Annotated in this window: 93 protein-coding genes (1 of these 93 only partly in view); 51 read left to right on the forward strand and 42 right to left on the reverse strand. The window is 65.0% G+C overall.

All coding sequences use genetic code 11. The features are described 5' to 3' along the window. Window positions 1–77: 77 nt before the first annotated feature. From KA712_20220 to KA712_20230, 3 genes are all read right to left on the reverse strand, one after another. Complete coding sequence (locus KA712_20220) at window positions 78–506, reverse strand: hypothetical protein (protein ID MCG5055296.1); 429 nt, start codon at window positions 504–506, stop codon at window positions 78–80. Between the two features lie 120 nt (window positions 507–626). Further along, complete coding sequence (locus tag KA712_20225; protein MCG5055297.1) at window positions 627–1,721, reverse strand: metallophosphoesterase; 1,095 nt, start codon at window positions 1,719–1,721, stop codon at window positions 627–629. 14 nt (window positions 1,722–1,735) lie between these two features. Beyond that, a complete protein-coding gene (locus KA712_20230) occupies window positions 1,736–2,881 on the reverse strand; it encodes a hypothetical protein (GenBank protein ID MCG5055298.1) in 1,146 nt (381 codons plus the stop codon). 124 nt (window positions 2,882–3,005) lie between these two features. On the opposite strand from KA712_20230, the gene KA712_20235 reads away from it, so the two are divergent. Next, a complete protein-coding gene (locus KA712_20235) occupies window positions 3,006–4,073 on the forward strand; it encodes a hypothetical protein (GenBank protein MCG5055299.1) in 1,068 nt (355 codons plus the stop codon). Between the two features lie 14 nt (window positions 4,074–4,087). On the opposite strand, the gene KA712_20240 is transcribed toward KA712_20235, so the two are convergent. Next, the gene (locus KA712_20240; protein ID MCG5055300.1) at window positions 4,088–4,921 is read right to left on the reverse strand and encodes a fumarylacetoacetate hydrolase family protein; all 834 of its coding nucleotides are present in this window, start codon (window positions 4,919–4,921) and stop codon (window positions 4,088–4,090) included. A 71-nt stretch (window positions 4,922–4,992) separates the two neighbouring features. Here KA712_20240 and KA712_20245 point away from each other — a divergent pair, with 71 nt between their 5' ends. The 7 genes from KA712_20245 (at window position 4,993) to KA712_20275 (ending at window position 12,655) form a co-directional block, all read left to right on the forward strand. Further along, window positions 4,993–5,715 (forward strand): GntR family transcriptional regulator, encoded by a 723-nt coding sequence (locus KA712_20245; protein ID MCG5055301.1) that lies wholly within the window; start codon window positions 4,993–4,995, stop codon window positions 5,713–5,715. Beyond that, complete coding sequence (locus KA712_20250; protein ID MCG5055302.1) at window positions 5,712–7,298, forward strand: aldehyde dehydrogenase (NADP(+)); 1,587 nt, start codon at window positions 5,712–5,714, stop codon at window positions 7,296–7,298. The genes KA712_20245 and KA712_20250 overlap by 4 nt, the downstream gene beginning before the upstream one ends. A gap of 110 nt (window positions 7,299–7,408) precedes the next feature. Next, window positions 7,409–8,107 (forward strand): hypothetical protein, encoded by a 699-nt coding sequence (locus KA712_20255; protein ID MCG5055303.1) that lies wholly within the window; start codon window positions 7,409–7,411, stop codon window positions 8,105–8,107. Beyond that, window positions 8,082–8,993 (forward strand): hypothetical protein, encoded by a 912-nt coding sequence (locus KA712_20260; GenBank protein MCG5055304.1) that lies wholly within the window; start codon window positions 8,082–8,084, stop codon window positions 8,991–8,993. Before KA712_20255 ends, KA712_20260 begins: the two co-directional genes overlap by 26 nt. A gap of 50 nt (window positions 8,994–9,043) precedes the next feature. Next, entirely contained in the window at window positions 9,044–9,925 is an 882-nt protein-coding gene (locus KA712_20265; protein ID MCG5055305.1) for a hypothetical protein, read from the forward strand. 62 nt (window positions 9,926–9,987) lie between these two features. After that, window positions 9,988–11,058, forward strand: coding sequence for a LamG domain-containing protein (locus KA712_20270; GenBank protein ID MCG5055306.1), 1,071 nt, complete (start codon window positions 9,988–9,990; stop codon window positions 11,056–11,058). 247 nt (window positions 11,059–11,305) lie between these two features. Further along, entirely contained in the window at window positions 11,306–12,655 is a 1,350-nt protein-coding gene (locus tag KA712_20275) for a Gfo/Idh/MocA family oxidoreductase (protein ID MCG5055307.1), read from the forward strand. Window positions 12,656–12,715: 60 nt separating this feature from the next. Here KA712_20275 and KA712_20280 read toward each other — a convergent pair whose 3' ends face one another. Beyond that, complete coding sequence (locus KA712_20280) at window positions 12,716–12,898, reverse strand: CPXCG motif-containing cysteine-rich protein (protein ID MCG5055308.1); 183 nt, start codon at window positions 12,896–12,898, stop codon at window positions 12,716–12,718. A 250-nt stretch (window positions 12,899–13,148) separates the two neighbouring features. Here KA712_20280 and KA712_20285 point away from each other — a divergent pair, with 250 nt between their 5' ends. Genes KA712_20285 through KA712_20325 form a run of 9 tightly spaced genes read left to right on the forward strand, consistent with a single transcriptional unit; the run spans window position 13,149 to window position 22,263 of the window. After that, window positions 13,149–13,961: a cytochrome c gene (locus KA712_20285; protein MCG5055309.1), complete on the forward strand. Its 813-nt coding sequence runs from the start codon at window positions 13,149–13,151 to the stop codon at window positions 13,959–13,961. Then, window positions 13,958–14,635: a respiratory nitrate reductase subunit gamma gene (locus KA712_20290; GenBank protein ID MCG5055310.1), complete on the forward strand. Its 678-nt coding sequence runs from the start codon at window positions 13,958–13,960 to the stop codon at window positions 14,633–14,635. The genes KA712_20285 and KA712_20290 overlap by 4 nt, the downstream gene beginning before the upstream one ends. Continuing rightward, window positions 14,632–15,219 carry a cytochrome c family protein gene (locus KA712_20295; protein ID MCG5055311.1) on the forward strand — a complete coding sequence of 196 codons (588 nt, stop codon included), beginning with the start codon at window positions 14,632–14,634 and terminating at the stop codon, window positions 15,217–15,219. The genes KA712_20290 and KA712_20295 overlap by 4 nt, the downstream gene beginning before the upstream one ends. Window positions 15,220–15,232: 13 nt before the next feature. Beyond that, window positions 15,233–18,232 (forward strand): TAT-variant-translocated molybdopterin oxidoreductase, encoded by a 3,000-nt coding sequence (locus KA712_20300; GenBank protein MCG5055312.1) that lies wholly within the window; start codon window positions 15,233–15,235, stop codon window positions 18,230–18,232. After that, a complete protein-coding gene (gene nrfD / locus KA712_20305) occupies window positions 18,225–19,685 on the forward strand; it encodes a polysulfide reductase NrfD (GenBank protein ID MCG5055313.1) in 1,461 nt (486 codons plus the stop codon). The genes KA712_20300 and nrfD overlap by 8 nt, the downstream gene beginning before the upstream one ends. After that, window positions 19,682–20,191: a DUF3341 domain-containing protein gene (locus KA712_20310; GenBank protein MCG5055314.1), complete on the forward strand. Its 510-nt coding sequence runs from the start codon at window positions 19,682–19,684 to the stop codon at window positions 20,189–20,191. The genes nrfD and KA712_20310 overlap by 4 nt, the downstream gene beginning before the upstream one ends. Beyond that, window positions 20,188–20,838 (forward strand): c-type cytochrome, encoded by a 651-nt coding sequence (locus KA712_20315; protein ID MCG5055315.1) that lies wholly within the window; start codon window positions 20,188–20,190, stop codon window positions 20,836–20,838. Before KA712_20310 ends, KA712_20315 begins: the two co-directional genes overlap by 4 nt. Beyond that, complete coding sequence (locus KA712_20320; GenBank protein ID MCG5055316.1) at window positions 20,835–21,998, forward strand: hypothetical protein; 1,164 nt, start codon at window positions 20,835–20,837, stop codon at window positions 21,996–21,998. Before KA712_20315 ends, KA712_20320 begins: the two co-directional genes overlap by 4 nt. Beyond that, on the forward strand, window positions 21,991–22,263 hold the full coding sequence (locus KA712_20325) for a hypothetical protein (protein ID MCG5055317.1): 273 nt from the start codon (window positions 21,991–21,993) through the stop codon (window positions 22,261–22,263). Before KA712_20320 ends, KA712_20325 begins: the two co-directional genes overlap by 8 nt. 62 nt (window positions 22,264–22,325) lie before the next feature. Here the strand turns inward: KA712_20325 and KA712_20330 are convergent, their stop codons facing one another. The 7 genes from KA712_20330 to KA712_20360 form a co-directional block, all read right to left on the reverse strand. Next, window positions 22,326–22,487, reverse strand: a complete 162-nt coding sequence (locus KA712_20330; protein ID MCG5055318.1) for a hypothetical protein — start codon at window positions 22,485–22,487, stop codon at window positions 22,326–22,328. Then, window positions 22,484–23,239: a DUF1311 domain-containing protein gene (locus KA712_20335; GenBank protein ID MCG5055319.1), complete on the reverse strand. Its 756-nt coding sequence runs from the start codon at window positions 23,237–23,239 to the stop codon at window positions 22,484–22,486. Before KA712_20335 ends, KA712_20330 begins: the two co-directional genes overlap by 4 nt. Further along, window positions 23,236–25,269, reverse strand: coding sequence for a hypothetical protein (locus KA712_20340; protein MCG5055320.1), 2,034 nt, complete (start codon window positions 25,267–25,269; stop codon window positions 23,236–23,238). The genes KA712_20335 and KA712_20340 overlap by 4 nt, the downstream gene beginning before the upstream one ends. Before the next feature lie 70 nt (window positions 25,270–25,339). Then, the gene (locus tag KA712_20345; protein ID MCG5055321.1) at window positions 25,340–25,816 is read right to left on the reverse strand and encodes a hypothetical protein; all 477 of its coding nucleotides are present in this window, start codon (window positions 25,814–25,816) and stop codon (window positions 25,340–25,342) included. 451 nt (window positions 25,817–26,267) lie between these two features. After that, window positions 26,268–30,650 (reverse strand): M15 family metallopeptidase, encoded by a 4,383-nt coding sequence (locus tag KA712_20350; protein MCG5055322.1) that lies wholly within the window; start codon window positions 30,648–30,650, stop codon window positions 26,268–26,270. A 28-nt stretch (window positions 30,651–30,678) separates the two neighbouring features. Further along, window positions 30,679–31,785, reverse strand: a complete 1,107-nt coding sequence (locus KA712_20355; protein ID MCG5055323.1) for a DUF2169 domain-containing protein — start codon at window positions 31,783–31,785, stop codon at window positions 30,679–30,681. Continuing rightward, the gene (locus tag KA712_20360; GenBank protein ID MCG5055324.1) at window positions 31,782–32,645 is read right to left on the reverse strand and encodes a hypothetical protein; all 864 of its coding nucleotides are present in this window, start codon (window positions 32,643–32,645) and stop codon (window positions 31,782–31,784) included. Before KA712_20360 ends, KA712_20355 begins: the two co-directional genes overlap by 4 nt. Window positions 32,646–33,050: 405 nt before the next feature. On the opposite strand from KA712_20360, the gene vgrG reads away from it, so the two are divergent. From vgrG to KA712_20395, 7 genes are all read left to right on the forward strand, one after another. Beyond that, window positions 33,051–35,252: a type VI secretion system tip protein VgrG gene (vgrG, locus tag KA712_20365; protein ID MCG5055325.1), complete on the forward strand. Its 2,202-nt coding sequence runs from the start codon at window positions 33,051–33,053 to the stop codon at window positions 35,250–35,252. A 2-nt stretch (window positions 35,253–35,254) separates the two neighbouring features. After that, window positions 35,255–36,715, forward strand: coding sequence for a hypothetical protein (locus KA712_20370; protein MCG5055326.1), 1,461 nt, complete (start codon window positions 35,255–35,257; stop codon window positions 36,713–36,715). Continuing rightward, window positions 36,715–40,986, forward strand: a complete 4,272-nt coding sequence (locus KA712_20375) for an RHS domain-containing protein (protein MCG5055327.1) — start codon at window positions 36,715–36,717, stop codon at window positions 40,984–40,986. The genes KA712_20370 and KA712_20375 overlap by 1 nt, the downstream gene beginning before the upstream one ends. Window positions 40,987–42,041: 1,055 nt before the next feature. Further along, window positions 42,042–42,302, forward strand: a complete 261-nt coding sequence (locus tag KA712_20380; protein ID MCG5055328.1) for a hypothetical protein — start codon at window positions 42,042–42,044, stop codon at window positions 42,300–42,302. A gap of 30 nt (window positions 42,303–42,332) precedes the next feature. Then, window positions 42,333–42,812, forward strand: a complete 480-nt coding sequence (locus KA712_20385; protein MCG5055329.1) for a hypothetical protein — start codon at window positions 42,333–42,335, stop codon at window positions 42,810–42,812. A gap of 11 nt (window positions 42,813–42,823) precedes the next feature. After that, window positions 42,824–43,684 carry a DUF4150 domain-containing protein gene (locus KA712_20390; GenBank protein MCG5055330.1) on the forward strand — a complete coding sequence of 287 codons (861 nt, stop codon included), beginning with the start codon at window positions 42,824–42,826 and terminating at the stop codon, window positions 43,682–43,684. Next, a complete protein-coding gene (locus tag KA712_20395) occupies window positions 43,681–46,269 on the forward strand; it encodes a hypothetical protein (GenBank protein MCG5055331.1) in 2,589 nt (862 codons plus the stop codon). The genes KA712_20390 and KA712_20395 overlap by 4 nt, the downstream gene beginning before the upstream one ends. On the opposite strand, the gene KA712_20400 is transcribed toward KA712_20395, so the two are convergent. Then, complete coding sequence (locus KA712_20400; protein ID MCG5055332.1) at window positions 46,244–47,299, reverse strand: hypothetical protein; 1,056 nt, start codon at window positions 47,297–47,299, stop codon at window positions 46,244–46,246. The two genes, KA712_20395 and KA712_20400, sit on opposite strands and share 26 nt — an antisense overlap. A 266-nt stretch (window positions 47,300–47,565) precedes the next feature. Between KA712_20400 and KA712_20405 the strand changes: the two genes are divergently transcribed. Further along, window positions 47,566–49,077 carry a fused MFS/spermidine synthase gene (locus KA712_20405; protein ID MCG5055333.1) on the forward strand — a complete coding sequence of 504 codons (1,512 nt, stop codon included), beginning with the start codon at window positions 47,566–47,568 and terminating at the stop codon, window positions 49,075–49,077. A 28-nt stretch (window positions 49,078–49,105) separates the two neighbouring features. Here the strand turns inward: KA712_20405 and KA712_20410 are convergent, their stop codons facing one another. Further along, complete coding sequence (locus KA712_20410) at window positions 49,106–49,600, reverse strand: DUF1554 domain-containing protein (GenBank protein MCG5055334.1); 495 nt, start codon at window positions 49,598–49,600, stop codon at window positions 49,106–49,108. A gap of 888 nt (window positions 49,601–50,488) precedes the next feature. Between KA712_20410 and KA712_20415 the strand changes: the two genes are divergently transcribed. Then, a complete protein-coding gene (locus KA712_20415) occupies window positions 50,489–53,134 on the forward strand; it encodes a protein kinase (GenBank protein MCG5055335.1) in 2,646 nt (881 codons plus the stop codon). Between the two features lie 38 nt (window positions 53,135–53,172). Here the strand turns inward: KA712_20415 and KA712_20420 are convergent, their stop codons facing one another. The 5 genes from KA712_20420 to KA712_20440 form a co-directional block, all read right to left on the reverse strand. Further along, a complete protein-coding gene (locus KA712_20420; GenBank protein MCG5055336.1) occupies window positions 53,173–53,952 on the reverse strand; it encodes a hypothetical protein in 780 nt (259 codons plus the stop codon). Continuing rightward, window positions 53,906–54,919 carry an Ig-like domain-containing protein gene (locus KA712_20425; GenBank protein ID MCG5055337.1) on the reverse strand — a complete coding sequence of 338 codons (1,014 nt, stop codon included), beginning with the start codon at window positions 54,917–54,919 and terminating at the stop codon, window positions 53,906–53,908. The genes KA712_20420 and KA712_20425 overlap by 47 nt, the downstream gene beginning before the upstream one ends. A gap of 458 nt (window positions 54,920–55,377) precedes the next feature. Continuing rightward, complete coding sequence (locus KA712_20430; protein MCG5055338.1) at window positions 55,378–56,517, reverse strand: hypothetical protein; 1,140 nt, start codon at window positions 56,515–56,517, stop codon at window positions 55,378–55,380. A gap of 4 nt (window positions 56,518–56,521) precedes the next feature. Further along, on the reverse strand, window positions 56,522–57,703 hold the full coding sequence (locus KA712_20435; GenBank protein MCG5055339.1) for a hypothetical protein: 1,182 nt from the start codon (window positions 57,701–57,703) through the stop codon (window positions 56,522–56,524). Further along, complete coding sequence (locus KA712_20440; protein ID MCG5055340.1) at window positions 57,703–58,584, reverse strand: hypothetical protein; 882 nt, start codon at window positions 58,582–58,584, stop codon at window positions 57,703–57,705. Before KA712_20440 ends, KA712_20435 begins: the two co-directional genes overlap by 1 nt. A 177-nt stretch (window positions 58,585–58,761) precedes the next feature. Between KA712_20440 and KA712_20445 the strand changes: the two genes are divergently transcribed. From KA712_20445 to KA712_20475, 7 genes are all read left to right on the forward strand, one after another. Then, complete coding sequence (locus tag KA712_20445; GenBank protein ID MCG5055341.1) at window positions 58,762–59,007, forward strand: DUF4160 domain-containing protein; 246 nt, start codon at window positions 58,762–58,764, stop codon at window positions 59,005–59,007. Further along, a complete protein-coding gene (locus tag KA712_20450) occupies window positions 58,979–59,254 on the forward strand; it encodes a DUF2442 domain-containing protein (GenBank protein MCG5055342.1) in 276 nt (91 codons plus the stop codon). The genes KA712_20445 and KA712_20450 overlap by 29 nt, the downstream gene beginning before the upstream one ends. Window positions 59,255–59,346: 92 nt before the next feature. Beyond that, window positions 59,347–60,381, forward strand: coding sequence for a hypothetical protein (locus KA712_20455; GenBank protein MCG5055343.1), 1,035 nt, complete (start codon window positions 59,347–59,349; stop codon window positions 60,379–60,381). A gap of 426 nt (window positions 60,382–60,807) precedes the next feature. Further along, on the forward strand, window positions 60,808–61,653 hold the full coding sequence (locus tag KA712_20460; protein MCG5055344.1) for a hypothetical protein: 846 nt from the start codon (window positions 60,808–60,810) through the stop codon (window positions 61,651–61,653). Between the two features lie 8 nt (window positions 61,654–61,661). Then, window positions 61,662–64,415, forward strand: a complete 2,754-nt coding sequence (locus tag KA712_20465) for a M23 family metallopeptidase (GenBank protein MCG5055345.1) — start codon at window positions 61,662–61,664, stop codon at window positions 64,413–64,415. Then, the gene (locus KA712_20470; protein MCG5055346.1) at window positions 64,412–66,115 is read left to right on the forward strand and encodes a leucine-rich repeat domain-containing protein; all 1,704 of its coding nucleotides are present in this window, start codon (window positions 64,412–64,414) and stop codon (window positions 66,113–66,115) included. Before KA712_20465 ends, KA712_20470 begins: the two co-directional genes overlap by 4 nt. 11 nt (window positions 66,116–66,126) lie before the next feature. Then, on the forward strand, window positions 66,127–66,291 hold the full coding sequence (locus KA712_20475) for a hypothetical protein (protein ID MCG5055347.1): 165 nt from the start codon (window positions 66,127–66,129) through the stop codon (window positions 66,289–66,291). Window positions 66,292–66,364: 73 nt separating this feature from the next. Here KA712_20475 and KA712_20480 read toward each other — a convergent pair whose 3' ends face one another. The 10 genes from KA712_20480 to KA712_20525 all read right to left on the reverse strand — a co-directional run bounded on the left by KA712_20480 (window position 66,365) and on the right by KA712_20525 (window position 80,846). Next, window positions 66,365–66,769, reverse strand: coding sequence for a hypothetical protein (locus tag KA712_20480; GenBank protein ID MCG5055348.1), 405 nt, complete (start codon window positions 66,767–66,769; stop codon window positions 66,365–66,367). 116 nt (window positions 66,770–66,885) lie between these two features. Continuing rightward, a complete protein-coding gene (locus tag KA712_20485; GenBank protein MCG5055349.1) occupies window positions 66,886–68,364 on the reverse strand; it encodes a cyclopropane-fatty-acyl-phospholipid synthase family protein in 1,479 nt (492 codons plus the stop codon). 158 nt (window positions 68,365–68,522) lie between these two features. Continuing rightward, window positions 68,523–70,307 (reverse strand): thiamine pyrophosphate-requiring protein, encoded by a 1,785-nt coding sequence (locus KA712_20490; protein ID MCG5055350.1) that lies wholly within the window; start codon window positions 70,305–70,307, stop codon window positions 68,523–68,525. Then, complete coding sequence (locus KA712_20495; GenBank protein ID MCG5055351.1) at window positions 70,211–70,561, reverse strand: superoxide dismutase family protein; 351 nt, start codon at window positions 70,559–70,561, stop codon at window positions 70,211–70,213. The genes KA712_20490 and KA712_20495 overlap by 97 nt, the downstream gene beginning before the upstream one ends. Before the next feature lie 161 nt (window positions 70,562–70,722). Further along, a complete protein-coding gene (locus KA712_20500; GenBank protein MCG5055352.1) occupies window positions 70,723–73,017 on the reverse strand; it encodes a hypothetical protein in 2,295 nt (764 codons plus the stop codon). A 49-nt stretch (window positions 73,018–73,066) separates the two neighbouring features. Next, the gene (locus KA712_20505; protein ID MCG5055353.1) at window positions 73,067–75,217 is read right to left on the reverse strand and encodes a cytochrome c; all 2,151 of its coding nucleotides are present in this window, start codon (window positions 75,215–75,217) and stop codon (window positions 73,067–73,069) included. A 160-nt stretch (window positions 75,218–75,377) separates the two neighbouring features. Beyond that, entirely contained in the window at window positions 75,378–77,153 is a 1,776-nt protein-coding gene (locus KA712_20510; protein ID MCG5055354.1) for a hypothetical protein, read from the reverse strand. A 188-nt stretch (window positions 77,154–77,341) separates the two neighbouring features. Continuing rightward, window positions 77,342–78,211, reverse strand: coding sequence for a helix-turn-helix domain-containing protein (locus KA712_20515; protein ID MCG5055355.1), 870 nt, complete (start codon window positions 78,209–78,211; stop codon window positions 77,342–77,344). Between the two features lie 6 nt (window positions 78,212–78,217). Next, window positions 78,218–79,240 (reverse strand): tetratricopeptide repeat protein, encoded by a 1,023-nt coding sequence (locus KA712_20520; GenBank protein MCG5055356.1) that lies wholly within the window; start codon window positions 79,238–79,240, stop codon window positions 78,218–78,220. Window positions 79,241–79,301: 61 nt separating this feature from the next. Continuing rightward, window positions 79,302–80,846 carry a protein kinase gene (locus tag KA712_20525; GenBank protein ID MCG5055357.1) on the reverse strand — a complete coding sequence of 515 codons (1,545 nt, stop codon included), beginning with the start codon at window positions 80,844–80,846 and terminating at the stop codon, window positions 79,302–79,304. A 139-nt stretch (window positions 80,847–80,985) separates the two neighbouring features. On the opposite strand from KA712_20525, the gene KA712_20530 reads away from it, so the two are divergent. Together KA712_20530 and KA712_20535 are read left to right on the forward strand one after the other, a co-directional pair. Next, complete coding sequence (locus tag KA712_20530) at window positions 80,986–82,353, forward strand: metallophosphoesterase (protein MCG5055358.1); 1,368 nt, start codon at window positions 80,986–80,988, stop codon at window positions 82,351–82,353. Continuing rightward, window positions 82,272–83,615: a hypothetical protein gene (locus KA712_20535; protein ID MCG5055359.1), complete on the forward strand. Its 1,344-nt coding sequence runs from the start codon at window positions 82,272–82,274 to the stop codon at window positions 83,613–83,615. The genes KA712_20530 and KA712_20535 overlap by 82 nt, the downstream gene beginning before the upstream one ends. Window positions 83,616–83,693: 78 nt before the next feature. On the opposite strand, the gene KA712_20540 is transcribed toward KA712_20535, so the two are convergent. From KA712_20540 to KA712_20550, 3 genes are all read right to left on the reverse strand, one after another. Beyond that, on the reverse strand, window positions 83,694–84,932 hold the full coding sequence (locus tag KA712_20540; protein ID MCG5055360.1) for a pyrophosphate--fructose-6-phosphate 1-phosphotransferase: 1,239 nt from the start codon (window positions 84,930–84,932) through the stop codon (window positions 83,694–83,696). A 197-nt stretch (window positions 84,933–85,129) separates the two neighbouring features. After that, a complete protein-coding gene (locus tag KA712_20545) occupies window positions 85,130–86,164 on the reverse strand; it encodes a YihY/virulence factor BrkB family protein (protein ID MCG5055361.1) in 1,035 nt (344 codons plus the stop codon). 89 nt (window positions 86,165–86,253) lie between these two features. Beyond that, window positions 86,254–86,472, reverse strand: a complete 219-nt coding sequence (locus tag KA712_20550; protein ID MCG5055362.1) for a hypothetical protein — start codon at window positions 86,470–86,472, stop codon at window positions 86,254–86,256. 210 nt (window positions 86,473–86,682) lie between these two features. On the opposite strand from KA712_20550, the gene KA712_20555 reads away from it, so the two are divergent. After that, window positions 86,683–87,531, forward strand: coding sequence for a DUF4156 domain-containing protein (locus tag KA712_20555; protein MCG5055363.1), 849 nt, complete (start codon window positions 86,683–86,685; stop codon window positions 87,529–87,531). Window positions 87,532–87,559: 28 nt separating this feature from the next. Here KA712_20555 and KA712_20560 read toward each other — a convergent pair whose 3' ends face one another. Then, window positions 87,560–87,871, reverse strand: coding sequence for a hypothetical protein (locus KA712_20560; protein MCG5055364.1), 312 nt, complete (start codon window positions 87,869–87,871; stop codon window positions 87,560–87,562). Window positions 87,872–88,234: 363 nt separating this feature from the next. On the opposite strand from KA712_20560, the gene KA712_20565 reads away from it, so the two are divergent. The 3 genes from KA712_20565 (at window position 88,235) to KA712_20575 (ending at window position 91,015) form a co-directional block, all read left to right on the forward strand. Next, window positions 88,235–89,131 carry a hypothetical protein gene (locus tag KA712_20565; protein MCG5055365.1) on the forward strand — a complete coding sequence of 299 codons (897 nt, stop codon included), beginning with the start codon at window positions 88,235–88,237 and terminating at the stop codon, window positions 89,129–89,131. A 43-nt stretch (window positions 89,132–89,174) separates the two neighbouring features. After that, the gene (locus KA712_20570; protein MCG5055366.1) at window positions 89,175–90,374 is read left to right on the forward strand and encodes a DNA/RNA non-specific endonuclease; all 1,200 of its coding nucleotides are present in this window, start codon (window positions 89,175–89,177) and stop codon (window positions 90,372–90,374) included. A 155-nt stretch (window positions 90,375–90,529) separates the two neighbouring features. Continuing rightward, window positions 90,530–91,015: a hypothetical protein gene (locus KA712_20575; protein MCG5055367.1), complete on the forward strand. Its 486-nt coding sequence runs from the start codon at window positions 90,530–90,532 to the stop codon at window positions 91,013–91,015. A 25-nt stretch (window positions 91,016–91,040) separates the two neighbouring features. Here KA712_20575 and KA712_20580 read toward each other — a convergent pair whose 3' ends face one another. Together KA712_20580 and KA712_20585 are read right to left on the reverse strand one after the other, a co-directional pair. Continuing rightward, complete coding sequence (locus KA712_20580) at window positions 91,041–92,342, reverse strand: sugar MFS transporter (GenBank protein ID MCG5055368.1); 1,302 nt, start codon at window positions 92,340–92,342, stop codon at window positions 91,041–91,043. A 122-nt stretch (window positions 92,343–92,464) separates the two neighbouring features. Then, a complete protein-coding gene (locus KA712_20585) occupies window positions 92,465–93,154 on the reverse strand; it encodes a sulfite exporter TauE/SafE family protein (GenBank protein MCG5055369.1) in 690 nt (229 codons plus the stop codon). A gap of 49 nt (window positions 93,155–93,203) precedes the next feature. Between KA712_20585 and KA712_20590 the strand changes: the two genes are divergently transcribed. Genes KA712_20590 through ccoG form a run of 6 tightly spaced genes read left to right on the forward strand, consistent with a single transcriptional unit; the run spans window position 93,204 to window position 100,348 of the window. Further along, the gene (locus tag KA712_20590) at window positions 93,204–95,618 is read left to right on the forward strand and encodes an HAD family hydrolase (GenBank protein ID MCG5055370.1); all 2,415 of its coding nucleotides are present in this window, start codon (window positions 93,204–93,206) and stop codon (window positions 95,616–95,618) included. Continuing rightward, complete coding sequence (gene ccoS / locus KA712_20595) at window positions 95,615–95,842, forward strand: cbb3-type cytochrome oxidase assembly protein CcoS (protein ID MCG5055371.1); 228 nt, start codon at window positions 95,615–95,617, stop codon at window positions 95,840–95,842. Before KA712_20590 ends, ccoS begins: the two co-directional genes overlap by 4 nt. Before the next feature lie 7 nt (window positions 95,843–95,849). Continuing rightward, window positions 95,850–98,183 (forward strand): cytochrome-c oxidase, cbb3-type subunit I, encoded by a 2,334-nt coding sequence (gene ccoN, locus KA712_20600; protein ID MCG5055372.1) that lies wholly within the window; start codon window positions 95,850–95,852, stop codon window positions 98,181–98,183. Next, complete coding sequence (locus tag KA712_20605; protein ID MCG5055373.1) at window positions 98,183–98,374, forward strand: CcoQ/FixQ family Cbb3-type cytochrome c oxidase assembly chaperone; 192 nt, start codon at window positions 98,183–98,185, stop codon at window positions 98,372–98,374. Before ccoN ends, KA712_20605 begins: the two co-directional genes overlap by 1 nt. 4 nt (window positions 98,375–98,378) lie before the next feature. Beyond that, complete coding sequence (locus tag KA712_20610; GenBank protein MCG5055374.1) at window positions 98,379–98,939, forward strand: c-type cytochrome; 561 nt, start codon at window positions 98,379–98,381, stop codon at window positions 98,937–98,939. Beyond that, the gene (gene ccoG / locus KA712_20615) at window positions 98,936–100,348 is read left to right on the forward strand and encodes a cytochrome c oxidase accessory protein CcoG (protein ID MCG5055375.1); all 1,413 of its coding nucleotides are present in this window, start codon (window positions 98,936–98,938) and stop codon (window positions 100,346–100,348) included. Before KA712_20610 ends, ccoG begins: the two co-directional genes overlap by 4 nt. Before the next feature lie 44 nt (window positions 100,349–100,392). Here the strand turns inward: ccoG and KA712_20620 are convergent, their stop codons facing one another. Both KA712_20620 and KA712_20625 read right to left on the reverse strand, forming a co-directional pair. Next, the gene (locus tag KA712_20620) at window positions 100,393–101,253 is read right to left on the reverse strand and encodes a fibro-slime domain-containing protein (GenBank protein MCG5055376.1); all 861 of its coding nucleotides are present in this window, start codon (window positions 101,251–101,253) and stop codon (window positions 100,393–100,395) included. Window positions 101,254–101,335: 82 nt separating this feature from the next. Beyond that, on the reverse strand, window positions 101,336–102,031 hold the full coding sequence (locus tag KA712_20625; GenBank protein MCG5055377.1) for a pseudouridylate synthase: 696 nt from the start codon (window positions 102,029–102,031) through the stop codon (window positions 101,336–101,338). A 254-nt stretch (window positions 102,032–102,285) separates the two neighbouring features. Between KA712_20625 and KA712_20630 the strand changes: the two genes are divergently transcribed. Then, window positions 102,286–103,260 carry a dihydroorotate dehydrogenase-like protein gene (locus KA712_20630; protein ID MCG5055378.1) on the forward strand — a complete coding sequence of 325 codons (975 nt, stop codon included), beginning with the start codon at window positions 102,286–102,288 and terminating at the stop codon, window positions 103,258–103,260. Between the two features lie 59 nt (window positions 103,261–103,319). On the opposite strand, the gene KA712_20635 is transcribed toward KA712_20630, so the two are convergent. Continuing rightward, window positions 103,320–103,919, reverse strand: coding sequence for a peroxiredoxin (locus tag KA712_20635; protein ID MCG5055379.1), 600 nt, complete (start codon window positions 103,917–103,919; stop codon window positions 103,320–103,322). A 189-nt stretch (window positions 103,920–104,108) separates the two neighbouring features. On the opposite strand from KA712_20635, the gene KA712_20640 reads away from it, so the two are divergent. From KA712_20640 to KA712_20660, 5 genes are all read left to right on the forward strand, one after another. After that, window positions 104,109–105,152 carry a YkgJ family cysteine cluster protein gene (locus KA712_20640; GenBank protein ID MCG5055380.1) on the forward strand — a complete coding sequence of 348 codons (1,044 nt, stop codon included), beginning with the start codon at window positions 104,109–104,111 and terminating at the stop codon, window positions 105,150–105,152. A gap of 92 nt (window positions 105,153–105,244) precedes the next feature. After that, a complete protein-coding gene (locus tag KA712_20645) occupies window positions 105,245–107,149 on the forward strand; it encodes a serine/threonine protein kinase (protein ID MCG5055381.1) in 1,905 nt (634 codons plus the stop codon). Then, the gene (locus KA712_20650; protein ID MCG5055382.1) at window positions 107,134–109,005 is read left to right on the forward strand and encodes a serine/threonine protein kinase; all 1,872 of its coding nucleotides are present in this window, start codon (window positions 107,134–107,136) and stop codon (window positions 109,003–109,005) included. Before KA712_20645 ends, KA712_20650 begins: the two co-directional genes overlap by 16 nt. Before the next feature lie 440 nt (window positions 109,006–109,445). After that, window positions 109,446–109,769: a TRL-like family protein gene (locus tag KA712_20655; GenBank protein ID MCG5055383.1), complete on the forward strand. Its 324-nt coding sequence runs from the start codon at window positions 109,446–109,448 to the stop codon at window positions 109,767–109,769. Window positions 109,770–109,807: 38 nt separating this feature from the next. Further along, window positions 109,808–110,602: a hypothetical protein gene (locus KA712_20660; GenBank protein MCG5055384.1), complete on the forward strand. Its 795-nt coding sequence runs from the start codon at window positions 109,808–109,810 to the stop codon at window positions 110,600–110,602. A gap of 100 nt (window positions 110,603–110,702) precedes the next feature. On the opposite strand, the gene KA712_20665 is transcribed toward KA712_20660, so the two are convergent. The 4 genes from KA712_20665 to KA712_20680 all read right to left on the reverse strand — a co-directional run. Further along, window positions 110,703–111,320: a redoxin domain-containing protein gene (locus tag KA712_20665; protein MCG5055385.1), complete on the reverse strand. Its 618-nt coding sequence runs from the start codon at window positions 111,318–111,320 to the stop codon at window positions 110,703–110,705. 269 nt (window positions 111,321–111,589) lie between these two features. Then, the gene (locus KA712_20670) at window positions 111,590–112,327 is read right to left on the reverse strand and encodes a hypothetical protein (protein ID MCG5055386.1); all 738 of its coding nucleotides are present in this window, start codon (window positions 112,325–112,327) and stop codon (window positions 111,590–111,592) included. A 537-nt stretch (window positions 112,328–112,864) separates the two neighbouring features. Further along, the gene (locus KA712_20675) at window positions 112,865–113,902 is read right to left on the reverse strand and encodes a DUF1588 domain-containing protein (GenBank protein ID MCG5055387.1); all 1,038 of its coding nucleotides are present in this window, start codon (window positions 113,900–113,902) and stop codon (window positions 112,865–112,867) included. A 165-nt stretch (window positions 113,903–114,067) separates the two neighbouring features. Continuing rightward, window positions 114,068–115,343: the 3' portion of a hypothetical protein gene (locus KA712_20680; protein ID MCG5055388.1), read on the reverse strand. It continues 128 nt past the right edge of the window; only the last 1,276 of its 1,404 coding nucleotides appear in the window; the start codon falls outside the window, past its right edge; its stop codon occupies window positions 114,068–114,070.

Below are 115,343 nucleotides of genomic sequence, written 5' to 3' on the forward strand. Positions count from 1 at the left end.
ACAAGTCCCTGAACCGGTGCCCCCGGAAGCGAGCTGGGACGAAACCCACGCCCGGGGATCGAAGCGATCGGGCCGGTTCAGATCAGAAAGGACTGTTTGTGCAGGAGGATTGGGATCGGGGGAAAGCGGCGAGGCGGGCCTGCGAAGGCGGCCTCCGGCTGCGCCGTGGCGAGCAGCAGCGACGTCTCGAAAAACGGCGGGGGCGTCTTGTGGGCCTTTTGCCCTCGGGGGGCGCGCAAGCGCGCCGACGAGGACCGGCGGGTGAGCGCTTCGAGTTCGGCGCAGCACGACGACCCAAGCTCGGACCCCGCCTTCTCGCCGGATGACTTGGACGGCTTCGTGGGCTCTTCGGCCTCCTCGCCCGAGCCCTCCCGGGGACAGTTCGTGGGCCGGCTGGCCGCGGGCGCCACGCAGGACGCCAGGACGAGTGGCACCAACAGCAGCGCGGCCCACACTGTGCGGGGGGGCGCCGGGGTCGCTCGAGGGTCCTGACTGCCGTGGGCCATGTTCGTACCTCTATTTCTAGACACTCGACGTTTACCGTCAAGACATTTCGACGTTACATTCCGTGCGACAGACGGGCGTCTCGGCAACCGACACTCCCGTGCGCCCCACCTCGCAGGCGGTCACTCGATGCGGACCAGGGAGGTCTCCAGCCGGGCTTCCGCCGGATCGACGCTGACCACCAGGTAGTGCCGGCCGAGGCCGTCGAGCCGCTCGGGGATCGCGCCCCCGCCCCCCGTGACGAAGGCCGGAATGCCCCCGTTGCTGAAGGCGTAGTACGAGTGCACGTGCCCGTAGATCGTGAGGTCCACGCCGCCCGCGGCCAGCAACGAGATCAACTTCGCCGCCTCGAGGCGGCTCGCGAAGGCGCCGTTGCGCGCGCCCACCGGATCGAGCGGCGGGATGTGCATGAACACGAAGTGCAAGCGATCGCGGGCGTCCACGAGCCAGGTATCGAGCCAGCCGTAGACCTGGGGCGCCAGCGTGGCGCTGGCCGAATCGAGCAGCGTGAACTGCACGCCGTGAAACGCAAAACGGAAATTGCCGCGTCCGAAGTGCTCGTGAAACAAGGTGTCTCGTACGCCCAGCTCGTGATTGCCGAGCGTGGCGAAGATGGGGATGCCGAGACCCTGCATCTCCCGCTGAAAGCGCGTGAGCTCCGCTTCCGAGCCGCTCTCCGTCAGATCGCCGCTCATCACCACGAACCGGAGGGTCTCGTCCTGATTCATGCGGCGGTAAAGGTCCTGGACCCGGCCGATGGCTTCTTGCACGTCCGCGAACACCGCGAAGCGAAACGGGGTGGAGGCGTTGGCGTCCGGGGGGGCCAGCACCAGGCGCAAAGGTCCGGGCTGAAGGCCAAGGAGCTGGTAGCGCCGTTGCGTCGCGACGAGCGTGGGTTCGGGCACGAGGGCCAGGCCGGGCGGGCCCTCCGGGGCGCTCAGCACGGCATCGGGCAGGGCATTGTCGAACGTGAGGCTGAGCGTGGGGGTTCCGGGCGGGATCGTGAGGGTCAGGCCGAGCGACGGCGCCTGCCCCCACAACACGATGCGGTCGGGTGCCAGCAACCGGACAGCCGCCAGGCCTTCGTCGACGGCGATGGCAAGCCCCCCAGAGGCCGCCTGCCCCACCTCGGCGTCGCGACGCGCCCGCGCGTCAGCCACGTCGAGACAGCCCGTGAGCGCTCCCCCGGCAAGCAGGGCGACCCCGATCCCCCCCATACGCCCACGCGCGCTCATTGCAGCTCTCCCATTCTGTGAACCACGGCTAACCCCCAGACCCAGGCGGCGCCGGCCTGCACGTCGGCCACCAGGCCGAAGCGGGGCGACAGGAACGCCACCAGCTCCGCACCGAAATGTCCCAGCGCGCCGCTGCCCAGGCCGGGCGTTTTGAGACCGCCGGCGAACCCATCGTGACGGTGCTCGTAGAACAAGCGCAATGTGCCCCGGCGGCTCGGGTGATGGCCCAAAAACGCGCCGAACCCGAACCCGCCGATGAGCACACCCTGGGCCTCGGCCGCGTCCACCTGGGGGTACTGGTAGGCGCCGATGCCGAGACCGGCCGAGGCGTCGACGAAGGCGCCAGCGAGCGAAGGCGCGAGGGCCGCGAGGGCCACGCGCGACTCGACCCGCAGGTCGAGGCTGGACAGGTCGTACGCCGGATCGAACACGCGCGTCGAGGCCTCGCGGTGGCGGTGGTGGAAGAGGCCAAGCACCAGATCGACGGAGGTGCCGCGGGCGTCGGGACGATCCGCGCGCGGGCCCACCACACGAACGGCGGTGTCGAAGGCCACCCGCAGGGTCTCGCCCCCGGGAGCGACGAAGGCAGCCGGAGACAGCCGCCAACGCGCAAGCCGCAGGTCCAGCGCCGGCGTGAGGTAAAGGCGGCTCGACAAGGTGGGATCGTCCACGAAGCGAACGCCGGCAGAGAGCGAGAGCCACGGCAGCCGCGCCAGCGGGCGCCCGAAGCCCCCGGCCGGTGCCAGGATGCCGTACACGTCCGCCAGCCAGCTGGTGATGAACAAGCCCGCCCCGGCCATGGTGGTCAACGCAAACAGCTCGACGGTGTGCCGAGAGGCCCCCGAAAACGCCAGCCCCAAGACGCCGCCGACGAGGGCCCCGACGCCCACAGACTCGGCGACGAGAAGGCGGCGCGCCGTGCGGGAGTCGCCCGCCGCAAAGTGACCGGCGCCGTGCAAGAGCAGGCCGGGCACGAGCGCCGCGCCCGCGGGCACCACCCCGCGCCTGAGGGTGGGTGGGGGTGCGCCGGTGGTGCTGCCGGGTTCGGTGGCGGGCACGTCAGGCGCGGGCGGCGGGGCCGCGCGGGCTTCGGCGTCGACGAGAGAGCAGGCCAGCAGGCAACCGAACGCGAAGCGAAGCACGGCAGGAGCGTAGCAATCCCCCGCGGGGCGCAGAGGACGAGGGGTGCGGGCCCGAAGACGCAGGAACCGCACGCGCCGCCCGCGGTCCGGGGCGAGAGGGGTCGCCTGCTAGAGTGGCGGCCCGATGCCCCGGTCCCCTCGCCTCGCCGCGCCCGCGCTTCCCCGGCTCCCCTTCGCCTTCGGGGTGTGCCAGGTGGGGGCCGAGCCGGCCGTGAAAGCCGAGGTGGCGCGCCTCAAGCCGGGGTGGCGGTTTGCGTTTTCCCGCCCCGGATTGGTGACGTGGAAAACCGAGGCACCGATCTCCCCCGACGAGCCGCTCGACGCCGTGTTCGTGCGCCACCATGGCGCCTCGATCGGGCGCGCGGACAACGCGGAGCAAGTGGTGGCGCTGGTCGCCCCCGTGCTACAGGCCGCAGGCGTACCCGCCCGCCTGTCAGTCTTCGAGCGCGACCGGGCCAAACCGGGCGACGAAGCGCCTGGGGACAGCTACGGGCCTGCCGCCGAGGCCGTGCGCCGGTTGGTCGAAGCGGCGTTCCCGCCGGGAGCGCTCTTTGCGGAGACGCGGGCGCGGCCCGGGGACCTGGTGATCGACGTGGTGGTGGCAGGCGACGAGCCCTTTTTGGTGGGCCTTCACGTGCACGGCCCCACCCACGCGCCCTGGCCGGGGGGGCGGCCTTCGTTCACGTTGCCGCCGGAAGCGCCCTCGCGGGCCTGGCTGAAGCTCGAAGAGGGCCTGGCGTTTGGTCGCCTGCCCCTGCGCGCCGGGCAGGTGGCCTTGGAGGTCGGCAGCGCGCCGGGCGGCGCGAGCTGGGCGCTGCTCGGCCGGGGGCTCACCGTGGTGGGTGTGGATCCCGGGGACATGGACGAACGGGTGCTGCGCCACCCGGGCTTTACGCACCTGCGATCGACACTGGCGGAAGTGCGCCGCGAAAGCCTACCCCCGCGCATCGATTGGCTGCTGCTCGACGTGAACGTGGCGCCGCAGGTGGCGCTGCACCAGCTCCGGCGCCTCGTCAGCACCCTGCGGGGCACGCTCGCGGGCGCCCTTTTGACCTTGAAACTGAACGACTGGGGCATGGCCCGTGACGTGCCCGCGCTGCTCGCGCGGGTGCAAGGCATGGGCTTTTCCCGGGTGCGTGCCAAACAGCTCGCCCACAACCGGCAGGAGCTCTGCGTGGTGGCGCGCCCCTGACCAAAGGGGCGGCGTCAGCGCCCCGCCAGCGCCATCGTGTTGACCAGCGTGCCGATGGGCGCGATGCCGATACGCACCTCATCGCCCGGTGCGAGCGTGAAGTCATCCGGCGGCACGATGCCCGTGCCCGTCATCATGAGGCAGCCCACCGGGAAGGACATTTCGCTGAACAGGTAGCGCGCCAGTTCGTCGGGGCGGCGGCGCATCTGGGAGAGCGTGGTCTTGTCGGCATTCACCACCTGCCCGCCGCGCAGGATCTCGAGCGTGATCTCGGTCTCGGGAGCCAGCGGGCCGTCCGTAAGGTACCAAGCGGGCCCAACTGCAGCGCTGGCGTCCCACACCTTCGCCTGGGGCAAATAGAGCGGGTTTTCGCCCTCGATGTCGCGGGCGGAGAGATCGTTGCCCACGGTGTAGCCCACCACGGCCCCCGTGGCGTCGATGACCAGCGTCAGCTCGGGCTCGGGCACCATCCAGCGGCTGTCGCGGCGCAGATGCATGCGGGCGCCCGGCGCGGCCACCCGGCTTGGGTGGGCCTTGAAAAAGAGCTCGGGGCGATCGGCCTCGTACACGCGGTCGTAGAAGCTGCCGCCCCCCGAGGCTTCGGATTCCGCCATGCGCGCCACACGGCTGCGAAAGTACGTGACGCCCGCGGCCCAGACCTCTTGCGTGCCGAGGGGGGCCTCCAGGGTCCCGGGCGCTTCCACCACCTCACCTTGCGCGAAGGCCTGTTCTGCGCGGACCCGTGCCCCCGCGGACGAGAGCAAACCGTCGAGATGGAGGCCGGCGAGCGCGCGGTGCTGGTGACCATCGAAACCGACGAGGCCCGAGGGCGTGTTGAAGATGTGCATGGAAAGACTCCTGTGGCTTCCGAGGCCTCGGTTGCTACCATGTGCCCTGTCGATTGTCGACAATCCTGACCATGGCCGCCCGTCCCCTCTCCCGCAGCGCGCTTTTGCCGATTCCCCGGCAGACGCTGCGCACGCCCATCGCCGACCAGCTGCGGGCTTTCATCCTGGACGGCCGGATGGCCCCCGGAGAGCGCATCGTGGAGCTCGGCGTGGCGGCCCAGCTGGGCGTGAGCCGCGCCCCCTTGCGGGAGGCGCTGTGGCAGCTCGCCAAGGAGGGGCTGGTGCGCTTCGAGCCGAACCGGGGAGCGTTCGTGGCCGAGCTTTCGGCGGAGGACGTCACGCACATCTTCGAGATCCGGCAAGCACTCGAGACCCAGGCCGCCGTTCGCATCTTCGAGCGCCAGGACGAGGCCGCCTTCAGGGCGCTCGAACAGCGGTGCGCGGCGCTCGAAGCAGCCGGCACCCGGAAGGACATGCGGGCCTTTGCCGAAGCCGACGTGGCGTTCCACAAAACGCTGTGGCACCACGCGGGCAACCCGATCCTCGAAGAGGTGCTCTGCGGGGTGTCGGTGCGCTTCTTCGGCTACGGACTCATCCGGGATTTGCCCCGCGCCTCGGCCTACGCGTTCGACCAGGTGGTGGCCGAGCACCGCAAGATGCTCGCGCTCATGCGAGCGGGCCCGAAGGCGCGTATCGTGCGCGGCTTCGCCCATGCCCTGCGCGCCTTCCGCGATTACAGCCTGGAACGCTTCGCCAACGCTGCAACCCAGAAAAACGCTCTGAGATCCTCATGACGACCAACCGAAAAGCTCACTTCATTGCCGGCGTCCTGTCGGCCGACCCCCACGCGCCTACCTTCGAGGCCTTCGATCCCGCGACGAGGACCGCTTTGCCCTTCGTATATCCCGAAGCGACGGCGGCCGAGGTGGATCGGGCCGCCGCAGCGGCCGAGGCGGCCTTCGACCCCTTCCGCGCGCTGCCCGGCGAAAAACGGGGCGCCTTCCTCGAGGCCGTGGCCCAGCGCATCGAGGCGCTGGGGGCCGACCTCATCGAGACCGCCCACAAAGAAACGGGCTTGCCCGTGGCGCGCCTCGAGGGCGAGCGCGCCCGAACGCTCGGACAGCTGCGGATCTTTGCCGAGCTGGCCCGGACGCAGTCTTGGGTGGGCGCGCGCATCGACCGCGGCGACCCCGAACGCAAACCGCTGCCCCGCCCGGACGTGCGGAGCCACTTCGTGCCCGTGGGCCCGGTGGTGGTGTTCGGAGCCAGCAACTTCCCGCTGGCCATCTCGACCGCCGGCACCGACACCGTGTCGGCCCTGGCCGTGGGCTGCCCTGTGATCGTCAAGGCGCACCCGAGCCATCCGGGCACGAGCGACTTGCTTGCGACGGCGTTCGTGCAGGCCGCGCGCGACACCGGCATGCCGGCGGGCGTGTTCTCGATGTTGCACGGCCGCAGCGTGGAGCTCGGGCGGCGCCTGGTGGAACACCCAGCGGTGACGGCCGTGGCCTTTACGGGCTCGGCCAAGGCAGGGCGCGCGCTGTTCGATTTGGCGGCGGCGCGTCCCTGCCCGATCCCGGTTTACGCCGAGATGGGCAGCGTGAACCCCGTGTTCGTGCTGCCGGATGCGCTCGCGCAGCGCGGGCCCACGATCGCCTCGCAGTTCGTGCAGTCGCTCACGATGGGTGTGGGCCAGTTCTGTACGAACCCGGGGCTCGTGTTCGCGTGTGAAGGGCCCGCGCTCGCGGCCTTCGTCGACGCGCTCGCAAACCCCGTGGCGAGCTTTGCGCCGTCCACGATGCTGAACGCGGGCATCTGCCAGGCCTTCGAGGCGGGCGTGGCCAAGCTGGAAAGCACGGCCGGCGTGAAGCTGGTCACGCGCTCGCAAGCCGCAGCAGCGCCCGGGCAAGCCGGCGGCCACGTGTTCCAGGTGCCCTGGCGCGTCTTCAAGGCCACACCCCACCTGGCGCACGAGGTGTTCGGGCCGATCTCGGTGCTGGTCACCTGCGAGAGCGTGGAGGAGATGCTCGAAGCGGCCCGCGGGCTCGAGGGGCAATTGACGGCCACGATCCACACGACCGACGACGAACACGACCTGTTTTCGCGCTTGGCGTTCGCGCTCGAGCCGAAGGTGGGGCGGCTGGTGGTCAATGGCTTCCCCACCGGTATCGAGGTGTGCGCGGCCATGCATCACGGGGGGCCCTACCCGGCCACCACGCACGGGCACTTCACGTCCATCGGACACGCCGCCCTCTATCGCTTCGTACGGCCCGTGGCTTACCAGAATCATCCGCCTGCGTTGCTGCCGCCGTCCCTCCGCGACGATAACCCGCTTGGTCTCACCCGCGTCGTGAACGGGCGCTACGAAGCGCCCTAGGGCGTGCGGCCCCTCCGTGCGGCCCACGAACGGCACCGCACGAGGGCGCTCGAAGCCAGGCAGCGGGCCCTGCGGTGGTTTGCTAGACCGCAGGGCGGAGCACCGAGACCATGAGGCGTTTCTTCATTGCGCTGGGGTTCGTTCTGCTGGCAGGCGCGTGTGACGACGGAGGCACGTCCGCACCGGGGGACGCTTCGCCCTGGCCCGCGGACGCTCCGTGGGAGGACGCGGCCCTTTCCGGGGACGCGGCGGCGTTCGACGCGTGTCTTTCGTGTGGGGACGCCCCCGCCACGCCGATAGACGCGGCCAAAGACGGCGGAGGCGAGGGCTCTGCGGATGCAGGCCTCGACGCCGGACCGGGCGACCCCACGGACGCCGGACCGGGCGACGCACATCCGCCAGCACACGTGGATCTACGCTTCGAGAGGCAGTTCCCGATCAAGGCCTTCGCCAGCGGGCAGCGCTTCGTGGTGGTGCTGGAACGGCCTTTACATCTCACCACCGAGTACGGATGGCCGGCGCGCTCCGTGCGTTGGATCGAAGCGGACGGCCGTGTGGTGCGCAGCCGGGGCTCTTCGGGGCTGCGGTATCTCCTGGACGTGGCCGTACACCCTTCGGGGCAAACCACGCTGCTTTTCGCCTCGAACGAGGGGTTTTCGCTCGAGCGCACCGACGCCGAGGGCGCCCTGCTCGGCACCTTCGTCTTGAACGATCCCCGCGGTCGACACGGACCCGCCAGCGTTCCCCCCGCCAGATGGTCCCATCACGCGCTCGACGTACGACGTGGGTCGGATCGCCGCGGCGGGTGAACGTGTGGTTTTGGTCACGCGCACCGGGCGCCACGCGGTGCTTGCCTACGGGCTCACCTACGAAGGCGGTGACCGCTTCGGCCAGTCCTTTCGCACGCTGGTGGTTCCCCCGCTGGCGATGCCTGCGATCGGTCTCACCGGAGGCAGCTACGACACCTTCGGCCTCGTAGGTGCACAGTTCGCCGTTCACCTGGCGGTGGGGCCCGAGGGCTTGATCTACGTGGGGGTCCGCTACCCGGAGATCTCGCCGCGCTCGTTGGTGCGGGCGCACCAAAACACTTTCGGGGAGACGCTGGCGACCGACCCCGACGGCCTCGATTCGTATGTCACGCGCCTGTCCGCCGGGGGTGTGAGGCTGGGCACGAGCGTCGTCAAGATACCCGCCACGGGCGACGAGCTGGAACCGCACGACGAGCTCCAGAGTCTGCACGCCGTGCCAGGGGCGGTGTGGCTGGCGGGGCGAACGGAGCTGTGGAACCCGCAAGGCACGGGGCACGACGTGTTGTTGGCCCGCATCGACGGCGGCTCGGGGGCCGTGCAGAGCTGGCGCATCGACCTCGACCGGGGCGATATCGCCTTCGGGGTGGTTCCCCTCGACACCACGCGGTTCGTGATCGTGGGCGCGCAGGGCTATACGCAAAACCCGCAAGGGGCGAGCGTGTCGGAGGCGGCCACCGGCTTTGCTCGGGTGTGGTCGCCGACCGCAGGGCTCGGTGCGTCCCTCCCGGTGCCCTCTGGGCCGCGTCACAACCAAACCCGCTTGGCTCTCCCGCTCGCCGGGGGGCGGTTGCTGCTGGGCGGGATGATCGACGGGCCAGGCACCCATTCGGCTGACGGAGATATCGGCAAGCTGCGCGCTGACGGATACCTGGTGACAGGGCCGTAAGTGACGTTCACCCGGTTGACGCAGGTCGGCCTGTGCGTTGAGATGACCGCGTGACCCCTTCTTCCTGGCTCCCTGCGCTCGCCTTCGGGCTGTTCGGGCTCGCTTCGGCGTGCACCACCCATGCCTCGCCGCCCCCTTCGCCCCCCCAAGTGCCGCAGCCGACGGGCTTCGTGCGGGTCAGCCCGATCGACGACTTTCGGGGCCAGCCCGCGTTCCGCGTCGAAACGGGCACGCAGCCGGGGCCCCCTGCCCTCACGTACGTGTACCACCGGCTAGGGGCGGGGTTCGCCAGCCTCATCGACCGCGACGGCCACGACTGGATCAGCTGGAACGAAGGGGCGGGCCCAGAGGGCGCGTTTCGGGGCATCCCCAACCTGGGACTTGGCCGCTGTTGTCACCCCGGCTACGGCACCGACGGTGAGCTCGTCATGCAAAGCGAGCTTGCACGGGTGACGGCCGAGGAGGTGGTGATCCGATCCATCGGCGCGGGCTTCGAGCTCACCTGGACGATCACGCCCGACACAGCCACGCTGGCCGTGCTGCGTGCGGACAAGTCCTATTGGTTCCTCTACGAGGGCACGCCCGGTGGGCACATCGACGCGCAGGACACGCTGTGGTTGGCGGCGGCGCCCGCGCCGCTGCAGGTGGAACGAGACAAACACACCGCCGACCTGCCGGGGCCCGAGTGGGTTGCCTTCACCGACGGGCTCTCGACGCGTACGCTCGTGCTCGTGCACCACGAAGACGACGCCCACATGGACACGTATTTTCGCATGGGAGAGGGAACGGGGGGCATGACGGTGTGGGGCTTCGGACGCGAGCGGGGCGACGCGCTCATGACGGGCGTCAACCACATGACGCTGGGGCTGCGTGAGACGCGCGACCCATCGGCCCTGCGGGCGTGGGCCGAGCGCAGGGCCACGACGAACTGAGCCTGGGCTCCTGCGGGATGCGCCATTCAGCGTCCCTGCCCGTCTGACGATGAGGCAGAGAGATGGCGTGGTCTTCGCGAAGCCAGCTCGTGATCGCCCTTGGTCTTTGGGCTTCGATGACGATGGCCTGCGGCCGGCTTGGCTACGAGCAGGTCTCGAACACCGAGGTCGATGCGCCGGCCACGGCGCAGGCCGACGGCGGCCCGGACGACGGGGCCACGTCGGCAAACCCACGGGACGCATCCGGTACGGCGACGGACGCCCGCGATGCCGCGAGCGTCCTCCCCGATGCGTCCAGTGTCCCCCCCGATGCCGCGAGTGTGCCGCCCGACGCGCCCGGCGCGCCTCCTGATGCGCCCAGCGTGCCCCCCGACGCAGCCGTGATGGATCCTCCACCCGACGCGGGCCCTCCGCCCGCCACCGAAACCTGTGACGACGTCACGTCCGGAAGCCTCTCGGTGTGGCCCTTCGACGACTTCGCCAACGGCACGGTGCGAGACGTGGTGGGCGGGCGCAACGGCATCGCCCAGGGCAACTTGCAGTCGGTGGCGGGCGCCCCGGGCGCTTGCGGGGGCGCCCTTCGATGGCCCTCCACGGGATCGGCGCACGTCCTCGTTCCGCACGATCCGGCCTTCGCCCTGGCGTCGGGCGCCGTGGATTTCTGGGTGCTGCCGGGGCCTGCCGAAAGCACGCGGGGACTCGTGGTGCGCGACTTGCGAGGGACGGAAGAATCTGGACATTTCCTCGTGGCGCTCCTCGAGAGCAACGTGCTGGTGCTGCGCATTCAAGCCAATCAGGCGGGAACGGAGGACAACAACGTGGTGGTCCTGTGTTCCGAAGCACCTTTGCCCCGCGATACATGGAGCCATGTCGCCGTGAACTTCGGCCCGCCCCGCGCCGAGCTTTACATCAACGGGCGGCAGAACGATGGGCGCGACCCCAAGGTGAACGGGGGAGTCATCGGTGACATCACCTGCGGAACCAACTCTTCGTTGGGAATCGTGGGCAACGAAGAGCCCTGGATCTTTGGGGCCTCGAATCACCGCTCGTTGAGCGGCGTATCCGTGGATCTGCCCGCCAACGCTGTGACCTTGGGGCGCATCCGCTTGCGCGCGGAACGACTGACGTTTTGAGCCGGCCGGCGCCTGGACGCGGAAGCGCCGCTACACGAACGTGATCCAGATCCCGCGCTGAGGGACCGTCATGCGGGGAACGCAGCCCGGGAGGCCCCCCCCCGGGGCCCTGACTTGACTTCCGGGCCGTTGCTCCTTATGCCAGGAACACTTCTTCTGTTGCTGCGCGTTTTCGGACCCGTGCTGAATGCCGCGGGGGCTCGTCCCCGTCGGAAGCGTTGCAGCCCTCGACACCGGAGCCGATTGCATGACCAAGACCTACGAATGTCGCGATTTCTTGCGTCGCGATTTCTTGAAGACCACGGCCGCGGCGGGGGTAGCCGGCGCGGTGGCGCTGCGGAGCGCCTCGAGCTACGCCCGCATTCTCGGCGCCAACGATCGCGTCCGTGTGGGCGTGGTGGGGTTTGCCGACCGCGCCCGTGGCAGCTTGATCCCCGCGTTCCAGAGCCACGCCAAAGAGCTGAACATGGAGCTCGTCGCGGTCTCGGACATCTGGTCGCTTCGCCGCGCCGAGGCCGAGGGTCACTTCCAGGAGGCGTACGGACAGAAGGTCGTCACCACCCGCAACAACGAGGAGCTCTACGACCGTAAAGACGTGGACGCGGTGATCATCGCCACGGCCGACTTTCAGCATGCCATGCACTGCGTGGAGGCCGTGAAAGCGGGGCGCGACGTTTACGTGGAAAAGCCACTCGCCAACAAGCTGAAGGACGCCAAGGCCGTCTTGAGTGCGGTGGAGGCGTCGCAGCAAATCGTTCAGGTCGGCACCCAGCGCCGTAGCGGCACGAACTACATGGCCGCCAACGATTACATCCGCTCGGGCAAGTTTGGTGACATCGTGGCCGTGGAGATGAGCTGGAACGTCAACCAGCCCGGCCGGTGGCGCCGCCCCGAGTTGGTCGAGAAGCTCAAGGAGCAAGACACCGACTGGAAGCGCTACTTGATGCACATGCCCTTCGAGAAGTTCGACCCCCGCAAGCACCTCGAGTACCGGCTGTTCTGGCCCTACTCTTCCGGCATCCCCTGCCAGTGGATGGTTCACCAGATCGACACGGTCCACTGGTTCACGGGCTACGATCACCCCCGCAGCGTCGTGGCCAACGGCGGGATCTATTTGTGGAAAGACGGCCGTCGCAACTTCGACACGCTCACGGCCGTGTTCGACTACGGTCCGCTCGACGACAAAAACAAGGGATTCCAGGTCACGTACTCCTCCCGGCAAACGAACGCGGCGGGCGGGACGAAAGAGGTTTACTACTCCAACGGAGGTACACTCGACCTCGACAAAAACACGATCGATCCCGATGGCGGCCTGACCGCGGAGCACGCCAAGCCGATGGGTATGGAACCCAACATGTTGGCCAAGGGCAAGTTGCCCGAGATGAAGGTCACCACCGCTGCCAACACCGGCGCCGACGTGCTCACCAGCGCGCACGTGCGCAACTGGATGGAGTGCGTGCGTTCGCGGAAGCAGCCGAATGCCCCCATCCGCGCGGGCTACAACCACGCGCTGGCGGTGATCATGGTCAAGGCAGCGATCGATACCGGCAAGCGCGTCACCTTCGACGACCGCAAGCAGACCCTGCGCCTCGGGTGAGCCTCACCGGGCCCCGGGCGGGCCTTGCGCGTCGGCGGCGCGCAAGGCCTCCTGGAGGCCTCAGCCTCGTTCCACCCACACCGCCACCTCGCCCTCGTCGTCCACGTGCGCCGTGACGTCCATGGGGTGACAGCACACGTCGCAGTCCTGAACGAAGCTCTGTGTGCCCGTGCTCTCGGGCTCGACGTCGATCATCACCTCGGTGGGCTCGCCGCAGAAGGGGCAGGTTACGGTTTCGTTCATCAGGGGCCTCGCTGACCAGCATAGCCCAGGACCCAGGGGACGTGCGTGTGGGGCGGGTGCGGGCCGTGTGCCGCGCGCTCGCAGAAGTGAAGCCGCAGCCGCTGCGGCCAGGCGCCCCCCTTCGCGCAGGGTTCGCGCGATTTAGGGGCAAATCGGGGCGTTTCGAGGTGGCCCGCTCGTTGCACCAGGGGCCCGCACGAGCGTGCGACCCCTTACCCTATTACTCTCCGCCTTGAGCGCCTTCTCATCGATGGCCGCGACGGGCACAGGACATGCGGCGGAAACGCCGGAGCCCGCGGCCCTGAAGTTCGCCGAGACCTGCGCCACCTGCCACACCATCGGCGGTGGGCGCAAGGTGGGCCCGGATCTGCTGGGTGTCACCAACCGGCGCGACAAAGCCTGGTTCACCGCGTTCGTGAAGAACCCGAGCGCCGTCATCGACAGCGGCGATCCCGTGGCCACGGGGCTCCTCAAGGAGTACGGCATTCGCATGCCCGAGCTTGGCCTGCAGGACGCAGACGTTGACGGCCTGTGGGGCTACTTGACGGCCTGTACCGCCAAGGGGGGCTGCCAACCCGTTGCGCTCGGCCCGAAGTGGGGCACCGACGGCAGCCCCGAGGAGATCGCCACCGGCCGGGCGTTGTTTTTCGGCGAGAGCCGCTTCCAAAAGGGCGGCGCCCCCTGCTTCGTTTGCCACAACGTGCGCAGCGCGGGCCTGATGGGCGGCGGGAGCTTGGGGCCCGACCTCACGTTCGCCTATGCCCGCCTGGGCGAGCGCGCGCTCGACCCGCTGCTGGCCGACATGAGCCCGCCCGTGATGAACGCCGTGTACGCGCAAACGCCGCTCACCGAGGACGAGCGTTATGCGCTCAAGGCGTACTTCGCCGACCTGTCCCGCAATGGCACGCCCCCCAAGGAGCAGGGCGAGTTCTTCTGGTTGGGCCTCGAAGGCATGGCGCTCGCGCTCGGCGGCTTCGTCATCGTCTGGGGCCGAGCCCGGTCGAAAGACGGTCGCGGTGGAAAGCCCGGCCCTGCCCCGCGTTCCGAGGATTCCCCGTCATGAACACCCCGTCCATCGCCGCCGTGGCTTTCACGTACATGCCGTACATGGCCGTCTTCGGCTTCCTCGCCGCCTGGATGTACCGTTGGGGCATCCTGCGCAACGATCGCGGACCCCGGGTGGGCGGCATTTCGGCCGCCTCCGAGGGCGCGCTTCTGATTGGCTTTTCCACCCTGGTGGTGGGTCATGTGACCACGGCGCTCGCCCCCGGGGCCATGCGCGCGCTCATGGGTGATCTCGAGCGGGTGGCCGTGATCGAAACCGTGGGCCTCGTGGGCGCGATGCTGTTTTCCTGGGGCGTGGGCGCACGGCTGCGCCAGCGCTGGGCGGCGCTGCGGGCCGGGGTGCCGCAGCAGGAAACGCGGGTGCTGGTGCTTGCGCTGCTCCTGCTTTCGAGCCTGCTCGGAATCTACCTCACGGTTCGTTACCGCTGGATCACCGCCTGGTACGCCTACGTTTCGGTGCCGTACGTGCGCTCGCTCTTCGTCATGGAGCCGCAGCCGGCCTCGATCGTGGCAAGTCCTTTCGCCGTTCAGCTTCACGTGCTGGTGTTCATGGCGCTCGTGGCCAGCTGGCCTATGGCAGGACTCGACTGGGAAGAGCTTTTTCCCGTGAAAGGCGTGGCCCGGCGGATCGCCGAGGCCGCGCCGGCCGCGCCCGGGGAGGCTGCCCGATGAATCGTTCGACATGGCTGGCCGTCATGCTGGTCGCCAGCGGGTGCGAGATCGCAGGGCCCCTCAACACACAGAAGGGCTACATGCCCGAGCAGCCCGTCGCCTACTCGCACGCGCTGCACGCGGGGCTTTACGAGCTCGACTGCCAGTACTGCCACAGCGGCGCCGAACGCAGCCGCCACGCCGGCGTGCCGTCCTCGTCGGTGTGCATGAATTGCCACTCGCAGGTGCGCACCGACGCTCCGGAGATCCAGAAGCTGCAGCGCTTCGTGGAAAGCGACACCCCCATCCCCTGGGTCAAGGTGCACCGCCTGCCTGACTTTGCGTACTTCAACCACGCAAGCCACATGTCCGCGGGCCTCGCCTGCCAGCGTTGCCACGGCCCCGTGGAGACGATGGTGCGCGTGGAACAGAAAGAGACCATGAGCATGGGCTGGTGCCTGGATTGCCATCGCGAGATGCGTGCCCAGCGCCCGGCCGCGCCCACGCCGCTCGCCACCTTGCCGCTCGAACGCTTCGCCACCCCCGATGCGATCGTGAGCCGCACGCTCGAACCACCCACTGACTGCTCGGCCTGCCACCGCTAGCGCACAAGACACCATGTCGACCTCTTCTCCTCCTTCCAACGCCCCCCCCTGGTGGCAATCGCTGGCCGAACGGCAAGACCCTGAAGGCGTGCGCGCCGAGGCTCACGCGGAGTTTCCGCAAAGCCTGCCCGTCAACCCCGGAGCGGGGCCCAAAAAGAGCCTTCCCATCGTGGGCCAGGCCAGCGAGCCCCCGCGGCGTGACTTCTTCAAGATGATGGGGCTGTCGGCCACGGCGGCGCTCGCCGCGTGCAAGCGGGCCCCCAAGCAGAACATCCTGCCCTACACTCAAAAGCCGGACGCGCTCATCCCGGGCGTGTCGTCGTGGTACGCATCGACCTGCCAGGCGTGCCCCGCCCGCTGTGGCCTGCTCGTGAAGACCCGCGATGGGCGTCCCATCAAGATCGAGGGCAACCCCCAGCACCCCGTTTCGCAAGGGGCTGTCTGCACCATCGGGCAGGCCTCGCTGCTCGGGCTCTACGATGCCGATCGCGCGCGCACCCCGAGCCGCGGCGGCCAGCCCGTCGCGTGGAGCGCCGTGGACGAGTTGGTCAAGGGCGCCCTCGCTCGGGCCACCGCTGCAGAGACCTCCATCTACCTCGTGGTGCCGTTTGGCCTGGGGCCGAGCGAAGAGGCCGCGCTCACGGCGCTCGCCGCGCGCCATCCGCGTGCCAAGCGCGTACGCTTTGATGCCCTGGGCGACCGGCGGGCCCTTGCCGAGGCCCATCAGCTGGTGCACGGGCAGGCGCTGATCCCTGACTACCGTCTCGACCAAGCCCGCATGCTGGTGTCCTTCGGCGCTGATTTCCTCGGCACCTGGCTCAACCCTGCGGCGTTCAGCCGTCAATGGGCGGCGGCGCGCGACCTGGCCCGACCCCGGGAGGTGCTGCACCACGTGCAGATCGAAGCCATGCTCAGCCTCTCGGGCGGCGCGGCTGACGTGCGCCACCCCGTCCCGCCCTCCGCCCTGCGCCCTACCCTCGCAGCACTGGTGCACGCGCTGGCCGAAGGGCGCAGCGACGCCGTGGCGCAAGCCGCAAAGGCCGCTGCGGCCAAGGTGGGTGGAGCCAGCGCGCTCGACGGCGCGCCGCTCGCAAAACTGGCGCACGACCTGCGTGCCGCGGGCGACCGTGGCCTGGTGTTGGCCGGTCAGGGGGGCCTCACCCTGCAGGTGCTGGCCGCGCTCGCCAACGCGCTCCTCGGCAACGGCGCCACCACGGCCCGAATCGATCAAGGTGTGCCCGCGGCGAGCGATCTCGACTGGACGAGCTTCCTGAGCGAGCTCGGCGCGGCCCCCGCGGGGGCGGTGGTGTTCCTGGGGACCAACCCGGTGATGGCCGACCGACGCCTGCGCGCGGGACTCGCCAAGGCAGCGTTCAGCCTTTCCACCTCTTCCCACCTCGACGAGACCGCCGCGCTTTGCCACGTACATGCGCCCGAAGGCCACCCCTTCGAGGGCTGGAGCGACAGCCTCACACGGCAAGGCGTGTTCGCGGTGAATCAGCCCACGGTGGCGCCGCTCTTCGACACCCGCAGCCGGCTCTCGAGCTTGCTGGCCTGGGCGGACGACGCCCGCGACGATCATGCCTTCGTGGGTGAAGAGTGGAGGGCCGTGCTGGGCGAGGCCCTGGGTGACGGCGACTTCGCCGCCTTGTGGAATGCGCGTCTGCGGGACGGCGTGTTCGTGCGAGAAGCCCCGGAGGGCCTTACCCTGGCACTGGGCGCGCCAGAGGCCATCGCGGCGGCCGTGGAGCCCGCCGAGGCGCCCGCGCAAGGGCTCGAGCTGGCGCTTTACGCATCGGTGGGCTTGGGCGACGGCAGCGCGGCCAACAACGGGTGGCTGCAGGAGCTGCCCGATCCCATCACCAAGATGACCTGGGGCAACGCCGCCGCGCTCGGGCCCGCCCTGGCCGCGCAACTCGGGGTCAAAGACGGTGACCTCGTGCAGGTGAGCGGCGAGGTCAGCGTGACGCTGCCCGTGCTCGTCCAGGCGGGCGTGGCCCCGCGAACGGTCGCGTTGGCGGTGGGCCACGGGCGGACCCGCGGCGGCCGACACGCGGCAGGACACGGCGTGGACGTGTGGCCTTTGGCCGTGCACGGCGGCCGTTTTGCACTGGGGGGGCAAGCGATCAAGGTGACACGCACGGGGGGCGCGACAGATCTCTACTTGTCTCAGATCCACAACTCGCAGGAAGGCCGCGCGCTCGTGCGCCAGGCCACGTTGGAAGAGTACCTGCACAACCCCGCGCACGCCGGACACCCCGAGGAACATGCCCTTCCCGGCAAGGGCCTTTGGTCGAAGCACCCGTATGAAGGTCACCGCTGGGCGCTGGCCATCGATCTCGACAAATGCACGGGCTGCGGCGCCTGCGTGGTGTCCTGCCAATCCGAAAACAACATCCCCATGGTGGGCCCCGTGGAAGTGGGTCTGCGTCGCGAGATGCACTGGCTGCGCATCGACCGCTACTACGGCGGCGCTCCCGAAAACCCCGAGGTGCTGCACCAGCCGATGATGTGCCAGCACTGCGAAAACGCCCCCTGCGAGACGGTGTGTCCCGTGCTCGCCACGGTGCATTCGGCCGAAGGTCTGAACCAACAGATCTACAACCGTTGTGTGGGCACACGCTATTGCGCCAACAATTGCCCCACCAAGGTCCGGCGCTTCAACTGGTTCGACTACCCGCACGACGAGCCGCTCGAGCGCATGGTGCTCAACCCCGACGTGGTGGTGCGCAGCCGCGGCGTGATGGAGAAATGCTCGATGTGTGTTCACCGCATCGAGGAGTCGCGGGCCCAAACCAAGCGCGAGGGCCGCACGCTCGCCGAGGGCGACGTCAAAACGGCCTGCCAGCAAAGCTGCCCGGGCAACGCCATCGTCTTCGGCGACATCAACGACCCCCAAAGCGCCGTATCCCAGGCTGCGCAAAACCCGCGCGCCTATCAGATCCTGACCGACCTCAACATCGGACCCTCGGTGTCCTATCTGGTCCGCATCAAGAACACCCGCCATGGCTGACCATCAATCCTCCCTGCGTGAACCCCTGGTCTCCGCGCCCCGCACGCTTGGCCAGATCACCGATGACGTCATGCGCCCCATGCACGCGCGCCCCACGTGGAAGTGGTGGGCCGCGTTCGCGGTGGCGGTGTCGCTGCTCACCTTGGGCGTCAGCACCGTGGCCTATCAGATCCTGACCGGCATCGGCACCTGGGGGCTCAACCGCACGGTGGGGTGGGCGTTCGACATCACGAACTTCGTGTTCTGGGTGGGCATCGGCCACGCCGGCACATTGATCTCGGCCATTTTGTTCTTGTTTCGCCAAAAGTGGCGCACCAGCATCAACCGGTCGGCCGAGGCCATGACGTTGTTCGCCGTCATGTGCGCGGGCGTCTTCCCGATCATCCACATGGGCCGCCCCTGGGTGGGGTTTTGGGCCATTCCTTACCCCAACGACCGGGGACCGCTGTGGGTCAACTTCCGCTCGCCCCTGCTTTGGGATGTGTTCGCGATCAGCACCTACTTCACGGTGTCGGCCGTGTTCTGGTACGTGGGCTTGGTGCCCGATCTGGCCACGGTACGCGATCGGCTGAAAAGCGGCCTCAAAAAGGCGCTCTTTTCGGTGTTGTCGCTCGGCTGGAACGGCTCCAGCCGCACCTGGGCCCGCTATGAGGTGCTCTATCTTCTGCTCGCGGGCTTGGCCACGCCGCTCGTGCTCTCGGTGCACACCATCGTCTCGATGGACTTCGCCACCAGCGTGATTCCGGGCTGGCACACCACGATTTTCCCGCCCTACTTCGTCGCCGGCGCCGTGTTCAGCGGCTTTGCAATGGTGCTGACCCTGCTCATCATCGCCCGCGTGGTGATGGGCTTCGAGCACCTCATCACCATTCGCCATCTGGAGAACATGGCGAAGGTCATCATCGTCACGGGCAGCCTGGTGGGCCTGGCCTACGGCACCGAGTTTTTCGTGGCCTGGTATTCGGGCAGCGCCTTCGAGCGGTTCGCCTTCATCAACCGGGCCTTCGGTCCCTTCGCGTGGTCGTACTGGATCATGGTGTCGTGCAACGTGATCTCGCCCCAGCTTCTGTGGTTCAAGCGCCTGCGCACCTCTCCGCTGGCGCTGTTTGCGCTCTCGCTCGTGGTGAACGTAGGCATGTGGTTCGAGCGTTTCGTCATCATCGTGACCTCGCTTCACCGGGATTTTTTGCCCTCGAGCTGGGCCATGTATGCCCCCACGAAGATCGAAGTCTTCACGATGCTGGGCAGCTTCGGGCTCTTCTTCACGCTCTTTTTGCTCTTCGTGCGGGTGTTGCCCGTCATCTCGATAGGTGAGGTCAAGGCCGTGCTCTCGTTTGGGCGAAAGGGTCACAAGCCCACGCACGAGCCCCTCACCGCCCCGGCCCCCGTCCCGGCGGATCGCCCCGACGTGGTGCCCGCGCCCATTCCCCTCTCCGGAGCGACCACCCCATGACTTTTGCCATCGGTTACTTCGACGACGAAGCCCAGGTGCTCACGGCCACGCGTAAGGCCCGTGAATCCGGCTTTTCCGTGAGCGACGTGTTCTCGCCCTACGCCATCCACGGCATCGAAGACGCCATGGGCCTGCGCCCCTCGCGTTTGCCCTGGGTGTGCTTCGCGGCCGGCATGACGGGCGCCACGCTGGCCATGGGCTTTCAGCTGTGGACCTCCGTGTCCAGCTGGGCGCTCAACGTGGGCGGCAAGCCCTTCGCCAGCGTGCCCGCGTTTATTCCCGTCACCTTCGAGCTGACCGTGTTATCGGCCGCCCTCACGAGCGCTTTTGCACTGTTTGCGCGCGCCAAGCTGTTTCCGGGAAAGAAGGTCAAGGTCCTTCCGCGGGTCACCGACGATCGGTTCGCCCTCGTCTTGGAAGAGCGTGACGGCGCGGCGGCGAGCTTCCTGCAAAGCGCCGGGGCGCTTGAGGTTGCGGCCGAGACCCCGCAAGGAGACGCGCCATGAGCCACAAGCGCACGTGCGCCTCGATCGCGACCTTGGGACTGGCCCTACTGGGCGGCTGCGACCGCGACCCTGCCGAGCCGAACCGCGAGTACATGCCCGACATGGTGAGCTCGATGGCCTTCGAGTCGTTCTCGCCCAACCCCCTCACGAAAGACGGGCGCACGATGATGGCCCCGCCCAAGGGCACGGTGTCCCGCACGCAGGAGCTCTACGCCTATGGCCCGGGTCCCGAAGAGGCGGCACGCGCGGCGCGAGAGCTCGAAAACCCCGTGCCCGAGACCGAGCTCGTCCACGAGCGGGGGCAGATCGCCTTTGCGCGCTGGTGCAGCCCCTGCCACGGCCTCACGGGCCAGGGTGACGGGCCGGTGACCCGGCTCTTCCCCCGCCCCCCCTCCTTGCTGGCGCCCCACGCACAAGACTTGGCCGACGGGCAGATCTTTCACGTCGTCAGCTGGGGCCAAGGGCTGATGCGCGGCTACGCCCAGCAGATCGAGCCTCGTGACCGCTGGATGATTCTGCATCACATTCGCAAGATGCAGTACGACGCGCAGGTGCAGGCGGCGCAAGCAGCCGCCGCCGCACAACCTGCCGCGCCCCCGCCCGAAAGCCCCGTCCCTCCCGAAGCCTCGCCGGAGCCCAAGCCATGACCGCCCTTGCCCGCTTGCAGAAACTCTCGCTCTCCGCCGCCATCGCGGCCCTGGGTGTTCTGGGTCTCGGCTGCGTGATGACACCCGCCCGCGGCTTCACAGCCTTGCTGACGGGAAGCCTCTTCGTGCTGGGCCTCTCCGTGGGAGGGCTGGTGCTGTGGTCCTTGCACACCGTAGCCAACGCGGGGTGGCACGTGGTGATCAAGCGCGTGTGGGAGGGCTTCGCAGCGGCGCTGCTGGTGGGAGCCGCCCTGTTGCTCGTGGCGGTGGGCCCGGGCATGCAGGTGCTTTACGAGTGGGCACGCCCCGAGGCGGCGCACGATCATCTGCTGCACCTCAAGGCGGCCTACTTGAACGCGCCCTTCTTCTTCGCACGCCTGGCCGTGATCCTGGGCCTGTGGTTTTTGTTCGCGGTGAAGATCCGCCGGCTGTCGCTGGCCCAGGACGCAGCCACCTCCGAAGCGCAAGCCGTTGCGTATACCCGCAAGGCCGTGGGCCACGCGGCGGTGTTTCTGGTGGTGGGGGCCATCACGATCTGCGTGGCGGCGTTCGACTGGCTGATGAGCCTCGAGGCCCATTGGTTCAGCACGATCTTTGGGCTCTACAACATCGCCGGCATCCTGGCGTCGACGGTTACCGCCACCATCGTCGCCGCAGTGCTGCTCAAGCAGGCGGGCCTTTTGCCCCAGCTCACCGACAAGCACTTGCACGACCTGGGCAAGCTGATGTTCGGCTTCTCCACGTTCTGGGCTTACATGTGGATCTCGCAGTTTTTGCTGATCTGGTACTCGAACCTGCCCGAGGAGACGCAGTACTTCGAGGCACGATGGCTCGGGGGGTGGATGCCGCTTTTCATTCTGGTTCCCCTGCTCAACTGGGTGGTGCCCTTCTTCTCGCTGCTGCCCCGCAAGGCCAAGCACAGCCCCCGTCACCTGCTCATCGTGGGGGGGGTGCTGCTGCTCGGCCGGTGGCTCGACCTGTGGCTCATGGCCGCCCCCAGCAACCTGCCCGAACGGCCGATGTTCGGCGTGTTCGAGCTGGCGGGCATCGTGGGGCCCGTGGCGTTGTTCGTATTCGCCGTAAGCCGCACCTTTGGTCGCGTGCCTCTGCTGGCAGCCCGAGATCCCTATCTGGTGGAAAGCTTGCATCACCATGGGTAAAGACACGCCGGAAGCGGGCCCGGAGGGCTCCGCCGACTTCGACGCCTCCTTGGACCCCGAGGCGTCCGCAGGCTTCGACGGCGCCGTGCACTACCCCCGCGAGAGAGCGGGATGCGCCTTCAGGCTCAACCCTTACACGCGCGGCGGCCCCGGAGGGGTCATCCGGGTGATCCACTACACGCGCGAGACCCCACGAAGCGGCAAGGACACCGGCGCCCAGCTTCCCGCGGATCCTGTCGTGGCGTTCGGCTCCGACGAGCTGTGAGGGGCGCGCCGATCCAAGCGCCGGCCCGAACGGAATGATTTGGCCTTCGCGTTCTGCCTGACTCACACGGAAAACTTGTAGGGTTCGGGAAGAACATGGATCACGACCCGATTGCCGCCCGATTTGAGGGTGTAGGCAATCACTTCCTCGAGCTGGGAGACGTACACCCAGTGTTCCTCCACGTTCACGCTCTCTTCCCGGTCGGTATCCCGCTCGTCGGTCATGGCGCCCCCCTCCGCAGCGCCTTTTGCCTTACGAAGCGTGCGGTGACACTGGGCCCGTCGTGTACGAAACGCATCCGGTGCGCACCGCCATCCTCGATCCAGCCGATCAAGATGCTCTCGGCAGTCCTGTCGTCACAACCAGCCTCCGAGAACGACCAGTTCCCGTCCTCCCTTCTGAAGGTGCCGAAGCTGGACCCTGACGGGCCTCTGCAGCTGTAATCGCCCGCGTCGCTGGTCTTCGCCACGAACCGGTACCAATGGTTCTCGTCAGTCGGGTCTACCCATCGGCCGTCGAGCTGGCGTGCCGTGTGCTGCCTCGCCAGGACGTAAGGCGCGATCATCGCGAGGTCATCGATTCGGGCCATCGTCACCTCGATGGCCCGCACCAAGCCCTCTTCCGCAGCGAGGCTGCCTCCGGAAAAACTTTCCTCCCGTAGGCGTCGTTCGGCGTCGCGGTGTTTGATCCACTGGCGCTGCGCGTCCCGGAGCGCCGTCAACTCCGGGTTGGGTCCGGTGGGCGGCGGTTGCGTGAGATGTGTGGTGACGAGCTTGTACACCCGGTTGAGTTCCTGGTCGACCAACTGGAAAACGGAAGACATGCACGCTCCGCGGTCGGGCGTGGCAACAGAGTCCTGGCAGAGTCGCTCGCTCAACTCAGTCACGGTCTCTCGGTACGGATCCCACGAGGGCGCCGCGGCAACCGTAGGCGCCAAGGCCAAAACGGAAACAACAGGAACGAGGACCATCTTCATGATGTGTGAGTTTCCCTGGGAAGAGAGGCTGCAAAGTTCAGCAATGACCGGCGCCAGGCCCGACGCTCCTGACGTCCGGCTGTCGGAACTTCGTTGGCCGCAAGCTGCCAGGCACGTTGGCGAATATGGCCCGTCATGTTCCACTCTTTCATATTTCCCGTTCCCGCGTTGTACGCCATGTCGACAAGGGCTCGCCGGACGCACAGGGGGAAGCTGTCGAACGCCTGCTCACCGTAGATCTTCTTCAGCTCTGGCACGAATCGCTGGTCGACAAGCTCTTTGGCCAGGGAGATGATCGCGTCCTTCGTGAGGACGAGGTTGGTTCGGTCGGCATAGCCACGGGCCGTGGCATGTCTTGGCTCCTGCATGACCCTTTCAAAGGCTGCCCGCTTCTCTGCTGCGCTCGCAGGAACGCCATTCACCTTATCAACGAGTGGGAGCTTCACGACAGCGTCCAGGTCATCGACTTTCAGGCCACAGCCGACAGTGACGTACCCTTGCTTGGCGCTATCCCGGTACATGTACGCATATTCCCCTTCCCATGCGCGGAGATCCCCGTACGCAATATCGGCGGTCAAGGGCCCATAGGGGTCGCCGCCGAGGTCTGCCGGTTCGGCGAGTACGTTGACCGGCGCCGCAGGAGGCCGCTTGCCTCGCATGGCCAACGGAGCCTCCTCAGAGGCGATCCACGGGGCAGAGGAGGACCACGTTGGCGCACCACCTTCCCAGAGGGCAAACGTCTCGTCGTTATGCGCGAGGTAGGGGGCGATCGCACCACGAACACCTGCCGTGCGCTCAGCTGCCGGAAACGAGAGAATGGCGTAAACGGGCCGATCGTTCGTGTCTGCGGGGGGCGCCTGAAAGTGCCCGATTCCAAGCGCAGCCGAAAACGATCCGTCATCCGCGAGCGTCACTTCGACCTTTTCGAGCTTGGGAGCTTCAGGCGCCTTCGGTGGCAAAACCGTTGCGGTGAAGGCGTCGACCAAGGCTATCGTAAGCCTCAGATCGGCTTCGGGGGTGACGCGCAGAATCTTGCCCGATGCACGATAGGTGCCGAGCCAGCCGGGGGAGTAGGTCACGCGGAAGTCGGTAAGCAGAGGCTGCTGCACCCTGACGACCGTTCGACCGGAAAGAAGCACCCGCGGCTTCGTGCCCTGTAAGGCAACGAGACGGCACCCCAAGTCATACGTTCCGTTTTCGGGCTTGAGAGCGGAAAAGCTGTGGTGACTGATGCCCGTAAAGCCCATGCTCCATGCCACCGAGGTTGGCCGCTTACCCGCTTTCCAAGGCAGCGTCAGGATTGCTTTGCCCTCCGCATCCAGGATCTCCACGGCGAGATCCACCTGGTCGAGTACGGGTGACGTGGCCACGGCGATGCTCGCGTGGGTACCGAATAGAGTCGCTTTTGCGCTGGCCGCGCCCACGAGACCAATGCCAGCAGACTGCGCGCCGTTTTCGTCCTGCCAACGGATCGCGACCGAGGCGTCCACGCGAAAGGGGAGCGATCGAGCGAGCCTGACCTGCCCAAGATGGGGCTGAGCAAACGTCAGCTGTGCATTGAGCTCGCCATGGCCCGCAAGGCCCGCCTCGACGATGTCCAAAACAGGAGGGCGACCTTCCACCTCGACATGGAGCCGACCGTCTTTGGCAATGACCACCTCCGTGAGTCCAGCTACGAGAACAGACAGCTCGGCGCCGTCTGCCTGGCGTCGGACCAACCAGGACAAAGTGCAAGGTAGCCTGCAGGCTGCGACGCGCTCGCACGAGCCTGTCATTGGAAACTCCAACCGCAGCTTCTGGGGGTTTGCGATTGACTGTACGACTTTTGAGGGAGGGGTATCGAGTGCGAAGTTCGGTCTTGGCATGACGTTGACGGCGAACTTCGCCTGAACGCCTGCACGGAGGATGACCGTCTCCGCCCGCTTTTCCGCCGCCAGCTGCTCGAGCTGCGCCTGGGCGCGGGCAGCCTCCTCTCTCTGGCGCCGGGCCTCAGCTTTGGCTGCAGCCTTTTCTTCTAGAGAAGGCTTCATCCCGTTGGCCTTTCTCCGACCGGAGGCTGTTTCAGATGCGTTGGACATCGTTAGCCATCAGAGATGAACATCACTTCTTGGTGTCCGCGTAGGTCTTTCCGTTCCAGCGCATGACCTTGTGGGGGGTATCCGCGTCGGCTTGCGTGAAGGTCAGTTCAGGGATGCCGTCGCTGTCGATGTCTGTAACCGACAGAAGCTCCGTGTCCGGCCCGCCGTCGTGCCCCCACTCTAGCTTGTGGACCCGCTTTTTCTTCTTGAGGGCCCAGGTCCGGACGTCCAGCTGGGTGCCCCCTTCCTCTTCCGAGTACGCGTGTTGAATCACGATGGCGTCGTTTCCGATCGGGTGCAGGCAGGTCGTCACCTCGCTGCTGCAGTCGACGGTGATGCTGTCGCTAAACAGCTTCTTCTCTCCGTCGCATCCCAGCGCCACGACCGTCTTGGTTACCTTGCCGTTCTTGCATGTGCCGTTCTGCCCGAAGAAAAGCGCGCCGGCGGTCTCGACCATCCAGTCAGAGGCGAAGTACACTTTTTCGTTTCGGATTGTCATCACCACTTTGCAGCCGAACGACGTCTGCGGTGACCAGAGGGGACTTTGGAGCGGCCTGAGATGGGCAGGCTGCTGTGCATCCCACACCTGTTGTTTCGCAGCTAGAGCTTCCTCCTCTGTCGCGAAGTGGCCAACTGCTCGTTTGACATGCCGCCAAAAGTTACGGGGAACGAAATGGTCACGGACCAAGTCATAGACTGCCAATGGTCGTCTTGGATCGTACGGGTTGATGGGTTGGTGAGGCTCGTCCTTGTCGAACGAGTTCATCGTGGTGTTTGTTCCCGGAACCAGCTCTCGGCCATCGCCCATGTCGAAGTACCAGTGGCGCCTCGGCCACGTCGAATCGCACAGGCTCTGTGCGGGCGCTTCAGCACCCAGGATGCGGCTTGGCGTGAGCGGGAACAGCAATGCGGTCAGAGCAGCTAGGATACGGAATGTGCTTTTCATCTGCTTACCTCATGGTCCCGACGTTCTTGAGATCGACGATGACTGAATGGCGCTGGCTTGTGAGTGGAGCCTCCAGCGGGAGTCCCCAGCTGAAGCGGTAGCGTCGGTTGCGGTCAAGCGAGGCCAGCGCAACCTTTGCCACGAAAAGACCCTTCTCGCCAAGAACATAGTTCTTCTGTTTATCAACTGGCGCCATCACTGAGACGGCCGCGTCGACCCAGAGTCCGCTCGAATCCTCCACGCAAGCGATGACTTCGACACGATGACCTCTTGGTGTGGCTGTCGCAACTCCGCGAAGGATCAGCCACTTTCCCGCGACCTCGTAAGCCCACGATTCGAGTCTCGGTTCCAGTTTCATTGACGTCTGCTTGCTGGGAGGCATGGCTGCTAGCCCGCCTTTCGCAGATACCTCAGCGGTGACATAGAAGGTTTCGCCGGGTGACACGTTGAGAGCGTGCTTGTCCTGGAGCTTTGTGGAAATCGGCCACTCATGGAGCAGACGGTTCTTCATGAGGCTTCCACCTGTCACCTCTCTGCCGCTGAGCTCAAGTCTGAAGATCGGCTTCGCAAGTCGCCACAGCTGCTCGTCGCCCATGAGCTCCACTTCCGCCCGAAGACTGGTCTCGGCGAAGGACAAGTCCATGGGACCGAACTCAAATAATTGGAGCTGCGGGATGCGGCAGTTCGTCTCTTGCACGATGCAATCGTTCGCTACGGGACGCTCTATGTCTTGAAATGTGCATCGGCCAGCTCCCTGCTCCGGAGCGAACGCGAAAAAGCCACCGTTCGGAAAGACAGAAAGAGGTCGGACCTGAAGATTGACGCCAGAGGCGTCGAGTTTCTCCTCACACAAGAGACCGAGCCCAAGCGAAAGATGAACTGATGCCGTCGGCACGGAGTCTGTTGTCTTCAGCAGGTATTTGACGAGCAAACAATGACTCTCTTCATCAATGTGCACTGATGATAGTTCTGACGAGGGCAGCTCCTGGGCAAGCGATGCCAAAGCTGAGAACAACGCGGGCAATGTTGGCCGCACAACCACCGAAGCTCCATCCTCTGCGACAGAAGAGACCCGAATGCCGAGACGTTGACGTTGGCATAACCCGCTCAATTGCTGCAGCCTGTCTATAAGGGGGATCGCTAACTGGAACTTGCTCTCCTCGCCCTCAAACACCCTCTGCCCCGTTCCTTTCACCCGGATGAAATCCTCGAAGCGGAAATGCTCAGAAACGCGTGGGTTCTCCTTGGCCTTCACCCTACCCACCAGGAAGTCCCCCCTATAACGCAGACCGCCCGAGACTCTCTCCGTGTCGGCATCCGTCGTCTGAAACGAGATCGGCACGGCGACATTCCCCGGGGTGAACTCAGTGGGCGGCTCGGTCGAATCGGCGGGCACCTTTGCGTAGTCCAGCACCACGTATCCCTTGAGCTGCGCTGGCCGCGACCCCTTGACCACCATGTTCACGTTGTAATGACCCGGCTGTCCCTCTACCGGGTGCCACTCCATGGAGTCAGGCAAGATGTCTGGCTTCGGTATCGTCACCGTCGTATCCAGCTCTTGCGCCGGCGTGAGCTGCTTTCCTGCTTCCCAAGCCGTTAGCCTCCAGGTTCCCCACCAGTCGAAGTAGGCTTCGGCGCGCGCGATGCCCTCGTCGTAGGTAGCCACACCGAGATCGACGGCTCCGTCTTTATCCATACGCTCCAGCTTGAACGTGACCGCGTTTTTTTCGTCCTTTCCACTGCTGCCGAAACCATGCTGCACAAGCACAGCCGTCACTTTCCCTCCCAACGCATTCTTCTTTCCTGACCAAACCAACGCCAGAAGAGGCGGTTTCGATACATCTTCCGCGGCTCGCAGAGGCACCGGACCCCAGCTGTCGCTGAAGGCCACCTGACTCCTCTCGAGGAGCATCTCTGTAATCGCCGCGCAGGTGACGGGGTGCATGCACTGAACATGGGCGTCCGTAGGCAGCTGGTGGTGTTCCGCCTGCGTTCCGAAAAGCGTTTCGACCTTTCCGTTTTTGCCCAGCAACGGTACTTCGCCCGCAGGATCGCCTTCGGAGCGAACGCGTCCCCACCAGGTGATGGGCCTGAAGACCTTTACGAGCGCCTCGAGGTCAGCATCACCCAGGCGCAAGACGTTGCCAAGCTTCCCCTTCTGCATGCGCTTGTCGAGTTGCGCCTTGAGCCCCTCTGGCGTCCACTCGTTGGTGTGGCTCAGAATCACGTTGCGGTAGCGTCCCTGAAGCACCTGGGCGAGGTGTTGTTTTCGTTCCTGAAACTGTTCCTTCTCGTGAGCCTCGACGCGGTCCTCTGGGATAGAAGGGGAGTCCAAATAGAGGTCAGCCGACCAAAGCGCAAGGGAGTCGGCCTCCACCGGGACGTCAAGGGAAAGCATGGTATCCGCCTGGCCGAGGCTGACGGTTTGCTCGTACAGCTCTTGCTCGCCGCGCAGGTAGCGCACCTGCAGTTTGAAAGGACTTCCGTCAGGGTTCGCTTTGGGTGGCACGCTGGAATCGTGGCCGATCTGAATGGTCACGGGGTAAGTGGCCCCGCCATGGCTTCCCACCTTGCTTCCAGGGCCGAACCGACCGGGATCCAGCATGTAGCGGCGGAGCGCACCTGAATAGCGCTCGTCGGTCATGTCCTCGACAGCCAACCCCCGGTTCCCGAAGATGGCCTTCAGCTCGTTGACGCCCTCGCCGGTTTCGTCCGGCATGTCGATGAAGTTGTCTGGGATGTTCTCGCTGACCTCGCGGAGTTGCAGCCCAAGCTCGTCAGCAGCCTTCTTCGCGATTGTATCAAGCGCGGAGGCACCATCTTTTACGCAAAAAACTTCCCAGTGCAGATAGCCAGCACCGTTCGTGGGGCTGATGGTGCCCAGGATGTGTCCGGTGCCCACGGGAAGAAGGGGTGCGTCGAAAGTCACTACGGCACCTCGTCGAAAGGCCCCTACAGCTTCGCGAACCTCTTCGGGGCAAGCCTTGACGAACCCCAAGCGTTGCCCCTCGGAGCCTACCAATGTGACGGGTTCCTTCTCTCCCCGAACGACGACCTCAGGCGCATCGGCCGATGCGGGCTGATCCAGCCATCTGACGTCGCCAATGCCAAGGCCCCTCGCGCTTGGGTCCAGGTTTACCAGGCAGCCGTGCTGCATTCCCAGCAACGTGTCCAGCCAAGATACGCCCTGAGTCGTCTTCAGTGAGGCCGCACTGGCAGGAGGATCCAGGTGCATGTAGAGGGAATAGAAGACCTTGGTCGGAACAGCGTTTGGTTCGGACGCTTTTGCCTTCTCGTCCTTGTCCTTGTCCTTGTCCTTGTCCTTCCCGGACTTGGGTGGTGGCTCCCGGAGTTCATGCCGAACCAACACGAAGCCCAGCGGTCTTCCCTCCGTGGCTTCGAGCAGCCTTGGATCCTCGGAACCTTCCTCCGGGAAACAGCGCGCGGCTACTACGTATCCGGGAAGGAACGAAGACACGGGACACGTGCCGCTTTTCCACGCGGGCTGTACGAGGGTCCCGTCGGCCAGCTTGGACGGCGCGAAGGGATCCAGGTGAATGCCACCGTGAATGTTCTGGGCTGTGCCGATGGGAAAGTAGCCGCTCTTGCCGGTTTCGTTGAGCCCGAAGTACTTCACGTACGACTGGGGGCCAGCTTCCGCTCCCAGCGGCCACTTCACGCCCGAATTCACGTGAATGGCGGAGCCGGCGGGCGGCCGGGGATCCACCCACTCGAAGTGCATGTAGTCGTGGTAGCGGCCCCCCCAGTAAAACCCCATGTTCTCGAGCAGCCGCACGATCTCGATCGGCAAGTCGAAGGGCAGCTTGCTGTCGAAAGGGTTCTCGCGCACGTTGAGGTCGAAAGCGCTACCATACGAGTGGTTCGAGAGGATGTCGCGCTTGGGAAGGTGCCGCTCGGGCACCATTTCGTCGAAGCGGTTTTCCTGTAGATCAAGCTGAGCACAGAGCGTGTTCCAGCTGCCGCTCCAATTGGGCCGTCCCCGCAGCGAGGTGTACTCAGACCGACCCATCAGCGCGGCCTTGTTCTTGTCGGTCTTCGCGTAGCGAAACTGATAGCCGTTGACCGTGCGCAGCTGGTAAGGAAGGTTCAAGGCCTTGATGCGCCGAAAGGCTTCCTCGATGTGAGGCACGAGAACCTTGTTGTAGGTCCCCCTCGCGACCTGGTCCTTCTGGGGGCCGAAGCCTACCAATACGGCTTGCCCCAAATGTTCCTGCTCGAATTTCGGGGAAAAGCAGCTGCCGAACAGCTTCGACTTCCCCGCGTAGCCCGCCGACTGCAACCCCGTGGCGCACGTCGGTTCTCCGGCGAACGCCTTGACGGCGGGCTTGTCAGCACAAATTCTTGGGGTGCCTTGGTAAGCTGGCATGACGTCTCGGAGGGACTTGCGGCCGCCCTCATCTTGCCCGGGGGACGGTCGGGCCGTCTAGCCCCAGCCTTGGTTCCCGGCTTGGCCCGCACTCTCGCAGCCGAACGTACCGCTTGCCGTAGAGCAGGGCTTTCCTTTCGCCTAGCGACAAGGGGCCCACGATCGCAGCTGTCAGGTCCAGAAGACTCGCGCATGGCACGTACGCCAGCGCCGATCTCAACAAGATTCGTCGCTCGTCGAGATCGATGACGAGGGTATCGGGTGCAGCTTGGCGATCGATCAGGTGGCCGTCGTCCACCAGGGTGACCGGGAAGGCCGACGGGGGGACCACGAATGACTCTTGCCGCCGGCGGGTGAAGTTGGTCAAGGTGACGATTTCGCCGCTCGGAAAGGCGCTCAGCTGCTGATCGTCGGGCGCGACATTGAAATAAGCCACATCGAAGTCTTCGGGTGGCAGCGGCGCACGAAGTTGCTTCCACCGGTCGTCGTGGGTGCCGGCTCGCGTCGCACGTGGTTGCCAGTGAGGGCATAGCGGCCCGAAGCCCGCGGGGGCGCGGCGCTTCCCCCAGGAAGTGGGCTCGGCCGGCCACTCGAAGTTTGGCAAACGATGGCCGGGCCCTGGTGCCTCCTCGTCGGTAACCACACCACAGCCGATGGGGTTGCAGGGCTCGAAGAGCTTCGGGTCGCTCATCGCAACGCCGCCGTACGCGCGCTCCCACTCGAGCGGCATTTCAGAGAAGGGCTCGGCCCGGCCGGGGGTGGGCGGCCCTTTGGGCTGCCGCTGCCAAAGACGGGTGCCGAAAACGCGCACGACCTTGTTGATGTGGCTACCCACCTGCAGGGATACATCCACCAAAGGCTTGGGTTCGGGCAGCGAGATGCTGCCCACGAGGTACACGTCGGTGCGTGCTTTGGGGGGTAGCGTGTCAGCGGCGTAGGCCATGGAGCTGACGCCAGCCTCACCGGTGAAGAGATCCGCCTCGACCAGCGCAGCCCCTTCCCTTTCGGGAACCAAGCGGCCATCGGCTTGCCATGAGAAGGTCGACTTCAGGATCAAAAAAATACATTCCTCACCTTGCAGGGTGCGCCCGAAACTCTGCCCCACCACGGCCGGCGTACGGTTGTCGACCCTCACGGCGCCTCCCGTCGAATCACCCACTTGCCAACCTGAACGATGGCAATGTGGCCAGGGCCCGACTCGAAGATGGCGTCTAGCCGCACTTTACCGTTGGCAGGGGTGACCTGCGTTTCCACGCCACCATTTGGCAGCGTGATCTCGAGGGTCACGTTGGGCATCGCCTTGCCATCCCGGCCAAAGACCACCACCTCCAGCCAGTTTTTGGCTGCCAGCTTTTTGAGCTGTGCGGGTGTCACCACGTCCGTGCTCTCGCGTGCGGCGATGGCCAGCTTCGTCGCAGCCCGCAACAGGACGTAGCCTTCGCTCGCGGCCGGTGAGCGGAGGTCTCGAAGATAGGCCGCCAATGTCCCGGCATGTGATACGAGCTTGGGGTCCGCCGTAGCTTCAGCCATGCGAAGGAGCGCTGAGGCGGCCTCGGTCGCAGGAACGACGTCGTAATCGTCGGATGCCCGTACCGATTCCACTTGGTCTCTTGGAACCAAGCGGTGCCTGCGCATATTAAGGTGAAAGACGGGCCCCAAGCGCGCCCGCAAAGCTCGAAACGCCTGCCCGTCGATGCCCTGAGAATCGGCATCGGCGGTGTCGCCCGACGTCGCTGCGATCAGCAGGCCCTCGCGCAGCGCCGAGAGCAGGACGCCCAGCGGGTCCTCCGGCGCGACCGAGAGTCTCCAAGCAACGTCGTCAGCCAGCCGCCGGGCACGCAGCGGGCTTTTCTCGAAGGCCTCGCGAACGCATGCGCTCAAGTAGGGTCCGTGCACCTCGAACGGGAAGGCCTCCTTCGGCTCACCCCGGCTCTGCGACACCCTCAACTCCAGGGGTCCCCAGAACGTCTCGATCGTGAGAGTCGACGAGCTCACCCGTTCTCCTTGCCGTCGCGCGAAGCTCTCCCAGCCTGCCTTCCCGGGAGCCTTCCAGCGCGCGGATGTCGCGCGCGCGCGTGCCGTGGGTGAGGGGTCATGTGAGTTCCAGGTGTGACCTATTCTGACCCCGAGGGGTGCCCGTCCGCATCTTGCCGAAAGACGGTGCCGCCGTCTACGGAACGTCTCGCCCTGGGTTATCGGTCATGGCGGGACCGGGGTTGCGCGAAAAAGTGGTCACCCTGACGTTGTTTCCAACCTGATACCGCACCGCGCGTGGGTCTGCATGCGTTTCCGCGCAACTTTCACCCCACGCCGCTCGATAATTCCCCCGCGCACACCCCCTGCCGGAGTGAGCCACTTGTCTGTAGACCCGATGCAGCTTTTGGGGAAGATTAGGCAGCCATGTTCTTGGACACCCGTCAGGTGAGCGTGATTTCGGCCCTCGGCCCCGGGGCGTTCCAGCTTCGCCGCTTCGGCGGCAACGAGAAACTTGGCGAGCCCTTCTCCTGGGTTCTGGATCTGCGAAGCGAAAACCACAACATCAGGGCCGACAAGATTCTCGGCACGGAGATGGTGCTGGAACTCGAATTGCCAAACCTCGCCAAGCGCCAGTTCACGGGCTTCGTCATCAAATTTGCCTACTTGGGCATGCAGGGCCGTTTTGCCGCCTACCGAGCCACGCTGGGGCCGTTTTTGTCGTTGATGCAACTCAAGTCCGACTGCCGCATCTTTCAGGACCGGCCCGTACCCGATATCGTCGCGGAAGTCTGCGAGAGCCTCGGCATTCCCGTGGCCATCGAGATGAAGCTCTCAGGGCACAAGACCCGTCCCTACACGGTTCAATATCGAGAGAGCGACTTCAACTTCGTTTCACGTCTCCTGGTCGATGAGGGCATTTACTACCACTTCCGTCACACGGGCGGCCGGCACAGCTTGGTCCTGATCGACGCGGCTGCAAAGCACGAGCCTGTGCCGGGGTACCTTTCGATCCCGTTTTATCCGCCCACGCGTTCGGGCAGGCGAGAGGAAGAGCACATCAGCTCCTGGGACCTGGTGAGACAGGTCGTGCCCGGGAACGCGGCGCTGCAAGATTACGATTACGAATACAAGCAGGTGGCGCTGGGCATGGCGATGAACGACCCCCAGGGGCACGCCAACGACCACCTGGAGGTGTTCGACTATCCCGGAGGGTACCTGACCGACGAGGACGGTCGCCAGGCGATCGGTGTGGCTCTCGAGCGCCTGCAGAGCCGGCGCGAGCTCATCGCGTTCGAGACCACGGCCCGGGGGCTGTATGCCGGCGCGACGTTCCGGGTTCGCAATTTGCCCGACGTCAGCGAAAGCGAGGAGTTCCTGGCCGTCGAAGCCCACTACAGCATCGAATCCGACGCGCTCGAGAGCAGCTCGGACGCAGCGGCCGAGATGGTGTTCCAGGCGCGCTTTACGGCCATGAGCGCCAAGCGACAATTCCGGCCCGCTTTGCCTGCGTCGGTGCAAAAGCCGCAAATGCGCGGCCCCCACAGCGCGATCGTGACCGGCCCGCCGGAAACCGAGATCTACACGGATCCCAGTGGTCTTGGCCGCGTCCTGGTGCAGTTTCACTGGGATCGTTATGCGCAGGCCAGCGAGAAGCACACCTCTTGCTGGGTGCGCGTGTCGCAGCCCTGGGCGGGCGGCGGTTTCGGCTTCGTGCAGATTCCGCGGGTGGGCGAAGAGGTGCTGGTCGATTTCCTCGACGGCGACCCGGATCGCCCCGTCATCGTCGGGCGGCTCTACAATGGCAAGAACAAGCCGCCCTACAAGCTACCCGACAACGCCACGCAGTCGGGATGGAAGAGCCGCAGCAGCCCCAAGGGCCACGCAGACAACTTCAACGAAATTCGCTTCGAGGACAAAAAGGGCCAGGAAGAGCTACACGTCCAGGCCGAGCGCAACCACTCCGTGTACGTCAAGGCAGATCAGTCGATCAGGGTGGACGGCAACCGTGCGGTGACCGTCCACAAGAACGAGGAGATAGCCGTCCAGGGCGAGCGGAAGACGACCGTCACGAAGAAGGATGAACAGTATCACGTCGACACCCGCTACACCCAGGTGATGAAGACCGACGAGCTCGAGGTCTTCGAGAAGCACACAGAGACGTTTCACGATGGGCAAAAAAAGACGGTGGAGAAGTCCGACGACGAGACCTTCGTGAAGGGCGCTTCGAAGACGACCACCGTGGACAAACAATTCAACCTGAATGCGCAGGAGCACATCCATCTCGAGCAGAAGGGCACGCAACTCTTTTTGAAGGACGCTGCCTTCATCGGTTCCGACGGCAATATCGAGATCACGAACAACGGTGTCACGATCGTAGCGGACAGCCAGGGAGGCGGACTGCTGCTGGAGGCGAAGCAACAGATCGAGCTCAAGTGTGGGGCGGCGTCGCTCATCATGAGCATGGACGGAACGATCACGCTCAAGGGAGCGGTTGCGGTTCAGCTGCAGCTCGGGCCCAACGCGGTTGCCTTGACGCCGGCTGGTACCGACATAAAAGGTGCCCTCGTAAACGTCACCGGTAGCGCCCTAGTGGCCATCGCCGGGCCGATCATCAAGGTTGGCTGATCATGGACGCGGTCCAGAGGCCCATGGCCAGGGTCCGCGAGGCGGCCATCGCCTTCGCCAACGACGCGCGGGTGCGCTTGACTGTGGTGGAGAGCGACGAGGCGCTGCGCCCGGCGGTGCTCACCCAGTTCTGCAGGGTGGAATCCGTCGCCAGGCCGCCGGCCGTGATGCTTTGTCTCGAGACTCCGTTCGAGGCGGACGATGCCAACTGGCCCATGCGCGGCGAGGAGCTCCTTGAAGAGTGGAAAACAGCCTCGGGCGCGCTCGTTGAGGCGGGACAGCCGCCCCTTTCGGACTTGCCGGGTGGTGAAACGCCGTCCATCGTCGCGTTCTCGAAACGGCTGCAGGCGATGGCTGCAGCTGCGAAGGGGCGGCTCTCGCCCGTGGTGCTGCTCGCACCGCTTCGGGTGGCGCCGGGGGCTCAGGAGCGCCTGATTGAAGTGCATTCTCTGGTGAGCGCAGCGGCCCTGGAGGCGGTCCGTTGGGTCGTCGTAACGCCGGGCCCCTCGGGGCTTGCACCGGTGGTGGCGGCCGAGCGGGCACGTGGGCCCTTCGCCGCCGAGTTGGTCAATGCGCGCGTCGACAGTGCGGCCGGGCGCAAGGATCTGGCAGCGCTGGTGGCAGGAATGAAGAGCGCCCCGGCTGGCGCTACCCCGATGCAGATGTCCGGGTTTGCGGGGCCTTCCGTGGCGCCCCCGCGGCGCGTTCGGGACCCAGCACCGATGCTGCCCGAACAGCGCACGGAGGCAACCCTGGGGGTTCCGCCGGGGCTCACGGACACTGGGGGCATGCACGAGATGCGCGTGGCGCTGCTCGAGGCGGCCGTTGCGGCCGGTGACGGGCGTTTCGCTGATGCCGTGATCGCGCAACGAGCGGCGCGCGACGTGGCCGTGCGCCTGGGACTCGTGAAGGAGGCTGCGCAAATGGAGCTCCTGCTTGGCAGCTACGTGCTTTCCGGTGGCGAGGCGAGGCGGGCCCTAGAGCTCTTCACGCAAACTGCGGGGCGCGCTGAAGCCGCAGGGTGGGGCACGGTGGCCTGCCAGGCCGGCATGGCGCGGGGAAGCGCGCTCGCCATGTTGGCGGCGCAGCCGGAGTTGGCGCCCGATGCAGCCCGCCTTAAGCGAACCGAGGCAGGCGTGGCCTATTTGGACGCAGGGCGGACGGGGGCGCGGTTGAAAGCGCCCGCCGTGGCCATCGAGGCCTACCGCCTGGGCGGCGACATGTTGGCCGCCTTGGGCGAGCAGACCCGCGCCGTGGAGGCCTGGACGAAGGCTATCGAGGTGGCCGAAGCTGCTCCGCCAGCCGACGTGGCCGGCTCGTCAGCGTTGGAACTCGCGCACACCCTAAGGGATCGGGCCCGGGCCACTGGTCGTGGCTCCGAGGCGGCGGGTTGGCAGGCGCGCGCCGAGAAGATGGCGCGCAGCTTTGCCGAGGCTACCGCCCAGGCGGGAGGCGGCGCCTGATGCTGGTATCCACCTGGTTCGATCCCGTTATTGGTGTGGACATTCACATCGACCTGGTACCGACGCCTGGTGGACCGGTACCGACGCCTTTGCCCAACCCCTTCGTGGGCCTGGTGATCGACCCGGTCGCCATGTCCATCGGTATGGCGACGGGTGCGAACACCGTGCTCGTCAACAGCATGCCTGTCACCAACGTGGGCTCCAATGTCACCTCCTTGATGGGTGGGCCTCACATTCCCGTGCCCGGTCCCTTCGCGAAGCCGCCCTCAAACGACGCCGAGCTGATGTTCGGAGGCCTAAACGTGTCCATGGGGGGCTCGTTCGTATGCCGCATGGGCGAAATCGCCCTGTCCTGTTTCGATCCATCAGGTCGTGCACCGGTTTCGGTGGTCATGGCGATCCCCAAAGGACCGCCCGTGCTGGTGCTCCGGCCACCGGCGCCCGATGTGACGGCGGTGGCCATGCGGCTCGGTATGAAAGCGGCCTCCGCGCTGGTGGGCAAGGCGCTCAAGCTTGGTGCGAAACTGTTCAAGGAGAGTCGGATCGGTCAGTTCCTGGGCCGGCGATTCACCCAGCTCACGAAGTATCTGCAGCGAAAGATGAGCGTGCTCGCCGGTCGCGAACGTTCGCTGATGGATCGGCTCAAGTGCTTCGTCACCGGTCACCCGGTAGACGTGGCCACCGGCCGTATGTTCACCGACAACGTGGACTTCGAGCTGCCGGGACCGCTGCCCCTCACGTTCTCCCGTGTTTACGATTCCTCCCTGTCCTGGCGACAGGGCCCCCTCGGGGCCGGTTGGTATCATAGCCTCGACGTGGCCGTGTGGGCCGAACGCGGCCGCATGGTCCTGCGCAGCGAGCAGGGCCGCGAGATCGAGTTTCCTACTTGGGACCTGCGCGATCGGGTGCTCGAACCTGGCATGTCCGTTTACCATGACGTCGAGCGTGCCACTTTGAGGTGCACGGGCCCCTCGGCTTTCGAGCTCGAGACGCAAGAGGGCCTGCTGTATTCGTTCGGTCCCGTCCCTGGATCGTCCGAGTTCAAGTTGCTCAGGAAGGCACGACGTGACGGGGCTGCGCACCTGTTCTCGTACGACGCCTTCGGGCGGCTTGCCACGGTTCGTGACAGCGCGGGGCGTCTGGTGCACTTTGCCTATGACGACTCCGGGCATCTGGCCCGTGTGGCCGTGGCCCCCAAGCCTGAGATAGCGCCTTCGCGGCTCATGAGGTTCGAGGTTGACGCGCAGGGAGATCTGGTGTCGGCCGAGGACGCGTTGGCGGGCCAGTGGACCTACGAATACCGCCACCACCTGATGGTGCGCGAAACCAACCGCAACGGTCTGTCGTTCTATTTCATCTACGATGGCATCGATCCGAGTGCCCGCTGCGTTCGAACGTGGGGTGACGACGGGATCTACGATCACGCCATCACGTACACAGGCGGGGCCACACTGGTCGAGGACTCGCTCGGGCACGTGACGCTCTACAAGCTCGACGAGTCCGGGCAAGTCATTGCCGTTCTCGACGCCACGGGGGCCGAGACGAAGTACGAGTACCACCCTGTCACGGGGCAGAAGACCGCCGAGATCATGCCCGACGGCGTCGCCACGCGCTGGTCTTACAATGATCGCGGCCTCTGCACGCGCGTGGAAGGACCGGACGGTGCCACGCTGTTGCTGGAGAGCGATGAGGCGGGGCGCCCTCTCAAAGCCGTGGATCCGATGTCCGGCGTCTGGCAGTGGCGTCACGACGCTGCGGGGCGCCCGCTGGGCCGGCGCGATCCGCTGGGGCGCACGGTGCAGTTCCAGTGGGAGGGCACCAACCTCGTGGCCGTGACCGATCCAAGCGGCCAACAGGTGTCGCTCGCCTACGACGCTGCAGGGAACCTCGTCGCCCTGACCATGCCCGACGGTAACGCGAGCCGCTGGCAATGGGACGTGATGGGTCGCTGCGTGGCCTCGATCGACCCACGAGGGAACGCTCAACTCCGCGAGTTCGACGTCCTGGGGCGCATCACCCGGATCCTCGAGCCCGACGGCAACGAGCGGGTCTTTTCCTACGATGCCGAGGGCAACGTGGTGGCGGCCAAAGATAGGCACCACGACGTGCGCTTCACGTACCAGGGCATGAACCGCCTGCGCAAGCGAGAGGAGGCAGGTACGGCGGTGCGGTTCGCTTACGACAAGGAAGAGCGCTTGCTCGGCGTTCAGAACGAGCACGGGCTGGTGTACCAGTTCGTTCTGGGGCCGACGGGGCTCGTGGCGGAGGAGTGGGGCTTCGATCGTCGTCGGCGCGCTTACCTGCGCGACCCGGCCGGCCGCGTGACCCAGGTGATTCGCCCGAATGGCGAAACCACGGCGTACGAGTACGACAAGGCGGGCCGGGTGCTAGCGGCCAAACACAGCGATGGCACCGAGGAACGGTTCGGGTACCGCGCCGATGGAGAGCTGGTGCGCGCCAGCAATGCCGACGCCCACGTGGTGCTCGAGCGCGACGTGCTGGGGCGGGTGGTAAAGGAGCTACAGGGCAGCGACTGGGTGGTCAGCACCTACGACACGCTCGGCTACCGTACGCGTCTCACGTCTTCGAAGGGCCTGCAGCACAACATACGACGCAACGGGATGGGCGACGTTCTGGGCGTGAGCGCTCATATCGAGGCGGGCGGTAACGATCTGCCGTTCGAGTTCTCGGCGCCCGACAGTGGTGGCGCGAACCCGTACGAGGTGAGCTTCGAACGCGACAGCGTAGGGCTTGAGCTCGGGCGCAAGCTTCCGGGTGGGGTGGCGGCTCGGTGGGAACGCGACACGTTGGGCCGGCCCGTGCGGCAAAGCCTGGAGGTGAACGGGCAGGAACTGCGCGCCCGGGTTTACAAATGGGAGCCTGACGATCGGCTCTCGCGCATTCTGGATTCGGCAAGCGGACCGATCTTCTTCGAGCACGACGCCCTGGGCAGCCTCGCCGCCGCGCGCTCGGAAGACGCCTCGGGGAATGCCGTAATCGACCTGCGAATGCCGGATGCCGTGGGGAACCTGTTTCGCATGCGCGACCGCGGCGATCGGAAGTATGGGCCGAGTGGTGAGCTGCTGGAAGCCACCGGGAGGGAGGGTGTCACCCGATACGCCTACGACATCGAGGGCAACCTTATACGTAAGGAAGAGCCGGGCGGGCGGGTGTGGACGTATGCCTGGAACGGAGCTGGTCGTCTCGCGAAGGTGGTGCGCCCCGACGGCGCGGAGGTGACGTTCGGGTACGACCCGCTCGGGCGCCGTGTCTGGAAGCAGTGGAGACACAAGCGGACGCGCTGGATCTGGGACGGGAACGTGCCGCTGCACGAGTGGGTGGAGCGCGTAGGCGAGGAGGGGGAAGAGGGGCCCGACAGCGAGGTGCCTGGTGCGGACGCGAGTGCACAGGCGCGGCAAGAGGCACTGCTGACGTCACAGCCGGCGCAGGGGCCTCCAGGCGCTCGTACGGCCCAGCGCCCGGCGCCTTTCCACCTGGCCGCCGCCGCCGCAGGCACGCCGGAGCATCCGGTCACGTACCTCTTCGACCCGGAGAGCTTCGCGCCCATGGCCAAGCTCGTCGGCGACGAAAAGCTCAGCATCATCACCGATCACCTCGGCACGCCGACGACGATGCTCGACGAACTCGGCCGCGTGGTCTGGCAAGCCGACATCACTGTCTGGGGTGACCTGCGCAACGTCCGCGGCATTCGGTCCGCATGCCCGTTCCGGTGGCCCGGCCAGTACGAAGACGAGGAGACGGGCCTCTACTACAACAGGTTCAGGTACTACGACCCGGATGCTGGGGAGTACGTGTCGCGGGATCCCATTGGGCTTGCGGGGGGGGCTGGTCCATACGGGTACGTGCACGATCCTTCGACCTGGAAAGATCCTGCCGGGTTAGCGGGCATTTCGGATGACGCATGGGTGAGATACGACCCCTCGGTCTACGACTCCAGCATCGAGGAGTTTGGAATCAAGAAGTCATACTTCGAAGACGGGCGGGTGTGGTTGACAAAGTATCGAGACGTAAAAGAAGTCGCGAACGCCCGGGAGCTTGAACAGAAGCTGTATCGGAAGAATCTTTGGAAGAAGGTGGACAAGAAGTTCGCGGACGGAGGGACTTTGCGGGTCATCGAAAACGTCGATGATGCCAAGTTTGCGGGCATTACGAACAAGTCAACCGGAGTCAGGCAATGGTACATTGAGCGCGATATCCCCGCGTCGGATATGAAGGTTGTCAAGAAGACTCCAGGGGAGTGCAGAAAGTGAACGATACGTCAGAGGAGGAGTTGCTCCGAATAGTGTCACGGCCATTGGACGAAGCTAAATTGAGGAGCGAACTCTTAGCTTACCGTGATCTCGAGGTTCATCCGGTTCTAGCAAAGCTTCTCGAGAATCACAGGAGCTACGACTTCCTAGCGCCGCTCCTTCGCCTCTATCTCGGGCCTTGTCCCCCCCATGGCAGGCTTACCCGGAAGCAAACCTCTCAAGTGGCCGAGATCGTTGGAAACCTGTTGTGGCGGTTGAAGCGGGATCCGACTTACGGGGGGAACATTCGCAACGTGATCGAATACTACCGGAGCTGCGAGCCAGGTTCCCGTGCTCTGATACTGCATGGACTATTGCAGATGCTCGAAAGCGAGAACACCTGGAATGATGCTCGAGTACTAATTTCGGGACTCCCCCTGTTCGCTAAGTGGCGCAACGAGCAGATAGGAGATGGTACCCGTCTTCTTGGCGAGAAGGTTCCGGGAGAACGGATGAATCCAGCTTTCCCCAAAGGTAGGATCCGATAATCGATCGGTCCAGATGACCTGCCTGGTTCCTTCGGATCGTCGTCACTTGAGAACCGCCGCTCCGTTCCGGTTGTTGCTGTCGCTCTGCTTGGGTTGAAATGGGCCAGTGCCGCTCGCGACTCGTCGAGTTGCGGTAGGTCGTGAAGGGCCTTTACGGAACCGCTGTCGCGCGCCAGCTGATGCCCTCCCCCGCCCGAGAATCCGTTGGTGTTGGCCCTCTGCCCGATCGAGTTCAAATTGAAGGCCCAGCTCGCCGCGATTGCGGCAAAGTCAGACCGGCCACGAAACCGGGGGAACTCCACTTCGCCACTTTGAAACGGGAGATGCATAACGCGGACTGGATCGAGACGGCAGCCGTAGGCACCCTGTCGGCAAAAGATTTCATCGAGACCTGCAATTATCGTCGACGTCATTCGTCCATCAACTACCGGACGCCTGTCGAGTTCGAGCTGCTACATTCTTTGCAGAAGCGATCCGCTTAACCCAACTGTCCACGAAATCGGGTCAAGCCCAACGCAAGGTCAGCGCTTGGTCAAGGGCAAGCGCCACCGGCTGGGGCGTGCGCTGGACGTTCGGGTGGCCGTGGCGTCGCTGGAAGCCACGTGGGTGCCGCCCCGGTTACGGGCGCTGCTGGCAGCCGAGCTGGGCATCGTGTTTGGTCTGTCGTCGGCGGTGGACCCGGACGCGCCGGCGCCTATCCAAAAGAGCATGCTGGAACACGCGGCCGCGGAGGCCCAGGGGCGTATGGGGTTGCCTGCCGGGGCGTGGGGCGTGTCGAGGGGCGTGTAAACGAAGCGAAGGGAACGGAAGGAAAAAACCATGAAACCTGCGTTGAAACTGATTCGAGACGAGGTGGGGCTGGTGAGTCCGGAGACCCGCATCGTGCGCCTTTGCGGGTGGAGCGAGCAGGAAGGCGGCCGGCGTCCCCTGGTGAGCTGGCCCGACGAATCCGGAGACGCTCGCGTGGCCCGGGTGGTGGCGGGTGTGGACGGGGCAGCGCTTGCGCGCGGGGTGGCGGCAGGGGCCGAGGTGCTGGTGACATGCACCCGTGACGGCACGCTGGTGATCACGGCGCTGCTGGCGCCCGCGGAGAGAACTTTGGAGGAGAGCGCGTCGTCGACGGTGGAGGTCAACGGACGTGTCATCTCGCTCACGGCGGAGAAGGAGCTTGTGCTTCGTTGTGGGGAGGTCACGCTGCGGCTGACGAGCGACGGGCGGCTCTTTCTGCGTGGTGAAGAGGTGGAGCTACGGGCGAGGGGCACGAACCGCATTCGCGGCGGCACAGTGGAAATCAACTGAGGGGGCGCGAGATGGCCGACAGCGTTTTCGTGAACAGGATGTCTGCCATTCACAAGGGCAGTCCGGGAAAGTCGATGGCGTTTCCGGACGTGAACTTGTGCCCGCCGGCGCCACCGGCGGGTCCTGTGCCCACGCCTCTGCCGAACATCGCGCAGGCGGCGGACCTGGCGGGCGGGGCGACGACGGTGAAGATCGAAGGCAACCCGATGGCGAAGAAGTCGTCGTACTTCGCAAAGTCGACGGGCAACGCGATGGCGCGGAGCACGGGGGGAGGGGTGCTGACGCACGTGGTGGAGGGCAAGGCGTACTTCGCGAGTTTTTCGATGAACGTGAAAATAGAGGGCGAGTTCGTGCCACGGCACCTGGACATGATGACCCACAACCACGCGGCACCCACGCCGGGCGAGGCCGTGGGGACGTACATGGGCACGATGCAGGTGGCCATGCCGAAAGTGCCGCTGTTTCCAGAGCCGCAGAAGCGGGAGGAGGAAGACAAGCCGTTCGACTATGAAATCCTCGTAGGAACGTCGACAGCAAATGATGCCAGCTTTGCGTGTGTGCTGCGAAGCGCGGATGGCAGTCTCGAGATTCACGGAGAAAAGGGCGCAGCGAGCGCGACGCACGTTACCTTCGTGTTCCGCAAGGTGATGCCCGCCAAGGTGTATGGACTGTTCCAATCCGTAGGCGGCCTCGAGGTTCCCGTTTTTGAGGAGATACCCTTTAGTTTACTCCAAATGCCAGGCAACCCACGAAATCCGGAGCCGGTCCCGCCCGGCCATGGCGAGCTTGATGAGATGCCAGGTCCAGTGCCACTCGAGGAAGACGAACTGGAGGCGCAGTTTGATGAATACCTCAAGGGGGGCTCGCCATGACGACGTCTCTCAGTTCGCGCCTCTACTTTTCAGAGCCACTTGCGGTTACGCCCCACAAGGGCTTGCGTCCCTGGGAATGGTTCCGTTCGGTCGAGATCGACCCGCACTTGAACGTGCTCAAGGGGCCTCGGTGGGTGTACGCGTTCCGCTGGGACAACACGGGATTCAGTTTGGATACTGCTCTCGAGTTCGATGAGGAGGGGGCTCTTCGCGTTCACCTGGCAGGGCACCACATGAAGAGTGCGCCTGCTTTGGACCCCTCGGGTCGAGTTTGGTCGGTTTCATTGCCAACCGCCCGGAATGGGAAGCTGAATCTGTGGATGTTCGTGACGGCGCGATTTCAGCTTGACTCAGTGTGCGTGAGGGAGCTCGCGAAATTCAGTTTGGGAGAGAGGCTCTCAGATGGCAGCTACTTTGCCGTGTCGCCGTTTCATCGAGACGTACGTCTTCCCGTGGCTGACCTTTCGTCGAAGCCGATCCCGAACGATCAACGCAAGAGATACCACACCGCCGGCAGCGTGTTCGAGTCGTCCGACGGCAGCCTTACGGTCCTGGCATTCGATATGATGGCCTTGGCCATGAGTCTGAAGAGACGTGCCGTGGTTGCGTTGCAGACCTTCCTGGCGCACACCCAGCCAGGGTATGCACCCGGGGCTAAGCAACGCGAGGAGGTCGAGCTACGGACGTTGAAGCTCACGCTGGCGAGGTTTCTGAATGCGTTCTGCACAAGGGACCCAAAACTGTCTCACAAGCTGAGCTCTTTTACGGCTGCGTCGGGATTCATCGAAAAATGTGAGGAAAATGAGCAAAAACTCAGGACTGCGTCGAGCCTGGCATTTGGAAAGCTATGTGCCTTCATAGAGAGCGAATACTTCGATCTGTGGGTTGGATGGTACGGGTTAATCGGAACAGAGATCGAAAAGCTTCGAGAGCTTGAAGAGATGGCAAAGCTCCTGGAGAGCTTGGAGATGGATCCAAGGGGTTGGGTAACTTTGTCTGACCCGCCTGAGCACTTTCGTCGACTGCTCGACGAAGACGTCGTGATGGTCGACGAGGGACCGGTTAGAAAGCCAAAGGACTACGCCTCATTTTCTCGCAAGCATGTCAAGCAGGTGGTGGAGTTTCGCACAAAGTTTGTCCCCGCCTTCATAGCCAGGAGGCGTATCAGCACGGAGTTCTCGGACATCAGACTCTTCTTCCTGGGCAACGTGGAGCCCAAGTACAGTCCATACCCGCCGAAGCGGCATCCTGGGTACGCCGGAACGGTGTCAACGGTGTTTAGTCCTAAAGAAATTGAGGATCTGAAGAAACACTTGGACACGAAGTTCAAGGCGGAGGCGGGGGCGGAGAGTGTCGTTGCTGCGAACAAGGCCATAGGAAAGGCCGTTGATGTCGTCTACTGGACGCTCATCATCGAGGACTTCGCTACGAAGGGGAGTCACGACATTTACGACTATGCAAAGGCGACAGGTGCCGTCAACGGGGCGCTCAAGACCTTCGTTTGGGAGCCGCTGGCTGCAAACAAGAAGGTTCCCTTCGTTGGACCAAAAGGCGAAGGGATCCTGGCGGAGCCGTATCCGGAGAAATGGGCCCGCCTCGAGAACTACCTGGACGAATGGAAGGACACCAGCAAGGTACTGGGGCGCTACGGGACGGAGGGCGCTGAGCAGGCAGCCGAGTCGGCGAGCGGGAAGGCCGCAAAAGTTGCGATGCGAAAGAGCGTGGCGAAAGCAATGCTGAAGGCGGCACCCGTGATAGGAGCCATCGCTGACTTCTTCGGCGCCCACGGCGACTATACCAAGTCAGCGGCTGAGGGGGATGAAGCCGCGGCCTACGCGGGCGCGGTCGGAGGTGTGCTCAGCGGTCTCGGCGGCTTGGTAGCTCTTGTGCCTGCGTCTGCGATCAGCGGGTCAACGTTTCTTGCGATTTGCGTTCCAGGGCTTGGATGGGCTCTCTTGGTGGCCGCAGCGGCGGCAGGAACGATCGCTTGGGTCTACACCGATAGTGAATGGGAGAACTTCGTGGAACACACGGTGTTCGGCAAGCGCTACGGCATGGAGGCCGAAACTCGTCCTGCGTGGGCGATGTCAAAGTACGGGGAATGGAGAGACACGATCGACGGACTGAGGAAGCAGATCATGGCGGCTTACTCTCTCATGTGCCGGTTCGAGATTAAGGGCAGAGGCCAATCGATCAAAATAACCATGGGACACTACGAGGCAGAGATGACCCTGAACCTCGTGTACCGGGATTCTATGATCGGTGGCCCGATCAAAATGGCGATTCCGATGCTGGCACCGTTCGAGCCTACTGAGACTCCCAATGGTCGGATTATCGTGGTGCCTCAGGTTGTGCAGGGACGACTCATAGACTTGACAGTACACGCTGACTGGAGTGGGCTGCTTTCCCCCGCAAGGGATCTCGTTCGACGAGAGCTTGAGGTCACTCTCAGGTGGTCACCTCCTTGGTCGCAAGAAGGCGTCCCGTTGACTGAAACACCCGTTGGCTACGAAAGCACAATCGAGGTTCGTAGGAACCTGTATCGGAGGATGGCTGAATTCAGGGAGCAGGCTCCGCGCAGTTAAGCTCATCTCTGTTCAATGCGTCTTCTAGCAAGTTCCACTGCCTCATTCGTCCATCAGGGCATCGAAGAATGAGTGTACCTGCGCTGGGGTTGTAGCCGGAGTGGATAAGGAAGTTCCACACGTCGATGCTAATCAGCTCGAGGCCTTTACGATAGAAGTGGGGAGTTGGGCATTCTGTCCGCCGGGTCCTAGGCGCAGAGTTGTATAGAACGACGGCGTTCGATCTCGTGAGCAGTTCATCGGTCAGTTGATCAATTCCGACGTCGAAACACTCAGGAAAGCTCAAGAAGAAGAGGGATACACGTGACGGGTCTATCTCGGGTCCCAGCATTCGCTCGAGACTGTAGATGGGCTTCGCAGTCTTCCTATTGAGCCAAGGAATCGAATGTTGTCCCGGATGGTGCTCGATCAAGAAGTATGCCGGAGTCGATTGATAATGATAATCAAGCTGTTCGCGTCCGACGTAGATCTCCCAGGTTTTCCCTGGTGCACTTGGATCAGCAATCGTGAAGTATCCGCTGACCCGTCTCGAGGGTTCCAGGTTCGACATCGTCCCACGTTCGTTGGCGCTGATGACGAGGTACTTCCTCTGCTCGCCTGAGCTATCATCATAGAGTGCGCTCAATCGGAGTAGGAGCCCTGGAGGGGCCACCGTCCCGTAGAAGAGGAACAGACTTACGCCGAGGGAGAGGTTGAGCGTGGCGATGGGGTCGCGAAGCCGGTAATGCCAGCGGTGGAAGACGCCACGCGCCAACCCGTAGAGGGTGAGAAACCCAAACGTCAGGAAGTCGATGCGCCTGAGCCAAGGCGACGCCGGCTGCTCCGTTACGTCGTTCCAAGTGAAAAAGCATGCGATGCCGTAGATGAGGGCCAGAACGTCGAAGAGGATGACCGCAGGCTTTGACGCCCGGAACGCGAGGGACTCGGGCGGCAAGAGCGGTCTCTCCGGTTCAGGCGGCGGAGGCACGTAGGCGGGCGCCGGCGGTTCCGGCTTCGGCTTGTAAGACTCGAGCAGCTCGTCGAAGTTCATGACCATGCCTTCAGCCCGCTTCTTGATGCGTTTCCCGCTGTTGCTCGACGCAGTTTGACTTCGATCGCCAGCTAACGTCAAGGTTCATATCCGAACCCGCGGACGAGTCGCAGCTCTTGCTGCGCTGGGCGAAACCTTCGGGCGCGAGATGTCGTGGGTCCCTGAAGTTAAATCAAGTAGATTGCCGTGATGTACTCACAGCAGGCCAGGTTGCCAGGCCCTAGTTCACCCGGTGGTGCATGGGGCTTTTCAGGAGGAGACTACCGATGGTAGCCCTTCTGTTGCTCGACGCGTTCGTAGCTGCGGCCGCGATCATGGCGCTTGAAATTCTGGGCGCCCGCTATGCGGGACCTGTGTTCGGGACCGGAATCTTCGTATGGTCCGCTCTTCTTGCTGTGACATTGAGCGCCCTTGCGCTTGGATACGCTTTGGCCGGCCGATTGGCTGCCCGCTCCTCGGGCGGACGCCTGCTGGGCCTCGCGCTGCTGGCCGCAGGGGCGGCCATCGCCATCATTCCGCTTACCGCCTCTGCGGTCCTGCTCTCGTGCATTCCACTCGGTCCGCGGATTGGTCCGTTCGTCGCCATTGCCTCGTTGATCGGTCCCCCGCTGGTTCCACTGGGAGGCGTCGCGGTTCTCGCCACCGCCATCAGGGTCGAACAGCAGTCGATACCTCCCGGCCGAGCGATCGGGAGCCTTTATGCCATATCAACGTTGGGCAGTCTCGTCGGAACCTTGACGACGGGACTTTGGCTCGTTCCTTCCTTTTCAGTTCATTCGATTTGCTGGGGGCTTTCGGGCTTCACGATCATCTTTGGAACTCTTTCAGTGGGGATTCGCTGGCCCCCTTTAGCCACCGCTCTCCTTCTCGCCATTTGCACTTCGTGGCCTGCCACGCGCCCACTCGAAATCGGTAACTTCGTGATCCTGGAGAGCCAGCCCACTCACTTCGGAAAGCTAGAAGTCATCAAAGACAGAGCTCGGGACCTGAAGCTCTTGCGATTGGACCATTCCATAATTGGTGGTTCATTTTCGGACGGCAGTCCTGTTTTCGCTTTCGTTCACCTACTTTCCAGCGCGGCTAGCCTACGCCCCGAGGCCTCTTCGGCCTTGATCATAGGACTCGGATCAGGGGGCGTGGTGAAGCCCCTGATTGCGCGAGGCTTGAGACTGCACATCATCGAAATTAACCCGCAGGTCGTGCGCATGGCCCGCCGGCACTTCGGCTTCCCTGACTTACCCGTCACGGTGGCAGATGCTCGCGTCGCAGTCCGGGAACAAAGCGCGCGCCATGACCTCATCTTTCACGATGCTTTCTCCGGAGGCAGCTCGCCATCTCATCTCTTGTCCTCAGAAGCAATAGGGGAACTGAAAGCGAGACTTTCCGACCAAGGCCTTCTTGCTTTGAACTTCGTTGGATTCCCCCTGGGGGAAGACACGCGAGCGCTTACATCTGTTCACGCCACACTCCGCGCCCATTTTTCCAACGTTCGCGCTTTTCAAGACCACCCACCTAGACCTGGCGAGCCAACGCTGAGCAACGTTGTGTTCTTCGCAACGGACGGAAAGATCGAGACAGATCTGATCGCCCATTCGAAGGGCGCTAGCGAGCATGAAGCAAGAATTCTGAAATCTATGCCAGCATGGGAGATTTCGCCTCGAGCCGGCTCCGTGAACACGGACGAACTCAACCAGCTTGACTGGCAGCAGACCAGCATCGCTGAAGCTCATTTCCGGGCGATGAATGAGCTCCTTCCTCCTCAGGTATGGGCCCTCTAACGAGAAGAGAGGGAACAAGCAGATTCCTTCATTGCTCGACACAAACGAGCGCCGACGGAGACGAGCAAGGCTCGAAGGCTCCCCGGGAAAGATCGTTTACCGGGAACACCCCCCAGTCCTCGAAACGCGCGCTCGTCCAGCCCTCACACGTGGCGTCCTTCCCGTCCTTCTGCTCGATGGTCCAATCGGTCTTCCAACCACCCCACGGATATTCGTCGAGAAACTCGGCCAAAAGGTTCTGCCTCAGACCATCCCTCACGCCCAGTAGGGGCACCTCGTCTGTACGCCATACGAGGTCGTCGTTTCCAGCGTGATAATACGTGTAATGCTTTATCACCCAATCGACCTGGCCGTCCCCCCGAAACGGACTCACAGAGGCGATTCGGCCCCCGCCCACGAGCAAGGCTTTCCACTGGGGAAATCCGACCCTGCCGAAGAGCTCCTGACAGATGTCGTCTGCTCCAGCGATACCACCAAGGTCACCCGTGTAGTAGCCTCGCCCCTCACCAGGGGGAGAAAACACCGCGGGCGTTGGGCGGATGTATTTCTTTGCGTAATAGCCTGAACATTCCGGATTGCACGCCCCAACCCCAACTGAGAACGTTGGACCAGTGTCGCACACTTCCGTACCGCTTCGAACCCCGTCTCCGCAAACCTGCATCGGCGGGGCTGCCGGCAATGCGTCTTGCAGGCCAGCGTCGACCTGGGTTCCTGCGTCCCCGGGCAGCGAATCAACCAAGTGAGTACCGACTCCAGCATCATCCGCAGCGGCGTCCTGCGCTCCAGAGGGATCCAAGCCGTCGAAGACCTCATCCCGGCCTGCGCTAGAGGCATCCGCACCAGCTCCCTCCGGGTCGAATGCACATGCAGAAAGTAGGGCGCAGAGGCAGAGAACCTCGACGTGCCCTTGAAGCAGTCTGCTCAATTTGCGACTTGATGGGTTCATGAAGGCTCTCCTCGAAGGTGGGTTAATCAGGGACTCGCATCGCGGGCTGGTGCACACATCGGAAAATGCACATGCGGCAGGACGACGCGACGCAACATAGAGAACTCGGGCGCCGCGACGAAGCATCCCGCTGACCTGCGTTCTCGCACGGATCTGGCCAAGCACTCGCCTTTCAAGAAGAGGTCGACGTAGAGGTGCTCATCAAGCGCGGTAACGAGCTTCGCACGATCTTCACTTGGAAATCACGAACCCGCGGGGCAAATGACGAGTGGTACCCGCTTCACGGTCAGGCGCCGCTGGAGTAAGCTCGGCGACCGTGACCGTGTATCCTCACCCCCTAAGAGATCGCTCGGAAGTGAGCGCGCAGAGGAGCCCGTGTCCGGACAGAGTCCCCCCGAGGGCACGCCGGTGAGCACACAGGGCTTCGAGCACGATTCGCAGGAGGGCCCCCCAGCGGTCCAACCCATGTTCCCTCGGCGGTTCGGGCAGAACTTCGTCCTGCTCAAGCCCCTGGGGTCCGGCGGAATGGCCAGTGTATTCTTGGCCATGCGGGCCGGCGGCCTAGCGCCGACACTGTCCGCCATCAAGAAGGTGAGAAGGGGCGCGAATCTCGATCACCAAAAAGAGATCGAGAGGCGATTCCTGGACGAGGCACGGCTTGTTACACAGCTGCGTCATCGAAACATCGTCAGCGTCACGGAAGCGGGTTTCGCCGACGGTGATGCATTCTTGGCGATGGAGCCCATTCGGGGCAAGACCCTCCACGAGATGTGGGTCACCTGCTCGAAGAAGCAGTTAGGCATGCGGCCCATGATGGCGGCCTACATCGCAAAGGAAGTCGCCACTGGATTGGCTTACGCTCACGGAGCAGCTGATGGCACCGTTCACCGAGACATCGCTCCCAGCAACATCATCGTGTCCTACGACGGGGACGTGAAGATCTTGGACTTCGGTATTGCAACGTGGGGCAAAAAGGAAGTGAACACCGCCACGGGGATCGTGTGGGGGCACAAGAACTACGCGGCGCCCGAGTACTTGAGGAGCGAGCCCATCGATGGCAGGGCTGACCTTTACTCCCTCGGCCTGATCCTGCTCGAGTGGCTGGTCGGACGCGTGGGCCCTGACGCTGAGTCTGCCGCCCAGGGCCGCGTGTCGTTCGCCGAATCTCTCGCGGCAGTGCCGCACTACCTTCGAGACGTGGTCAAGAAATTGATCGACCCCGATGTCGAGGAGCGCTTCGGCTCAGCGGCGGAGGCCCGAGACGAGCTGTCGCATGTACTGCGCGGCCACGGCGGAAGCGAGGAGCTGGCGAAGTTCATGCGTGGCCTTTACGAAGGCGGCATCGATGAGGAGGAAAGGGAGCTGGCGGCGCTGGTTCAAAAAGGCGTGCAGTTCGTCTCTTCGGGGCCAAGAACGCCGAGAGTGGTCGTGCCAGACGGGGTGATCGCCGAGCTGGAACGGCTCGCCGAGGGTCCTGATTCGCGGGAAGCAACGAGCGATCCTCTCGTTGGGAAGTTGTTCGGCGGGAAATATCGCGTGGAGGAGGTCTTGGGACAAGGAGCCATGGGTCGAGTCTACAGGGCACGGCACGAGGGGCTTCGGCGCGATGTGGCCATCAAGGTTGCCCGCAGCATCGAGCGCCGCCAAGAGCGGGAGCGTATCCGCCGCTTCAAGCAAGAGGCCGAGATCATGTCGAAGCTCGTCCACCAAAACATCGCGACCGTGTTCGACTCTGGGACCACGGACGACGGCGATTTCTACTTCGTCATGGAGTATCTGAACGGCTGCGATCTCGATTCGCTAGTCAAGAAGCGAGGTCCCCAGGATGTCGATCGTGTGCTCGAGCTGGGTCTTCAAATCTGCGAGGGGCTCGCGGTCGCTCACCACCACGATGTCATTCATCGGGATCTCAAGCCGGCCAACGTCATGTTGGTCAGGACGCCGGTGGAGGGAGGAGATCTCGTCAAGATCCTCGATTTCGGTGTCGCAAAGCTGTTGCGCGCCGATCTGGTAGAAGACCCGGCACAATCCCACTCGCGGTCGTTCGTAGGCACGCCGGCCTACATGGCCCCCGAGCAGCGTGCTGCAGCTTCTGACATCGACGCGCGGGTCGACGTCTTCGCCGTGGGTGGCATCTTGTTTTACCTTTTGGCTGGGCAGGCTCCCGATGCGGCCGAGACCGACCCCGAGAGGGCTCCCGCCAAACACCGGGCCGTCTTGAAGATCGCAGCCCCCGACCTGCCCGCCGAGGTTGAACGGATCGTGCTCTCGTGCTTGAGCCCCGACCGCAGGCTCCGCCCCGAGGGCGCAAACGCTTTGCGGTCGCAGTTGGCCCTCGCGCTCGAGGCCGAGTACAAGTTCAACTCGGGCGCTCTTGCACTGCGAAGCCTTCCCATCACCGATGTGGTCGACCGGCGCCCCTTCTTGCGAAGACGCCCCTTTGTGGTGGCCGTGGGATCAGCGGCCTTACTGGGTGTCGCTGCTATAGGCTCGTGGTTCGCTAGGTCTCCCGAACCCGCCGGCGTAGTGGACGGGGCGGCTGAGTCTTCCCCCCTGCAGGTGGGCCCTTCAACCCCGGCTCCGCCAACGTCGCTGCGTGAGCTAGCACCTACGCAGGAGCCACCGGCAAGCAAATCACCCCCGGGGCCCAAAAGCCCTCTCCGCGCACCGGTGTCGCCGCCCTCGGTCTTTCCTGTGTCCGGCGCCAAGAACGCCGAAAACGACGTGGCCAGGCCCAAGGCGCCGGAGCCGCCAGACCTCGCGCTGGATGGGAACTCGACTGAAGCCAGTCCGCCAGGGACAGAGCCCGCCTCCTTGGCGGTAGATCCCCGGGCTCCGGTTGCCTTGATCGCGGAGCTTCTCGATGAGTCAGAGCACGCACTTCAGGCGGGACAGATCGCCCGGGCCACGGAAGCAGCCCGCAAAGCGATAGAGGTTGGTGCCGGCGCCCGGGGGCACTTGGCTTTAGCGAAAATTCACTTCAGCCTCGAAAGGTGGTCGGAGGCGCTCACCTCGCTAGACGCCGCCCTTGCGCTCGAACCCGGCAACGCGCTCGCCCTCCGGGGGCGCAAGCGTGTGCTCATCGAGCTTGAGGGCTCAGATGAACGGTGAGGCGGCTGTGGCGGTCTCGTCCGAGAACCCTCCCGAGGTCACTCGAAAACGCGTACCCAGAGGCTGCCGCCTGTGATCCCTGGAGCGGGGGTGTTTTCGGTCCACGCAACGAGCGCGGTCCCTGACGGATCCATGGCGAGGGCCGGATACCACGCGCTTTTCTCCAATCGGGAAAACGCTTCGGGAGCTACGCCGTCGACCTTCCCGGCTCGGATGCGCTTGAACCCGAGGGAGGTCTTGTCTGCCGCGCTCCTCAGCCAGCCGACGAGACCGTTGTTCCTTGGGTCCCGGGCCACGACCGGAAAGGCCCACGCCGGAACCTCGCCGAGCACGAACGACGTCCATCCCGCAGCGCCACGGCTGCCAAGCCAGCAGCCGCCCGCGCCGCACCACGTGGCGAGCGCGGGCCCGGGCGAAGACGCCACAGCCAGCTCCTTCACCACTCCCGTGGCCCCACCACGCAGATCGACGGCGGGCGATGGCTGACCGGCGTCGAATGTGACGGCTGCGACGGTCGCACCGTCAACGCCCTTTTCGCCCGGGGCGTGAGCAAACCACACAGCGGTGAACCCGGAGGGCGTGCTGGGCACCAGGCGCACTTCACGAGGCCCGTAGGGCCACCCAACGCCGACCCCGAGGGAGGTCTCGAGACCCCACGCAGCCCCGTCGAACACCCTCACCGAAATGTCGGAGTCGTTCTTGGTGTCGTAGGCGATCCAGGAAACGGCGGCGCCTTCGGCAACAGGCACGACGTGCGGGCGCAGGGCTTCGTCAACAGCGTCGCTGAGCACCACGGGCGGCTGCCAGTTTCCTCCCACGAAGAGACTCGCCTCGATCTGCCTGCGCTCGACTTTGGGGTCGTGCAGCTCCCACACCGCCAGAGCCTTTCCGTTTGAAAGGGCCACCACCTGAAGTGCCGCTAGCTCCGCATTGTCTGTCTCGGATAAAACGACTGGTGGTGCCCATTGCCGTCCGTCGTGCATGGCTGCCACCACACGCCTCGCCAAGCGCCCCGGGGTGGGGAACGTTTGCCAGACCGCCCATGCCTTGCCTTCGCGCGCGGCCAAGCTGGGGAAGGCCGCGAGCTCGCTCGCCAGGCCCATTCAGCGCCGTGGGGAGAGACCATTGGCCGCCAGAGGGCCGGTACGTGGCAAGGATTGCCCCCGACGTCGGGAAGAACGCAGGGGTCAGGACCGACCACACCACGAGGGCACCACCCCGATCGTTCATGGCCACGGCGGGCTGCCGGAGATCTTCCCCCAGGTTGGCGTCGAGCACGAGCGGCTCTGACCAGGTGCCTTCCCGGCTCTCGAATTCGAGAGAAAAGCTGCTGACGAGACCTGCCCCAGATTGGCTCCGCACGTTTTGGGACACCTCGACCCGGAAGCCCGTCAGCAGAGCCAAAGGCGCCAGAGGCGTTAGCTTTGCCACGGCGCCTTCCGCCATCAGGCTGGCGGGAAGTTCGGCGCCCGTTTCATCCAGGAGGCGCACAGAGGCGGCAGTGAGCGTGGATGGATCGATCGGCACGGAGAAGGTGAGCGTCACCCCGGCGTCAAGAGCCACGCCTTTGGCGCCTGCCTCGGGCGTCGTCGACACCACGAAGAAGGTACCCGCGACCTCCGCTCCCCCGTCTTGGCTGCCAGCTGCAGAAGCTCCGTCGCGCAACCCGGCGTCGTCAAGTGCAGAGGGTCCCTGGCCCGAGTCTGCCCCTGGGTCGAAGTCGCACGCGGCGAGCAACGCGCAAAGACACAGAATCGCAGGAAGGCGGCGGCTGTTGGGCTTCACGAGGCGGACTCCTGGCCAGGGCTGGTGTGTGAGCAAAGGGCGGGGCGAATGGCGAAGCCGAGTGAGCCCCGCCGACACCGCGCAGCGTACACCACGGGCCCTCCTCCCCCTCAACCTGGCGCCAAAGCGGGTCGAGGCGCCTGTGTGTTGAAAGGACGGCGATGTCGATTTGTTCAGCCGCGCGGAAAAAATCGCAGAGGGCTGGCCGAGACCTCGGAAACGCCTGCAAGCCGCAGGCGGGCTGGACTCTTTCGGAGGAAAGAACGTGAAGCGAACAAATCAGATCAAGAAAACCCGCAAACTCCCACCCTTCGTCCCGCAACTGGCATCTATGCTCCTGCGTTTCGTGGGGTTGCTCGTGCTCGATCACTACCTGCAGTACCTGCAGTACCTGCAGTAAACACAGGCAGATCACCCATCGCGCCGCCCCGCGGGGGGGAGGGGCGCGATGGGTGGGATCACGGCCTGCAGTTAGGATGGACGTCCTGTGCTGAGTTCCCTGTGACCGTCACGGCGTCATCGAACTCGATGGGCGCGCTGCAGGTCAGGCCGACAGCGTTGTCGAAAATTTGAACCCTGCGCAGCCGCCTCGGGAACCGGGGACTTTGCACGATGATTCCATCGATGTTGTCCGACACGGAGGTGTCTTCGATAGAAAACACCGCATCGTTGAGCAGAATGCCGCTTTCGTTCCGGGTCACGGTGCAGCTGTTCATCGAGAGCGTGCTACCGGTGACCACGAGGCCAGGGCCACGGTTGTCGGAAAGGTCGATGGCCTGGGCCTCCACAATGGCTGATTTGACACGTAAGCCTAGCGACGACCCCTTGAACTCCAAGTTCCTCAGGAACACCTCGCCCCCCGTCACGTCCAGGCCGGGGCTTGTGACGCCGCCGCCCGAGATGATGGGCCTCGTGGCACCGGCGCCGATGATGGCGATTTTGCCGGGACCCGCGTAGATGGCCTCCTTCGTGTGGCCCTTGACCAGCACCAGCGCCTTGCCCTGCGAGGCCTCCAGCGCCGCCTGCAGGTTCGTGCCTTGCACCACGACCGTCTCGGCCGCCGACGCGCACCGCCCGTCCTCGTGGTCCATGCAGATGCCAGGCCCCGCGGGGTCCCGCACCGCGCACTCCGCATCCTGCCCGCACGTGCGGCAGCTGTTCGTGGCCGCGTCACAGATGGGCGTCATGCCCGTGCACGCGCCCTGTGCTCCCGGCGTGCACGTCACGCATTGACCCGCAAGAGGCCCCTCCGCCGCACACACAGGTGTCAGAGGCACGTCCGCGCACGACGAGCCACCGGGCCCTGGTCCCGCCGTGCACGGCACGCACTTTCCCGTCACACACAGCGGCCGCCCAGGGTCCAGCGCCACGCACTCCGCTGTGCTTTTGCACTCCGGGGGCGCCGCCGCGTCCACCCCCCCGGCGTCCTCAAAGCCCCCGTCGCTGCCGGGCTGCTCCGGCCCGGCCGCGTCCTGCGCGTCCGTTACCGCCGCGTCCCCGCCGGCGTCGGCCAGGTCTACCGAAGGGGAAAAGGAGCAGGCGCCGACGAGTTGGCAGCACGCAAAGGTCATGGCAAGTCTGCGCAGCCGGCGGTCCATGGCCTCAGGGCCTACAGGTGGTGTCGATGTTGAACTCGGGGGACATCATCGGCTTGTTCCGGGCCGCCGTCACCGTGCTGTCGAGGTCGATGGACCCGCCGATGCACTTGAGCCCTGCTTCTTTGTTGTCGTTGATTTGCACGTTCCGCAGGCGCTTGGGCGAGCGAGGGCTTTGCACCAAGATGCCCCCGAACCTGTTGTTTGAGTACATACCTTCGTCGTTGTCGGAGGCGGAGGTGTTTTCAATTGTGAATGCCGCGTCGTCGAGGACAATGCCCCCGCGGTTCTTGGAGACGGAGCAATTGCGTATGTGTATGGTCGACGCTTTGGCCTTCAGCCCGGGGTTCGATAATTGAAACTCCAAGTTCCTCAGGAACACCTCGCCCCCCGTCACGTCCAGGCCGGGGCTTGTGACGCCGCCGCCCGAGATGATGGGCCTCGTGGCACCGGCGCCGATGATGGCGATTTTGCCGGGACCCGCGTAGATGGCCTCCTTCGTGTTGCCCTTGACCAGCACCAGCGCCTTGCCCTGCGAGGCCTCCAGCGCCGCCTGCAGGTTCGTGCCTTGCACCACGACCGTCTCGGCCGCCGACGCGCACCGCCCGTCCTCGTGGTCCATGCAGATGCCAGGCCCCGCGGGGTCCCGCACCGCGCACTCCGCATCCTGCCCGCACGTGCGGCAGCTGTTCGTGGCCGCGTCACAGATGGGCGTCATGCCCGTGCACGCGCCCTGTGCTCCCGGCGTGCACGTCACGCATTGACCCGCAAGAGGCCCCTCCGCCGCACACACAGGTGTCAGAGGCACGTCCGCGCACGACGAGCCACCGGGCCCTGGTCCCGCCGTGCACGGCACGCACTTTCCCGTCACACACAGCGGCCGCCCAGGGTCCAGCGCCACGCACTCCGCTGTGCTTTTGCACTCCGGGGGCGCCGCCGCGTCCACCCCCCCGGCGTCCTCAGAGCCCCCGTCGCTGCCGGGCTGCTCCGGCCCGGCCGCGTCCTGCGCGTCCGTTACCGCCGCGTCCCCGCCGGCGCATATGCGCGTCGCCTTGTTGCAGAGCCGGCTGGCTGGGCACTGCTCGTCCCTGTCGCAAAACGGCCCCACTGTTTCGGTCTCGCAGGCCTGCAGACTCGACATCACCATCAATACAGCCGCAAGGCTGATGACTTTGCTCGTGCACTTCATCAGAAACTCCCCGCGAGCAGAAGCCCGCCTGGCAACAGGTTGACGCCCACCACAGGGGCCTTGGAGCTGGCGCCCGGCTGCTCGCCGCGGGCGTACCACCACAGCGCTCCGGATGCCAGGAACACAGCAGCCCCGCCTGCCGCGAGCGCTTTTCCTTCTGTCGCGGTCCGGTAGTAGTCACGCTCGATGCCCGTGCTGGTTTGCCGGGTGTCCGCGACGGTGCCATCGATGAGCCAAAGCGTCGTCCCGGCGGCCAGCACCGCCACGCCCACAACCACCCCCGTCAGCGGCAGGTAGCTCTTCCAGGTACTGGGCTCGTCGTCCTTGGTCTCGACCAGCTGCACCACGGGCCCCGCCGCCAGGGGCTTGCTCGTCTTGTCGACGAACGAGCGATAAAGCGCCTTCGTACGGGCGTACGCACGCGGTTTCGGCGCGGTGAAGTCACTGGTGAACACGGTCTCGTCCTCCGCAATGACCCGCCCACTGACCGACTCGCGAATTTCCAGCCGCAGCGAAAACGTTCCAGCGGGGCCGCCCGGGTCCTCATGGGCAACCGCGAACAACAGGTAGGGCGCGCCCAAGGTCGATCCGAGTGTGGTGTAGCAGGCTGGCTCCTGACAGTTGGGCGACACAGCCGCCCTCTGCAGACGTGCCCGCGTGTCACCCTCTGCCTGCACGTCAGCGCCTTCGTCTGCCAGAGCGTCACGAACGCCCTCTTCGAGCAGCTGGCTCACCCCCGGCGCGCCCTCCAAGGGCAAGAATGCCAGTTTGCCGATGGCCGGCGACGCCGCCTCCGACGGGGTCGATAGCAAGCACAGCGCGCCCATCGCAGCCAAAGCCGCCAATACCTGTCGTTTCCAGATGCCCCAGGAGTTCGTCACGGCCGCGTATTTACGAATGGTGACCAAGTCGTGTCAAGCGACCGCCAGGTTGGGCCCTTGGCTCGGGGGCGCGGTCCCGCGCCTGCACGCCCGGCATGCCTCGCTTCTTGGCGAACGCCCGCGCGACCTCTGCGAATAGGAGCCTTTTCCACAAGGAAACTCGTAGGATACGACATCATGCCCACCGTGCTTCGATCCGGTCCATACCGGCTCTATTTCTACAGCCACGAGCCAGACGAACCTCCCCATGTGCACGTTGACCGGGACAGTCGAACGGCGAAATTCTGGATTGCACCGGTCGGGTTGGCGCTAACCTTGGGGTTCGCTGCTCGCGAGCTTGCAAAGCTTGAACGTCAGGTGTCTGAAAACCAAAACACACTGATCGAGGCATGGGATGAATACTTTTCTTCCGAACCCGGGTGAACGCATCGTCAACGTTGAAGTTGATTCGGACTCTGTTGCCGCCCATCTCGCCGACGGAAGAATCATTTCGGTGCCCCTCGTGTGGTTTCCCCGTCTGCTTCATGCGACGGCAGAGCAACGCGCGAACTGGAGCATCTCAGGCGGCGGCTACGGAATACACTGGGCCGATATTGACGAAGACATAAGCGCACACGGACTCCTTCGAGGAGTTCCTGCAGCGGTCCCCCGCCGACAAGGCGCGGCCTAAACATGCGCCTAAGTTAGGCAGGCGCCTCGATGGCCGCCGGGCGACGCTGAGTGATGCATTGCGCCCGCTTTCCCCTATACTGCCGAGCCATCATGTCTATCGGCTCCACACGCAGGTCCTGGGCTCGTTGGCTCTCGTTTCCCCTTGTCCTTTGCTTCGTCACGGCGGCCGTCGAAGCCCCCTACGCTCAGGCGGCCGAGCCGGAGGTGGACGTGGAGGCTCTCATCAAGCGGGGAAACGAACTGCGCACCAAAGGCAAGGACTTCGAAGCCTACCACTACTTTCGCCGGGCCTATGACACCCGCTCGACACCGCGCACCGCGGGGCAACTGGGCCTCGTCGAGTTCGCGCTCGAGCGGTGGGTGGATGCCGAGCTGCATTTGCAAGAGGCGCTGGCATCGTCGAACGACCCTTGGGTCAAAGAAAACAACGACATCTTTCTGTCGTCCCTCGCGACCGTGCGTACCCACCTTGGCGATCTCGATATTCGAGGCGGGCCCCCAGGGGCGCTGGTGACCGTCGGCAGCCTGCCTGCGGTCGAGCTTCCCCTGCCACGGCCCCTGCGCGTGGCCGCAGGTCATGTTGCAGTTTACGTCACCGTGGGGAGCAAGGTACTTACCGCCTCGAAGGCCTTCGTCCGTGCGGGAAGCTCCACCATCCTGCAGCTTCCCGACGCTCCTGGCGATGCCCCCGCCCACGAACCGATCTTGCAGCTTGCGCCGCCGGGGAAAATGGCCGGCCCACAGGATAGGGCGACGGTAACCACCGAGCCTTCCCCTCCCCGCGCCGCGGCCCCCGGTGAGGGGCTTCGTCTGGCAGGATGGCTCGTGGGCACCCTGGGCCTGGCCGCCGTGGGGACCGGAATCTATGCGAGCTTTCGTGTCAAAGAGCTCGAGAGTGACTACGCGAACCCTGCCAACGCCGAAAGGCGGCCCGCCCTCGAAACACAGGGAACAAACATGGAGCGTTTGCAATACGCAAGCTACGCACTGGGCGCGGTCGCGCTGGGCTTGGGGGCTTTCCTTTACTACAAAGGCTACCAGCGAAAGGAAAGGCGCGTTGCCATCGATGTGGAGGTGACCCAGGGGTTCGGCTTGGCGTTGCTCCTCGAGGGCCGTGCCTGGTGACGCCCCCCAAGGGTTATGTTCTCTATCGGCTCTCGCTCTCACGGGGATGGGCCCCTCGCCCTGCGTACCACGACTTCCTCGTGGGACATGACGACAAAGCGCTGCGGGCTCGAGCCGACGCCTGGCTCGAGGAGCAGGTAGTCGTGCGGGCGCGGGCCTGTGAGATAGCCGCTGATCGTTGGCAGGTGGCTGGCTACGTTGTGCGTATCGGCCGGGACCTGCACGGCGCCTTCAATCCATCACGGAGCCTCTGGGTGGCGAAACGGGGTGCGGAGATCCTCTTGCGCTGGAACCTATGCCCGGTGGGTTTCCGCTGGCGCCGAAACCACCCGGTGCAGATTTCACGCTGCCGCTCGCGGAGATCGATCACTTCCGTACGTTCTAAATTTAGGCCGATGAGGGCGTGAATCATCCTGGGACTTCTTCATGATACGCCGTTCGCCCGACGATCCGCGCGTGATTCTCGACACCCTCCGGGGGCCGTTCGAGCTACGTCGGCCACGCTTTCCAGGTGAGACGCCTGCGATCGAGTATCACGCCGGCGATATCATCATCGAGCAGTGCCTCGACGAGGTGCTGACATGGCAAAGTATGCGGGTCTTCGATCTGCTCGATCGTGTGGGTGGATTCGTATCGCTCACGGATTCTCAGGCTCTCAGGCGGACGATCTTGGACAGCCTCTCGGCCGGTTGGCTCATCGTCGCAACCATCGAAGGAAACGGCGACAAGGGTGACCCCGGGTGGGATGCCGTGGATGCCTTCAGAGCCGCCGTCGGACGTACCTTCCGACACGGCGGAGCCGCCTATCGGCTGGTCTTCCGAGAAGACGCCGATCTCGTGCGGCGCGAGGGTGGCTACGACGCGATCTCCGCCATGCACGCACAGCGTATCGTAGCGGCAGCAGCAAAGGAGGCGAAGCTGCCAGGTCTGGTCGAGACCTTGGTGGCGCATATCGTCGACCTGAACAGTCCTGCCTCACAACATGGCTTCGTCCTGCTGAGAAAGCCTATCCCGGTCGCCCGACCGCAGGTGGCGACACAACCCTTGACGCCTTCGCAGCTGGCCCCGCAGGCGACGCCACGCTCCCATCGTCTCATCCTCGAGGTCGCCTTCGCAGACGGTACCGCGGTGGGGAACGCCGCCTACGAGCTTGCGGGGCCGGGGGGGCCTTGCCAGGGGCGGCTCGACCCAAAAGGTAGCGCCGTATGGAGCGAGGTGAAACGTGGCGCCTACACGCTCACCATACCCAACCTCCCCAAGAAGGAAGGGTGAGCCGCCCCATGAGCAAAGTAGGACGTTCGGAGAGGACGCGGCTGGAATCGGCTCGCACGGAGCATTTCTTCCGTGGCCTGCGCTTGCCGTTGGCTTTACCAGGTTGCAAGGGCAAAGGCGGTGAGCTGCTGCGAGAAGACGATCTGGAAGTCCTGGCAAGAAACAACGAAAGCGGCGCCAACGGCCTGTTCCCCATCGGTCTTTATCAAACGTGGCACAATGGCATTCACCTCTGGTCCGCGCGGGGGACGCCAGTACACGCCCTGTGTGACGGAACGATCGTCGCTGCCTGCCTGGGTGAGCGCTCGCGTGAGCGTAACGTTTTCGGCTCACGCGGCTTCGTTCTCGTGCGCCACACCATCACGTGCCCCCAACCGCAGGAAGAGAAGCTCTGGCGGAAACCCAAACGGCTCGAGAATCTGACCTTTTTCGCCTTGTACCAGCACCTCGAGGGGCTATCGGGTACGGATGAACTGGCGCCTTGGCTTTTGCACCTTCGACCGTACCTCCTGCAGGGCAAGCCAGCCGATGGGACCTACGTCAAGCTCAACGGCACGACCGCGGCACGAAAAGGCGGGAAGCGTACGATCGCCGAGCTGCGCTCCGAACCTCAGCCTTACCGCCGAGGGAAGTCTGAGGAGTGGGCCGCCGGTAAGACCACCCTCTTCAGGGCACCTTCGGGCTCCGTGGCTCATGCACGCGAGGAGACCAAGGGACCGTTTCGGCTCGTGCGTGTGCTGGGCGTCGGCAACGGCGATCCGAAGGAGGGCTGGGTCTCGTTCACCTCGGCGACAGTTCAAGAAATCCCCGGCATGGCAAGCCAGATCCAGAAGCTCGTAGCCGGTGGTGTCACGCCGCTCGAGATACCAGTGTTCGCCGGTGAAGTGCTCGGCTGGGCTGGACACATCCAGCCCGAACACGACGAACTACGCGCGGGCTCCACGCCGTCCAGCGGCATCCACCTGGAGATCTTCGGCGATGAAGCCTTCGCCAAGACGACTGCAGACGCCTTTACATGGCTTGCAGATGACACGGACAAAGACGTCATGGCCGAACTTGGCCCGACGCTCGAGAAGCTCAAGGATGCCGACCTCGTCGCGATGCTGAAGAAGCTCGCCTTCGATTGCGTTGAGGGCAAGCTGGCGACCAGCCCGCCGACACGGGCTCAGTTTCTCTCCGAAGTTTCGGCATCAACGAAGGCAAAGCTCCGCCGGCTTGCGACCAAGAACACCTCCTACTGGGCGATCGACTGGGAAGCCGTTGCTGCGCGAAGCCCGGCGTGGCAGCAGAGGTACAGGCTCACCCAGATGGAGATGAAGGACGCGAACCGCTATTCTTGGTGGCGACAGCTTCTGCCCGAGGCGAAAGCGCTGGGACTTCCTCCGAACGCAGTCGCCCATCACGTTCATCCGATAGGCTTCATGAAGCATATCTTGCAACGGCAGATGCCTCATCCTGTCTTCTACGCTGAGGTGGGCGAGCGGGTTCGGGCCGTTCATGGCGTCGACGTCTCTGACGCACCCTGGAAAGGCGGGATTGAAGTTTGGGTTCACGACCCAGGCCCCGAGGGCAGCGAAGACTGGTGTCTGGGCAAGGTGCTCCGCTACGGCAAGCGGCTCGGCCTGGCGGGGAACGATCCACCAGACCTCTACGACATGTTGATCGACGGAAAGAGTGTAGAGGTGAAATTGCCCGCCGAGGTGAAGCGAATCTGGGCTTCGCTATGGAACGTGGAGGGTGGGCTCGAAGCGGTCAACACCTACGACAACCAGTTCATCACCTTCGGACCATTCCAGCATGCAGGGGGAACGGGAGGCGATCCGGGGGAGCTGGCCGGGGTGCTTTCGCTGGTCAAGGAGCAGCACCCCGAGCTCTTTCATGAGCTGTTCACCGCGCGAGGCCTCGACGTGAAACGCGCGGGAGGCGGAGAGATGAAAACGGGTCACTTCATCTTCGATGGGCAGAAGCTCACGTCTCCCGCAGCGAAGGAAGCGCTGCGCGCGTTCTACCCCGCCTACCTTCTGCGCATGGCAATGGAACACGACGTCTTTCGCAACAGCTTCATGGCCCAAGGCCTGCGGCGGATGGACGTCATTCGAGGATGGTCCGCAACCCTCGAGACAAAGAACCAACCCATCGTTACCGTGCACCTTGCGGAGGCCTATCGCTCTGAGCTGGGGCAGGCCCTGATCTTGGATGCACACATCAACCGGCCCAATGTGGCCCGCAGGTGGAGTGTGGCGGTCGAGCGGGCGTGGGATCGAACGGTGCCTTTCACTAAATTTCGGCCTCGACAAGAGAGAAAGCTAGTCAACCGTTTCATATTCGAGCGCTTGACGTCCAGCCTGAATGATCCGTTCCGCCGCACAGCCCTTGTGTTGGCGTGCACCACCGACATCGACCGCGCATACCGAGACGAGCTGGCTGCAGATCTGTTCGACGCAGAGAAAAACGCCCCTGAAGATCTGAAGGAGGACCTCGACAAGGCCATCAAGCTCCGCGACAGTCTGGCAGAGGGCTTGAACACGGGCACAAAGGCCCAACAAGCCAAAGCGCGGACAGACTTCCAAAAGGCCTGCAAGGCGGTCGTCGCCCTCGAAGGGAGGAAGCCCTATGCCCAGCGGCTCTCGGATACACACCCCTTGTGGCCAGAACTCGCCGCACAGCTCGATGAGGCCATCGAACAACTCGCACGCAAGCGACGCACCCCATTCCTGACACGGGATAGACCTTCAACGACAAGGGACGCCCCCCCAAAATGATCCAAGCCTTTTTCTCAGTGTTTCTTCTGCTCGCAGCAGGCGGCGACGCGGCGCATTCCTTCAACGACGACAAAGCGGCCCGGGAAGCCATCCTGCGTACCGATCGCGAACGGATCTACGAAGAGTTCAAGGGTTTCCTCGACTCGGAAAAGACCAAGCCCATCGCCGAGGTCTTCGGAAATGTAGAGACGTTCGAAGAACTCGTTTGGAATGCGGCACCCCCAAATATACGGAGACGTTTGGAGCAGGCCTTCGAGCACCACAACGACCTCGCGAAGAGTCTCGAGTCTGGAATCTTCTTCGACCTTGACTTGGCTCTCAAGCACCGCGGGTTCGTTCGTGGCCTCATGATCGACGCAGCGGGAAAGGAGCTCGAATCGCTTCCTCACCTCGACTTTCTTCGTGTCTTCGAGAGCCTGTCGAAAGAGCCTCTCGATCTTCCCCGGCTCCGTCATCTCGGCCTCGACGGCCCCAACCTCATCGAGTTTCCGGATTGGATCTGGCAACTCGACAAGTTGGAGGCTTTCGAGATCGGCGGCGGACACACCTCTATTCCCGAAGGCATCGGCAAGCTCAAGAATCTCAGGTTTCTTGACCTATCGGAAAGCAAGCGGATCACGAGACTTCCGCCCAGCATCGGAGAGCTTTCTTCCCTGAGGTCACTCGACCTAGAACACAGCGCCGTCTCGGAGCTTCCACCCGAGATTGGCAAGCTCTCGAACCTCGAGCGCCTCAACTTCTACAGAACGCCCATCAAGACCCTGCCCCCCGAGATCGGCCAACTGCGTTCACTCCGCACCCTTATAGGGACTTTTTCCGAATTGACTTCGCTACCGAAGGAGGTCGGCAACCTCAAAAACCTCGTCGAGATCAAGGTCGGATTGGGCGAACATTCGATGGACTGCCCCTGGGCAGAGCTGGCCACTCTGCCGAAGCTCGAGTCGCTCCACTGCGCCGGACGCTCAGAGCCCCGGCCGTCTCCCCAGTGGGTGGGTCGCCTTGAAAGATACATGAACGGCCACTACATGTTGCCATCGCCCAAGCAGGTGCCGCGTCCGCTCGACCCCTACGAGTTCAAGGAGAAAATCCTCCGCCTACACGCCGCACACAACGACATGGACATCTTCAAGCTCCTGCTCGACCTATCGTTGATCCCCTGGACAACCAACAGGGATCGGTCTCTCTACAGCGACTACTTTCACCAGGAAACCACCGTGGCAGTGGACATTTTCGAGGAAGAGTTGCTCTTCCTCCCGCGCGAGAAGAAGCGCCTGAACGAGGTCGTGATGCAGATTCGCCTCACGGACGACCTGACCTCGTATCACGCGTTGGCCCTCTTCTATCGCAACGCCGAAGGCGTGTGGACATTCGCGCCCCGCACCTTTACCGTGCCACCTCTCGAAAAGGCAGGCCCGCCCTTCCGCTTCTCCTTCGCGCCTACCTACGGCAGCAAAGACCCTCGCAGGGGCCTCGTAGGAACGATCCGGGATGTGACCACGCGAGAGTTCACAGAAGAAGTCGTCGCGCTCTGGGCGAACCCGGTGGGACTTTTCGAGGACGCTCGCGCGACATTGTCTTCCCCGAGCTTCGAGGCCACCGAAAATGGCAGCTACCGCCTCATCATCAATCCAAAGAGCGCAGCCATACGCATTCGATTCTGCCCCCAGGACAAGTGCCGCACCAAGACTTTGAGGCTATGAGGTCGAGCCACATGGGCACACAAGAAGAACCCACGCCGCACAAGGAAACATCACTCACCGTCGAGGTACTGACGACGACCGAAGAACTCGCGAAGGGTGTTGAGCTGGAGCTGCCCGATGGCGACAAGCGCGTGCGCGTCATCATCGTACCCCGTCCCTTCGGCTTTTCGGGCTGACCCCAAGCGAAATCAAACCAACCCCGAGAGTCCGCGCGCGTGCAGCAACGGCGGCTGCACGCGCCCCGCGACACTACTCGACCGTGGTCCAGAGCAGCCGATCACCCGAAGGTTCGGTGCTCTGCGGATCCTGCTCCGCCGTGACGAAGAGCTGGAAGCTCTTGTACGGGGTGGTGGCGTCCATTTGGCCTTCCTGATTCTCCCCCAAGCTGAGTACGCCGAGATTCGAAGGTCCCGCCTCGGGGATCATGGGCTGCAGCCAAACGACGTAGTGACTTGCTTGGGCGCTCACCCGCTCGGGCGGTGCGAGATGCCTGACCTGCAGCTGGATCTCTCGCATGTTGTTACTTTCCTTGGCCACCTGCACCCGACCTTCCGCCGCAGGAACGGCCTCGCTTCGGTTCATGGTGACCTTGTTTGCGCAAGCTGCGACCGTGAAGGCCGTAGCTATCGTGAGCCATCCGAGTGTCTTGTTCATCCCCATCTCCCTTTACCGTTATTGATGCGGCGGTTTTTGGACCCGCCGCGAACGGAAAGGTGTGCAAGGAACGAACCAACGCACGCTGAGACACCCGGTGGCGCGTCAAACGCCTTTTACTGTTGCGTGGCCACGGGGTCACGTCCGATCCAGCGGGCCTTGCGGCTGAAGGCGACGGAAGGCGCTTCGTCAACGCTCACGGTGTCCTTGTCGTTCTTTATGTTCTTGGTCAGCGTGATCATGAACACCGTCGAGCTTCCTTGCCCTCCGATGATGACCGACCAGCCAAGGAACATGCGCCACATGCGGAACCAGCGCTGACCGTACTTGGCAACCACGAGGGCTTCGTTCTTGACCCAGTTGTCGTACCATTTTCGGATCGTTACGGAATAGTGAACGCCGCAGTTCTCCACCCGGTGCACCTCGAAGCCGGCCCTCTCCGCCTGCGAAACCACGAATCCCAGGGGGCAGCTGGCGTCGGCCCCAGGAAAAATGTACTTGGCCATGAAAAGACCCCAAACGAGGTCCTCGTAGTGCCAGGCGCGTCGTAAACCTGCAATCTGCAGGTAGAAGATGCCATCGTCCTTCAGCATGCTGCGCACTTGCAAAAGGAACTTCTGGAAGTTCTTGATGCCCACGTGCTCCGCCATCTCGAGGCAGGTGATCTTGTCGTACGTGGTGGCAGGAAGATGCCGGTAATCGTCCACGATCACGTTCACGCGGTCGGACACCCCTGCCTGGGCGGCTCGTGCGTTCGCCCATTCGGCTTGCTCTTTGGCCAGCGTGATGCCCGTGCTGTGGGTTCCGTGGTGCTTGGCAGCGTGCGTGATGAGCGGCCCCCACCCGCAGCCAATGTCTAGATGCTTGTCGCCGGGCTTCATCTGCACATAGCGGCACACGGTCTCGAGCTTGCGCTCTTGTGCGGCCTCCAGGCTCTCGGACGCGTCCTGGAAGATCCCGCTCGTGTAGGTCATCGACTCGCCGAGGAACCAGTTGTAAAAATCGTTGCCCCGGTTGTAGACGTGCGCGATGTCCCCCTCGTCTGACTTCACGCTGTGTGTAACGTTCTGTCCGAAGAACTCGCGAAAATAGAACTTCACGTCGCCCCAGGTGAAGGCGAACTTGAAGAGGCGGTTGCGCCGCAGCATCACCTCGAAGAGGTCCTGCTTGAAGTCCAGCTTTTCGGCCATGTAGGCCTCGTACAGGATCTCCATGGGGATGCGTTTGCCCTTCCAGCGCCGCGCCAGGTTTTCGTCCCTCCACGTCACGTAGGGTTGCCAATCCTCCTTGACCCGTGACCCCACGGCGTGTGAGCGGAGCACCAAGACCAAGATGGGGCCAATCACGAAAAGGAGAGGCACCAGGACCCAGGCAAGCGGCGCCACCCACCAGACCCAGCCCGAGGCCCACAAAGCAGCGAGCGCCACCAGGGTGGGAACAGCAAGCAAAGTCGCCACGCGCTGCTCGAGCAGCCAGAAAATGAAAGGCATTCCGTGGGAGCGCCCGCGCTCCCGATGTTCGGAGGCCCGGGGCAGGACGGCAGAGTCCGGTGCGGCCCCCGCGGAGGGCATGTCGATGGCGGCAGGGGAGGTCATGGAAGCGTCTTTTGTTCGGGAGAAGGTCGCAAGAGGCGACAACCTTACCATCCAGACACGCTTCGAGCGGTTGGGTTATCGGCAGGAGCCTCTGAAAATGCCACCCTCGGGCCCCCTACGGACGCCACGCGAGGCCACGGACAGGGTCCCGCGTCCCCTCAGCGGGGCTTGAACCCGTGGGCGAGATCTTTCGCGGACTGCTTGATCATGCGCCAGCGATGCGAGTCTCCCTTGAGGACGGAGAGCGCGAACTTCTGCGCCTGCGTCACCTTGATGTGAGGGGGTAACGGAGGCACCTCGGGGTCTGTCCACGCTTCGACCACGACGGGCCGGTCGGACGTGAGCGCAGCTTCCCAGCCCGGAACGACGTCCTCCGGTGTCTTCATTACGATGCCACGCAGGCCCAACATCTCGCCGTACTTCGCATACTCGAAGGGAGGGAGCACCTGCGAGGCGTCGAACTTTGGATCGCCGGCCATCACCCGCTGCTCCCACGTGACCTGATTGAGATCTTCGTTTCGCAACACCAAAACGATGAGCCGGGGGTCGGACCACTCGGTGTAGTGATCCGCAATCGTGATGAGTCCATTGAGGCCGTTCATCTGCATCGCCCCGTCGCCCACGGCGGCGATCACCGGGCGATCTGGGTGGGCGAACTTGGCAGCCAATGCGTAGGGCACGCCGGGGCCCATGGTGGCCAGATTGCCAGACAGGGAAGCCATCATGCCCGAGCGGATCTTGAGATCCCGGGCCCACCAGTTGGCCGCCGAGCCCGAATCACAGGTGAGGATGCAGCGATCCGGCAGCCGGGGCGACAGCTCCCAGAACACGCGCTGGGGGTTGATGGGCTGTGCGCTGTTCATCGCACGCTCTTCCATCAGCTTCCACCACGCGATGACCTCGCGAGCGAGGCGTTCCTGCCAAGACTTATCGGCCTTGGGCCTCAGACGGGGCAAGAGCGCAGCCAAGGTCTCCTGGGCGTCACCGCACAGGTTGACCTCCATGGGATAACGGAGCCCCAGCATGCGCGGCTTCACGTCGATCTGGACGCCCCGCGCCTGACCTTCCTTGGGGAGCCACTCTGAATAGGGAAAGCTGCTGCCCACGACGAGAAGGGTGTCGCAGTTCTGCATCATGTAGTCGCTGGGCTTCGTTCCCAGAAGGCCAATCGAGCCCGTGACGAAGGGCAGATCATCTGGCAACACGTCCTTGCCCAAAAGGGCCTTGGCCACCCCCGCCCCGAGGACCTGCGCGGTTTCAATCACGAGCCCGGCCGCCTTTTTTGCTCCAGCGCCCACCAGCATCGCCACGCGTTTACCCTCGTTGAGCACCTCGGCGGCGCGATCGAGATCGGTATCCCGCGGGATGATGCGGGGCGTGTGGTAGCCGATGCCCGAAAGCGACGTGCCATGGACCCGTGGCGGCGTGGGCACGGCCTCCATCTCTTGGACGTCGTTGGGGAAGATGATGCAGGTCACCGTTCTTTCCGCGAACGCGATGCGCACCGCCCGGTCAACCAAGTGACGCGCTTGCGCCGGGGTGGAGCACATGTGCACATACTGATGGGCCACGTCCTTGAAGAGCGAGATCAGGTCGACTTCTTGCTGATAGTCGGCGCCGAGGGCGGTGGTGGCCTGTTGCCCCACGATGGCCACGACAGGCTGATGATCCATGGCAGCGTCGTAAAGGCCATTGAGCAGGTGGATGGCGCCGGGCCCCGAGGTCGCCATGCACACGCCCACTTCGTTCGTGAACTTCGCATGTCCCGTGGCCATGAACGCGGCCAGCTCCTCGTGGCGGGCCTGGATGAAGCGGACCTTGTCCGAGGCCCGGTCCAAAGCACCCATCAAGCCGTTGATGCCGTCTCCGGGATAGCCGTAGACGAGCTTGATGCCCCACTGATGCAGGCGGTTGATGACGTAGTCGCTGACTGTTTCGGCCATTTTGTGTCTCCCAGGGTGAGTGAAGCGCGCCTCACGACCCGTTCGGGCCCGACTCCGGCACTCTTGGCGTCAGGCGCGCTGCAATCTCCGGACTCATGAATGTGAAACCCGTGTTGGCCCTTGGAAAGGCCCGTCACCCTGCCGCTGATGTGAACTTGGACGTTGCTTGAAGCGGTGCCATCGAGTGTCTCCTCTGATACGGGGCCCCCGTCCGGGGGACGACAGCGAACGATGTCGTGGTGAGCAAGAGACATGCCGAGAGGGGCGGCCGCTGGATGCCGCGATCACGCACGGAAAGTCGCGGCACCGCCGGCACGTGCGCTACCGCAAGCGCCAAAGCCGGTCGGGAATGTTACGGAGCACGTACACCAGCACAGCGCCACTGCCCCGCAGGAGCCCGAGATGAGCGCGACGGTTAGCGGCCGACGGCGCAGGCGGAAACTGTGGCGCTGGTGTCGTCCACCGAGATGGATACGCCCCGGCCTGCCACGCTGGCAGTCAGCGTGCCGCTTCCCCAGCCCTGGCTTACGATCTTCTCCCCCCAGACAACTTTGTAGGCATCGAAGGTCTCGAAGTCCACAGGCTCGCCGTCGCGCCAAACCTGGGGCACGGTTCCCGCAGGCATCCACGTGGTGCCATCATGAAACGTGTACACGCCCTTGGGACCGGAGTACTCCATGGTGAGGACGCGGCCCAGGGTGCTCTTGTACACGACACGACGTGCCGCTTCTTTCCGGAGTTCGGCCATCTTGATGGCCTCTTTGAACTTTTCGTAGGAACCGTGCTCCTTCTTGGTCCCCACCTCGAGAACCAGGGCCCCGAGCCCCTCGAAGGACCACGTCAGCTTCGTATAGGTCTGCGTGCGGTCACCGACCCCCGGCTTGTCGTCCTCGCGCACCAACGACTTGGCCCCAAGAGGCCGCCAAGCCGCGTAGACATCGCTGCCGAGATTCGCGAACGCCACGTCGCTGCCGACCTCCACCGGCAGTAGCGATGGCACGCCCACCCAGAGCCGATCGCGCGTGTCGATGAGGCGCATGAGCACGTTGCGGTACTGTCCCGTTTCCTCGTAGGGGTTACGCCCGGCGGGCTGATCCGTTCCGTCCGCTGCCAGGTAGCCGGGACCTCCGAAGATCTGAAGGGCGCCACCTGACGGCTGACGGACCCCCAGCGCCCAGACCCGCTGTTCGCTAAACAGGATGAAGTTCGGGTTGGCAGCCTTGAAGATCGCGTTGCCATCAGGGCGATGCGTGGCCACGCTGCCCAGCGTGTAGTCGTCGTGCAGGAAGAGGGTCTCGAACTCGAAGCGGCGCCCCTTCGGACTGCTACCCTTCCAGGCCGCATAGCTGTCTTCGTCCAGCCCGTAAAATGGCTTCGCGTTGTGCATCTCGACAGGCGTTGTGAACTTGCGCCGGGCCAGGTCCAGGGCCACCTGGGGTGGCTTGTAACCCGTGTGCAGGATGAACCCCATGAGTTGGTCCGAGGCCTTTGCGATATAGTCCTTGCGTGAGAACGAAGGGAAACCTTCGTCGTGAAAGTAGAGGTAGCTGTAAAGCCAGTTGCTTCCCGCGAAGCGTTCGTGGGCGTTGTTCTTGGCCCGCACGTCAGGTCCCACCAAAAAACCGTCCAGGTAGTGCAAGGCGGTGGTGATCACCATCCAGTCGAGAACCGCCTTGAGGCGCGCCTTGTCGTCGGCCGACGCCGCGTAGTCGTAGGCCACCAGCGCAGGGTGAAAGCTCCACGCGCTGTAGTTGTTGCTGTCCCATTCGACGCGTCCCGCATTGAACGTGGCACGCACCAGGTTCTTGACGAACGTATCGAAGAAGGGCGTGCGGCTCGTATCGCCGAAGTCGTGAGCGAAGACGTAACCCCCGAGCCGCATCATCCACAAGAAGTTCTCTGAATTGAACTCGGTGATGGGGTATATGGGGTCGACTTTGCGGTCTGGGCGCATGAGATTTTCCCAGCCCGTGTTGCCTCCATGGTGGGGGCGCCCAAACCCCGGCTCCCGGTCGTTGAGGCGGCTGCGGATGGTCTCTCTTTGCCCCGGCGGCAGCTCGTTTCCGTAGGCCTTGTAGTAGAGGAGCAAGCCGGGCACGCTGAACGGCTTCCACAAGTATCCAGGGTCTTTTTGCCCCAGGATACGGGCGCCATGTTGGCTGATGAGCATCTGGCGGGCACCCGGGTCGTTGCGCGCCTTCCACAAATTGACCAGCAGGGGCGACCACGTTCGTTTGCCATCGTCGGCGTCCGTGTTCGTGGCCTTGATGGGCCAGTCCTTGCCCGCGACCACCTCCGCCAGCAAGGCGTCGTAACGCGCCTGCCAGCCTGGCTCGGTGGGCACGAGGTCTTCGGAGTTGACGCCTGCGCCCGGCGCGCAGGTGGGCAGAGCGCCCCCTGGATCGGGAAGAGGCGTCCCGAAAACAGATCCGCCCGCGCCCCCTGCGGGTGCCAGGTCGTCGCCTCCTTTGCCACCCGCAGGGCCATCACCGGAGCCCCCGTTGCTTTGTCCGCCCCCCGCGCCAGCCGCGCCCCCGACGGGAGCCCCGAAGGCCCCGCCCTGGCCCCCTGGCTTCCCAGCCAAAGCGCCTCCCGCGCCCCCTCGACCACCACCGCCCGCGCCGCTCGGCTCCGGAGAACGCTCACCGGACGCACAGCTCTGGGCCAGCAGCAGGAAGGGAACGAGCCGTCGGCGCAGGTTGCTTTGCATCACACGCGAGCGTGGTCCGCCGCCTCGGCCTCTGTCAATTCGCAGTGGCTCAGGGGCCGCAGTGCTTGGGGTAGGGCTGCTCGCCGTAGCGGAGCGGGCGCCGGTCGCAGGCCGCATCCACAGCGGCTTCGTACTCGTCGACGATCTGCTTCGTCTTTGCGAGCGTCTCGGCGGACTCGTGTTTTTCCGAGAACGCGATGGGCATCGTCGACCGGTAAATGGGCCGCATGACCTCCCGGTCGCTCACCTTGCCCGTGCGCTGAATGTGCTCTGTAGCGAGCAACATCATCATGCGAAAGGTGTTGCCCGCCAGCGTCTTGTAAAGCGCGAGAGCCTCCGGATCCTTCGGCATCTTCTCGAGCTCGATGCCGCGGTTGTAGGCCATGTAGTAGCCGTATGTATGGGCCCAGTAGTGGTCGATCCCGGGTTCGCCGTTTGCGTCTTTCGCCACGCCCTGGTGTTCGTAGGCGGCTGCCAGGTTCTTGCGGAAGCGGTGATAGACCGTGTGATTGAAATAACCACGCTCGTAGAGCTCGGCGGTGAAGTACTCGGACACTTTCGTCGAATTGCTCTTGTTGGTTCGGTAGAGGGTGGTGTCGAAGAACCAGCCCACCCAGAACCACGCAACTTTGAGATCCTTCAGCATCGTGCGTGGGTTTTGGGCTTGATCGATCTTCTCGACGGCGTCGGCCGGAAGGCCGAGGCAGGTGTTCCAGCTGCCCTTGCAGTCGTTGGGGAAAAACACGCTCTCGCGGGTGCGGGCCAGGTCGCCCAGCTCCCAAAGGCTGTTTCTTTCGGGGAAGGGCGACGCGCTCATCTTGGAGAGGCCCGGACGCCCCCGCAGCTCTTCGAGGAAGTGGTGCTGCGCGAAGAGCACAGACTCATACTTGAGGCCGTACGATCGGAAGGCGAAGTCGTCGTGTTCGTTGTAGCCGGGCGCCTTGGCGTCTGGCTTGGTGACACCGGTCAGCTTCGTGAGCGTTTTGCCCGCGTCCTGAATGGCCCAGAGGTTTTCCCACGTGGGGTTGGCGATGTACTTGTCGTGCAGGGCGTAAAGCGCCGTCTCGGCCGCTTTGTCCACCGGGATGTGCGGCCTGTCCGGGATCCACTCGTTGAGCGTGCCGTGTTCCTTGCCGTGGTGAATGTCTTCGGTCCAGCGGTTGAGCGCGATGCCGATGGGGAAGGTGCGGGGGTTGATGGCCAAAAGCTCGTCCTTGGCCTTCAAGGCCTCGGCCTTCGTGTCCAGCACGCCGTCAAAGAGCGTGGGGGCGGCCTGTTTGAGGTTCAGGCCGAACTTGTGGTCCCGTTCTGCAGGCGTGGCGCCCCCGATGATGAGGCCCCCCGGCTGGAAGGGCCGAAACTCCATGAAGTTCTTCGGGCCGGCGATGCCGTACTTGGCGCGGATGGCGTGCACGAAATCGATGACGGCACGTGTTTGTGCCTCGCTGATGTGCTTGAGCGCGCGGCGGAAGATCGTGGCGTCGTCGTAGCCGATGTACGCGAGGTCGATGGGCATCGGGCCGTGGCAGCTGGCGCAGGCCGCGTCTTCATGATCCGGAGCGCGCCACTCCTTGAGGCCCGTCTCGAAGGCGCGCGCGATGGCCGCCTCGTCGAGAGGGCTTGCGCCGTTACAGCCCAGGGTGCGATCGGCCTTGAGGGTCTTGCCCGCGAGGGTCACGTAGACCTGCAGCAGCTCGCTTTCCGAAAGATGCGACTCTGAAAAGGCCGGCATCACGCCCGCCGCGGTGCCTTCTTTGCCTTCGCGAACAATCTTGGAGAAGGCCTCGAAGCCCTTGTCTTCAGTGAGCTTCGGAAACTTGCCGACACCCTGGCCGGTCGCGCCGTGGCAGCCCGCGCAGTTGAGCGCGTAAACGCCGTTCAGCGTGGCCGGGTCGGGTTTGACCTCGCTGCCGGCCTCGATGCAGATGCGTTTGGCGGGCATGGGCGCCTCGGGGCTTCCCCCGGTGCCCCCGGAGCTGGCGCTGCCTCCCAGGCCCCCCTCTCCGGTGCCCGTGCCGCCCTGGTTGGGGCCGCTGCCGCCCTGACCCGCGCTGTCCGTGTCGTCGCCGTTGCCCTCGGAACTCGTACCCGGGGCACAGGCCCCCACGGCGAACAGCGATGCGAACAGGGTCGCTGCAAGGGAGACTCCACTGCGCGACGCGTTGACGCCGCCCCTCGATGAAATGAACTGCGTCTTCATGGGTGGTGAGAGTAAGTGGCGCACCGGACGCGCTTCGTTTCAACGAAAATCGACGCATTCGCAACGCGTCGCGCCTATTCAAGGCCCCGTTCAGCCCCTGGGGACCGCCCCTCGGCCCCGGCCCGCGCACGAGGGTGCACGCGGGCAGAGGGGGCGACGGTTACAGCGTGCCCACCGTGCCGGCGGTGGCCTCGAAGGTGTTGGTTTCGATGTACGTGTTGGTGTTGGCGGCCGCCTTGCGAATGCCGAAGCCCGCCGACTTGCTGAAGCGGCTGTTCGTGACGGGGATGAACGGCGCATTGTTGCCCTGGATGGTCAGCGCGGCGCCTCCCATCTTGCCCGCGTGGCTCACCTGCACGTGATCCAGCTTCGAGTCCGTCCGTACGTTGCGCTCGAGGACAATACCCTCCCAAAAACCCACCGTGTCGGCGGCCCCTCGGAAGACGATGGGGGCGGCCACCGTGCCCACTGCGGTCAGGGTCATCATGCCGCTGTTCCAGCCGAACTCGAGCTTGACGTCCGAGCCTGCGATGAACTGGTTGCCCGCCTCAATCGTCACGGCGGAGTCGTTGACGAACCTGATGGTCTCTGAAATGAAGTAGGGCACGTTCGCCCTTTTGATGGTACCCACCTTGGCGAACGAGTCTCCCTTGACCGTGATCTGGTCGATCATGTTGCCGGTGAAGCTTCCGTCCACGGGCAGCGTCACCCACGCCTCGGGCGCGATGGTCGCAGGTACACCCTGCGTGCCGGTGACAGTCACCATCGTCGACGTGGCGGCCAAGCCCTGCTGGCCGATCCGCACGCCCGCTTTGTTTCCGTTCAAGGTCACGTTGTCGAGCTTGATGGCCGCCAAGACCTCGAGGGCCGCCACATCGACGCCCGTGCCTCCGCCACCGTGCCAGATCTGAACGTGGTTCAAGGACGAAGCCGTGCGCACGTTGCGCTCGATGATGAGCCCCTTCCAAAAGCCCGGCGTCGCGCTGACGCCGCGAAACACCACGGGCTCGGCCACTGTACCGGCCACCGTGAACGTGGGATCGGTGCTGTTCCAGCCCACCTCCAGCTCCGCATCCGCAGCGAAGTGGTACTGAACGCCCGCCTCGATGACCACGGTGTTGGTATCCCGGATGATGACTTTGGACTCTTGAACATAGGGGATGGGCAGCTTGTGGATGGTCGTGTTCACGGCAATCGAATCAAAGCGCACGGGCACGGTGTCGTTGCCGTTACCCGTCAGAATGCCGCCCAAGGGAAAGTTGGTGAACGCCCCGGGTGCGGTCAGCACCACCGGGCGGCCTCCCATGCGCTGCACGGAAAGCCCGGCGCTGCCGGCGGCGAAATCCGCCGCATGAACACCGTCGGCGCTGCCATCGGACACGCTGACGTTCTGGATCGTGGCCACACCCACCAGGCTGAGGCCAGGGGTCATGGCACCGCCCGTATGCAGGATGTTCACGTAACGAAAAGCACTGTCGGAGGTGACGTTCCTTTGCACCGAGATCCCCTTCCAGCCCCCCGGTACCGGATTGGCTCCGCAGAAAGTGATGGGCGCAGCGGCGGTGCCCTCGGCCTTCACGGTGGCCACACCGCTGTTCCAGCCAATCTCGAGATCGCTGTCCACGGCCATCACCACGGTGGTTCCGGGAAGAATGGTCAACGAGCCGCCCTGGCGGACGGTCACCGCCTTGGTGACCGAGACCAAGCCACTCCAGGTGGTGGGCGTTGCGATCGAGTCGGCCACCACGGTGGCCCCGACGAGACTCGTGGGACAGGCCACCGCGGGCGCGGCGTCACCACCCGCGTCGGGAACGCCCCCATCGCTCGTTCCTGGGAGGGCGGCGTCGGAGGGGAGAATGCGGTCTTCGTCGTCATCACACGCCGACAGGGGCCAAGCAAGTAGGGACACTAGGGCTAACGATCGCATCTTTGACATGGTTTCCTCGTAGTTCAGGCCGCGCGGTTCAACAGACTGACGCTCTTTTGCGCCTCGAAAAGGGGGTCGTCCCAGTTCGCACCGCGCGATTGTAGTCGCGTCGCGCGGCCAAGGGAACCTCGCGTTTGGTTTGTGCTCGTGGTGTGGGTGTCCTCACACCCGCGCGTTCCCGGCGGGTCGCGCCGGGCCTAGCGCCCCAAGGCGCCGAGGGTCACGTCCATGCGCTCCGCCAGCGCCCCCACCAGGCTGTCACACGAACGTTTCCCAAGACCAAAGCGCTGCGCAAAGTCGCGCCGAACCGCCCGGCCCAACGCCTCGCGCGCCCGTTCGAGGCGCCGCGCCACCGTGGCGCGGTGGATCCCGAGCGCAGCCGCGAGCACGTCGATCGACTGGTTTTGCAGATGGTGCCGATCGAGCAGCATGCGATCTTCGGGATCCAGCGCCGCGATGGCTTGCCTGAGCGCCTGCACGAAGTCGTCGCGGTGCAACCGCAGCACGGTCTGCACTTCGGCATCAGCCGCACCCAGCGTGGACAATGCCGTGTCGTCAAAGAGCGATGCGGTCTCGGGCTCGGCGCGGTAGACCTTGAACGCCTCACGAACCGCGCTGATCCGCAACCAGCTCAGCAGGTCTCCGCGTCCCCCGTACTGCGCGATGCGCGCCGGCCCTTGGTTCCGTTGCACAAACAAGCTCTCACGCAGCCGCTGTTTGGCCTCGTCCATCGTGGCAGGCGTGGCCCCTGCCCGCCTGAGCGCCCCATCGAGGCGCGACAGGTAACCGGCCTCCAGCGCCTTGATCGCTGCCGCCGAGCCCGCGGCCGCCGCACACGTGAGGTGAAGCTCGGCCGCCCTCAAGCGCAGCAGGTCTTCGAGGTTCGCCCCCACGGGCAGCACCCGCGCCAGATGCGCCACGAAGCGTTCGGCTTCCAGCACGACCTGGGGCCAAGCGTCTCGTCCCGCTGCCACGAGCCGCGCGAGCGCCTCGTCGAGTGTGGGGCCCGCGCGCAACACCGCCTCAGCGGGTCGGTGCGCGAGAAAGGAGGAGGCAAGCCCAACCATCGGACGTCAGTTGAACGTGGCAGAGAACGCCACACCGCCACTCGTGCCTGCCCAGGTCGAGCCTTCCACTTCGGCCTCCACGGCATAAAGGTCGAGGGCAACGCCCACCCCCCAGTTCGCAGACGCCCACCATTCTTTCCCCAACGACAGGTGCGTGCCAACCCCCGAGGTCGAACTGCTTTCGCGCGTGGTCGTCACCCCTGCCACCGTGGTTTCCGTCGAAAACTCCATGATGCCGTAAAGCAGCGAGGCGGACACGTAAACGTTGTAGGGCAGCACGTAGTACGTGAGCCCCGCTCCCACGCCCCCCACAGTCGTACGGGACTCGTTCGTAGGCCCGGTGGTTTCGGAGCGTGCCGCCACCCCCACCTCACCGAAGGCGGCCAGGCTCGGCAGCAAGGCGTATCCAAACGCAACGCCGGAAGCCACTCCGGCCCCTACGCGGGAGGCTCCCGCGCGGCGTTCGTTGACGCTCACGCGATGCAGGCCGACCAAGAGCCGAAGGAACCAACCGTCGTGTGTGTGAAACCCAGGGTCGCGTGAAGGCGCGGGCAGGCGGGGCGGAGGGCTTGGCGCGGCAGCCCTCGGAACCCAAGGGGTGCTGGGCGCACGGGGAGAGAGCGTGCGCTCTGCCAGCTCCTCGGGCGGCCCCAGGCTGCGCTCGAGGTCGGAGATACGCTCCTCGATCTCGCGACGGTTCGGAACGCCGGGCGCAAGGGTCAGGTAGCGGCGGTAAAGCGCAATCGCCTCCCGGGCGTGCTCCAAGCGGCGGTGACACTGCGCGAGGTTGTAGAGCAAGGCAGGCTCTTCGGTCAGCTGGTAGGCCGCCTCGAATTCTGCGATGGCCTCCTCGAAATGACCGATGTCGTAAAGCGCCCGCCCGCGGCTGGCGCGCTCTTGGGCCTCGACCGCCGCGGTGACCGCAGACGCGGCGTGTGCCTTGGCACCGGTCCCAGCGCCGAGGCCCGAGGCCAGGACCAGCCCACCAAAGATGAGGACGACCCGCCTCGTTTTCGATCCCTTGCTCATGAACCACATCTGTCAGGTAGAGCCCCCGTGGCGAGCGCCGTCGCACGAAAAGCTCAGCCCCTCAAGGAGAAGGTCTCACCACCAGGCATCGAGGGTCTTCCAGATCATCGGCGCCGAGCGGTGCGAGGCCCACGGTGACCACGCGGGACCGCTTCGGCAGCAAGACTTCGGCCGTGCGATACCCCGCCTTCTGCACGAAGAGCCTCTCTTCCCCCGGGGAAGGCCCCGGAAATACGAAGGGCGTTCGCCCGAGAACCGTCAAATCCTTGACGGTGCAGAGCGAGGCGCCCGGCGGGGTGGACTCGATGCGGATCGCCTGGCGTACAGGACGGCGCGCGGGCGTATCGGCGCGCAGCACGGGCGCCACAGAAGCGACGCGCGGAACTGCCCGGGGCGGTGCTGCGGGTGTGGGCCTTACCACGGGCGCCAGCGCGGGCGGGGTGACGAAAGCCCCCCGAAGGGAAGGCGCCTCCCCCGGCGCCCCAGCGGCGCGGACCTCGACGCGCGCCCGCGGGGGACGACTGCGCGCCATCCAGACCGCGGACGCAAAAACGAGCCCCGCAACCAGCGCTCCGTACGCAGCGGCTCTTCGCCAGCCGCCGCGCCGCTCTTGCTCTTCGCCCCCGGCCAACGCGGCTTGCAGCGCAGACGAAAAGCGCCCGACATCCTCGAACCTTTCACCGGGTGCGGACGAAAGTCCTCGGGCAAGCACGGCATCGAGGGCCGGGGGCAGGCCAGGGCGCAGGGTCGACGCGGACGGGGGCGCGCCTTTGAGCTGGGCTTCTATGAGCTGGCGGAGCGACTGGGCGGTGTAGGGCGGGCGGCCCGTCAGAAGCTCGTAAGCCACGGCCGCCAGCGCGTACTGGTCCGAGTGCACCGTCTCTTGACCGTGCTGGCCCAAACATTCCGGCGCCATGTAGAGCGGCGTTCCGACCAACATGCCGCTGCTCGTGAGCGCCGGGTCGAGGCCCGCGCCCTCGCCCCCCTTCGCCAGCCCAAAATCGAGAACCTTCACGAAACAGGCCCCCTCAGGCCTTCGGCAGAGAAAGAGATTGTCGGGCTTCAGATCCCGGTGAACGATGTGGCGCGCATGCACCGCCTCGAGGGCGCTCGCGGTCTGAGCGACGATCTCTCCTACCTCGTCGAGGCCCATCGGGCCCTCGCGTGCGAGCCGCGCGCCCACGGTCTCGCCTTCCAAAAGTTCCATGAGGAGGTAAGGCGCGCCTTCTGGCAAGCGCCCCTGATCCAGCACATCCACGATGTGAGCGTGGCGAATCGAGGCGCAGGCACGCGCCTCGTTGAAAAAGCGCTGGATGTCCTTGGCGGTGGGGGCGTTCGAGATGACCTTCACCGCCGCGCGTCGGCCCATGTCCGGATGAACGGCCGCATACACGACCCCCATGGCGCCCGCTCCAAGCCGACGCTCCACCACGTAGTTGCCCACCTGACGTCCCACGAACTCATCTACCACTTCGTCTCGAAGCGCTTCGAGCGCCTCGGCACACACGACACACGTTGCGATGTGAAAGGACAGCCGCCCCTGATCGCTCACCCCCATCCGGTTGGCTGAATAATCGAGCAGCTCGTCTTCCGAGGGGCACAGCATCGCGCGTGAAAGCGCTGCATTGTAGCCGGATCTGCCCCCATCTGCCCCAACGCGGCGAGCCTCGTTCTCTTGTCCCGGCGCTTTGCCCGGAGGCATTCGAGGCCTGCATTTGGGAATTCCTCGGCAATACTTGGGGCGCATGAAGGAATCCCGCCCTCCGTTCCTGCTGCGTGCGCTCGTCATCTCCTGGGCGCTCGTGAGCGCCGGTCTCGCGGGCTGCCTCGCCGACGACAAGCTGGCCTCCGAGCGCCAGAACTTCACCTCCGACGCGCCCGCAACGCGCGCAAACCCGATGGATCCCCTCGCACGAGCCTGTGGTCCCGAGCTGCCGCCTTCCCCCCATCTCACGCGGCGGCCCTACCTGGCGGCGCAGGACGAAACGACCATGAAGGTGTTGTGGACCGCCCCCGAGGGCGGCGGCCAGGTCACTTTACGCCTCACGCGACCCGGCACCGACGAACTCGAGACCGCGCGCGCCGCGCGCGACCCCAGCGCCCGACCGGTGTACGGATCTCCGCTTTATGGCGCGACCGTATCGAATCTCGCCCCTGACGCGCTCTACTGTTACGAGCTGCACCTCGACGGCACCCCTATCGCGCGCGCAGGGTTTCGCACGCCTCCTCTGCCCGACCGCGAAGAGCCCGTGCGCTTCGTGGCCTTCGGCGACTCGGGCGATGGGGGCAACAGCCAAGCCGCGGTGCTGGCTCAGATGCACACGGTGCCCTTCGATTTCATGATTCACGTGGGCGACATCGCCTACGACACGGGCACAAGGGTCGAGTTCGAGAAGAACTTCTTCGACGTTTACGCCGACCTTTTGGCGCGGTTTCCCATGTTCCCTGCCAGTGGCAACCACGAGTACGAAACGGAAGCAGCGGCACCCTTCCGTGAGGTGTTCGCCCTGCCTGAAAACGGTGGCCCCGAGGGGCGCGAGCGTTGGTATTCCTTCGACTGGGGCCCCGTGCACTTCGTGGTGCTCGACACCGAGCTTCAGGGTCCCACGCAGGCAGCGTGGCTCGATGCGGACCTGGCGGCCGCGAAGCGCCCCTGGACCATCGTCTACGGTCACCGCCCCCCATTTTCTTCAGCGAAACGCGGGGGTGACGAGAAGTTCCGCACGCACTTCGTGCCCGTGCTCGAAAAACACCGTGTTCCCCTGGTGCTGAGTGGCCACGAGCATCACTACGAGCGCATCCAGACCAAAAACGGGGTGAACTATGTCGTGACGGGCGGAGGTGGGCGTCACCTGCGGGGCATTCAGCCCCGGGCCGATGCGGCCTATGCGGAGTCCGTTTTGCATTTCGTCTCGGCGTCCGTCACCCCCCATCGGCTCGAGCTGCATGCGATCGATGCTTCGGGTCGCGAGTTCGATGCGCTCGTGCTCTCGCGCGAGGCCACGGCGTCGATGTTGCAGGGTAGCCGACCATGCTCCTTTGGTTCGTCGAGACACTCTTTGGGGCAAAGATCAAACCCAACGAGCGACGGCTCGTCGCGCTTTTGGCGTTGAACCTCTTTTTGGTCCTCAGCGTCTACTACATCCTCAAGGTCGTCCGCGAACCCCTGATCCTGCTCGAGGGCGGGGTCGCGATGCGGAACGCGGCCCGGGGCGCGCAAGCGGGGCTGCTCCTCTTTCTCGTGCCGCTTTACGGTCGGCTGCTCAACCGGCGCCCGCCCCGCACGATCGTGACGCGGGTGCTGTTCGGGTTTCTGCTCTCGATGCTGGCCTTCCCGCTTCTGTCCTGGTGGGGCGTGCCGGTGGGCTTTGCCTTCTTCGTGTGGCTTGGCATCTTCAGCATCACGGTTTTGGCTCAGCTGTGGTCCTTGGCGAACGATCTGTTCAGCGAAGAGGCGGGCAAGCGGGTTTTTTCGATCGTGGCCGCAGGGGGAACGCTGGGCGGCCTGCTGGGAGCCCAGCTGGTGGCGTTTCTGACACGCTGGCTGGATCCCATGCAGCTCGTTGTGCTGGCCGCCCTGATCTTCAGCCTCTGCGTGCTGCTCACCCGGGCCATCTGCGCGCTCGCCGACACGCTCGCCCCGGACGCCCGCCTGGCGAACGCCGAGGCGTCTACTACGAGCGCCCACGGCGGGTTCACGTTGATCCTGCGTGATCCGTACCTCTTGCTGATCGCGGGCAGCGTGATCCTTCTCAACCTGGTCAACACCACGGGCGATCAGGTGCTCGCCATGATCGTACAGACACAGAGCGCGGCGCTCGGCAGCGAGGATCGCGAGCAGTTTCTGATGGAGTTTTATGCTTCGTTTCAAACCTGGGTGGGTCTGCTCACGGCGCTCATGCAGGTACTGACGGTGGCCCGCATCGTGCGGACGGCAGGGATGCGCACGGCGCTCCTGGCGGTGCCGGTGCTTGCCTTCGGGGGCTACGGCGCCCTCGCGCTCTTTCCCGCTTTGGGCCTCATCCGTGTGCTCAAGATCGTGGAGAACAGCGCCGGCTATTCTCTGCAAAACACGGTGCAGCAGATGCTGTTTTTGCCCACGTCGCGCGGCGCAAAGTACAAGGCCAAGTCTGCCACGGACACCTTCTTCGTGCGCCTGGGTGACCTCTGTTCCTGGGCCCTGGTCACGGTGGCCTTGGCTGCCGGGTGGGGCACCACCACCTTGGCGCTGGTGAACGTGGCGGTGGCAGCGCTCTGGGTGCTGGTGGCCGCGCTGCTGGGACGAGGCTATGCGGCCAACGCCGCTCGTCGGCGGGCGCCGGTGCCCCACGGTCCCTGGCTGGGTCTCGCCCCGGCGGTGTCGCCGAAGCGTTGAAGCCACCAAGGGCCCCGTTTACGAAGGCCGGGGCACCCCGAACCCTTTCAGGCTCGCGAGCGCCCCTCGCCGCCGGCTCTAGTGCTCGCCGTCCTTCTTTGCGAGCCGTGCGCCCTTTGGCTGATCGATGGCAGCCAGGAGTTCATTGAACCAGGGCTCGTCGATGTTGAAGGGCTTGCCCCCGCGAATGCGCTCGAACTCGATGGCGCGCAGGCGGCCACGGTCTTCGTCATGGCCAATCACGCCCGGCTCGCCCCGCAAGCCACACTCGACCGCGTGGTCGACCATGCTCTTGATGAGACGCAGATCGTCGACGTTGGCGGCCGCACTGCGGGCGAAGTAACCCGACTTCTGCACCAACGTCTTCTCGGCGCCGATGAGCTTCGCAAACTGCTGCGAAAACCACTTGCCCACGTTGACCGCATCGAGCTTGGGATGGCCAAAGGCATCCCGGGGAACGGACTCGCCTCGCGATTCGAGCTCGCGGATGATTTGATCCACGCAGGCGCCTTCGGAGACGAAGATGTTCACGCAGTCCTGCTGGTCCATCACCTTGCGAAGGCGCGCGGCCTCGCTGTCGAGATCGACGTTCATTTCGGGGATGAACACGGCGTCCACGTCGAGGTGCGAGCGGTCGAGGTTGAAGCCGATGGGGAAGGCGCGGCGCTGCAGGCGTTCGCGGTAGACCTTGGCGGTGTACGCGGTCAGCCACCCACAGTTGCGCCCCATCACCTCGTGAATGATGAGCGTGCGCGGGTTGGCAGATTGCTCGTTGACCAGATTCTCGAAGTAAACGGCGCCCTGTTCGGCGGCCGTCCACGCGCCGAGCGACTGCTTGATGGGAAAAACATCGTTGTCGATGGTCTTGGGCAGGCCCACCACCGTCAGAGCGTAGCCATTCTTCTTCAGGTACGCGGCCAGGTCGGCAGCGGTGGTGTTCGTGTCGTCGCCCCCCACGGTGTGCAGGATGGTCACGCCATCAGACTCGAGTTGACGCGCGGCAACCTCGAGGGCCGATTGCCCGGGCTTGATGAGCCCCCGCTTGACGCAGTCGTCGGTGTTCGTGAGCTTGACGCGGCTGTTGCCGATGGGGCTGCCCCCGTGGCTGTGCAGGATGTGGGCACCCTGGCGGGTGGATGCGTTGACCACGACGCTTTGGCCGAGCAAAAGGCCTTTGTAGCCGTTGAGGTAGGCCACGATCTCCACTTCGGGAGCCAGCTCGGTGTAGCGCTCGATCAAGCCGCCCACGGCGGACGAAAGACAGGGCGCCAGGCCGCCCGCCGTCAAAATGCCGACTTTCTGATTGGTGACGTTCACGGAATCCTCCAAAGCTGCGTGGACCGCCCGAGGAGGCTGCCCCTTGCGTGAAAAAACGCGCGCATTTTACCACCGCGCACTCACACCGCTCCAGATTTAGGGGCCTCGGCTTACGTTTTCTTCCGTGGAAGGCCCCGTCGTTTCCATGGGACGATGCGTTATCAACGTGCCGGCCGCTTCAGGGCCCGGAACCTCGGCTAGTGAACTTCACCCAGAACGTCCGCCTTGCGGGCGCCTCGCCCTCCCCTGGGTTCATCGACGCCCACCGTCGAGTCGCGCGCGGTTTGGGCCTCGAGCTCTGCGTTCAGCTCCGCACCAAGAAGGATCACGAAGGCCGAGATGAAGAGCCACAACATCAAGACGATGACGCCCGCGAGCGCACCGTAGCTTTGGGCGTACGAGCCAAAGTTCTCGACGTAGAGGGAAAACCCAATCGACGCTGCGATCCAGAGCAACGTGGCGATGCCGGAGCCCCACGTCACCCATCGCAGCTTGGCACGCTTCCGGTTCGGCGCGTACCGATAGAGCAACGCAAGCCCACCTGTCACCAGAAGTGCCAAGACAGGCCAGCGGCCCCACTGCACGGCCGCACGCCCCACCGCGCCCAGGCCGATGAACCCCAGCAGGGCCGGGGCCAACGCCACCAACGCCAGCGCCACCACCACAGCCACGATGAGGCCGAAGGTAAAAACCACGGCCAAAGCCCGCGCCTTGACGAACCCGCGATCGCGTTCGTCATAGGCGATGTTGATCGCCTCCATCATGTTCGCCGTGCCGCTCGAAGCGGTCCACAAAGCCCCGACGATGCCCAAAACCGCCCCCCATCCCAAAGTGTTTCGAGGGCGTTGCACGAGAGCTTCCAGCTGACCGCCGATGACCGTGCGCGCCTCATTGGGTAGTACAGCCGAGAGCGCCTGGATCTGCGCCTCGACCTCGGCGGGCGAGAACACCAGCCCGTAGACCGAAACGAGCGCAATCAGCGCCGGAAAGATGGCAAGCATCGCGTAGAACGCCACGCCGGCCGCGATGATCGTCATGTGATCTGCGTCGAGCTGTTTCTTCACCCGGACGAGCGTGTCCTTCCAACCCCGCAGGGGAATGCCACCAGGCGACTCGGCATCGCGCCCATGGCGCCGATCCCGCTGCCGCCACTGCGCAGGCTCGATCACGTCCGTCTCCTTGGCGGGCCGGTGCGGCCCCGGGGTCCCTGTGCTGCCCTCGCGATGCTCCATCTCCGCTCCCTTCAACGCCGCCTGCCGTTGGCTCCGGTGAATTCAAAATCCGGGCCAACGACAGGTGCCGCGCGGGCGACGCGCGGGCGTCAGCAGTAGTCGAGGGGTGGCAGCACGCCCCTGGGATCCGGCGTGCAGCGGAGCTGCTGCTCGACCCGCTCGAGCGCCTCCATGTCGATGTCCTCCGCCGCAGGATCTCCCCACCCGACGACGACCACCATGAGGACCGCCACCACCACGCCTCCCGCGGCAATGACGGCCCGATCCCACGATTGCACCAGCTTTCGATTTGCCCAGATCGGTTTCATTGGCTGACCTCCTGATCGACAGCTTGCTGCAAAGGCCCGGCCAGCGCCGATAGATAGTCTCGATGGGTTCGCTTGGCCCAAACCTTGCGCACCCGGGACGCTGGCGGGGCACCACGAACTCCCGGGGCTCGTTGAGGCGACACGACGACCAAAGAGCAAGCTCGCGTCATTGACATGTGCACGAGCGCGTCGTTAGCTAAGCGTCAAATCATGACGTCTGGTGCCGCGAGTCTTTGGGTTTCCGTTCTGTCCGTGGCCTCGGTTGCCTCCCTTTCCGGCTGCGCCACAGAGCGGCTGTCACAACAGGGAAGTACCGTTTTCGCCGATCTTTCGCCGCCCACGAGTGCGGGATACGCGCCCGGCCAATGTGTTCCGCGGGGAACGGTGGTTGGCAAGGGTGGTGGGTCCTTCGGCGGCGCGCTCGTATCGAACGAAGCTCTCGTCGAGTTCGCGATGAACGACATTCGTAACAAAGCGGCAACTTTGGGAGCCAACTATGTCCACTACGCTGCGCCTCAATTCGGCACATCGGGCGGACAGGGCGGCTCCGACGTCAGCAGCGCGATGATCACGGGCACGGCTTTTCAGTGCAACGGGCCCCGCAACGCGCAGGCGGCGCGCGACGCCGTCACGCCAACAACAGCCGCCGCCGGCAGCGCCAAGGTGAATCAATTCAAGGGCCCAGGCGGAGAACGCATGTACGCGGTGAAGTTCGACTTCACCGGTCTGGTGATGAACGTTTCGTTCAGAGCCACTCACCCCGGCCTCGCCTTCTGGGAGGTCCTCGCGTCGAACCCCGCAGAGAAGAGGGCCTGCAAGTCGGTGCTCGCGGTGGATGGCGTCGCAAAGGCCTACACGTTTCAGGAAACGAAGGATACGAGACTCTTTTTCTCGATGTCCATCGAAGACCTAGAGGGCATCGGAGCGGCCAAAAGGGTTGCGGGTCGCATCTGCGATCTGGATTGGCGACTCGACGCTCAACAGAGCGCAGACCTCGAGGAGTTCGTCCTGCGGGTTCGCGAAGAGCGCGTCTTGCTGCAGGCGAATGCAGGGGGCTAAGGCTGGGCTAATGCAGTCACCGAGCCGTTCACAGCCGGATGGGGAGGTGCTGCATACGAACGGACGCCTCGTCGATGGCCTCCATAAAGGCTCCAAACGCCGGCTCAGCCATCGCCTTTTCGGCGGCCTGTTGCGCCTCGGTCAGACTCTGCCAGCGGACGATGTCCAGATAGCGACCGCCTTCATCGGGCCCGACGAGCGTGCGCGCCACGAACCCAGGCTGCTTCTCGAGCCAGGGCATGATGCCTTTGGCGCGGGCCGTCAGCGAGGCGACGTCGTGACCGCTGGCGAGCGTGAACGAAACGATTTCAAGGCAGGGGCTGAGTGGCTCGAGTGGCATTTTCTTGTCCTTGTTTTTCGTAGGTCTTTTTTGGCTTTGCCCGTCGTGCACGGGCGGGTGTGTCGGCGCCGCACGCCCGGTTGCCTGCCCCCCCCACACGAGACCAAGCATGAGGAAGACGAGGACCCTTTTTCGTGAAAGTCGGTTCGACATGGGTCCAAGGTAGTGAGAAAACATGCCAATACCTGTCATATTTGTTCCGCTCCGTGGTCACGCGGCGGACCGGGCGAGGCGTCTCGGCAGGCGGACACGCCAACGGGGAAGCCAAACGTCTCCACGCACTGTCACCGAGGTGTTGCGAGATGTGCGCTTGCGCTCGCGCCGGGCCCGCGCTCATGATGAGCGCGGACGGAGGAGATCGGCATGGCGAGTCGCGAGCCCTATCATCGGCCGCATCGGAGTGAGGATCAGGCGGAGGAGGTTGCACCCATCCAGGTGGGCCCGGTCCCAATTCTGGGGCGTGTCGAGCTGCCTCGAGAAAAGCCGCGTTCACCTGTTTTGTGGAAGCAGCCTCCTGACGCCAGCTTGGCAATGGCCAGAGGCAGACTGTGGGACGAAGCCGTCATCAACCAGGACGATCGCGTGCCCGTGCCCGACGTCTACCAATACCCCTGGCGTGCGATCTGTGCGCTGAGAATCACGTCCCGCAGTGGCAAGCAGTACGTGGGTACGGGATGGCTGGGGGCACCGAACCTCGTGGTGACCGCAGGACATTGTGTTTACCTGCACGCGGATGGCGGCTGGGCCGAGGAAATCATTGTTCTACCGGCCCTGAACGGCGCAGACGCGCCCCGCTTCGGAGCGGTCAAGGCGCGACGCTTCCGCACCGTGGATGGCTGGATCAACGGCAAAGCCGCAGGCTCTGACTATGGCGGCATTCTGCTCGACGAGCCCATAGGAGACCGGCTGGGTTATTTCTCCTTGGGGGCGCTTGGCGACGATCAGCTGAAGCGCTCATGGGCAAACATCAGCGGCTACCCGGCCGATATCGGCAGCGCTCGGCAGCAGTACTTTCACGCCAGGCTTCTGGTGGAAGTGAACGAATCGCGCCTGTTCTACGACATCGATACCTTCAGCGGCCAGAGTGGAAGTCCGGTGTGGTTCACGGCCTCCGACGGCCGCCGCATCGCGGTCGGCATTCACACCAGCGGTAGCCAGCGCGAAAACGCCGGAACCCGCATCAACGGGAACGTGCTTGCGAACCTGCGCGACTGGCGCCGGCACGCGGCCACAGACGCGGAGGCGGTGGCCGCTTCCTAGCGGCTACGCGTTCCGGAGAGAAACGGCGCAACCCATGACACCGATGAATCGCAGTGATGCTCCCCAAGGCGAAGCCATCGACGAGGGCTCACACGGGCAGCTGGGCGCGCCGCCGCCCGGAGACGCAGCGGATCACCGCCCCAGGCTGGTCGCGGTGCCCCTGGCGGATGCCCAGACCCGCCTCGCTGCGCAGGGGGACTCCCCTCAGCGCATCGAGCTCACGGCCGGGGCCGTAAGGATCGAAATTACGGTCAGCGTCGACCCGCACGCAGGGGCCACGCTGACCGGATCTCGGCAGAGCCAGCTCGAGCCTGAAAAGGTCGTCCGTCCCTGGACCGACCCCGACTACAGCAACCGCAGCGGGTATGACCCCGAGTTTCTCGGCACCCGCGTACCGATGCCCACGCCACATTCATCCGTGGTCTTGGCCCGGCTCGCCGACGGGGGCCACGAACTCAAGTATCAGAACTTCAGCGTCCTCATGCACAAGGAGCGGCGTTTGTGCATGGTGACCGCGGCCAACGTGGACAATGCACCTCGCCGACGAAGGCCCGATCTGTCGCGCACGTACGGCCGCGCCGCCCTGGGCGGGCTCGGACCCAAAGATGGGGAACGATGGTTCACCGATCCTCGTCTGCCCGAGCAGGATCAACTGCCAGATCGCTTTTTTACGAAGGACGGCGGCGCGTTCGATCGGGGTCACGTGGTCATGCGTGAGTCGGTATGCTGGGGCAAGACGTACACCGATGTCCGGCGCGCGAACGGCGATACGTACCACACCACCAACTGCACACCTCAGGTGGCGGGCTTCAATCAGTCGAGCAAGCTCGGTCGCTGGGGGCAGCTCGAAAACGAGCTCGGGCGGCGGCTCGCGCAGGGCCGTATGACCGTATTTGCAGGTCCCATGCTCGCTGACGACGATTGGTGGTTCGAGGGCGTGGACGACCAAGGTGATGTTCGGGTGCAGATCCCCTCACGATTCTGGAAGGTGGCGGTGGGGCGCCGCGAGGGAGAGCTCGTGGCCTTTGCGTTTCGCCTGGAGCAGGATCTTCGCCAGGTCCCGCTCGAGGAGGAGCTCGGCATCGACCCCGAGGCCTGGATAGAGGAGCTGGTTTCCGTACAGGCCCTCGAGGACGAGATCGGTACGCTCCGGTTCGCGGAGGCCCTCAAGGCGGCCGATCAGGTCGAGGAAGAGTTGGGACTGAGAATGCGGACTGAGCTCGGGCTCGCGCCGGAAAGATAGGGGCGCGTAGGTGGCCAGAGGTCGCCGGTCAGCGGGGGGCCCCATCGAAATTCTCGAAGCGTCGCGCGCTCATTTCGTATTGGGCAGGGCTGCCACAGCGACTCAAGCTTCTCCTGAGCTCGCCAATCACGGCTGAGCTTCAAAGGAGAGTGACCATGAACGTCTACGCGGATTCCAAGCGGTTGGCAGGCCTTTTGGGCATGGTCGTTGGCGCAGGCCTCGTGGCGTCTTGCGGGCATGCGGCGCCGAAGCCGCGCGCCACGGCCGCACGTTGCCCTGCGGCGTTACACGAAGCGGAGGTTCGGATTCGCCACGAGGCCGATGGTGTCATCGTTCGTATCGACGCGGCAGGAAGAGTCAGCCCCGCAAACCTGGCGATCAACGCCGACGCGCTGGTGGAAGCCCTGTCGAGGCACAGCGAAACCGTGCCCACGGTGTCGGCCGACGTGAGGCCTGCGCCCGGCCGCCGGGTCACCGTGTCCACGGATGCCCGGGGTGTCGAGCTGGCCTTCACCGCGGCGGATCCGTGGAGCGTCGAGGTGCTGCGGCGCCGCATCGACAAGCGCGTGAGCCAGTGGCAACGGGGGCAGTGCCCGATCTCCGATCGCATGCTCGAGACCAAAACGGTCTCGTCGAGCTAGCGCCCCTCGCCTGCCCCCACCCCACTCAGCCGCCGAGCGCCCCGGCGCGACGGCTGCCCCTGAGCGCAAACCAGATGAGGTAGGCGTAGCAAACGAGCGGCACCACGAACGAGACCTGCACGCCGTTGGCGTCGGCCATCACGCCTTGCAAGAGCGGGATGAGGGCGCCGCCCACGATCGCCATACACAAAAGACCCGAGCCCTTCGACGTCGCGCTGCCGAGGCCGTCGAGAGACAGCGTGAAGATCGTGGGGAACATGATGGAGTTGAAAAGCCCGATCGCCAGCACGCTCCACATCGCCACCGCCCCCGTGGTGTTCATGGTGAGGATGAGAAGCCCCAGCACCAGCGCCACGTGAAACGCGAGCACACGGGTCGGACGAAACATGCGCAGGGTGATGGCTCCGGCAAACCGCCCCACCATGGCACCGCCCCAGTAGTACGAAACGTAGTGAGCGCCTTGGGCCTCCGACAAGCCTGCGATCGCGGGCTCCTTGAGGTAGTTGACGAGGAAGCTTCCGATCGCCACCTCACCGCCTACATACGCGAAGATCGCCACCGCGCCCCAGATGAGGTGTTTGTGAGCCCCGAGCGCCGCATAACCGCCAGCGTCGGCATCGGTGGGGCCCGCATCGATGCGAGGCAGCTTGATCATCGCCATGAGCCCTCCCAGCACCAGGAGCGCCACGGCCAAACCCACGTAAGGCAACTGCACCGCCTGGGCCTCGGCCAGCCGGTAGGCCTCGGCTTCGGCCGGCGCGAGCGCCGCGATCTCCGTGGCGTTCTTCGCCGCATGCGAGAGAATGAACGCCGCGCCGAAAAACGGCGCCACCGTGGTGGCCAACGAGTTGAACGCCTGCGCGGTGGTCAGGCGCGCCGAGGCCGTTTGGGGCGGCCCCAAAACCGCCACGAAGGGGTTCGCCGACACCTGCAGGATGGTGATGCCCGAGGCCAAAATGAAGAGCGCCGCCAAAAAGGTTTCGTAGCTGCGGGAAGCCGCCGCCGGATAAAAGGCGAAGCAGCCGAGCGCGGCGGTGCCAAGCCCGATCACGATGCCCCGGTGGTAGCCCACCCGGCCCACGAGCCGCCCGGCGGGCAGGGACACGATGAAGTACGCCGCGAAGAACACGGTCTGAACGAGCATCGCCTTGGCGTAGCTCAGTGAAAAGGCCGCCTTGAAGTGCGGGATCAGGATGTCGTTGAGGCAGGTCAGAAAGCCCCACATGAAAAACAGTGAGGTCAGGACGGAAAGCGCAAACCGATTGTTGGTGGACGACGCCTGAGGCGATGCGTCTGCAACGGGAAGCGAAACGGGGACTCCGGCCATGGGGCTCTCTTTCGGTCGAGGGTGGGCGCCCGCGGCGCGCCACGGACCGCTGGAGTCTTTGGCAGGCCCCCTGTGGCGTCAAGCGGGAGGCCCGGCGGGTGCCCGCGAAGACGCAAAAGGATTTAGTGGCAGCTGGCGCCCGGAGGGCCGCCCGCGTGCAGCGCCCGCCAGACCAGGAAGCCAGCCGCAAACAGCGGCACCACCTTGCGCCCCCAGGCCTCGGCACGGGGCCAGCGGGAGAGCCACCCCGCCTGGGCCTGCACCGCCGCCAGGGCCGGCACGCCCCCCAGAGCAAACGCCACCATCATGACGAAGCCCCCCGCGAACGACCCTGCACCCAGGGCCGCGAGGTACCCGCCCCAGAGCACGCCACAGGGCAAAAGGGGCGTGGCCGCACCGGCGATGAGACGCCGCACGAGCGGCGAAAAACGTGCACCGCTTCGGTGCACCACGTGCGCAGCTTGCGCGAGGAACGCCGGTAGGCGCACCCGGCGGCCAAGGTCGAAAGCCGCCACCACGAGCCCCACCGCCATCAGCCAGGGCAAAACGGGCGCGATCCTTGCCGAGACGAAGCCTGCCGCCCCCCGCCCGAGCGCCCCCAACAACGCCCCCACGAGGCCATAGCCCAGCAAACGCCCGGCATTCCAGGCCACGGCGGCACGCACGCGGGAGGCGCGATCGAGGGTGGGCCCCCCGCACGCCAGGGGTCCGCACATGAGCGCGCAGTGCCCACTGGCGCCGAAGCCTGCCACCAGTGCAGCCCCCGCCGCGACGAACCAAAACGTGGCTGATTGAAGCACCGATTCACTCACGCTCGAGCGCCTCCTTCAATCGGCATGCCGTTCGCAAAGCCCCCGGCGAATGCCCGAGCGCCCTGTCGTCGTTCGCGAAAAGCCTGCACCCCATCCGTGTGCCCACTGCGGCACGCGGGTGCCCGAGGCTTGTGGCACGGCTGCCTACTGTTGCGCCGGGTGTGAGGCCGTGGCCGGATTGCTGCGCACCGAGAACCTGGAACGCTATTACGAGCTCGCGGGCCGCAAGACGCTGCCGATCGGCGCCGCCCCGGCAGCGGCCACGCATACGTGGCTCGAACCCCTGCTCGAACACGCAGAGGCATCGGCCGGCGACGTCTGCAGCCTCGAGCTCGACGTCCAGGGCATCCATTGCACGGGCTGCGTGTGGCTGATGAACGAGACCTTTCGCCGCCAGGCGGGCGCGGTCTCGGTCACCGTGAACCCCACGCTCGGCAAAGTCAGGATGCTCTGGCGCCGCGGGGGGCTCGACGTGGAACGCTGGCTCGCGCTCATCGAAGGGTTCGGCTACCGCTTCGGCCCCAGCCGCAAGACGGGCGCGGCCCTCACCCGCGGTCTGACGTTGCGGCTTGGCCTGTGCGTGGCGCTCACCATGAACGTGATGCTGCTCTCGATCAGCTTTTACTTTGGCCTCTCGCCCCGTGATGGACAGCTGTACGCGCTCTTCACGTACCTCTCGCTCGGCCTTTCGGCCGCCGTCGTGGGCATTGGGGGCTCGGTGTTCTTCCGCGCCGCTTGGCAAGGGCTTCGCCAGGGTGTGCTGCACCTGGATCTGCCCATCGCGCTCGGCATCGCGCTCGTGTTCGCCACCTCGACCGCGCAGGTGCTCTCGGGCCGCGGTGGCGACCTCACGTACTTTGATACCCTCAACACCTTCGTGACCTTGATGCTCTTCGGCCGATGGCTCCAGCAACGGGCCATCGAGCGCAACCGCGCGCTCTTGCTCGACGACGACGGCGCCGAGGGACTTTACGTCAGGCGCATCGAAGACCGCGGGCCCCGGCCCGTGCGCGCGCCGCGGGTGAACGCCGACGATCGTTTGCTCGTGGCCCCCGGCGAGGTGGTCCCCGTGGACGCCACGCTGGTCGACGCCCAGGCGGCGATCTCGCTCGACTGGATCAATGGCGAATCCGTGCCGCATACGATTCACGAGGGCCAGCTTGCCCCCGCGGGCTGCTTCAACGCCGGCCGTAGCGCGATGACCGTGAAAGCACGCACAGCCTTCGCCGATTCGCCCCTGGCCACGCTGTTGCGCGCGCCCGCCCCTGTGAATGCCATGCGGGCCCACGGGGCGCTGTGGGATCGCCTGGCGCGCCTGTGGTCGCTGGGGGTGCTGGGCCTCGCGGGCGGTGGGTATGCGTTGTGGTGGGGACTCGACCGGGGGCGCGCGCTCGACGTGGCCACGGCACTCTTGGTGGTGACGTGCCCCTGTGCCATTGGCATTGCGTTGCCCCTGGCGCGGGAGTTGGTTCACCTGCGGCTGCGGCGGGCGGGCTTCTTCGTGCGGGATCCTGCCCTCATGGATCGTTTGGTGGGCGTGCGAAAGCTGCTCTTCGACAAAACCGGCACGCTGACCTTGGGGCGTCTCGAGCTGGCCACGCCGGTCCCCGCCCTGTCCCCGGAGGCCAAGAACGCCGTCTTCACGCTGGCGGCCGGCAGCGGCCACCCCGTGGCGGGCTGCCTGGCCCGTCACTTCAGCGGCAACGGCGCCACCTGGCAGCCCACGTGGCGGGTGGACGAGGTTCCCGGCGAGGGCGTGCGCACGGCCGACGGGCTCTGGCGGCTTGGGCGTGCGCGCTTTGCGCTGGGGGCGCCGGAAGCGAGCGCCGAGGGCGCTACCGTACTGTCTCATCGAGGCGAAGAGGTGGCCCGCTTCGAGGTGACCGAGGTGTTGCGTGCCGATGCCGCCTCGAGCCTGGAACGGCTTCAGGAAGAGGGGTTTGCGGTGCACCTCCTTTCAGGAGACGCCCCTGCCCGCGTCACACGCATGGCCGAGCGGCTCGGGGTGCCACACACCCACGCCCTGGGCGGATTGAGTCCAGAGGACAAAGCCAAGGTCGTGGCCCGGCTCGACGCCGAAGACACGCTTTTCCTGGGTGATGGTGTCAACGACACCCATGCCTTCGATCGCGCAAGCGTTGCCGGCACCGTGGCTGTCGAACGTCCCATTTTGCCGGGAAAGTCGCACTTCTTCCTGCTGGGTGAAGGGCTCGATGGGCTTCGCTTGGCGCTTACGGAAGCGCGCCACCTGCGCGCCGTGACCCGCAAGGTGCTGGCACTCGCGCTGGCCTACAACGCCTTCGCCGTGACCGCGTGCCTCACGGGCGCCATGACGCCCCTGCGGGCCGCGATCAGCATGCCCGCGAGTTCTCTGGGGTTGTTGGGGTACACACTGTGGTCCCTGGGCGCACGGCGGCCGCGTGGGCGCACGCAGATCATGACGCCCGTGGAGGGGCTCACATGAACGTGATCGTTCTGCAGATCTTCGTGAGCTTGCTGCTGGTCGGCGGCTCGTTGGTCCTGTTCGTGCATAGCGTGCGGCAGCGCGACTTCGATCACGGCGATCGCCTCTCCCTCGCCCCCCTCGAAGACGACGTCTCAGCCGCAGCCGAACCGCCCCCCACCCCCCCTTCATCCCCTAGTGACCCACAGCCTTCCCGCACGAGCGGAAGTTCAAACGACACATAGAGACCACATGCAAACCCAGCGCATCGAGTACAACGACCAGGTCGTCCGACAGTTCATCTTCGCCTCGGTCGTGTTCGGCATCGTCGGCATGGCCGTGGGAGTTCTGGCCGCCATTCAGCTCGCGTGGTGGCAGGCCAACCTGAGCGTGCCCTACCTCACCTTCTCCCGCATCCGCCCGCTCCACACCAACGCGGTGATCTTTGCGTTCGTGGGCAACATGATGTTCGCAGGCGTGTACTACAGCACGCAGCGGCTGCTGAAGCAGCGCATGGCGAGCAATCTGCTGTCGAAGATCCATTTTTGGGGTTGGCAGCTCATCATCGTCGCCGCCGCGGTCACGCTGCCTCTCGGCATCAGCACGTCGAAGGAGTACGCCGAGCTCGAGTGGCCCATCGACATCGCCATCGCGCTCATCTGGGTGGTGTTTGCCATCAACTTCTTCTGGACCCTGGCCCGCCGCAACGAGAAGCACCTCTACGTGGCGATCTGGTTCTACATCGCCACGATCATCACGGTGGCCGTGCTGCACATCGTGAACAGCCTGGCTCTGCCACTGTCGCCGCTCAAGAGCTACTCGGTCTTCTCGGGCGTTCAGGACGCGCTGGTCCAGTGGTGGTACGGACACAACGCCGTGGCGTTCTTCCTGACCACGCCGATTCTCGGCATCATGTATTACTTCTTGCCGAAGGCAGCCGAACGCCCGGTTTACTCCTACCGGCTTTCGGTCATTCACTTCTGGGCTCTGGTGTTCATCTACATCTGGGCGGGCCCTCACCACCTATTGAACACCGCCCTGCCCAACTGGGCGCAGTCGCTGGGCATGGTGTTCTCCGTCATGCTCTGGGCCCCAAGCTGGGGGGGTATGTTGAATGGCCTTCTCACCCTCAAGGGTGCCTGGCAAAAACTGCGCGAAGACCCTGTTCTGAAGTTCTTTGCCGCCGGCGTGACCTTCTACGGCATGGCCACCTTCGAGGGGCCCCTGCTCTCCATCAAGTCTGTCTCGGCCTTGGCCCACTACACCGACTGGATCATCGGTCACGTACACTCGGGCGCCCTCGGTTGGAACGGCTTGATGGCGGCCGGCATGTTCTACTGGCTGGTCCCGCGGCTCTACGGCACGAAGCTGCGCTCGACCAAGGCGGCAGAGCTTCACTTCTGGCTCGCGACCATTGGCATCGTGCTCTACATGGTGTCGATGTGGATCTCCGGGGTCACCCAGGGCCTCATGTGGAAGGCCACCAACCCCGACGGAACCCTCGTGTATCCGGCGTTCGTGGAGACCCTGCTGGCGATTCGCCCGATGTACATCGTACGCGTCATCGGCGGCGCCATGTACCTCGTGGGCTTCGTGATGATGGCCTGGAATCTCTTGGCCACCGCCCGCGCGGGCAAGCCCGTCACCGTGTCCGTCGAGGTGGCCGTGCCCGAGGCCCAGCCGGCCGGCCCGGGCATTGGCGCCGTTTTGGCGGGACGCCCCCTGTGGTTCTCCCTGGTGGCGATCGGCGCGTTGGTGTTGTTGGGCCTCGCCCCCCCGATGAGGGCCGTGGTGATCATCGGGTTCATCCTGCTCCTGGGTGAGCTGGCCTGGATCCTCGCCCGCCGCGACAAGGAGAAGGGAAAAACGTCCTGGTTCGACGTCATCGAGCACAGGCCGCTGTCGTTCACGGTGCTCACCCTGGTGGCCATCCTCATCGGAGGCGTGGCCGAGCTCTTGCCCACCATCCTCATCAAACAGGCCGTGCCGGCACATGCCGACAAGGCGCAGCAACCCTACACCGCCCTCGAACTGCAGGGACGTGACATCTACGTTCGGGAAGGCTGCTACACCTGCCACTCGCAGATGGTCCGGCCACTCATCGGCGACACGGCGCGATTCGGTGAGTACTCAAAGCCCGAAGAGTTCGTGTACGACCACCCCTTCCAGTGGGGCAGCAAGCGGACAGGGCCGGACCTGCACCGCCTGGGCGGTCGCTACCCGAACCTGTGGCACTACAGCCACCTCGTGGACCCGCGCTCGACGAGCCCGGGCTCCAACATGCCCTCGTATGCCTGGCTCGAGACCGGGCGCATCGACGCCAAAATCGCTCCGAAAAAACTTCAGGTCATGCAGAAGCTGGGCGTGCCGTACACGAACGAGCAGATCGATGGCGCCGAACTTCACCAAAAAGCCCAGGCCGAGGCCGTGGTCACCGATCTCGCAGGCCAGGGCGTAACGCTGGCCTGGGACTCGGAGCTCGTGGCGATGATCGCCTATCTGCAGCGACTTGGCCGTGAGGAAGGTGTCAAGGTGCTGCCAAGCGGTGCCTCGGTCACGCTCGCCCCCCCCCAAGGAGGTCGCTGATGTACCGGCAGTTCTACCAGGGCATGAGCTTTGCCGACCTTCCCCTCCTGGCGTTGCTGCTCTTCTTTTCGACCTTCGTGGCCGTGATCTTGCGCGTGACCTTGTTCCGAAAGCGCAACGACTTCGACCACGTGGCCCGTTTGCCCCTCGACGAGGGCGCCTGCCCCGTATCACCCCCCCATGGAGACTGAAGCGATGAGCGCCAAAGAGGCCGCTGACAAGCCCCCCGTGCACCACATCTTCGACGACATCGAAGAACAGGACAACCACCTGCCCAATTGGTGGCTCACCATCTTGTACGGCAGCATCGTCTTCGCCTTCGCCTACTGGTTCGTCTACGAGACCACGCAGGCCGCTCCGGGCCCGCTGGCGTCCTACCAACAGGACATGGCCGAGATCGCGAAGAAGCGCGCCGCCTCAGGCCCCGTGAACGATGAGACCCTTGCGGTGCTTGCCAAAGACGACAGCACCGTGACCGAAGGCAAGCGGACCTTTCAGCAAATGTGCGCCCCCTGTCACGGGCCGGCGGGCGGCGGCAACGCAGGCCCCAACCTCACGGACAAAAGCTGGATTCACGGCGCCAAACCCCTCGAGATTCATGCCTCGATCACGAAGGGCTTTCCCGATAAGGGCATGCCCGCATGGGGCGCCATGCTGGGTGACGCGCGGGTGAAGTCGCTCACCGCGTTCGTCCTGTCGCTCAAGAACACGAACGTGCCCGGCGGCAAAGCGCCTCAAGGCGAGATCATCGAATGAAGTCGCTCCCGGTCTTGTCGGATCCAGCCAAAGCGCCGGGGCCGCTGCCTTCGGTGCTCCGGCCGGACGGCAAGCGGGAGCCCATTTTCCCCCTGGACGTCAAGGGGCGCTTCATCCGTTGGCGACGGGTGACCTTCGCGCTCCTGATCGCGGTTTACCTCGCGGCGCCGCTCGTGCCCGTGGGCGGGCACCCTGCGATCCACCTCGACATCGACGCCCGCAAATTCTACCTCCTGGGCGGCACCTTCAATGCCCAGGATTTCTGGATCGTCCTCTTGCTCGCCACCTCGATCGTGTTCGGCTTGCTCTTCGTCACGGCATGGCGAGGGCGCCTGTGGTGCGGCTGGGCCTGCCCGCAGACCGTGTTCCTCGAGGGGGTGTTCCGCCCCATCGAGCGCCTCATCGACGGCCCCCGCAGCCGACGCTTGAAGATGCTGACCGCCCCCTGGTCGATTGGGCGGGCTCTACGGGCCCTGCTCAAACACACCCTCTACCTGCTGGCGGCCGCCGCGGTGGCACACGTGGGCCTTGCGTTGTTCCTGTCCGCGTCCGATCTGCTCACCCTGGTGCGCGAGGGCCCCGCCGCCGCGCCGGTGGCCTTCGCCTGGGCGCTGGCCATCACGGGCTTGCTCTACTTCAACTTCGCCTGGTTCCGCGAGCAGTTCTGCGTGGTGCTTTGCCCCTACGGCCGCATGCAATCGGTGCTGCACGACAAGGACTCGATCGTCATCGGCTACGACGCCGCCCGCGGCGAACCCCGCGGACCGCTGCGTAAGGACGGCGCCGGCAACACGCAAGGTCACTGTGTGGACTGCAAGAAGTGCATTCACGTCTGCCCCACGGCCATCGACATCCGCAACGGCCTACAGATGGAGTGCCTGGCCTGCGCCCAGTGCATCGACGTCTGCGACGAGGTCATGGAAAAGGTGGGGCGCCCCAAGGGCCTCATTCGCTTCGCCTCGCTCAACGAACTGGCCGGAGGCAAGCGCCGGGTTCTCAGGCCGCGCCTCGTGCTCTATGCCGCGCTGTTCATCTTGTGCTTCGGGGGCTTCACGGCCGCGGTGGCGGGCCGCACACCCTTCGAGGCCAACGTGCTGAGGCCGCCCGGCGTGCCCTGGGTGCTCGAGGGCGATCGGGTGCGCAATCAGGTCGAAGTGCACCTCGTCAACAAGCACTCCACCCGCGCCGCTTTCACCCTGCGCGCAGAGAGCCCCATCCCCACAGACGTTCAGCTCGGCGCAGCCCACGTCGAACTCGATTCGCTCGCAGGCACCCGGATCCCGCTGGTGCTTTCGTTCGCGCGCAAGGATCTCGCGCCGGGCACGGACGTGGTCATCACCATCGAAGACATCCTCAGCGGCCAGACCCGTACCCGCACGCTGCGCCTCCTGGCTCCTGGCATCCGCTGACGCCTTCGCCCGGCCCTCGCCTTCGCCCCCCCGGAGCGTTCGGCCTAGAGCACCGGGACGGTCAGGCAGTCGAGCGAAGTCTCGATGCGAAAGCTAGACAAGTGGGTCTGGCGCTCGGCATGGAAAACGTCGATGGGATAGGACTTTCCTTTCTCGATGCCGAGCTTGCTGGCGAGGGCGTCGAAGTCGATAGTGTCGCTCTCCGGGGGATGGATGCCGCCGAGGTCCAGCGCAAGCCGGCCGTTGACGAACACCCATACATCGTCGTCTCCCGTGAAGGTGAACTCTTCACCACCCCGGTACGTGAAGCCGCCCCGGATCTCGGTGGTGAAATGAAAGTTGTTCTCCCTGCCCTGGTTGCCAAACCCCTTCCCGTCGGCCGGAAAAAAGTCGCTGGATTCGTATACGAAGACGCCCGGTTTGGTCTCCGTGAGCGGAAGCGCAACCTCGAGGCGCATGTTGACGCCCTCGACGTCCTGATACCACTGCGAAAAGCTCTGGTCGCTCGTGGTGCTCAACGAGGCGCGATCGGAGCGCTCAGGCCTGCGGCCCGGCCCCAATACGGCTTTCACGAAGCCACGATTGGAGCCATTCCCTGCAAAGTCGAGGTTCTCGAAATCGGGGTGGGTGTCGCGAAAGTCACGAATGATCGCAGTGATCTCGTCGCAGCTCCCCTGGGGCGCGGGATCCTGCGAGGGAGCGAGCGCGTCAGGAAACGCGATCTCGAAGCCGCCTCCGGTCCCGGGGCCGGAGCTCGAGCCCCCGCCTCCCGAAGGCGCGGCGCCCCCGCCTCCCGAAGGCGCGGCGCCCCCGTCGGCTGTCGTGGGCGGGCTACCAAACTCGGGGCCGCAGGCGCAGAGGAGGAGGACCAGGGCTTCGACCGTGCACAAACGAGAGGTGGCCATACCCGTGTCTGTGGCCCCTGCGCTTCAATCCTGACAGCCTTGATCCTGGTCACACTGACAAACCAACGGCGCGGCCCGCTCCTCAGCCGAAGGGCGCCTGCGCCGCCTTTGCCACCTCGCTCCCGAAGCCCAGCGCCTCGAAACAGTTCTGGAGCCCCCCCGTCGGGGGCGCGACGATCTGCAGCGTCACCCCCGAGAGGGGATGCACGAACCGGAGCGCCAGAGCATGCAGCGCCAGGCGGTCGAGCCCGAAGGCCTCCTTGAAGTAGCGATTGTGCGCGCTCTTACCATAGTTCGCGTCGCCGATGAGCGGGCACGACAGGTGCTTGAGATGGCGCCGCACCTGGTGGAAGCGCCCCGTGTGCGGCAGGGCTTTGACCAGGGCATAGCGCTGCCAGGTGCCCAAACACTGTACCTCCGTACGGGCGGGCACCCGTTCACCGCCCTCCGTCTTCGGCACCGGATGATCCACCAACACCTGGGCAGGCGGGTGGCCCCGGACCAACGCCAGGTAGCACTTGGCGACGCGCCCCTCCGCGAACGCAGCGCCCAACACCCGGGCTGCTTCGGCATGCCGGGCGAAGAGCAGCACACCGCTCGTGCCCCGATCCAAACGATGAAGGGGGTGAAGCTTCTGCCCGATGTGTGCCTCGACCTGCGCGAGCACGCCGCCGTCATCCTGGGCCCACCCTGGGTGCACCACCACGCCGCTCGGCTTGTCCACGATCACGAGCGCTTCGTCTTCATGAAGCACCCGCAGCGCCTGCGGCGCGTTCATGAGGAGAGGCCCCGCTGCGCGTTTTCGCGACGACCGTCTGCGCAGATCCTTCGTGCTGCGGCGCCCTCGCGTGCAGCCTCTGCGCAGCGGCCACCACGCACGCAGCCCCCTGGCCGCGCGAAAAAGCACATCCATCGCGACCTTTTCCTTCCCTCTCCCACGTTGCGCTTACGGCACGACTTCTGCACACCAGGCGTCCGAAAACCGGCGGCCCTGCCCCTGGCGGACCGAGCCCCAAGACAGAGGAGCGTGCCATGGACCTTCACACCACCTACATGGGCCTGGAGCTGCAAAGCCCCGTCTTGCTCGCCGCCTGTCCGATCTCGGACGACGTGGGCATGGTGAGCCGCTGTGTCGACGCAGGCGCCGGGGCCGTGGTCATGCGTTCCCTCTTCGAGGAGCAGATCGACAACGAGCTGCGCCCGCACGCGAACGCGCACAACCCCGAAGATCCCCACGACCTGCAGTTCTCTTCCACCGTGAACCGTTACCTGGAACAGGTGAGCCGCCTCAAGGATGCCCTGGACGTGCCCGTCATCGGCTCGATCAACGGCACCACCCTTGGTGGCTGGGTGCGCTTCGCCGAGATGATTCAACGTGCCGGCGCCGATGCGCTCGAGCTGAACGTCTACTACCTCGCGACGGATCCGGACGAGGACCCGCGCGCCGTCGAGCAACGCTACCTGGATCTGCTGAGTGCCATGCGCATCCGGGTCACGATCCCGCTGTCCATCAAGCTGTCGCCCTTCTTTTCGGCCCCCGTGTACATGGCCAAACGCCTGGTCAGCGCCGGGGCGGACAGCCTGGTGCTGTTCAACCGCTTTTACCAGCCGGATATCGATTTGGGTCGGCAGCGCGTGAGCTCCTTGATCCAGCTTTCCACCTCGAGCTCGCTGAATCTGCGCCTGCGTTGGCTGGCCGCCATCTTTGGCAAAACCAAGGCTGACCTCGCCTGCACGGGCGGAGTTCACACGGGTATCGATGCCCTCAAGGCGATCTCGGCAGGGGCGTCCGTGGTGCAGATGGCTTCGGCCGTGCTGCAGCGAGGCTCCGAGGCCATCGTGGACGTCACGGACGGCATGAGAACGTGGATGCGTGAGCACGACCTCGACAACCTCGACGAGTTCCGCGGCAGCATGAGCATCACCCGCTGCAAAGATCCGGCGGGCCTCTACCGCGCTAATTATTTGCGGGCCCTGCACGACTGGCAGGCCATCGATCCCCTTTGAAACGGCACGCGCCCGGCAAAGCGTCGGGCGCGCGGCCGTATCGGGGAGCGAAGGTGGGCTTACTGGCCGGCCTTGCCGAAGTAGGCCTTCGAGCCCTTCGGGTCAGCCTTCATGCCGTCTTTGCCGGGCTTCCAGTCGGCCGGGCACACGTCGCCGTGCTCGGCGTGAAAGCGCAGGGCCTGAATCACGCGCAGCGCCTCGTCGACCGAGCGGCCGATGGGCAGGTCGTTGATGGTGCTGTGGCGCAGCTTGCCTTCGGGGTCGATCACGAACAGGCCGCGCAGCGCCACGCCGGCATCAGCGCCGTCCTCGATGAGCACGTCGTAAGCGCGGGACACTTCCTTGGTCACGTCGGCGAGCAAGGGGATCTTCACGCCCTGGATGCCGCCCTCCTTGCGCGTCGTGTTCCACCACGCCAGGTGCGAAAACACGCTGTCGATCGAGGCACCCACCACCTCGGCGCCGAGCTTCTGGAACTCATCGGACCGGTCGGAGAAAGCCAGGATCTCCGTGGGGCACACGAAGGTGAAGTCGAGCGGGTAGAAAAACAGCACCAGGTACTTGCCCTTGTAGTCGGCGAGCGAGACCGTGCGGAACTCTCCGTTTTGCATGGCCTGGCAAGAAAAGGCAGGGGCCGGGTGTTGAACCTTGGCGGTCATGAAGCAATCTCCTGGAAAAGGGGTTGTCGTAGCTGAGCCAGCTTGGATGCCGGGCGCGCGAAAAACGTTCGCAGCCCTCCGCAAGGTAGCATCTGGGCGCCGGGGACTCCATGCCCCTTGGGTTTCGGCCCGGGAACCGAATCGGCCCTTGCTTCCTGGCCAAGCAGCCCCGATACAATCGCGCCCCACATGGATATGGCCGTTTCCCGCCGCCCGAGCGCCCGCAACCTTCTCGTAACGCGCCCCGGGGCTTGTTTCACCTGCCACGCCGATGGCTCCTGCTGCACCAGCATCCACCTCCTGGGCCCCGTGAGCCGCCGGGAGATGGTGCCCGTACAGCGCCTCCGGAAAAACGCCTTCACCTACGATAGCTCCGTGCGCGGATACGTGTTTTCCTACAAAAAGGACGGCACGTGCGTGTTCCTGCGCAAGGACAACCTGTGCGGCGTGCACGCCAAGGTGGGCCTCGAGGACAAACCCGCCACCTGCCGCAAGTTCCCCTATTCCCTGGTGGCCACCCCGGATGGCCGCCGGGTGGTCACCGCCCACCGCTGCTCCTGCCGCACCATGGGCGAGCGCGCCCCCCTTGATCCCAGCACCGTGGAAAGCGAGATCCGCATCGAGGGCGAGCCGCTCCGCTCCGAGCGCAGCGTTCTCGGCCGCATCCCGCTGGCGCCGCGCCAGAACGTGGGCTTCGAGACCTGGAAGCAGACCGAAACGGAGCTGCTCACCCGCCTGGCCAAGCTGGAGAACCCCTGGACGGTGTTGCGGGGCAAGCCCTTCCCCAAGCTGAAAAAGCGGCAGTGGGCCGACGTGGCCGAGGACTTTCACGATCAATACGACGATTCGTCCTTCGAGATCGCCAAGGCCTGGTTCGGCGACGCCATCTTGCACGTGGTGGAGGGTGAAAAGTTCCCCGATCGGGCCCGTCCCTGGGCGCGCTTTTACGACGGCGCCGAAAAGCGCGCCACGCTCCTGCGCAAGCCCCGCGAGATGCTGAACGACTGGGCGGCCGACGCCATCTGGTCGTTCGACTGGATGGACTGGGGCACCTTCGCCCGGGCCCGCCACGAGCTGGCCACGCGGCTCGCCGTGGCCGACGCGATCGGAAGACATCTCAAAAAGCGCGGCGTGCGCGCCGATCGCGCCTACGCCGAAGCGCTGCTGGTCATCGAGCTCGTGGGCATCACCGAGCACTGGGACGAAGTGGTGCCGCTCATGCCCAACAAGTGAGCGGCAACGCCTCCGTGCGGCTCCACCGTGCTTGCACGCACGCCGCGCGCGGGTCATACGCACCTCGCGCGGCGTGAGAGCCGCCGCTGGTCATGTCCGCTCCTGGAAGCCTTTCCGCCACACCTGCGAGGTTTCCGCCCCTGTTGGCGGGGCGGTTCCGGCTTCGCGAACGGGTGGGACAGGGCAGTCTGGCGGAGGTGTGGCGGGCAGACGAGGTGGCGACGGCGCGGCACGTGGCGCTGAAGATCCTGCACGTCAACCTGCGTGACAACCACGAGCTTTGCAGCCGGTTCCGGCGCGAGTTCCTGGTCACGTCCCGGATCGACAGCCCCCACGTCGTCCGCTCTTACGAACTTGTCGAGGCGGAGGGTGAGATCTTCCTGGTCATGCCCTTCGTGGCGGGCACGGACCTCGAGCGGTTCATTCACGATCACGGGCCGCTCGACGAACCGCAACTGCTGACGCTGGCCACGCATATGTGTGAGGCGCTGAAGGCCGCCCACGCGGCGGGGGTCATTCACCGAGATCTCAAGCCGCAGAACGTGCTGGTCGAGCGGCACGCAACGGGGCTGTGTTTTCTGCTGACGGATTTCGGGCTGGCGAAAACGATGGAGGCGCTGGGCCTGACCACGGCGAACGCCGTGCTGGGTACGCCAGCGTACATGGCGCCCGAGGTCGTGCTGGACGGGCACGCGGATCCCCGCAGCGACCTGTACAGCCTGGGGGCCCTGCTGTACGAGGCGGCGACGGGCCACCCCCCGTTTTCGGGCGATTCGCCTTATGCGGTTTTTCACCAACAGGTCTCGGCGGCGGTCGTGCCGCTACGCGAACGAGGCGTGAGGCTCTCAGCGTCGGCCGAGTCTGCGATTCTGCGGGCGCTAGAAAAAGATCCGCTGGACAGGTACGCGGATGCGGCGTCGATGGCGGCGGCCATCACGGATCGAGCGCCGGTCGAAAACGCCGCGGGCGTGGCCGTCCGAACCCAGTTGGACCCTGCGACGTGCCCCGCTTGTGGCGGTGTGTGGTTGCAGGCCGTGGGCCTCTGCCCCGCGTGTGGACACGAGGCGCTCGGCGTCTCCGAAAAGCGCGGTCGGGTGACGGTCATGCTGACGGGCCCGGGCAAACGCGGCAGCCGTCTGACCACGGAGGCTCACGTGCAGCTGGCGCGTGTCCTGAAAAAAGCCGCCGTTCCGGGCTTGTGGCGCAAGCAACGAAGCCTCCCCCGGTGGCCGGTCGTGGTCGCCAAGTGGCTCGACGATCACGACGCCAAGGTGCTGGTGAAGGCGCTGAGCAACGTGGGCTTCAGGGTGCGCCTGGTGACAAAGCCGGCTTGGCTGACGGCGGAGGGGTGGGGGCTGGCGAGTCAGCAGGCTCTGAAGGTGCTGGGAATCTGTTCTTTTTCGGTGACACAGATGCTTTGGTTCTTCATCGAAAACGTGGCCCTCCTGGGCGCCGCGGGGGCCGTCGTCGTGGGAAGCAGCGTCGCCGCGGGGGCTCGATCGTTGCGGCCCCACATCGGTCCTGTCGAGGTGGACGGCAGAGCACTCCCGATAGCCCTCGGCCGTCGCTTGGTGAAACTCTCGCGGGTGCACGAGCGACATGCGGCCGCGCGCCTCCTTCAGATGGTCGGGTGGCTGGCAGCGCAGAATCAACAGGAACTATCGGACCTGCTTTGCCAGCGGGCGCTCGACGTGACGTCGATTCTCGCGACCCTGGACGAAGCCGACGCGCGTTGGGCCGATACGAACGCGCGCGCCGATGAGGCGCTGGTGGCCCTTCGGGAGGGCGAGCGCGTGCGCGTCGTGGCAACGGCAGACCTGCTGCGTTTGCTGGCAGCCGCGGACGCGGTGGCCTCCCGTCTGACGGTGGCCAAGGCCCGGGGGCAAGACCTGACATCGTCCGAGCAGGTCAAAGACGCCTGGAAGGTGCTCGAGGTTCACCTCGAGGCACAGCAAGAGGTGCGCCACCTCCTGGAGGGCACGTGGAAGGAAGCCTGATTGGCGGCCGATACCAGGTCGAACGGCGCCTGGGTGCCGGGGGTGTTGCACAGGTCTTTCGCGCGCATGACGTTCAGACGAATGCGGTGGTGGCGGTGAAGTCTTTGCTGCCGCAGCACGCGGCGGACACGCTTCTGCACTCGCGGTTCCTGCGTGAGGGCACCTTGGGCCTGGCACATCCAAACATCCTGCCGGTGTGGGATCGAGGCGAACAGGACGGGCTTCCCTATTTCGTCACGCCGCTGGCAGAGGGGGGCGATCTCCAGGGGCTGCTCGCTGCCCCGCGTGTTCAGCCCTCGTGCGGACTTGCGCGGGTGGTCGGGGCAGCGCTGGCCAGCGCACTGGCACACGCGCACGCGGCCAGGGTGCTCCATGGCGATCTGAAACCCAACAACGTGCTGCTCAAACGCAACGGTGGCGAGGTGGTGGATCCGGAAGATCTCTGGCTGGCAGATTTTGGCTCTGCGCGCACCGCCGCCCTGGCGACCATGACAGGCGCCTCCCTCCAGTGGGGGTCCGCCGCGTATCTCGCGCCCGAGTGTCTCCAAGGGCAGCGCCCGGAGCCGCGCAGCGATTTGTTCTCCCTGGGCGTGATCCTGTACCAGCTCATGACCGGGCATTTGCCCTGGAAGACCGAGGCGCCCCTCGGCCGCCTGCGGCAGCCCTCGCCCGAGCCCTTCGACGTGGATGACGAGCGACTCGAGAGCCTGGTCATGGCACTCCTTTCGTGGGACGCGGCAGATAGGCCCAGCAGCGCCATCGAGGTCCTGCGCTGTCTCGAGGGCGAACGTTCCCTGCAACGCCCGGTCGTACGGGGCGTATGCCAGCGTTGCGGCGCTTCGCAACCCGCCGACGTTCCGGTCTGCGTTGCGTGCGGGCACGAGGACCTCCCGGGCATCATCCTGACCGGCGGCCGATGGCACGTCATCCTGCGCAGGCTGGACTCCGACCCAGAGCGCCTCGAACGCTTACACGCACTCATCAGCCGGTTCAGTGGCCAGGACCGCGTCAGCCTGTTGCTTCTCGAAGAAGGCAAGGGGCGCGAGGACGACCATCGGGTGGGGACGCTTGCCCGTTCGATGCGGCTGCCGGCGGCGCTGTTTGCGTCCCTGAACAAGCCTGTCGCGTGTTCCATCGCGGAGGCGTTTCGCGCGGAGGGCTTCGACGTCGTCGCCCGCCGTCCGGTCTTTCCCTCTCGGCCCGTGGCCGCAGGTGTGTGCGTGCCGCTTGGCATGTCCGTGTGGCTCTTGTTTGCCAACATCAGGGTGCCGACTTGGCCCACGTGGATATCACCCGGAGTGATTGGGATTGGTGTGTTGCTCGCGGCCGTCTGGCGGCCGAAGGCGCGGTGGCTGTGGGCACCCAAGTCTCCGCTGTTCATGCTCCGCCGCACCGGGGTTCTCCGTCCCAGCCTTGTCTTCGCCTTCGAGCGGCTGCGGAGCGTGAGGAACCTGATGTCTTCGGACGCTACGAAACGATTGCTCGACGATCTAGGCGCGGCGATTTATCGGCTGGGCGCGCGCGCCCACGCCGATGATGTGGCGCGGGAGGTCGGCCGCACGTTCGACTCGTGGGTCGAGGGGACGCTGTCCTGGCTCGAAGCGCTCGGTCCTCGCCTGGCAGAGGTCGAGGCGCAGCTCGAGGCCACCCGAGAGGCGGACATTGCCCGTGCACACGGCAAGGCCAAGCGGCGTTTGTCGACCGCTTCGGAAGGAGAAAAGGCTGCCCTGACGGCGGCGCTCGTCGAATGGGAGTCGACGCTTTCCAAGCGTCACGATCTGGAGCACGAGCGCGAGCGCCTGACGGCCGAGCTCTACCGCGTGCTCGACGGAACCAGAGCCGCGGAAGGCACTTAACCGAACTCGAAGCGGGTCCTTACTTCAGAACCGCCCGACCAAAGCCAAGCAGACGCCCGATGAAGCGAGAACCGGCAGGACCGCCAGTTGCGCCTGATGGCTCAACGTGCCCACAGAATCGACAAATCGAAATCGATGGCCTCGAAAGGTTGACAAGCTCGGCGACGAGATGCTCTGGAACTTTGCGCAGATCATCGTAGGTTGCGCGGCGCTTCACAGCTCGAGGAAGTGGCATCGTTCGTCCTCGAATGATACCCGCACCCCAGCCCTCTTGCCCGCCGCTGCACAGCGCCATCGTTCGCCGAGAATGCTGAAGCCGGGCCCCCGGAGCCTCGTGTTGACGCGGCTCGCAACCTGGCTATCCTCGCCACGCGCAGATCTCGGGCCCCTGGCGGACCGGATCAGTGCGACGCGACATCCCTCGAACAAAAGGATTCCTCATGAAGTCGGTTTCTCTGTTGGTGGCCGCAGTCGGTTTGGCGGCGGGTCTCTCGCGCACGCCCATCATGGGCAAGCCTTATGGCGCAGGCTTGGCTTACTCCGATGTGCAGTTCAACGAGCGCACCGAAGGTGAAAACTCCGTGGGCATGAAGCGCGGAGAGTCCTGCGCCAAGTCGATTTTGGGCCTCGTGGCCACGGGTGACGCCTCGGTGGCCACCGCCGCGCAAGCCGCGGGCATCACCAAGGTGGCCTCGGTCGATGGCCACCACACGAACATCCTCGGCATCTTCAGCACGTACTGCGTGATCGTGACCGGCGAGTGATGAGCCTCCGCAAACCGACCGCGGCCATAAGAACACTAATGGCCGCGGTTTGGCTTGCGGCCCTGCCCTTGCGAAGCGCCGGGGCCGAGAGCTCGAGCCAAGCGCAGGAAGCGCCTCAGGGAAACCCGGCTCCCGAGATCCCTGACACGGTCGAGCTGAAGGGAGGCGGGTTCATTCGGGGCCTCGTCATCGAATACCTCCCCGGTGAGCGCCTGGTGATTCGCACGGCCGAGGGGAAACTGCGTGAGCTGCCCCTCACAGAGGTCATCCACGTGGAGCGTGGCGGAAAGGCGGAGGCGCCCCCACAGGCCCCCGGCACGAGTGGCGCCCGCCCGTCGCTCGATGACGCTCTTTCCAGAATCGACGGACCGCGGCTCACACTGAGAGTCGAGGCCGACCGCCGCGCATCGCTGGAGCGGCGCATCGTTACGGCCGCCGCAACGGGCGCCGAAGACCGCGTGGCATTTCACATCGTTTGCCAGACGCCCTGCCAGGTGTCCCTGCCCACCAAGGACGCGGAGCTCTACCGCGTGGGGGCCCCGATGGCCCAGCCCACACCCTGGTTTTCACTGCCTTCCGACGACGCCCAGGTGCAAGCCACGCTCGTTCATCACTCTTACTCCCTTTGGCCCCGAGGCCTGTTCAACTCAGGGCTTGTGTTTGGTGGACTCGGCGCCACATTTTGGGGCCTCCACGCGGCCGAGGTGGCCTCGGAGTGGGCATCCACGACGGGCATCGTGTTGGCCCTTGTCGGCGCCACGTCGATTCTGGCGTCCGGCGTCGTTTGGGCCGTGCGGCCCGCATCGCAGGTGCATATCACGCCTCTGCGCTGAGCGGCGCGCGCTCGGCCACTCGCTTCACCGTTCCGCATGTGCACCGTGCGGAAGAGGACGGGACCCCGCCTTTGTGGCACGAGGGCCGAACGTTCGCAGCCTACTTGTATTTGACGCCGCAACCGTAGGCCTGCGTCTGGGCGACCTTCACCGGCTCTCCCGTCGTCACCGCCGTCAGGGCTGCGTCCACGTAGTTGTCGGCTTTGGCAAGGTCGGCCTCGTCCGTCGATGCGATGCTGTCGATGGCGCCGGCGTACACCAAGTTGCCCTGGGCATCGATCACGAACATGTGCGGGGTGGCCGTGGCGCCATAGAGCTTGCCAAGCTCGCCTTTGTCGTCGACGACCAAGGCCGTCCCAGCCCAGCCCACCGCCTTGGCCGTTTTGTTGGTGGACTTCGTGTCCTCGAATCCCTCTTTGCCCCGTGCCCCCGAGTTGACGGACAGCCATACGACGCCCTTGTCCGTCCACCGTTTCTGGAGCTTCTGCATGTTTTTCGACTCGTAGTGCTTCCGTACGAACGGGCAGCCGTGATTGAACCACTCGAGCACGACCGTCTTGCCTTTGAAATCGGCCAGGGCATATACCTTTCCGTTGGTGTCCTTGATCTTGAACGCGGGAGCCTTTGCACCCACGGAAGGTGCGGCGAACGCCGGCTCAGCGAGCGCCACGAGCGCCAGTGCCAAAGCGGGGTTCAACAAGCGAGCGATGGTTGTCATGAGAGCCTCCTCCTGTGATGCGGCGGGACCCGAACCGCAGACCGTTCGGGTGACAGTGCCGAGCGCGTCGAGTCCGATCCCTCGGTCTGCACCGAGAGCAAAGTGGCTGGCGCCGCGCCGGTACCGGGAGGATAGATCACTTGCAGCGGGACGCCCACGCATCCACGGCAGCCGCATTCAGGGGCTTAGCTGGGCCAACGGCTTTCCGAGCGCATGCGGGCGCGTGCTCGGAGGGTGTCATCTTCCCGGCCCGAGGGGAACGCAGGGCACTACAGCCCGGGTGCGTCGATTCCCCCTGGGCCGACAGGGGCGCAATCGTTCTTTCCCACCTCCGTGTCCCGAACGTCCAGACCGTGAACGCCGCGGATGATGACGTTTCCGAGTGGGCCCAAATCGCCCTCGGCAACCCAGGCCACGAGTTCGTCCGACCGCTTCTCGAAGGTGAGGGTTCCGATGAGAGGCGTCCAGGGCAAGAGCGCGCCGGACTTCGTACCCACGTGCACCTTGAGGTGAGCCAGTCTCTCGCCGCTCGGCTCCGTGGCCTCTCGCGCAGCCCTGAATGTCTCAAAGTCTTCGTGGGGAATGGGTAGAGCGCCAGCCGCAGTGCCTCCGGCCTGTGCGAGATCGATCTGTACGACCAGATCTCCCTCGTGGGGAAGTCTGAGTTCGGTATCACTCAGACCAACCTTTGCCTGGGCGAGCAAGGATTTGTACGACAGTGTGGCTTTGGCGACGGCCCTCGTTTGGGCATCGCACTCGACCTTCCACTGATGGGTGTAGGTACCGGTCAAGAAAGCCTTCGCGTGAGGGAAGGTTCTGGGCACGAGCGTTTCAAACCCACACAACTCCACCGTCTCTCTCCCCTCCGCCACGCCGAGGCAGGTCGGTTCAGACCTCTCCTGGGCGCCCGCGGTGACGGTTTCCTCTTGGGTGCCGCAGCCGCCGAAGACGCCGAAGCTCAGGATCAGGGGGAAAACCTTATGACTGTAACGATGCGGGCGCTTCACGGTGACCTCCTTGTTCGATACCGGCTCCGGATTTCGTTTCGGCGCTGGTCTCAGCAAATCTCAGGCCACTGCGGGGTCGCGGCCAGTCCCTCGGCGCGACCGGTGCCAAGTGGTCACGAACACACGAGTTGCATGGGAATTTTCGTTCCGTACCGCTGCCCGAAACCTCGCTCGGTGTTTCAGCCTTGGTGAAATCCTGATGGGCGGGGAACGCTCCACTCAGATTTCCGCGGGCAAGGGGACAGCGACCCGTAGGGCCTCGGCAGACCTGAGCTCGTCCGGTATGTAAACCGGTTCGCTGGGTGAGATCGCAAAGAACGGCCGAAAGAATCACTCGAGCCCAACGCCACCGTTCCGGGTGCCTGGGAAGAATGGTGCCTCCAGCGAAAGTCGCTCGTCACCGCGACAGAGTCCGGGAAGCTCTTCGCTCGATGGCTGTCGTCTGCCATCTGTAAAGTCCACAACGAGCGCTTCTCGGGCCACACGGGAAAATGCCCAGGGCCCGGGGGTCTGTCTGCCGGGGCTCGGTGAGCAACCTCAGCCTCCGAAGCGCGCTTCGAGTACGGCGGCGATCAAGAATCGGATCTGGCCATCATGTGCCCTGAGGGTCTCGGCAAGGAGTTTGGCCTTGTCCGAGATGCCTTCGGCCGATGCTTGTTCGGGTGCGTGCGAGTACTCGAGCCAGCGTTGGGCGTAGCAGGCCTGCGTCTCGATGTGTCTCGAAAGGAGCTGTCCGAGTTCGCCGAGGCTCGCGAAGGGCAACTTACCTTCGAGGTTATCGGCTGGGGGCGCGAATTCACCGGTGTAGGAATAGCGGAGAACACCGCTCGCATCGAAGGCTTGGCCGTAGATGTCTGTGGGCGCAAGACGCCCCACGACGTCGAACTGGTCGAGAGCAAAGCCGGCGCCATCAAGGTCATCGTGGCAAGAAGTGCAGATGACGCCGTCCAGCAGCCGCTCGTACAGGTGCCGGTAGCTTTCACCTGGCAACGGCCCGGAGATCTCGACTCGGTACGGCTCCGGCGGACCGGCCGGATGCAACGGATATCCTGTACACATGAACTCTTTGACGAGCCACGCACCGCGTGCAGAGGGTGAAAGTGTCGCTCGCCCCTGGAGCGCGATCACGCCAGGCTCCGCGAGGATGCCCGCCGCGTACGAGGCCAAACTGCTTGGCCCTTGATCGGGGGTGCTGTGCCAGGCAGACGACAGCGCCAATGGACGAGGTGAGGTCCAAAGGCGCTGAAAGTTGCGGTCTCCGCGCAGAGTGACGTCGACGAGAAAGTCGAGCGCAGCGCGAGACATCAACGCGAGGCGATCCGCGTCGTAGTCGGGAAAGAGGCTTTTGTCTTTTTCGGGGTATACGTCGAGCCCCAGCCACTTTCGATAGAACGAGCCGACCCCCAAGACGGCCCGGTTGTTCTCGAGCATGTGAAGGGCCGCGCAGTAAAGGTCGCCGGAGGTCTCTATGACCGGCAGGTACGTTTCTATCGCCACGGTGGCGAGCTCGATCTTTTTGGCATTTTCCTGCTCTGGAGCGGTCCAGAGCAGGAATGCGACGTTCTCCATCGCCATGAGAGCATTGATACCTCCAAGCGGATTGCCCTGCCCCCAGCGCTCGCAGGGGAAAGGGATCCCTTGAATGGCCTCCTCTGGGGGCGCAGGCGCGACGTCAGCCTCTGGCAAAGGCGTCCCCCCTTGCCCGCCCGGTCCAGCGCCGTGGCACGCCCCACGGATCGCTCAGGGCGAGGGCTCGAGAAGCTCCGCGGCCTCCGGCACCGGCTTGAACCTTGCCACGGCCAAAAAGCTCAAGCTGCTGGCCATCGCCGCCGTCACGCCCACGGGAACAGGCACCCATGACGCAGAGGCCGGCACGAGGGTCCCAAGCAGCCAGACGAACGCGCCCACGCCCATGCTCACGAGGGCGGCGCCTGCGGGCGCGGCACGAACCCAAAGACCACCCAGCAGAGGGGCCACCAGCGCGGCCAAGGAGACCTCGTAGGATTGCTCGAGCAGCTCGAAGGCCGAAGCCCCGGAATACGCCACCAAACAGGAGACCGTACCCACGCCCAGGACGGCCAGCCGGTGGAGCCGAACGCCCCCAAGACGCGTGGACCACGAGCGCGGCAGCAGGTTCTCCACGATCGTGGTCGACGGCGCCAACATGGCGCTATCGATCGTCGAAAGCACCGCCGACAGCAGCGCCACCATGAACAAAGCGCTGCCAAGAGGGGAAAGCAGGGTCATCGCAATCCGGGGCAGCACGGAAGCGCCCACGCCACTCAAGACGGTAGGGGGCAAGATGTGGCGTGCGCAGAGGGCCAACGCCACCGGTACGATGCCTACGACCCAGTAGAGCCCGCCGGCCACGAAACAGGACATCCGTGCGGCGGTGGCGCTGCGGGCCGAAAAGATCCGCTGGGTGAGATCCTGCCCCGGCAAGTTGCCCACGGCCCCCACGGCCAGCACGCCCAGAGCCGACGTGAGCGCGGGCAGCTCTTGCAGCGTGAGAGACCATTCCGCCACGGGGGCAAGGATCGCCGCATCGCTCGGGACTGCGACGAAGGTCTCCACCGCCAGCCAAACCAGGCCCACGAGCAGGGTGACCACTTGGAAGGCGTCCGTGGCGGTGACCGACCACATGCCCCCAACAATCGCGTAGGCGGTGCCAACCACCGCCGCGCCCAAGATGCCGATCGACCGGGGGATGCCCGTCATCAGCTCCAACACGGAGGCCAGGGAGACGAACTGCGCCGCGATCCACCCGAAGTATCCCGGCACCATCACGAAGGCCGAGACCCGCTCACAGCGAACGTCGAAGCGCCTTCGGAAAAAATCGGCGAGCGTGAGCAGCTTCATGTCCCACAGCGGCTTCGCCATCCACAGACCCGCCAAGAGCAGGCAAAGACCCGCACCGATGGGGTCGAGCACCATGGCGCCCGCGTCGCCTTTGGCCACTTCGTCCGAAACCGCCAGCAGAGTGCCTGCGCCGAACCACGTGGCGAAGAGCGTAGCC

Source organism: Myxococcales bacterium, assembly GCA_022184915.1.
In the GTDB taxonomy this organism is placed as follows: Bacteria; Myxococcota_A; Polyangia; order Fen-1088; family Fen-1088; genus JAGTJU01.

Bases quoted from the DNA above. Each gene is read 5' to 3' on its own strand.
- KA712_20220 (MCG5055296.1), bottom strand. From the start codon at position 506: ATGGCCCACGGCAGTCAGGACCCTCGAGCGACCCCGGCGCCCCCCCGC.
- KA712_20225 (MCG5055297.1), bottom strand. From the start codon at position 1,721: ATGGGGGGGATCGGGGTCGCCCTGCTTGCCGGGGGAGCGCTCACGGGC.
- KA712_20235 (MCG5055299.1), top strand. From the start codon at position 3,006: ATGCCCCGGTCCCCTCGCCTCGCCGCGCCCGCGCTTCCCCGGCTCCCC.
- KA712_20240 (MCG5055300.1), bottom strand. From the start codon at position 4,921: ATGCACATCTTCAACACGCCCTCGGGCCTCGTCGGTTTCGATGGTCAC.
- KA712_20245 (MCG5055301.1), top strand. From the start codon at position 4,993: ATGGCCGCCCGTCCCCTCTCCCGCAGCGCGCTTTTGCCGATTCCCCGG.
- KA712_20250 (MCG5055302.1), top strand. From the start codon at position 5,712: ATGACGACCAACCGAAAAGCTCACTTCATTGCCGGCGTCCTGTCGGCC.
- KA712_20255 (MCG5055303.1), top strand. From the start codon at position 7,409: ATGAGGCGTTTCTTCATTGCGCTGGGGTTCGTTCTGCTGGCAGGCGCG.
- KA712_20270 (MCG5055306.1), top strand. From the start codon at position 9,988: ATGGCGTGGTCTTCGCGAAGCCAGCTCGTGATCGCCCTTGGTCTTTGG.
- KA712_20275 (MCG5055307.1), top strand. From the start codon at position 11,306: ATGACCAAGACCTACGAATGTCGCGATTTCTTGCGTCGCGATTTCTTG.
- KA712_20280 (MCG5055308.1), bottom strand. From the start codon at position 12,898: ATGAACGAAACCGTAACCTGCCCCTTCTGCGGCGAGCCCACCGAGGTG.
- KA712_20285 (MCG5055309.1), top strand. From the start codon at position 13,149: ATGGCCGCGACGGGCACAGGACATGCGGCGGAAACGCCGGAGCCCGCG.
- KA712_20290 (MCG5055310.1), top strand. From the start codon at position 13,958: ATGAACACCCCGTCCATCGCCGCCGTGGCTTTCACGTACATGCCGTAC.
- KA712_20295 (MCG5055311.1), top strand. From the start codon at position 14,632: ATGAATCGTTCGACATGGCTGGCCGTCATGCTGGTCGCCAGCGGGTGC.
- KA712_20300 (MCG5055312.1), top strand. From the start codon at position 15,233: ATGTCGACCTCTTCTCCTCCTTCCAACGCCCCCCCCTGGTGGCAATCG.
- nrfD (MCG5055313.1), top strand. From the start codon at position 18,225: ATGGCTGACCATCAATCCTCCCTGCGTGAACCCCTGGTCTCCGCGCCC.
- KA712_20310 (MCG5055314.1), top strand. From the start codon at position 19,682: ATGACTTTTGCCATCGGTTACTTCGACGACGAAGCCCAGGTGCTCACG.
- KA712_20315 (MCG5055315.1), top strand. From the start codon at position 20,188: ATGAGCCACAAGCGCACGTGCGCCTCGATCGCGACCTTGGGACTGGCC.
- KA712_20320 (MCG5055316.1), top strand. From the start codon at position 20,835: ATGACCGCCCTTGCCCGCTTGCAGAAACTCTCGCTCTCCGCCGCCATC.
- KA712_20325 (MCG5055317.1), top strand. From the start codon at position 21,991: ATGGGTAAAGACACGCCGGAAGCGGGCCCGGAGGGCTCCGCCGACTTC.
- KA712_20330 (MCG5055318.1), bottom strand. From the start codon at position 22,487: ATGACCGACGAGCGGGATACCGACCGGGAAGAGAGCGTGAACGTGGAG.
- KA712_20335 (MCG5055319.1), bottom strand. From the start codon at position 23,239: ATGAAGATGGTCCTCGTTCCTGTTGTTTCCGTTTTGGCCTTGGCGCCT.
- KA712_20340 (MCG5055320.1), bottom strand. From the start codon at position 25,269: ATGAAGCCTTCTCTAGAAGAAAAGGCTGCAGCCAAAGCTGAGGCCCGG.
- KA712_20345 (MCG5055321.1), bottom strand. From the start codon at position 25,816: ATGACAATCCGAAACGAAAAAGTGTACTTCGCCTCTGACTGGATGGTC.
- KA712_20350 (MCG5055322.1), bottom strand. From the start codon at position 30,650: ATGCCAGCTTACCAAGGCACCCCAAGAATTTGTGCTGACAAGCCCGCC.
- vgrG (MCG5055325.1), top strand. From the start codon at position 33,051: ATGTTCTTGGACACCCGTCAGGTGAGCGTGATTTCGGCCCTCGGCCCC.
- KA712_20370 (MCG5055326.1), top strand. From the start codon at position 35,255: ATGGACGCGGTCCAGAGGCCCATGGCCAGGGTCCGCGAGGCGGCCATC.
- KA712_20375 (MCG5055327.1), top strand. From the start codon at position 36,715: ATGCTGGTATCCACCTGGTTCGATCCCGTTATTGGTGTGGACATTCAC.
- KA712_20385 (MCG5055329.1), top strand. From the start codon at position 42,333: ATGAAACCTGCGTTGAAACTGATTCGAGACGAGGTGGGGCTGGTGAGT.
- KA712_20390 (MCG5055330.1), top strand. From the start codon at position 42,824: ATGGCCGACAGCGTTTTCGTGAACAGGATGTCTGCCATTCACAAGGGC.
- KA712_20395 (MCG5055331.1), top strand. From the start codon at position 43,681: ATGACGACGTCTCTCAGTTCGCGCCTCTACTTTTCAGAGCCACTTGCG.
- KA712_20400 (MCG5055332.1), bottom strand. From the start codon at position 47,299: ATGAACTTCGACGAGCTGCTCGAGTCTTACAAGCCGAAGCCGGAACCG.
- KA712_20405 (MCG5055333.1), top strand. From the start codon at position 47,566: ATGGTAGCCCTTCTGTTGCTCGACGCGTTCGTAGCTGCGGCCGCGATC.
- KA712_20415 (MCG5055335.1), top strand. From the start codon at position 50,489: ATGTTCCCTCGGCGGTTCGGGCAGAACTTCGTCCTGCTCAAGCCCCTG.
- KA712_20430 (MCG5055338.1), bottom strand. From the start codon at position 56,517: ATGGACCGCCGGCTGCGCAGACTTGCCATGACCTTTGCGTGCTGCCAA.
- KA712_20435 (MCG5055339.1), bottom strand. From the start codon at position 57,703: ATGAAGTGCACGAGCAAAGTCATCAGCCTTGCGGCTGTATTGATGGTG.
- KA712_20445 (MCG5055341.1), top strand. From the start codon at position 58,762: ATGCCCACCGTGCTTCGATCCGGTCCATACCGGCTCTATTTCTACAGC.
- KA712_20450 (MCG5055342.1), top strand. From the start codon at position 58,979: ATGAATACTTTTCTTCCGAACCCGGGTGAACGCATCGTCAACGTTGAA.
- KA712_20455 (MCG5055343.1), top strand. From the start codon at position 59,347: ATGTCTATCGGCTCCACACGCAGGTCCTGGGCTCGTTGGCTCTCGTTT.
- KA712_20460 (MCG5055344.1), top strand. From the start codon at position 60,808: ATGATACGCCGTTCGCCCGACGATCCGCGCGTGATTCTCGACACCCTC.
- KA712_20465 (MCG5055345.1), top strand. From the start codon at position 61,662: ATGAGCAAAGTAGGACGTTCGGAGAGGACGCGGCTGGAATCGGCTCGC.
- KA712_20470 (MCG5055346.1), top strand. From the start codon at position 64,412: ATGATCCAAGCCTTTTTCTCAGTGTTTCTTCTGCTCGCAGCAGGCGGC.
- KA712_20475 (MCG5055347.1), top strand. From the start codon at position 66,127: ATGGGCACACAAGAAGAACCCACGCCGCACAAGGAAACATCACTCACC.
- KA712_20480 (MCG5055348.1), bottom strand. From the start codon at position 66,769: ATGAACAAGACACTCGGATGGCTCACGATAGCTACGGCCTTCACGGTC.
- KA712_20485 (MCG5055349.1), bottom strand. From the start codon at position 68,364: ATGACCTCCCCTGCCGCCATCGACATGCCCTCCGCGGGGGCCGCACCG.
- KA712_20490 (MCG5055350.1), bottom strand. From the start codon at position 70,307: ATGGCCGAAACAGTCAGCGACTACGTCATCAACCGCCTGCATCAGTGG.
- KA712_20495 (MCG5055351.1), bottom strand. From the start codon at position 70,561: ATGTCTCTTGCTCACCACGACATCGTTCGCTGTCGTCCCCCGGACGGG.
- KA712_20500 (MCG5055352.1), bottom strand. From the start codon at position 73,017: ATGCAAAGCAACCTGCGCCGACGGCTCGTTCCCTTCCTGCTGCTGGCC.
- KA712_20505 (MCG5055353.1), bottom strand. From the start codon at position 75,217: ATGAAGACGCAGTTCATTTCATCGAGGGGCGGCGTCAACGCGTCGCGC.
- KA712_20510 (MCG5055354.1), bottom strand. From the start codon at position 77,153: ATGTCAAAGATGCGATCGTTAGCCCTAGTGTCCCTACTTGCTTGGCCC.
- KA712_20515 (MCG5055355.1), bottom strand. From the start codon at position 78,211: ATGGTTGGGCTTGCCTCCTCCTTTCTCGCGCACCGACCCGCTGAGGCG.
- KA712_20520 (MCG5055356.1), bottom strand. From the start codon at position 79,240: ATGAGCAAGGGATCGAAAACGAGGCGGGTCGTCCTCATCTTTGGTGGG.
- KA712_20525 (MCG5055357.1), bottom strand. From the start codon at position 80,846: ATGCTGTGCCCCTCGGAAGACGAGCTGCTCGATTATTCAGCCAACCGG.
- KA712_20530 (MCG5055358.1), top strand. From the start codon at position 80,986: ATGAAGGAATCCCGCCCTCCGTTCCTGCTGCGTGCGCTCGTCATCTCC.
- KA712_20535 (MCG5055359.1), top strand. From the start codon at position 82,272: ATGCTCCTTTGGTTCGTCGAGACACTCTTTGGGGCAAAGATCAAACCC.
- KA712_20545 (MCG5055361.1), bottom strand. From the start codon at position 86,164: ATGGAGCATCGCGAGGGCAGCACAGGGACCCCGGGGCCGCACCGGCCC.
- KA712_20550 (MCG5055362.1), bottom strand. From the start codon at position 86,472: ATGAAACCGATCTGGGCAAATCGAAAGCTGGTGCAATCGTGGGATCGG.
- KA712_20555 (MCG5055363.1), top strand. From the start codon at position 86,683: ATGACGTCTGGTGCCGCGAGTCTTTGGGTTTCCGTTCTGTCCGTGGCC.
- KA712_20560 (MCG5055364.1), bottom strand. From the start codon at position 87,871: ATGCCACTCGAGCCACTCAGCCCCTGCCTTGAAATCGTTTCGTTCACG.
- KA712_20565 (MCG5055365.1), top strand. From the start codon at position 88,235: ATGGCGAGTCGCGAGCCCTATCATCGGCCGCATCGGAGTGAGGATCAG.
- KA712_20570 (MCG5055366.1), top strand. From the start codon at position 89,175: ATGAATCGCAGTGATGCTCCCCAAGGCGAAGCCATCGACGAGGGCTCA.
- KA712_20575 (MCG5055367.1), top strand. From the start codon at position 90,530: ATGAACGTCTACGCGGATTCCAAGCGGTTGGCAGGCCTTTTGGGCATG.
- KA712_20580 (MCG5055368.1), bottom strand. From the start codon at position 92,342: ATGGCCGGAGTCCCCGTTTCGCTTCCCGTTGCAGACGCATCGCCTCAG.
- KA712_20590 (MCG5055370.1), top strand. From the start codon at position 93,204: ATGCCCGAGCGCCCTGTCGTCGTTCGCGAAAAGCCTGCACCCCATCCG.
- ccoS (MCG5055371.1), top strand. From the start codon at position 95,615: ATGAACGTGATCGTTCTGCAGATCTTCGTGAGCTTGCTGCTGGTCGGC.
- ccoN (MCG5055372.1), top strand. From the start codon at position 95,850: ATGCAAACCCAGCGCATCGAGTACAACGACCAGGTCGTCCGACAGTTC.
- KA712_20605 (MCG5055373.1), top strand. From the start codon at position 98,183: ATGTACCGGCAGTTCTACCAGGGCATGAGCTTTGCCGACCTTCCCCTC.
- KA712_20610 (MCG5055374.1), top strand. From the start codon at position 98,379: ATGAGCGCCAAAGAGGCCGCTGACAAGCCCCCCGTGCACCACATCTTC.
- ccoG (MCG5055375.1), top strand. From the start codon at position 98,936: ATGAAGTCGCTCCCGGTCTTGTCGGATCCAGCCAAAGCGCCGGGGCCG.
- KA712_20620 (MCG5055376.1), bottom strand. From the start codon at position 101,253: ATGGCCACCTCTCGTTTGTGCACGGTCGAAGCCCTGGTCCTCCTCCTC.
- KA712_20625 (MCG5055377.1), bottom strand. From the start codon at position 102,031: ATGAACGCGCCGCAGGCGCTGCGGGTGCTTCATGAAGACGAAGCGCTC.
- KA712_20630 (MCG5055378.1), top strand. From the start codon at position 102,286: ATGGACCTTCACACCACCTACATGGGCCTGGAGCTGCAAAGCCCCGTC.
- KA712_20635 (MCG5055379.1), bottom strand. From the start codon at position 103,919: ATGACCGCCAAGGTTCAACACCCGGCCCCTGCCTTTTCTTGCCAGGCC.
- KA712_20640 (MCG5055380.1), top strand. From the start codon at position 104,109: ATGGATATGGCCGTTTCCCGCCGCCCGAGCGCCCGCAACCTTCTCGTA.
- KA712_20645 (MCG5055381.1), top strand. From the start codon at position 105,245: ATGTCCGCTCCTGGAAGCCTTTCCGCCACACCTGCGAGGTTTCCGCCC.
- KA712_20655 (MCG5055383.1), top strand. From the start codon at position 109,446: ATGAAGTCGGTTTCTCTGTTGGTGGCCGCAGTCGGTTTGGCGGCGGGT.
- KA712_20660 (MCG5055384.1), top strand. From the start codon at position 109,808: ATGGCCGCGGTTTGGCTTGCGGCCCTGCCCTTGCGAAGCGCCGGGGCC.
- KA712_20665 (MCG5055385.1), bottom strand. From the start codon at position 111,320: ATGACAACCATCGCTCGCTTGTTGAACCCCGCTTTGGCACTGGCGCTC.
- KA712_20675 (MCG5055387.1), bottom strand. From the start codon at position 113,902: ATGGCGATGGAGAACGTCGCATTCCTGCTCTGGACCGCTCCAGAGCAG.